The organism is Agromyces sp. Root81, assembly GCF_001429165.1.
Taxonomy (GTDB): Bacteria; Actinomycetota; Actinomycetes; order Actinomycetales; family Microbacteriaceae; genus Agromyces.
This window is the reverse complement of sequence record NZ_LMIR01000001.1, coordinates 168,191-281,164: the sequence shown is the minus strand read 5'-3', so window position 1 is coordinate 281,164 and position 112,974 is coordinate 168,191. Positions and strand designations below refer to the sequence as shown.

The following is a 112,974-nucleotide window of genomic DNA, read 5'->3' as shown; positions in this document are numbered from 1 at the left end:
CGCATGCGAAGTCGAGCGTGAGGAGCGCATACGGCACACCCTGCCGTTCGATCACATCGAGGGCGCCGACCCGCTCTGGTTCGCACACCCGTCCGTCAGCGCTCACGTCGAAACGGTCGCTGACGTACCCGACGATCGCGTCGGCATGGGCGTTGAGCGCGGAAGCCTCGTCGCCTGATCGAAAGGCCTCCATGCCGTCCTCGAAGAACTGAGGCGCGTCTTCGCTCTTCGCGACCGTCGCGACGAGCAGGTCGTACTCGAGGCCGATCTCGGTGCGGACGCCGTCGATGCCCGATGCGCTCGCGTCGACGTAGACGACGGTCGAGAAGCCGTGCGCCGCGCCCGAGGTCGCGGGTGCGACGACGGCGACGACCGTGAGCATGAGGGCGGCGACCGGAATGAGGGCACGTCGAATGCCGGCAAGCGTGGACATCAGGCTCCTTCGTAGGAGGCAGATGGTCCATCAGCAGCATGAACGGGACTTGGCCGGACGTGGAACGGAGGCCGAACTGCGTTCAGGTCAGCGGTGCTTCGTTCGCTGACGTCGCGACTCGCGTTCGGCGGCCTTCTGGGCGCGCGCAGCCGTTCGGATGTCCGCTTTCGTGAATCCGAGGCTGGTGTGGGAGCGCACCCAGGCGTAGGTCTGCGCTGCGGAGACGTGCTCGCCGAGGCGTGTGTAGCATTCGGCGAGTGAGAACGCCGAGAGTCGGGCGCGCTCGTTCAGATCCGGCGCGGGGTTGCCCGAGGCGATGTCGAGGACTTGGCGATGCGCAGAGGCTGCTTCCGCGATCCGGTTGAGGTCGTCGAGGAGTCGAGCCTGGTTCCTGAGCGCCTTGACGCGTCGGAGTCGGCGTGACGGTGAATCGCGGCTGATCGCGTGCACGGCGAGCACGTGGTCGTAGGCGTTGATCGCCGCCTCCGCGTCGCCGATGTCATCGATGAGTACGGCCCTGTTGTACACGGCCTGCTGCCTCGTCGTCATCACCTCGTCGTCCGTGACGGCGGCGACCAGCTGGTCGAGTGCTTCGTATGCGGCGAGAGCCGACTGCGGGTCGCCGACCTGCCCGTGCGCGATGCCGAAGCGGAGGTAGGCGCGAGCGCGCATCCGCTCTGCCCGGTAATCCAGCCGCTCGCGTGAGACCATCGCACGTCGCGCGACGTCGACGAGTTCCGACCACTGCTTCGTGTCGTTCAGGTACCCGCCCCACATGTCCAGCGCTGCAAGACCCAGGACGGCGAGGTTGTGATCATGCGTGCCGGACGTGGCATCGACGAGGGCTCGCCATTCCCGGGCGGCTTCCTCCGTCCGTCCGGATTCGTACAGATCGTCCGCCGCGTAGAGACGGTCGCGCAGGGCACGAGCGCGCGCGTCTGATTCGCTGGTCGAGGGCGACGTGCTCGCAGAGGACAAGGTGAGGACTGTCAGGTTCTCCCTCGCGAGTCGTACCGTGTCGACGATGTCGGCGTCGCTGTCGTCGGCGAAGTCGTCGATGAGGCCGCGGAGCGCCTGGACGGCCTGATCCGCTGCGCCTTTCCCGTGCGCACGCACCGCTCGGTTCAGGCGCCCTGACGCGTCGTGCCGGCGAATGCGGGGGTCCGCGTCGTTGCTGAAGATCTCGGCGAACCTGTCGAAGACGACGTCTGCGTCAGTGGGGTCGAGCGCAGGATCGCGCCAGGCGGAGAAGAGCGCGTTCGCCGCCCACACCCGAACATCCGGGTCGGGGTCGCCGGAGAACTCGGCGACCACGGCATCGACGGCGCTGCGGGCTACGGCGACGTTTCCGGCCTCCCTGTTGAGACGGCCCTCCCAGTACGCCGCTTGCGCGAAGATGTGCCGCACCTCGTCCGCGGGTGCGTCGGCGAACCTCGGGCGGACCTCGGAGAGTGTCGAGAGTGCTTCCTCGCGACGACCGAGATCTGAGAGGCGGAGGGCGCGATCGACGACCAGCCTCGCCATGGGAACGCTCAACTCCGGGTCGGTCTCCGCCCCGGGGAAGCGTCGTTCGAGGTCCTCGGAGAATCGGACCGCCGCGGTGAGAGATCGGCGCGGCGCCGTAGCGGACGCGGCTGTTCCAGCGTCGGGGTATCCGAGGACCTCGACGATGAGGGCTGCCACTCGGAACCGCGCTGCTGCAGTCTCGGGGTGCCCGTCGTGGAGCGCGGCGGCATCCGCGTACTGCAGGATCTGCAGGTCTGCCGCGGTGAGCGCTTCGACGTCGCCGCCACGGTACCGGACCTGTGCGAGCATCGTCGCGCGCACTCGTGGGTCGGTGTGGGTCGCGTAGCGGTCGATCAATCGGCTCCACTCCGCAACGGCCATCGGGCCGCGTTCCTGAAGGGGAACCCGGTCGAGGAGCCCTTCGAGGTGCCGGCAACGAAGCCACGCGCCGTCCGCATCGTCGACGAGGTCGCTGTGAAGCGCAGCGGTCGCGTCGATGAGGGCCTCCGCTGGGGCGACGTCGGCGGCGAGGGCCAGGTCCGCGAGCAGGAGTGTCGCCGAGTAGTACCGGTTGCGGGCCGGAGGGCATTCGGCGGCCTCCGAGATGACGGCACGGAGCAGATAGCCGGCGTCGTCGGCATCGATGTCCTGCGTGATGCGGAGCCGCGCCGCTGCGTGCAGCGCATCGATGCGAATGCAGCGCATTCGCATGTCGCTCTCGGGGGTCAGCCCCAGCGCCAGCGACTCCAGTGCCACGGCGATCGACGATGCATCCTGATTCAGCCATCCACGGATCATCTGCGCAGTGAAGGCCGCCTCGGCGGCCGCTCGCCGCACACGCTCGTACTCCGAACCCTGCTCTCGCTCGGCGAACTCGGACGCGGCACGGAGCACATCGACGAAGACGATCGGATCGACGCCGTCCTGCGAATGCACCCACTCGAACCGACACAGCTCAGCCTCGACACGTGCCACGACGACGTCGGCACCATCGAAGTCCTCGGTCAGCTGCCGCATCCGCTCGACATGGGCATCGAGCACCTCCCCCGGAAGCAGGCCCGCATCCAGACCGATGAGCAACCCGGTCGCCTCCGCAATCGCGATCGCCTCCACCTCGCTGCCGGCGGGAGGACACGCGAGCAGCGCCTGCGTCAGCAACGCCTGCGCATCACCCTGGTCGCCCTCATCGATCAGGGTGTCGGCTGCGTGCACTGCCTCGATGATGTTGCTCTCGAACATGTCACCTCTCAGTGGAGTCGCGAAGGCGAAAGCGCCTCACGGCGGGCGGTCAGGATGCGTGCGTGCAAGTGGGTGAATGTCTCCGGGACCGGGGAACCGGTGAGCGTTGTGCGCTGGTCGATCGCGACGTAGATGAACCCACCACGGCGATGGGCCCTCGTCCTGACCTCGATCCGAACCGTGTCCCGCGCTTTCCTCGGCGCGTGGTACGTGTAGCTCGTGATGGATGACAACGGGATGGGCCGTTGGCGGATGCCGATACGCAGCTCGTCGCCGGCATCGTAGACCAGTGCGACCATGCCCCGAGCCGTCAACCAGAAGAAGATGAAGACCGCGGATGCGGCGACCATGATCAGTGCGAGCAACTCGATCGTCTCCGGAAGCGGCTCGGCTCGGGTGAGCAGGTCGATGGCCGGCGTGAGCACGAGCAATGGCAGCGCGATCATGAGGATTCGCGAGAGCACGGGGCGTGTCGCCGACGAGATCCTGCGGCCGCGCTCATGCCCCGGAGAGCATCGTCGCGAAGGGCGACGGGTTGCAGACATTGCTCCTCCACGGTTTCGACGGTCGGCGTGTACCACGTTGGGTGGAAACCCATCCCGCGAAGTAGATCATCTTTGCCGAGCGCGCGTCAAAATCGTTACCACCGGCCCGCCGCGAGCACCCTGCTGGCACCTGAACGCCGTGACGCAACAGAAAAGCCCCGCATTCACATGGAATGCGGGGCTTGTCGCTCCCCCACTTGGACTCGAACCAAGAACCTACCGGTTAACAGCCGATTGCTCTGCCAATTGAGCTATGGAGGATCGCTTGTTCAGCGATGGATACTCTAGCAAAAGGTTCGCCCGACTCCCAATCCGAGGCCACCTCGACTTGGCCGGCAGGAGTGCACGCGGCTCAGTACCCCGCGACGGGATCGATCCGGCCCTCGAAGTCGCCGTCGTCGAGGAACGCGCGCACGTTCGCGGAGATGCGCTCGGCGAAGAGCGGCACCGTCATCTCCTCGGTGTCGGCGACGTGCGGCGTCACGATGCAGTTCGGCGTCTGCCAGAGCGGATGCCCCGCCGGCAGCGGTTCGGGATCGGTCACGTCGAGCCCGGCCCCGCCGAGGTGGCCCGATTCGAGCGCGGCGACGAGCGCGTCGGTGTCGACGAGGCCGCCGCGTGCGACGTTCACGAGCACGGCGCCGCGGGGCATCCGCTGCAGTTCCGCCTCGCCGATCAGTCCGCGGGAGTCGCCCGTGAGCGCCGCCGCGAGCAGGACCACGTCGGCGTCGGCGAGCACCTCGCCGAGCCGCGCCGTCTGCACGGTCCGTTCGGCGCCGGCGACCGGCTCGGCGCTGCGCCGTACGACGGTCACGTGGGCGCCGAACGGCTCGAGCAGACGCATGAGTTCGACGGCGATGCCGCCGGCACCGACGATCACGACGTCGGCGCCGTACAGCGTGCGGCCGAGTTCGTCGGCCTGCCACGCGCGCGCCTCGACGCGTCTCGGCAGCTCGCGGAGCACCGCGAGCACGAGCATGAGCGCGTGCTCGGCGACCGGCTGCGCATATGCGCCCTTCGCACTGGTCCAGACCCGGCCGTCGCCGGCGGCGTGCTCGATCAGCTCGGCGAATGCGTCGACGCCCGCCCACGGCAGCTGCAGCCAGCCGATCGAGGGGTGCTCGTCGATCACCCGGGTGAGTTCGTCGCTTCCGGATGCCGCGGTCCACACGAGCCCGCGCGTCGCCGCCGTCAGCTGGGCGACGGTTCCCCCGGCCCGCTCGACCGCGTCGACGAACGCCGGCTCGGCCGAAGGCAGGATCGCGATCGGCCCCGATTCGACCGGCGTGGGGCCGGCGCGATGCGCTCCCGATGCGCCGTGCACGACGCGATGTCGTGCGCGCGGCGCGGACGCCGCGGCATCCGTCATACCGAAGGGCCCAGGTCGAGGTCGTCGATCACCGCGTGACCGGCGTCGAGCGCACCGGCCAGGGCCATCACGTACGGATGCTTCGGGTCGTCGAGCACCTCGTCGATCGTGCCGATGGCCACGAGGCGGCCCCGATCGAGCACCGCGACGCGCTCCGCAGTGCTGCGCAGCACGGGCAGGTCGTGGCTGATGATGACCGCCGAGAAGGTGTGCTCATGGCGGAGCTCGCCGATCAGCTGCGCGACGACGTCGCGCACCGTGAGGTCGATGCCCGCCGTGGGTTCGTCGGCGATCAGCACCGACGGTCCGAGCACGAGCGCTCGCGCCAGCGCGACCCGCTGCCGCTGCCCGCCCGAGAGCTCGTACGGGTACTTGTCGAGCTTGCCGAGCGAGAGCCGCACACCGTCGAGCATCGTCGCGACCCGGGTCGCGAGCGCACGCGCGTTGTACCGGCGGTCGCGTTCGAGGATCGGCTCGCCGATGATCTCCGCGACCGTGCGGTCGGCGGGCAGGGTCGAGGCGGCGTCTTGGGGAAGGTAGCCGACGTGGAACCGGTACTCGGGGAGCTTGCGCTTCGGGATGCCCCGCAGCGATTGGCCGAGCACGGCGGCGTCGCCGCCCGTGATGACCGGACGTCCCTCGGCCGGGCGCATCTCGAACGCGATGCCCGAGAGCAGCTTCGCGAGGGTGCTCTTGCCGCTGCCCGCACTGCCGAGCAGGCCGAGCACCTCCCCGGGCGCGACCGTGAGGCTCAGGCCGTGCAGCGCGACGTGCGCCGGACTCGGGCCTCTCGCCGGATATTCGGCCGACAGGTCGTCGAGCACGATCGGGTAGCCGTGGGCTGCGCCACGCATCACACGGCCTCCCGGAGACGGCGGAGCTCTTCGCGCCGTTCGGCCTGGGCGACCGGGTCGGGAACGGGGAGCGATGCGAGCAGCCGCTGCGTGTACGGGTCGCTCGGCGCGCCGAGCACCTCTGCACCCGTGCCCTCCTCGACGAGGGCGCCGCGGTAGAGCACCGCGATGCGGTCGGCGAGGATGTCGACGACGGCCAGGTCGTGGCTGATGAAGAGCGAGGCGAAGCCGAACTCGCGCTGCAGCTCGGCGAAGAGCTCGAGCACGCGGGCCTGCACCGAGACGTCGAGCGCCGAGGTCGGCTCGTCGGCGATCAGCAGTTCGGGCTCGAGCGCGAGCGCCCGTGCGAGGCTCGCGCGCTGGCGCTGCCCGCCCGAGAGTTCGTGCGGGTACCGGTCGCCGTAGGCCTTCGGCAGTTGCACCGCCTCGAGCAGCTCGTCGACGCGCGCACGCGCCTTGGCGGGGTTCGAGGCCCTGCCGTGGATGACGAGCGGCTCGGCGACGCACTCGGCGATCGTCAGCAGCGGGTTGAAGCTCGACGCCGGGTCCTGGAAGACGAACCCGATTCGGCTGCGCAGCGGCCGGAATTCGCGCTCGCGCACGCCGTTCATCTCATGGCCGAGCACGCGGAGCGAACCGCCGGTGACCTTCGTCAGGCCGGCGATCGCACGACCGATGGTGGTCTTGCCCGACCCCGACTCCCCCACGAGCCCGAGCACTTCGCCTGGACGGATCACGAAGTCGACACCGCCGACGGCCTGGAAGCCCGGGCGCCCGAAGCGGCCGGGGTAGACGATCTCGAGCCCGGATGCCTCGACGACCGGTGCCTGCTCGACCCAGTCGGCCGGTCGCTGCGCCGCGCGCTCGATCGCACTGGCCGTGCCGGTGCCGACATAGGGAACCGCGGCGAGGAGCGCCTTCGTGTACTCCGCCTTCGGCGATGCGAAGAGCGTCTTCGCGTCGGCCTCCTCGACGACCTTGCCCTGGTACATCACGGCCACGCGGTCGGCGAGGTCGGCGACGACGCCCATGTTGTGGGTGATCAGCACGATGCCCATGCCGAACTCGTCACGGCATCGGCGCAGCAGGTCGAGGATCTCGGCCTGCACGGTCACGTCGAGCGCCGTGGTCGGCTCGTCGGCGACGATCAGGCCCGGGTCGAGCACGAGCGCCATCGCGATCACGATGCGCTGCTTCTGACCACCGGAGAACTGGTGCGGGTAGTGGTCGATGCGGTGCTCCGGGTCGGGGATGCCGACCCGGCCGAGGATCTCGATCGCCTTCGCCCGGGCGTCCTTCTGCGAGATCGACGTATGGGCGCGGAGGCCCTCGATGATCTGCCAGCCGACCGTGTACACGGGGTTCAGTGCCGTGGAGGGCTCCTGGAACACCATCGCGACGTCCGTGCCCCGGACCTCGCGGAGCTGCTTCTTCGAGAGGGCAACGACATCGCTCTCAGACGTGCCCGCCTTGTTCGAGAGGAGGACGGCACCGCTCGTGGTGGCCGTTTCGGGCAGCAGGCCGAGGATGGTCTTCGCCGTGACGGTCTTGCCGCTGCCCGACTCGCCGACGATCGCGAGCACCTCGCCGCGTTCGACCTTCAGCGAGACGCCGTCGACGGCCTTCACCGCGCCCGCGTCGGTCGCGAACGAGACGCCGAGCCCTTCGATGCTGACGACCGTGCTCATGACCGCACCCCGATTCCGTGTTCGTCGAATGATTCGCCGTCTTCGAGTCCCGCGAGGCCACCCGGGCCGGCGACGAGCGTGCCGCCGGGAACGACGGACGTCTCTGCGACCTCGCCCGAGGCCTGCGCGACGCGACGACGGCCGCGCAGTCGCGGGTCGGCCAGGTCGTTCAGGCTCTCGCCGACGAGTGTGATGCCGAGCACCACGAGCACGATCGCGAGGCCCGGGTAGAGCGCCGTCCACCAGATGCCGCTCGAGACGTCGGACAGTGCCTTGTTGAGGTCGTAGCCCCACTCCGCGGCCGCCGTCGGCTCGATGCCGAAGCCGAGGAAGCCGAGGCCCGCCAGCGTCAGGATCGCCTCGGACGAGTTCAGCGTGAAGATGAGCGGCAGCGTGCGCGTGGAGTTGCGAAGCACGTGCCGGAACATGACACGGCTGTTGGAGGCGCCGAGCACCTTGGCCGACTCGACATAGGCCTCGGCCTTGATGCGCACCGTCTCGGCGCGGATCACCCGGAAGTACTGCGGGATGAAGACGACCGTGATCGAGATCGCCGCGGCGAAGACACCGCCCCACAGGTTCGACTGCCCGCCCGAGATGACGATCGCCATGACGATCGCGAGCAGCAGCGACGGGAACGCGTAGATGGCGTCGCAGAGCACGACGAGCACGCGATCGAGCCAGCCGCCGAAGTACCCCGAGACGAGACCGAGCAGCACGCCGGCGAAGAGCGAGAGGGTGACCGCGATGATGATGACGAGAATGGCGGTCTGCGCCCCCCACAGCACCCGGGAGAGCACGTCGTAGCCGCCGACGGTCGTACCGAAGAGGTGTTCGGCCGAGGGCGGCTGCTGGCTGCCGAAGGGCCCCGCTGCGTCACGCAGCTGTGCGAAGCCGTACGGTGCGATGAGCGGAGCGAAGATCGCGACGAACACGAAGATGCCGGTGAGCACGAGGCCCGCGATGAGCATTCCGCGCTGGAGGCCCACGCTCTGGCGCAACTGGTGCACGACCGGAATGCGGTCGCGGAGGCGCCGCTTCGGCGCGCGGATGACGGTGTCGGTCGACATGTCAGTACCTCACCCTCGGGTCGATGAGCGCCGCGATGATGTCGACGATGAAGTTCGTGAGCGCGACGATCACGGCGAGCAGGGCGACGATGCCCTGCACCGCGACGAAGTCGCGGGCCTGGAGATACTCGGCGAGCATGAAGCCGAGGCCCTTCCACTCGAAGGTCGTCTCAGTGAGCACCGCGCCGCCGAGGAGGAGCGCGATCTGCAGGCCGATGACGGTGATGATCGGGATGAGCGCGGGACGGTAGGCGTGCTTGCGCACGAGTCGGTACTCGCTGACGCCGCGCGACCGGGCTGCATCGACGTAGTCGGTCGAGAGCGTGCCGATGACGTTCGTGCGCACGAGCCGGAGGAACACGCCGGCGGTGAGGAGGCCGAGTGCGATCGCCGGCAGCACGGCGTGGGCCAGCACGTCGCCGAGCACCGCCGGGTTGCCCGTCATGATGGCGTCGATCGTGTACAGGCCCGTCTTGTTGGGCAGGACCTCCATCTGGAGTTGTGCGCCGACGGATGCGCGTCCGGCGACCGGCAGCCAGCCGAGCCAGACCGAGAAGACGAGCTTCAGCAGCAGGCCGGCGAAGAAGACCGGGGTCGCGTAGCAGAGGATGGCGAACACGCGCAGCGAGGCATCCTGGCCCTTGTCGCGGAAGTACGCCGCGATGAGTCCGAACGGGATGCCGATGACGAAGGCGACGAGGAGCGAGTAGAACGCGAGCTCGAGGGTCGCGGCGCCGTACGTGAACAGGATCTCGGTGACCGGACGGTTGTCGGTCAGCGTGGTGCCGAAGTTGCCGGTCGCGATCTGGCCGAGGTACTCGAGGTACTGCACGATGATCGGGCGGTCGTAGCCGGCGGCGTGGATGCGCTCGGCGAGCTGGTCGGCCGGGAGCTGGCCGCCGAGCTTGGCGGTGATCGGGTCACCGGTCGAGCGCATGAGCACGAAGACCAGGGTGACGAGGATGAACACCGTCGGGATGATGAGGAGCGCCCGCACGATGATGTAGCGGCCGAGACCGCCACCTGAGGACTTCGGTGGTCGCCGTTTTTCGGGGGACGCGCTACTGGCGGGCGCCGTCGTCGTTGAGGTCAATGTTCGCCAATCGGGTGTGGGCTGGAAATGCGGGTGGCCCGCTCCGGAGAGCGGGCCACCCGTTCCTTGCGTAGAAGAGACTCTAGCCGTTCAGGCGACTCAGCCCTTCGACAGTGCCGCGTAGCGGAACTTGAACGACGCGTCGAGCGTCTGGTCGGTGCCCTCGACGTCGGTGCCGGTCACTGCGACCTGAGCGCCCTGCAGGTACGGGACGGTCGACAGGTCGGCCGCCACCTTCTGCTGGATCTCCTCGATGAGTGCGGTGCGGGCCGCCGGGTCGAGCGTCGACGCCTGCTCGATGATCAGGTCGTTGACTTCCTGGTTCACGTAGTGGTTCGCGAGGAAGTTCTCGATCAGGAAGAACGGCGTGACGTAGTTGTCGGCGTCCGAGTAGTCGGGGAACCAGCCCAGCTGGTAGGCCGGGTACACGTCGGACGTGCGGTCCTCGGAGTACTGCACCCACTCGGTGGTCTGCAGGTTGACCGTGAACAGGCCGGTCGACTCGAGCTGGTCCTTGATGAGTGCGTACTCATCGGCCGACGAGGGGCCGTAGTGGTCGTTCGAGTACTGCAGGTTCAGCTCGATCGGCGTGGTCACGCCGGCTGCCTCGAGACGCTCGGCCGCCTTGTCGGCGTCGGGCGCACCCGAACCGTCACCGTACATCTCGACCATCGGCTCGATCGCACCGGCGAGACCGGCCGGAACGTAGGAGTACAGCGGCGTGTAGGTGCCCTTGTAGACCTGGTCGGCGAGCTCATCGCGGTCGATGAGGTCGGCGACGGCCTGACGAACGGCGAGCGCCTTGGCCGGGTCGGCCTCGGGCGTCTTCGCACCGTACGGCTGCGTGTCGAAGTTGAAGACGATGTAGCGGATCTCGCCGCCGGGGCCCTCGACCACGTTGACCTTGTCGTTGCCCTTGAGGTCGTCGATGTCGGTCGCGGAGAGGCTGCGGTAGGCGACATCGATGCCGCCCTCCTGCACGTCGAGCTTCAGGTTCGACGACTCGGCGTAGTACTTCAGGTTGACCGTGTCGGTCTTCGCCTCGGCGAGAAGGCCCTTGTACTCGGGGTTCTTCTTGAACGAGATGAGCGTGTTGAAGTCGTAGCTCGTGATCATGTACGGCCCGGCGAAGGCGTTCGCCGCGACGATGTCGTCGTCGGACGTCAGCTCGTCTGCGGCGAAGACCTCGTCGTCGACGATCGCGCCCGGGAAGCTCGTGAGGATGAGCGGGAAGACCTGGTCGTTCTCGGCCTTGAGGTGGAAGACGACCGTGGTGTCGTCGACGACCTCAGTGCTGTCGAGGTTGTACAGCAGGCTCGAGGCGCCGTTGGGGTCGGCGATCGCGATCTGGCGGTCGAACGAGAACTTGACGTCGTCAGCGGTGAGATCGTTGCCGTTGGCCCACTTCAGGCCATCGGGAAGCGTGACGGTGTACTCGGTCGGCGAGGTGAACTCCGCCGACTCGGCGAGGTCGGGGACGACCTCGGTGCTCTGGTAGTCGGTGTTCAGCAGGTACGGGAAGACCTGCGTCTGCACGGCGAGCGAACCGTTGTCGTACGAGCCGGCCGGGTCGAGCGTGGTCACCTTGTCGGTGGTGCCGATGGTGATCGTGCCTCCGGAAGCCTCGCCGGCCCCGCCGCCGGCCGAGCAGCCGGCGAAAGCGAGGGCTGCGGCCGAAAGGCCAGCCACTGCGACGAGGCTGCGCCGCCCGTTCTTGGATGCGGATGTCATATCCGTCTACCTCTTCCTGTCAGGACTCAATCGCGCTGCGCTGCGCGCAGGCGCGTTTTCGTATCCCCAAGACCTAGCACACAGCCTCGGAATGGTGCTTGGAGGGGCGGCTCTACGGCGGAATGTTTACCGATCTGCAACCTTCGACGCAACCGATGCGCGTGAGCGGGCTCCGCCGAGCAGATGACCTCAGTCGGCTCGGAGCGCCCGTCGCTCGGTCTCGATCTCGACGAGGGCTCGTTGTAGCGCCGCGTAGGCGGCGACATCGGTGCGGTCGGTGCGCTGCAGCCGCCCGAGCAGCTCCGACTTCTGCCGCAGCAGTTCGCGGTCGATCAGTGCGCTCACCACGCCCTGCACGTAGACGGTGAGCTCGCCTTCGCTGCGGTGCGGCATCGGCGCGACGGCGAGCTGCTGAACGAGGCTCGCGAACGGCGCGGGCACTTCGGTGATGACGCGGTCGACGCGCACGACGGGGTCGGTGGAAGCCAGCACCGAGGCGATGCCGTCACGGATCACCGCGAGGGACGGGTTTCCGAACCGGCAGTCGACGGCGTGGCGGAGCAGATCGGCGCCGACGGCGTCGGGGTACTGCACCATCGCCTGCATGGCGTCGCGCTCGAGGCGGGTCGCGGGATCGCTCGGCAGCTGCGTGATCGAGAACGGGCGCTCGGGTGCATCCGCTGCGCCGTCGGCGCCGTTGGTGACGGATGCCGCGTGCTGGCTGCCGCCCGTCTCCCCCGACTTCGGCCGACTCGATGCCGAGCGCACCGCGCGCGTGACCTCGCCGAGCTCGACGCCGAGCATGCGGGCGAGCTCTCGCGTGTACCCGGGCCGCATGGCGGGGTCGCGGATCTCGGCGACGACGGGCGCAGCCGCCCGGAGCGCGGCGACCCGCCCCTCGACGGTCTCGAGGTCGTAACGGGCGAGCGTGTGCCGGATGACGAATTCGAACATCGGCGTGCGCGACTCGATGAGGGTGCGCACGGCGGCGTCGCCGCGCGCCAGCCGCAGGTCGCACGGGTCGAGCCCGTCGGGCGCCACCGCGACGAAGGTCTGGGCGGCGAACCGCTGCTCCTCGCCGAAGGCGCGCATCGCCGCCTGCTGGCCGGCCGCGTCGCCGTCGAACGTGAAGACGACCTCGCCGACCCCCGAGTCGTCGCCGAGCACGCGGCGCAGCACCTTGATGTGGTCGACGCCGAACGAGGTGCCGCACGTCGCGATCGCCGTCGTCACGCCGGCGAGGTGGCAGGCCATGACGTCGGTGTAGCCCTCGACGACGACGACGCGATGGGTCTTCGAGATGTCTCGCTTGGCGAGGTCGAGCCCGTAGAGCACTTGCGACTTGTGGTAGATCGCGGTCTCGGGGGTGTTCAGGTACTTCGGGCCCTTGTCGTCGTCGAGCAGGCGCCGCGCACCGAAGCCGACGGTCTGGCCGGTGACGTCGCGGATCGGCCAGACGAGCCGGCCGCGGAAACGGTCGTAGATGCCGCGGTCGCCCTGCGAGACGAGGCCGGATGCCGCGAGCTCGTCGGTCGTGAAGCCCCGGCCCTTGAGGTGATCGGTCAGGGCGTCCCAGCTCTTCGGCGCGAAGCCGACGCCGAACCGCCGTGCCGCCTCGGCGTCGAATCCGCGCTCGCCGAGGAAGCGGCGGCCGACCTCGGCGTCGGGGGCGCTGAGCCGATCGACGAAGAACTCGGAAGCCGCCTGGTTGGCGGCGAGGAGTCGGGCGCGGTTGCCGTGGTCGGAGGCCTGGCCGCCGTCTTCGTAGTGGAGCTCGAAGCCGATGCGTCCCGCGAGCCGCTCGACCGCCTCGGTGAACGAGACGTGGTCCATGCGCTGCAGGAAGGTGTAGACGTCGCCCGACTCCCCGCAGCCGAAGCAGTGGTAGTAGCCGAGGCCCGGTCGCACGTGGAAGCTCGGGCTGCGCTCGTCGTGGAAGGGGCAGAGGCCCTTCATCGAACCGACGCCGGCCGACTTCAGGCTGACGTGCTCGCCGACGATGTCGGCGATGTTCGTGCGGGCCTTCACCTCATCGACATCGCTCTGTCGAATTCGGCCCGCCATGGCTCTCATCCTAGTTCGCCGAACGCCGCCGAGGGCCGGAGACCGGCTCGGGTCGTCACTGCTGCACGAGTCGCTCGTACCAGGCGAGCGCCGACTGGTCGGTGAGGCTCGCGACCTGGTCGACGACGACCCGCTTTCGCGCCGGGTCATCGCCCGCCGCGCGCCAGTCCTCGGCGAAGCCGGCATCGAGATGCTGCTCGCCGCCCGCGAGGAGCACGTCCGCGAGCGACGTGAGCACCTCGCGCTGCTGGTGGTAGATCGGCTGGCGGGTGTTCTTCGACATCACGTACGCCGCGACGATGCCCTTCAGCACCGCGATCTCCGCCTGGATCTCGCGGGGCACGATGACGTCGGCGTCGAAGCGGATGAGGCTCGCCAGCGGGAACGCCGCACGGGTCGCGGAGGTCGCGGCATGCGCGAAGCGGCCGATGAGCTGGCTCGTGAGGTTCTTCAGCCGCCCCTGGTCGTGCCTGCTGCCGTTCCAGGTGTCGAGCCAGCCGTCGAGGGAGTCGAGGCGGTCGAACGCCGCGACGAGTTCGTCGTGGGTGATCGATCCGCCGACCCACTCGTACATCGAGCTGACGAGGCTCTCGTGGTCGACGCGCGCGCCGAGCGCGGCGACGTCGATGTAGCCGTTGACGATCGCGTCTTCGAAGTCGTGCACCGAATAGGCGATGTCGTCGGAGAGGTCCATGACCTGTGCCTCGATGCAGAGCCGGCGCTCGGGGGCGCCGGCGCGAAGCCAGCGGAACACCTCGGTGTCGCTCTGGTAGAAGCCGAACTTCGCCCGTCCCGAGGGGTCGGCGACGCTCGTGGCCTCGGGCCACGGGTACTTGCAGCTCGCGTCGAGGCTGGCACGGGTGAGGTTCAGCCCGTAGCTGCGGCCGTCGGGTCCGAAGACCTTCGGCTCGAGCCTGGTGAGCAGGCGCAGCGTCTGCGCATTCCCCTCGAAACCGCCGATGTCGGCGGCCCAGGTGTTGAGCGCCTTCTCGCCGTTGTGGCCGAACGGCGGGTGCCCGAGGTCGTGCGCGAGGCACGCCGTGTCGACGACGTCGGGGTCGAGACCGAGGCTCGCGGCCAGCTCGCGACCGACCTGCGCGACCTCGAGGGAGTGCGTGAGCCGGTTGCGGGCGAAGTCGAGGCCGGCGGTCGGGCTCAGCACCTGCGTCTTCGCCGCGAGGCGGCGCAGCGCGCTCGAGTGCAGCAGTCGGGCGCGATCGCGCGCGAAGTCGCTGCGCCGCGAGGAGTGCTCTTCGGGAAGCCAGCGTTCGGTGTCGGTGGCCTCGTAGCCGCCGAAGAGAGGTTCGCGCACGCTCAGCCGCCGCTCGTGTCGAGTTCGGCGTCGACGAGGGTGACGCGGTCGTGGCCGACGAGCTCCTGCGAATCGAGCCAGCCGTCGGGAAGCGCCGGCTTCTTCGGGGTGCCCGCGCGGCCGCGCGGCCCCTCTGCGCCCTCGCCGGGATACGGCATCGACCAGTCGAGCGTGCCGAGCAGATCGTCGAGCTGGGCGAGCGACTCGACGGTCGCGAGACGGGCACGCAGGTCGCCACCGACCGGGTAGCCCTTGAAGTACCAGGCGACGTGCTTGCGGATGTCGCGGCACCCTCGCTCTTCGCTGTCGAAGAAGTCGGTGAGGAGCTCGGCGTGACGACGGAAGGTCTGCGCGACCTGCCCGAGCGAGGGCCGGAAGCTCTGCGAATCGCCGCGGAACGCCGCTGCGAGGTCGCCGAAGAGCCACGGGCGTCCGAGGCATCCGCGCCCGACGACGACGCCGTCGCACCCGGTCTCCGCGACCATGCGCAGCGCGTCGTCGGCCGACCAGATGTCGCCGTTTCCGAGCACCGGCACCGTGGTGACCGTCTCTTTGAGCTTCGTGATGGCCGACCAGTCGGCCTGGCCCGAGTAGAACTCGGAGGCGGTGCGCGCGTGCAGCGCGACCGCCGCGACGCCGGCACCCTCGGCGATACGGCCCGCCTCGAGATAGGTGAGGTGGTCCGCGTCGATGCCCTTGCGCATCTTGATGGTGAGCGGAACGTCGCCGGCGGCCTGCACGGCGCCCTCGACGATGTCGCGGAACAGCCCGTTCTTCCACGGGAGTGCGGCTCCCCCGCCCTTGCGGGTGACCTTCGGCACGGGGCATCCGAAGTTCAGGTCGATGTGGTCGGCCCGGTCTTCGGCGACGAGCATGGTGACCGCCTCGGACACGGTCTTCGGGTCGACGCCGTACAGCTGGATCGAACGCGGCGTCTCGGACTCGTGGTGCGTGATGAGGCGCATCGACTCGAGCGTGCGCTCGACGAGGGCACGCGAGGTGATCATCTCGCTGACGTAGAGGCCGGCGCCGAACTCGCGGCAGAGGCGCCGGAAGGCCGTGTTCGTGATGCCGGCCATGGGGGCGAGTACGACGGGGACATCGAGGGCGAGCCCGCCGATCTCGAGCGGGCCCGCGGGAAGCGTGGTGGTGGAGGACATCACCGTCGATTCTCCCAGAATTCTGCGGCAACGAGGCCTCGGCCCCGTCGCGCGCCGGCGATCGGAGCAGACGCCGTCCTGTGGAGGAGGAGTCGGCGGAGCCCGCATCCGCCCGCCGAGGGTGCGCGGAGCCCGACGCGCGCGGACGTCAGCCCGGGTACGCGGCTGTGAACGCGGACTCCCACTGCTCGGCGTCGTCGGGGCAGAGGAACCCGGTACCGAAGACCATGACGCTCGCGACGTTGCGCTCGGCGGCCCTCCGCTCGTCTTCGGAGAGGTCGTCCGCGATGAGCTGGGCGAAGAGCGGCGACGAGGCCACGTGCGTCTCCAGCGTCGTGAGCTCCACCTCGTGCAGGTTCAGGATCGCCGTCTCGCAGGCATCGGCGGTCAGCGCCAGCGCAACGCTCTCGAGCTCCGGCGACCACGTGCCGCCCTGCTGCTCGATGTAGGCCCGTTGTTCGGCGATGAACTCCTTCTGGGCATCGGTCGTCGCGACCAGCAGCGAACCGTCCAGTGGCAACTGCTGCGCCGCGATGAACGCATCGCGCTCGGCGAACGCATCGGCGTACTCGTCGCCCTCGTCGGGCGTCGGCACCGCGGACTCCGTCGAGCGGGGCGACGGTGCGGCCGCTTCGCCGGATCCGATCGAGCACCCCGACATGACGAGTGCGCCGGCGATGACGATGAGCGCAAGACCGCGCGAAGCTTTCGAATCCAAGACTGCCCCCTGTTCGAGTGACGCTCAGTCTGACACACGCGGTGCGCGCCTAGGATTCGAGGAAACGGAATCGGGGAGGACGACATGTCGGAGCTCACGGGTGCGGATCGGGTGCGAGCGGATGCCGCGGCACGCGGCCTCGAGGTCGAGATCATCGAGCGCCCGGCAGCGCGCAGCCTCGAAGAGGCCGCGGAGCTGATGGGCATCACCCCCGCCGACATCGTGAAGTCGCTCGTGGTCAAGCGCAGCGACGACACCTACGTCTTCGCCCTCGTTCCCGGCGGTCGCAAGATCTCGTGGCCGAAGCTGCGCACGCTCCTCGGAGTGAACAAGCTCCAGCTTCCCGACGCCTCACTCGCGCTCGCAGCGACCGGATACGAGCGCGGCACCATCACCCCGCTCGGATCGACCACGTCGTGGCCCGTGGTCGCCGACGCCTCGATCGCCGGTCGCCGGGTGTCGATGGGCGCCGGCGAGCACGGTCGCAGCCTCTTCGTCGACGCGGATCGACTCATCGACGCGTTCGGTGCGACCGTGGCCGACATCTCCGACCCCGAGTAGCGCGTCCCTCGACACCGAGGAGCGCGCTCAGCGGCTCGAAGTCACTCCCCTGGTTCGGTGCCCGGGATGTAGCAGACGTCGCCCTCGCAGACCATGGCCGACGGGTCGCCCGTGATCATCGCGAACGGCGCGGGCGCCGCGGCATCCGTCGTCGACGCGGCGGCGACGTCGCTCACGCGGCGGCTCCGTCGCGCTCGCCGGCGATCTGCGCGATCGCCTGGGCGAAGACCTCGGCGGGCTGCGCGCCCGAGATGCCGTATTTGCCCTCGATCACGAAGAACGGCACACCGTTGATGCCGTAAGCCTGCGCCTGGGCGATGTCGGCCTGCACCGCGGCTGCGTACCGCCCCGAGTCGAGCGCCTCGCGTGCTGCGTCGGCGTCGAGGCCGATCTCGGCACCGAGTTCTACGAGCTCGTCGACGCGGCCGACGTGGCGACCCTCGGTGAAGTACGCGCGCAGCAGGCGCTCGGTGAGCTCGAGCTGCAGGCCCTGCTCCTTGGCGAAGTGCAGCAGCTCGTGCGCCTTCAGCGTCTTGGTGTGCTGCAACGCGTCGAAGTCGTAGTCGAGCCCTGCGGTCGCGGCGACGCCCGTGACCTGCTCCAGCATCTGCTGCACGCGCTCGACGGGCATGCCCTTGTGCTTGGCGAGGAAGTCGACCTCCGAGCCCTCGAAGTCGACCGGGGTGTCGGGTGCGAGTTCGAAGGAGTGGTACGTGATGTCGACCTCCGGCGCATCCTCACCCAGCGAGGCGATGCCGCTCTCGAGGTGGCGCTTGCCGATGTAGCACCAGGGGCAGGCGATGTCGGACCAGATGTCGATCTTGATGGGTTCACTCACGACGTATGCGAACGGATGGTTCGGCCTCCGTATTCCCCGAACGGGGAGATTCGCACGGTGCCGAGTCGCCGGCGCCATCGCATCGGTACGCTCGGATGATGCCCGCTCCCGCACCCCGCCGCATCCTCGTCGCCGGCGCGAGCGGTGCAGGCAAGTCGACCCTCGCGCGGCGGATCGCCGCGGCATCCGCTCTGCCGTATCGGGAGATCGACGCCCTGTTCCACGGGCCCGACTGGACGCCGCGCCCGAGTTTCGTCGCCGACGTCGACGCGTTCACCTCGCAGCCGGGCTGGGTGATCGAATGGCAGTACGATCCGGTGCGCGAGCTCCTCGCCGACCGGGCGCAGACGATGGTCTTCCTCGACTACTCGCGAGCTCGAGTGATGCAGCAGGTCGTCACGCGCACGGTGCGCCGCCGTGTGCGCCGCGAGGAGCTCTGGAACGGCAATCGGGAGGCGCCCCTGCGCACGATCTTCAGCGACCCCGAGCACATCATCCGCTGGGCGTGGAACACGCACGCCACCCGAGGCGATCTCGTCGCCGACGCCGCTCGAAGCCGCCCCGGTCTGGAGGTCGTGCGGCTGCGGCATCCGCGCGAGGCCGATGCGTGGCTGGCCGCGACGTACCCCTTCCATCCGTAGCGATAGCGATATATCGTTGAGTATCGTTCATTCGTCAACCCGGGAGGTCATCATGAACGGCCCACGTCCGACAGGCGGTTTCGGTGCGGCAGGTTTCGGAGGTGAGCGCGGCTTCGGGGCAGGCAACCCGGGCGCTGCGATCTGGGAGGCGATGGAGCAGCTGCGCTCCTCGTTCGACCCGCGACCGGGAGCGAAGCGGATGGCGCGCGGCGATGTGCGCGCGGCAGTGCTCGCCCTGCTCGCCGAGCAGCCGATGCACGGCTACCAGATCATCCAGGAGATCGAGGAGCGAAGCGGCGGCACGTGGAAGCCGAGCGCCGGATCGGTCTACCCGACGCTGCAGCTGCTGGCCGACGAGGAACTGATCGTCGCCGCGGAGCTCAACGGTCGCAAGACCTATTCGCTCACCGATCTCGGCCGCGCGGAAGCGGAGGCCGCCGCCGACCGTCCAGCCCCCTGGGAGTCGCCGTCGCCCAACGGCACCGAACACCACCGCGCGCTCTCGAAGGCGGCCGTCGAGCTCGCCGCCGCCACCGCGCAGCTCGGCCGCAGCGGAACGCCCGATCAGCTGAAGCAAGCCGTGAGCGTGCTCGACGATGCCCGTCGCGCGCTCTACTCGATCCTCGCCCAGAGCTGAAACGTGGCGCCCCTGCCTCATCATCGAGGAACCGGCGAACGGACGGCGCGATGAGCGACGGTGCACCCCGTGCGCGCTCCCGCCGCATCCTGACGTTCGCGGCCCGTCGGCTCCTCCAACTCTGGTGGTTCGAGCTCGCCCTGCCGAAACTCGGCCTCTCCAGCATCACCGCCCGCACCCGCGAGCGGCGGATCCGGAAGATCGCGGAAGAGTTCCGCACGCTCGCCGTCGAGCTCGGCGGACTCATGATCAAGGTCGGGCAGTTCCTGTCCTCCCGCCTCGATGTGCTGCCGCCGGAGATCACCTCGGAGCTCGAAGGCTTGCAGGACGAGGTGCCTCCGGTGCCGTTCCCCGCGATCCGCGACCTCGCGGAGGCCGAGCTCGGCGCACGCCTCGGGCAGGTCTTCGACCGGTTCGACGAAGTGCCCGTGGCAGCGGCGTCGCTCGGGCAGGTGCACCGTGCCCGGCTCTCCGAGCTCGATGCCGCGGACAACGGACTCGCCGACGTGGTCGTCAAGGTGCAGCGCCCGGGCATCGACCAGATCGTCGCCGTCGACCTCGCCGCGCTCCGCCGCGTCGCCGGGTGGCTGCGGCGGGTGCGCATCGTGTCCGACCGCGTGGATGCCCCCGCCCTCGTCGAGGAGTTCGCGCAGACCAGTCTCGAGGAGATCGACTACCTGCACGAGGCGGCGAGTGCCGAGAGGTTCGCGGAGTCGTTCGCCGACGACGACCGCGTGTACGCCCCGGCAGTGGTGTGGGAGCGGACGACCCGCCGGGTGCTGACCCTCGAGGACGTCACGGCGATCAAGATCAACGACACCGACGCATTGCGGGCGGCCGGCATCCCGCCCGCCGACGTGGCACGGGTCTTCGCCGAGATCATGTTCGACCAGGTCTTCACGCACGGCTTCGTGCACGCCGACCCGCACCCGGGCAACATCTTCGTCACGCCACTGCCCCGCACGACGGATCGGGACGACGGGCCGGGCGGATCGACCCCGCCCTGGCGGCTCACCTTCGTCGACTTCGGCATGATGGCCGAGGTGCCGACCGAGCTGCGGGCCGGACTTCGCGCGCTCGTCATCGCGGTGGCCGCCCGCGACGGTCGGGCCATGATCGAGGCGGCCGGCGAGATCGGGGTGCTCATGCCCTCGGCCGAGACCGGCGAGCTCGAGCGCGCCCTCTCCCAGCTCTTCGAGCGTTTCGGCGGCATGGGTTTCGCGCAATTGAAGCACGTCGACCCGCGGGAGTTCCGCGACTTCGGCGCGGAGTTCGGCGATGTCATGCGATCGCTCCCGTTCCAGCTGCCCGAGCGGCTGCTCCTGCTGATCCGTTCGATGGCGCTCACCTCGGGCATGTGCAGCGGCCTCGACCCCGAGTTCAACGTGTGGGATGCCGTCGAACCCTATGCCGCGCGACTGCTCGACGAGGAGCGGGGCGACATCGTGCAGGATCTCGCCGCGGAGGCGCTGAAGAGCGCAGGACTCCTCTGGCGGATGCCGCAACGCGTCGACGCACTCATCACGAAGGCCGATCAGGGTCGACTCGCGTTCGACACCTCACGCCTGGAACGGCGCCTCGACCGGCTCGAGGGCGTCGCTCGCCGCGTCGTGTCGGCCGTGCTGTTCGCCGCACTGCTCATCGGCGGCGCTGTACTCGTGGCACTGAACCCCGTCGTCGGAACGACGCTGATGGTCGCCTCGACTCTGCCGCTGCTGCACGCGTTGTTCGCCGGGGTGCTCGGCCGCCGCTGACCGTGCTCGGCGTGCGGTCGGGGCGCCCGGATCGATCGTGTGAAGCCCGTGGCGCGGACGGCTGGAGCGCACTCCTCCGCTAGCCTCGTCCGCATGGGTGTTCGCGGGTTCACGACGGCGTCATCGGTGACTCGGGATCGGCTCGCACTCGCGCTCGCCCCCGCCCTCACGCCCGACGGACCGGTCGCCAGTCCGAGCTTCTTCCACGGCTTCGCGACGGAGCCGCAGGTGGTGGCGCGCGGACTGTTGTCGCTCGCCGACATCACCGCCACGCGGTACTTCAAGTACACCCCCACCACCCAGCGCGACCCGGTGCTCACCGCCCACGGCGACCGGCTGCGCGCCGAAGTCTTCTCGGCCTGCAACAGCGTGTATGCGCGCCTCGACCTGCTCGACTCCGGGCTGGATGGCGGTGAGGTGGCGTATGGCACGACCAACGTCGACATCGGGATGGCCACGCGACGGGCACTCGCCTCCGTCGGCAGAGACGAGTTGTTCCATCTCGATGTCGGCCTGCACGGTCTGACGGTCGCCACGCCCTCAGCCGCGGCCGCTGAACGGCGGGTCGAGATGCCGGATCGTTGGGTCCCCGCGCTCGGCAACGTCGCGGAGATGCACCGTCGACTCGCACGCGTCTTCACCCTCGACCGGGCGGCGGCGCGCACGCTGCTCACCTCGATCCCTGCCGCGACCGCGGCACCGTCGGCCGGATGGCTCACGCCGACCGCTGCAGGATTCCGCATCGCGCCGCGTCGCACCGACCGCGCAGTGCACGTGAGCGGGCTCCACCGCCTGAGCGCCCTGAGGCGACTGCTCCCCCACGTGACCGGGCTCACCGTCTACGGCCCCGCCGACGGTGAGCCGGGCGCACCGGCATTCGAGGTCGAGCTCCCGCACGCCCGATTGCTGCTCGGCATCACCAAGGAAGCATGGCGCGGGTTCTCGGGAGAGGGCTCGTTGCTGAGCGCGCTCGCCGGTCCCGACGTCTCGGACCATGCGGCGCTCGTCTCCGCGCTGCTGGCGTTCGAGCCGGTGATCGATATCGAGCGGCTGCGTCGGGAGTCGGGGCTCACGACGGCAGAAGTGGAGTCCGGCCTCGCCGTGCTCGCCGCATCAGGACGTGTGGGCTGGGACGTGCACGAACACGCTCATTTCCATCGCGAGATGCCCGACGACCCCGAGCGTGCCGTGCGCGACAATCCGCGCGTGCGAGCCGCGCGACGGCTCGTGGCGCACCGCCTCGTGGAGCCGGGCACCGAGCCCGGCGAGTGGCTCGTCCACGCGGGCACCCGTTCCGAGCCCGCCACGTACAGCGTTCGCGCCGCCGATGGCGACTTCCGCTGCACCTGCACGTGGCAACTGACGGGCGGTGGAGATCGAGGTGCGTGCAAGCACGTGCTCGCCGTCCAGATCCTGATGGAGGAGATCCGATGACCGACGCCCTCGCCCGCTCGCTCGAGCTGTTCCGCGACCTCGGCTGGGCCGACGCGGCGCAGACCGACGCGCTCGAGCTCCCGGTCGGCACCGAGGCGCAACGGCGCGAAGCTCGCGCCGGCCTGCTGCGGGGTGACTGGGACATGTGGGTCTCGGAGGGGAACACGCTCTCCCGCGAGTCGATGGTGGGCGGGGCCGACCACGGGATGCTCGCACTGTTCGCCATCCGCGTGGGTGCGGACGCACGGCGTGCGGAAGCCGTGCTCGGCGGCCCCGGCTCCGTCCCCGATCAGCTCGCCGCCGAGGTGCTCGCGACCCGCGGGCCGGAGTTCGCCATCGCCTTCACCTCCCGGGCCTGCCGCTCGAACCGGCGCCCTTGGGAGCACGCGACGTCGGTGCACGCCGGCCGTGCGGTGCGGCTGGTGCACCACCACGAGCTGCCCGTGCCCGAGGGCGTGGAATATCTGAAGGACTGGGCCGTGTACGCGGCCGTCGCGCTCGGTCTGGAGGCGGAGCTGTACCCCGCCGGCCGCGGCGCGATCGACGCCGAGGTGATCCGCGCGCGATTCGTCGATCACCTGCGCACCGGTGTCGCGGTGGGAGCCCCGGCGACCGGCCCCTTCGGCAGGGTGATCGCCGCAGGGGCGGAACAGGGCTGGGTGGAGCGCGACGAAGCCGTGACCCTCGTGCTCGCCGCGCTCGATGCCGCCCAGCGCCCTGGCGATCGCAAGGCGTGGGCCGGAATCCTCGCCGACTCGCTCGCGCTCACCGACAGCGAGCTCGTCGCACATGCTGACGCGCTCCTCGGAGCTCTCAGCCATGCGGAGGCCCCGGTGGTGACGGCGCTCGCGCCCGCGATCATCGAGCACGGTGACGAGTACCAGGCGGCCGACGTGCTCTCGCTCGCGCTCGCGGCGAAGTCCAAGGCCGCACGAAGGATCGTGCTCGACGCGGCACTGCGCCGCTCCCGGCCGCTCACCGGCGAGGCAGCCGAGACCGCCGCGGACGCCCTGTCACCGATCGCAACAGGCCGAGACGGCTCGCTGGCCAAGGCGGCACAGGCACTCCAGGACCGATGGGGCATCGCCGCCGACCCCATCGCGGAGCCGGAGTCCGCAGCGACCGCGTGGCAGCCCGCTCCCGACGTCTGGTCCGTGCCGCGCTTCCAGCTGCCGGTCGCCTCACCTGCCGTGCTGGCCGCGGCCGCGGGCGTGCTGGCATCCCGCCCCGAGGGCGCCGACGACCTCGAGGTCGACCGCTTCCTGGAGCTCGCGAACGCCGTCGCACGGACCGATGCCGACGCGGCACACACCGCGCTGCGCGGGCTGCGGCCGAACTGGCGCACGGGGGTGAGCGCAGCTGCGGACCGGATCGCCGGCGATCGCATCCGCATGCTCGACCGGCTCGTGCTGACCGGCGACGACGAGTGGCGGCGCGATGTGGTGTTCGGTCCGGTCCCGGCGCGCGAAGCCTCGGTCGTCCAGCGGCTCGGCGAGGTTCCCACGCTGCTGTCCACGCCGTCGTGGGACGACCTCCGGATCGCGCCGGACGATCTCGTCGAACGCCTGCAGCGCTACCGCGATGCGGGCGCAACGGCGAGCGAAGCGGATCTACTCCTCGCACTGCTCCGCCTCGACCTGGCGCTCGTCGAGCAGCGGCACCTCGACGCGCTCGCCGTGTCGGACGTGCCCGTCGTGCTGCAGTCCGGCGAGCTGATGACGATCGCCGCCGGCCCGGCAGCGTGCGCGTACGCGCTCGATCCGCTGCTCGAGCCCTCGCTCGTACCGGACGAGGACGGCGACTGGCGCCGTGCGGCCACCACGCTTCCGGCGTCGCTCACTCCGTTCCCGCGCCGAATCGACACGACGGGTTTCGGCTGGGGCACGCCCATCGAGTTGCCGACGTGGGGCGACGGCGCGTACTCGGGCGATGGACTCGACGCCGGCAGCGGCTTCGCGTGGCGCCAGCTCGCACGCCGAAACGCACCGCTCACCCCGCGCCTCGCCGCACGGATGCTCTGCGGCCTTCGATCACCGCACCCGAATGCCGCCACCGACATGTTCGAGGGGGTGCTGGAGGCATGGGACCGAGGGCTGCTGCGTCCGGGGGTGGCGGATCTCGGCCTGCACGACCGTGGCGGTTCGAACGGTGCGCAGCTCGCTCGCGTCGCTCTGGAACTGAGCGAAGCCGGGCTCGGCTCGGTCGTCTGGCCGCTTCTCGACGGTTTCGTGGGCCACTCGCTGGGAGCGGTTCGGATGACGGCGGGTACCGCGGAGATCGTCGAGACGATCGGCACCCTGCTGCCCGGCGCCGAAGACGCCGTCGCAGCCGGCCTCGCGGATCCGTCCACGCTCGACCTCCCGCACACCCGCACCCTCGCTGCACGACCGGGCTCATCGCGCGCCGTCGCCGCCGCGAAGGCGATCACTGCGCGACTCCTCGAACCGAGTACGGCCTCCGGCTCCGACGTCGCTGCGCCGAAGCCCTCGGTCGATCTCGACGCGATCTGGCCCGCCGGAGACGGCGAGGGGGCCGCCATCGACGACGGCGTCCGCCTCGCCTCGTCATCGCACCTTCGCGGGTCGAAGCGCTTCGTGCCGCTCGAGTTCAGCCTGGCCGAGGCATCCGATGTGCGGTACCGGGCGCTCATGTCCTGGTCGTACGCCCTCGACCGCGAGGGCCAGCTCGACGCCGACACGGTCGTGGGCGACGAACGACGCTGGCTGCAGTGGGATGAAGCGTCGGGCAGGATCATCCCCTCGGAGTTCCGCGACCGCAGCAGCGGCAAGGACGGCCCGAGCAACGGCCCGGTGCCGCCGCTGACCGTGCTCATGGTCGCGGTCGTGCTGGCCTCCCTGTGCTCCGACGTCGAGTCGCGCTACAGCGTTGACGCGATGGTCGTGAACCGTCGTTTCAGTGCCGAGTCGGTGCGCCTGGCCGCGTCGCGCCTGCTGCCGCTGCCCGACATCTCGCCCGCGCGCATGATGGGCTCGCTCGAACGCGAGCTGCGCGCGCTGCCGGTGCTGTGGCCGCTGCTCACCGAATCCGTCCGATTCGCGGCCGCCCAGCCGAAGCCGCCGTCCTGGCTGAACCGCGTGCTCGACGTCGCACTGCTTCGAGCCCCGGTGCTGCGTGCCGCCGCCACGGCGGGCCGGATCCCGGCAGAGCACGCCGCGTGGCCCGGCCTGGCGGAGATCGCAGCACGGCCGGGCTCGAGCGCTGCGCTCACCAAGGCGCGGTCGCTCATGGTCGAGCTCGGCCTGGACTGACGCCGCCGACCCCCGAGGGCGTCAGCCTTCGGCGGTCGGTGCGTCGACCGCGCCGCCGAAACGGCGGTTGCGTCCGGCGTAGAGCTCGATGGCCTGCCACAGGTCGACCCGGGAGAAGTCGGGCCACAGCGTGTCGAGGAACACCATCTCGGCGTACGCCGACTGCCAGAGCATGAAGTTCGAGGTGCGCTGCTCACCCGAGCTGCGCACGAAGAGGTCGACGTCGGGCAGGTCGGGCACGTAGAGCCGCTTCGCGATGAGCTTCTCCGACACGGCCGACGGGCGGAGGCGACCGGATGCCACGTCGTCGGCGATGGATCGCACGGCGTCGGCGATCTCGGTGCGACCGCCGTAGTTGACGCACATCGTGAGGGTCAGCGTGTCGTTGCCGGCCGTCAGCTGCTCGGCGACCTGCAGCTCCTTGATGACAGAGGCCCAGAGGCGCGGGCGACGACCGGCCCACCGGATCCGGACCCCCCACTCGTTGAGCTGGTCGCGCCGGCGGTGGAGCACGTCGCGGTTGTAGCCCATGAGGAAGCGCACCTCTTCGGGCGAGCGCTTCCAGTTCTCCGTCGAGAACGCATAGACCGAGAGGTGCTTCACGCCGGCCTGGATCGCACCCGCGACGACGTCGAGCAGCGCGATCTCTCCGGCCTTGTGCCCCTCGATGCGGGTGAGTCCGCGGCGGTTGGCCCACCGCCCGTTGCCGTCCATGACGATCGCGACGTGCTCGGGCACGGCGCCCTTCGGCAGCGCGGGCGGGTAGAGGCCCGTCCAGTCGAGCGGCCGGTAGGGCACGGCGTCGCGATGTGTGTAGGGCTTCGGGCTCACTGGGCGGTCGTCTCTCTGGATACATGCGGCAACGAGCGGAGGCCCCGCTCGAGGTGCCACTGGGTGTACGCGGCGATGATGCCGCTGGCCTGGCCGCGATCGCGATCGCTCGACGCCTTCGCGAACGCCCAGTCGCCGGCGAGCAGTGCGCCGAGGAGCGCCACGGTGGAGCCGGCGATGCGCGGTGTGCCGGGCGGGGCGCACTCGTCGCACACGACGCCGCCGAGCTGCACGACCACGGCCGTGTGCTCGCCGACCTTGCCGCAGCGTGCGCAGTCCTGGAAGCTCGGCGCCCAGCCGGCGAGGGAGAGTGCTCGCAGCAGGTAGGAGTCGAGGGTGAGGCTCGCCCCGTGCTCGCCGCGCGAGAGCGAGCGCAGGGCACCGACGAGCAGCAGGTACTGCTGCAGCGAGCCCTCGGCCTCGGTGAGCTTGTCGGCGGCCTCGACCATGGCGTTGGCGGCGGTGTACGCCGAGTAGTCCTGGGTGATCAGTGCGCCGTAGGCGCCGAGCGACTCGGCCTGCGTGACGACGTCAAGGCTCCGGCCCTCGTAGAGCTGGAGGTCGGCGACCATGAACGGCTCGAGTCGCGACCCGAACTTCGAGCCGGTTCGCCGCACGCCCTTGGCGACGGCGCGGATCTTGCCGTGCTGCCGAGTCAGCAGGGTGACGATGCGGTCGGCCTCGCCCAGCTTGTGGGTGCGGAGCACGACGGCTTCATCTCGGTACACGGGCACCCTTCATTCTCCCACCCTGCGTGGGCGAACCGCCCGAAGCGGATGCCGCGGCGGCCCGATTCCGCATGCTTGACTGGGCTCGGCCGGACGCAGGACCGCCGAGCCGAGTCCGAATCCGAGTTCGAGAGGCAGCGCATGGGAGAAGTCCTGGTCACTGGAGCGACCGGAACGGTCGGAAACCGGCTCGTCGAGCTGCTCCGCGATCGCGGCGACACCGTGCGGGCACTGAGTCGCCGCAGCGGGCCGGGTCTCGTGACGGGCGACCTCACCACGGGCGAGGGTATCGAGGCGGCCGTCGACGGCGTCGACACGATCGTGCACCTCGCGACGACGAACCGCGACGACTCGGGGATCGCCCAGACGCTCGTCGACGCGATCGGCCCCGACCGGTCCCCGCACCTCGTACTGCTCTCGATCGTTGGCATCGACCGCAACCCGCTCCCGTACTATCGCGGCAAGCTCGCGACCGAATCGGTCGTGACCGCCTCGGGCGTGCCGCACACGATCCTCCGTGCCACGCAGTTCCACAGCTTCGTGGCCTCGCTCCTCGATGCGCAGCGGTACTCCCCCGTGCTCGTCGCGCCGTCGATCAGCCTGCAGCCCATCGACGTCGACGACCTCGTCGGCCGGCTCATCGAGCTCGTCGACTCCACCCCTGCCGGGCGTGTGCCGGATATCGGCGGCCCCGAGGTGCGCACGTTCCGCTCGCTCGCCGAGGCGTATCGCACCGCGCGGGGCTCGCATCGCCCGATCATGCCGTTGCGACTGCCGGGCGCGACCTTCCGCGCGTACCGCACGGGCGCCGCCCTCGTGCCGGGCGGGCCGACTGGCGAGCAAACCTTCGAGCAGTTCCTCGCGGCGCGTGATTCACTGGTGCCGTGAGCTCCGCACTCTTCGTCATCCCCCTCTGGCTCGACCTCACCGCAGTGGCGATCGGAGCCATCCAGGGCGCGATGTTCGCGGCCCGCCTCACCGAGCGCCGAATCGACCTGCTCGGCGTCGCACTGATCGGCGTGCTCGTCGGACTCGGCGGCGGTCTGCTGCGCGACGTGCTCCTGAACCAGCCGCCGGCGGCGATCTTCGACAACTGGTACATCCCCGTCGCGACCGCAGCGGCACTGCTCGGCATGCTGCTGCTCCGAGTGTTTACGAGGCTCAACGGGCTCATCATCGCCCTCGACGCGGTCACGATCGGCCTCTTCGGCGCGATCGGCACCACGAAGGCGCTCGCCTACGGAGCGCCCGTGGTGCCGGCCGTGTTCGTCGGCGTGCTCTCAGCAGTCGGCGGCTCGATCCTCCGCGATGTCGCGCTGAACCTGCCGATCGCGCTTATGCACGTCGGCTCGCTCTACGCGATCGCCGCGACCGTCGGCGCGGCGCTCCTCGTCGTGCTCGTCGCCCTCGGCGTCAACGTCGTCGTGGCGGGCAGCGCGTGCGTGGTCGTCACCACCCTGATCCGACTGGGCTCCGTGCGCTTCGGCTGGAGCCTTCCCGAGCAACGTGCCCTCGGTTCTTGGAAGGTCTGGCGGCGAGCCTGACCTCCGTGCAGCGAAACGAGCGGATGCCGCGTGCACACGTCGTGCACGCGGCATCCGATTCGTTCAGACCCCGACGACCTCGCGCTCGGCCTCGGCGGGAACCGCGCTGCGGAGCGCGCGGTTGACGGCCGAGACGACCGCCTTCAGCGATGCCGTGGAGATGTCGGCGTCGATGCCGACGCCCCAGAGCACGCGGCCCTCGACCTCGAGCTCGACGTAGGCGGCGGCCAGCGAGTTGCCGCTCGCGGCGAGCGTGTGCTCGACGTAGTCGCGCAGCTGCACCGACACGCCCTCGGCACCCATGACGGCGAGGAAGGCGGAGATCGGCCCGTTGCCGCTCGCGTCGGCCTCGACGCGCTCGTCGCCGTCGCGCAGGCCCACCCGCACGTTCACGACGCCGTCGAGGGCGCTCTCGGTGCGCAGCGACAGGAGCTCGAACCGGCCCCACTTCTCGTCGGGTCGCTCTTGCGGCGCGGGCAGGTACTCGTCGTTGAAGACGCGCCAGATCTCGTCGCTCGAGACCTCGCCGCCCTCGGCGTCGGTCTTGGCCTGCACGACGCCCGAGAACTCGATCTGCAGGCGGCGCGGCAGGTCGAGCGCGTGGTCGGTCTTCAGCAGGTAGGCGACGCCGCCCTTGCCCGACTGGGAGTTCACGCGGATGACGGCCTCGTAGCTGCGGCCGAGGTCGCGCGGGTCGACGGGCAGGTACGGCACCGCCCACTCGAGCTCGCCGAGGGTGACGCCGCGGCGCTCCGCCTCGGCGTCCATTGACTCGAAGCCCTTCTTGATCGCATCCTGGTGCGATCCCGAGAACGCCGTGTAGACGAGGTCGCCGGCCCATGGGTGGCGCTCGGGCACGGGCAGCTGGTTGCAGTACTCGACGGTGCGCTTGACGTCGTCGACGTCGGAGAAGTCGATCTGCGGGTCGATGCCCTGCGTGAACAGGTTGATGCCGAGGGCGACGAGGTCGACGTTGCCGGTGCGCTCGCCGTTGCCGAAGAGGCAGCCCTCGATGCGGTCGGCGCCGGCCAGGTAGCCGAGCTCGGCCGCGGCGACCGCGGTGCCCCGGTCATTGTGCGGGTGCAGCGAGAGGATCACGTTCTCGCGGTGCGCGAGATGCCGAGACATCCACTCGATCGAGTCGGCGTACACGTTGGGCGTGGCCATCTCGACGGTCGCGGGCAGGTTGATGATGACCTTGCGCTCGGGCGTCGGTTCGAAGATCTCGATCACCTGGTTGCACACGTCGACCGCGAACTCGAGCTCGGTGCCCGTGTAGCTCTCGGGCGAGTACTCGTAGTACACCGTCGTGCCCGGAATCGAGGCTTCCATCTCGCGGCACTTGCGCGCACCGTGCAGGGCGATGTCGATGATGCCCTGCTTGTCGGTGCGGAAGACGACCTCGCGCTGCAGGATGCTCGTCGAGTTGTAGAGGTGCACGATGGCCTGCTTCGCGCCGGCGATCGACTCGTAGGTGCGCTCGATCAGGTGGTCGCGGGCCTGCGTCAGCACCTGGATGGTGACGTCGTCGGGGATCGCGTCGCCTTCGATGAGGCTGCGCACGAAGTCGAAGTCGGTCTGGCTCGCCGAGGGGAAGCCGACCTCGATCTCCTTGTAGCCCATCTTCACCAGGAGGTCGAACATGATGCGCTTGCGCTCGGGGCTCATCGGGTCGATGAGGGCCTGGTTGCCGTCGCGCAGGTCGACGGCGCACCAGCGCGGTGCCTGCTCGATGCGCTTGCCCGGCCACGTGCGATCGGGCAGGTCGACGCGGATCTGCTCGTGGAACGGGCGATAGCGATGCACGGGCATCGACGACGGCTGCTGGGTGTTCTGCATTGGGTGCTCTTCTCGCTTACGGATGGGTTTCAGCCGACGACGAACTCCGCAGCGAGGGAGGCCTGAGACTAGGACTCGCTGCGGCAGCTAAGGAGAAGCAGGCCGTGAAGCACACGCCAAGGCTAACACCACCGGTGTTCCGACGCGCAACACATGACGGAACGAGCGGATGCCTCCCCCGACGCATCCGCTCGTTCCGTTCCCCTCGACACCTCGCGGTGCCGTTCCCTAGTCGACCGCGAGGGCGACCACCGGCGAGACGCGCATCGCGCGCCGTGCCGGGGCGATGGAGGCCACGAGCGTCAGGACGCCCGCCGCCACGAGCAGCCCGCCGAACAGCGCCCACGGAATGCCCGGCAGCACGAAGGTCGGCTCCGCCTGGGCGCCGCCGAGCAGCGCCTGCGCACCCGCCCAGCCGTACCCGAACCCGAGCACGATGCCCGCGAAGGTGGCCGCGAGGGTGAGCGCCGCGCTCTCGACGACGATCATGCGGCGCAGCTGCCGGCGGTCGAAGCCGAGCGCACGCAGCAGTCCGAGCTCGCGGGTGCGCTGCATGACGCTGAGCGAGAGGGTGTTGACCATTCCGATCGCGGCGATGAGCGCGCTGAAGCCGATGAGCACGGTGAAGATCGTGACGGTGACGTTGAGCATCTCGTCGATGCCCGCGTAGACCTCGGGATGCGCCTGCTGCGCGGCGAGCAGCATGGCCCGGTACGACTCCATCGTCACCGAGAACGTCGTCACGAGCGTGACGCCGATCACGAGGCCGATCGTCATGCGGGAGCTCCGCTCGGGGTGGCGCACCGCGTTCTCCGCGGCGAGGCGCGCAGCGGGCGAGGCACCGAAGAGACGACCGACGAGGCGCAGCACCGGCGGCATCACGACGTGGGCTCCGAGCACGATGCCCGTGAACGAGACGAGACCGCCGACCATGCCGATCAGCACGCCGTACGGCTCGGTGAGTCCCCAGATCACACCCGCGACCAGCAGGGCGATGCCGACGACGAACAGCACGAGCGCGGTGATGTTGCGGCCGCGACGCCGGCCGAGTTCCTCGCGGTCCTGCTCGTTGGCGTTGCCGATCGCCTGGATCGGCCGCACCCGCAGCACGCGGCGCGAGCCGACCCACGAGGCCAGCCAGGTGGTGACCACGACGGCGATCGCCGGCAGCACGACCATCACGTTCAGGTAGTCGTAGTCGGTGGCGGGCATGAGATCGTTCGCGACGGAGACCTGCTCGAGCCCGAAGGCGATCGCGGTGCCGGCGATGACGCCGATCGCGGCACCGACGACGCCGACGAGCAGGCCTTCCCGTGCGATCTGGGCACGCTGCGCGCGGGCGCTCGACCCGATGAGGCGCAGCAGGGCGATGAGTCGTGTGCGGCCCGCCACGACGGTCGAGACGGTGTTCGCCGTCACGATCGCGCTCACGTAGATCGCGATCACGACGAACACGACGGCGACGATGCCGAGCATCATCGCGACCGTGCCGCTCTCGCCGGTCACGTCGTCGGCGGCGATCGCGGCGGCGAGCAGCCCCGTGATGTGCAGCAGGGCGACGCCGAACGTGCCCGCCAGCACGGCGACGAGGAGCGTCGGCCACTGGTCCTTCAGCCGCGTGTGCATCAGGCCGCGACCTCCATCGAGAGCATGAACGACGAGATCTCCTCGGCGCTCGAGCGACCGGAGTCGCGCACGATGCGGCCGTCGGCGAGGTACAGGATGCGATCGGCGTGGCTCGCGGCGACCGGGTCGTGCGTGACCATCGCGATCGACTGGCCGTAGCGCGCGCTCGCCGCGGCGAGGAGTCCGAGCACCTCGCGCCCGGTGCGGGAGTCGAGGTTGCCCGTCGGCTCGTCGGCGAAGACGAGGTCGGGCCGGGTGGCAAGGGCGCGGGCGATCGCAACGCGCTGCTGCTGGCCGCCCGAGAGCTCGTGCGGACGGTGGCCGATGCGGGGCCGCAGGCCGAGCGTGTCGAAGAGCTCGTCGATCCAGGCCTGCTCGTCCCGCGTCGGGCGGCGTCCGTCGAGGTCGAACGGCAGCATCACGTTGCCGCGCACGTCGAGCGTCGGCACGAGGTTGAACGACTGGAAGATGAACCCGATGCGGCGGCGGCGGAGCACGGTCAATGCGGAGTCCGAGAGCTCGGTGATGTCGGTGTCGCCGAGCCACACCTGGCCGGCGCTCGGCGAGTCGAGGCCCGCCATGATGTGCATGAGCGTGGACTTGCCCGAACCCGATGGGCCCATGATGGCGGTGAACTCGCCGCGGCGGAGTCCGAGGGAGACGTCGTCGAGTGCGGTGACGGTGCTCGCACCGGTTCCGTAGCGCTTGCCGAGTTCGGCGACGCGGGCGATCAGGCCGAGGTCAGAGGGTTGGATCTGCATGTCTTCGACGCTACGGATGGCGCGTGCTCCGGGTCATCCGGCTCATGGATGGTTCGTCGTCATCCTGGAGGATGACCCGGCATCGGCCCGTCGGACCCCGGGTCGACTCAGGGTGCGCCTGGCAGCTCGTGCTCGTAGGCGAACACGACGAGCTGCACCCGGTCGCGCAGTCCGAGCTTGGCGAGGATGCGGCTCACGTGCGTCTTCACCGTCGCCTCCGAGAGGAACTCGGAGGCGGCGATCTCGCCGTTGCTGAGTCCGCGCGCGGCGAGTCCGAAGATCTCGCGCTCGCGCGGGGTGAGCTCCGACCAGGACGCGGGCGCCGGGCGCCTCCCGCTCCCCCGGCCGACGTGCGCGAAGAGCGCCCGGGTGGCGGCGGCCGCGATCACCTGGTTGCCCTGGTGCACCGTTCGCACGGCCGCGAGCAGGAACTCGGGGTCCGCGTCCTTCAGCACGAAGCCGCTCGCGCCCGCGCGGATCGCCCGCGCCGCGTTCTCGTCGAGGTCGAAGGTCGTCAGCACGAGGATGCGCGGGGGTGCCACCCCGTCGCGCTCGGCCGCAGCGAGGATCTGCTCGGTCGCGGCGATGCCGTCCTGCACCGGCATCCGCACGTCCATGAGGACGACATCGGGCCGCTCGCGGCGTGCGAGGTCGACGGCGGCGCCGCCGTCGCTCGCCTCGCCGACGACCTCGAGGTCGGGCTGGGACTCGATGAGCATGCGCACGCCGGCGCGGAACAGTGCCTGGTCGTCGACCAGTGCGACACGGATGCCGCTCATGCCGGCCTCCCCGACTGCGCCGGGATGCGCGCGGTCAGACGGAACATGCCGTCGTCGCCCGCCTCCACGAGGAGCGTGCCGCCCGCGAGCTGCGCGCGCTCGCGCATGCCGGGGATGCCGTGCCGGAATGCGTGCGACTCGGGCGGAGCGGCATCCGCTCGCCTGGCGTTCACGAGCGCGACCGTGACGCCGTCGGCGTCCCATGCCAGCTCGAGCTCCACGGGTGCGGTGATGTCGCCGTGGCGGAGTGCATTGGTGAGGCCTTCCTGTGCGATGCGGTAGACCGCGATCTGGTGGCCGGTGCCGAGCGGCAGGCGCTGGCCGGTCTCGGTGAACCGGAGGTCGAGTCCGGCCGCGCGCACCTGGGCGAGCAGTCCGTCGAGGTCGTCGAGCACCGGTTGCGGCGCGCCGGCCTCGTCGTGGCGGAGCTCGGCGAGGAGCAGCCGCACGTCACCCAGCGCCCCGCGGGCGACCCCCGCGATCGTGCCGAGCGCGTCGACGGCGGCCTCGGGGCGCGTGCGCGCGGCGAACCGGGCTCCATCGGCCTGTGCGATCACGACGGCGAGCGAGTGGGCGACGACGTCGTGCATGTCGCGGGCGATGCGATTGCGTTCCTGCTCGACGACGTAGCGGTACTCGACGAGCTCGCGCTCGCGGTTCGCGGCCTCCTCACGTCGACGCACCTCGCGGGTGTCGCGCACCGAGCGGACGAGCAGCCCGGCCGTCCACGACAGCACGAACACGGCGATCGACGCGACGAACAGCACGATCATCAGGACCACCGCCGCGACGGTGTCCTGCGGATCAGCGAAGCCGGCGTCGAAGAGCGGCTTGACCACGGCGAGATAGCCGGTCGCGAAGAGTGCGCCGACGCCGGCGGAGACGAGCCCCAGCCACTTCACGAGCCGGCCGCCGTACGCCGCCGTCGAGTAGAGCACGCCGAACACGGCGACGTCGTACAGCTGCAGGTCGCGCAGCATGATCATCTGCAGGAGCGCGCCGCCCCAGGCGAGGCCCAGCGACCAGCCCGGCGAGAACCGCCGGACCGCGAGCGCAGAGGCGAAGAGGATGAGGGCCACGATGTCGGCCCACTCGCCGAGCACGGCGAATGGCATGCACACGAATCCGAACACGACGGCGAGCACGATGTCGGTCGTGATTTTCGCGCGGCTGATCCTGATGGTCACCGATCCACCGTACGCGCTCGGGCGGGAGGGGGCCTCAGCCGACGCCCGGAATCATCCTCGAGTCGTACGGCGCGCTGGCGGCTCAGAACCCGAGGCGGCCGAGCTGCTTCGGGTCGCGCTGCCACTCCTTGGCGACCTTCACGTGCAGGGCGAGGTGCACCTTGCGGCCGAGCAGCCCCTCGATCTGGGCCCTGGCGGTCGTGCCCACCTCGCGCAGGCGCGATCCGCCCTTGCCGATGATGATGCCCTTCTGGCTGTCGCGCTCGACGTAGAGGTTCGCGTAGATCTCGAGCAGGTCCTTGTCCTCGCGCTCGACCATGTCGTCGACCGTGACCGCGATCGAGTGCGGCAGCTCGTCGGAGACGCCTTCGAGCGCGGCCTCGCGGATGAACTCGGCGATGCGCTCGCTCGTGTCCTCGTCGGTCAGGGTCTCGGCCGGGTACAGCGGCTGGTCGGACTCGGGCAGCAGCGCGAGCAGCTCGTCGACGAGCACGTCGAGCTGGTCGCCTTGCGGCGCAGAGACCGGGATGATCGCCGCCCACTCGCGGAGCTCCGAGACGGCGAGCAGGTGCTCGGCGATCTTGGCCTTCGACGCGGCATCCGTCTTCGTGACGATCGCGACCTTCTTGGCCCGCGGGTACTGCTCGAGCTGCTCGTTGATGTAGCGGTCGCCCGGCCCGATCGGCTCGTTCGCCGGCACGCAGAACGCGATGACGTCGACGTCGCCGAGGGTGGACTGCACGAGCGAGTTGAGACGCTCGCCGAGCAGTGTGCGCGGACGGTGCAGGCCTGGCGTGTCGACGAGGATGATCTGGCCGTGCTCACGGTGCACGATGCCGCGGATGGCGCGGCGCGTCGTCTGCGGCTTCGAGCTCGTGATCGCGACCTTCTCGCCGACGAGGGCGTTGGTGAGCGTCGACTTGCCGACGTTCGGCCGCCCAACGAACGAGACGAATCCGGCATGGTACTCAGCCACGGTTGTTCCTTCCATCGGTGTCGCTCGACTCGAACGCGCTCTGCACGTCGATGAGCGCCTGGTCGCGCTCGACGAGGATCGTCGAGATGCGCTTGCGTCGGCCTTCGGTGCGCTCGGCCTCGAGCACGAGCCCCGAGACCGTGACCCGCTCGCCGGGCTGGGCGAGACGGCCGAGTTCCTTGGCGAGCAGGCCGCCCGCCGAGTCGACGTCCTCGTCCTCGATATCGAGGCCGAAGAGTTCGCCGAGCTCGTCGATCGGCAGCCGCGCGTTCACCCGGAACCGGCCGCCTCCGAGGTCTTCGACCTGAGCGGCCTCGCGGTCGTATTCGTCGGCGATGTCGCCCACGAGCTCCTCGATGACGTCTTCGAGCGTGACGAGTCCGGCGATGCCGCCGTACTCGTCGACCACCATGGCGAGGTGGTTCGATTCGAGCTGCATCTGGCGCAGCAGCGCATCGGCCTTCATCGACTCGGGCACGAACAGCGCCGGGCGCACGAGTTCGCCGACCGTGAGCGCGTCGGCGTCGAGCGGACGTTCGAAGCCGAGCCGGGCGAGATCGCGCAGGTAGAGCACGCCGGTGACGTCGTCGGCGTCGCGTTCGATCACGGGGATGCGCGAGTAGCCGGCCTTCAGGAACAGCGCCATCGCGTGCGGCAGGTGCGCGGCCGCCTCGATCGTGACCATGTCGGTGCGCGGCACCATGACCTCGCGCACCACGGTGTCGTTGAACTCGAAGATCGAGTGGATGAGCTCGCGGTCGCCCTCTTCGAGCACGTCGAGCTCGGTGGCCTCGTCGACCATGCTGAGCAGCTGCTCTTCGCTCGAGACCCCGGCGAAGCGGATGCGACCGGGCGTCACGCGGTTGCCGAGCGAGACGAGCGCGCCGGCGAGCGGGCCGAGCAGCACGCGCAGGAAGTGCACGAGCGGCGCGGAGAGCCGCAGCACGATCTCGGCGTTGACCCTGCCGACGCTGCGGGGGCTGGCCCCGACGAGCACGAACGACACGGCGGTCATGATGAGGGCCGAGTACAGCAGCACGAGCCACACGTTGTCGAGGAACGACGCGAAGGCGAGGGTCACGAGCACCGCCGCGGTCGTCTCCGCGATGATGCGCATGAAGTTCACCGCATTGACGTGCGCCCCGGTGTCGTCGGCGATGGCGAGCAGCGAGCGCCGGGCGCGCGACTCGAGTGCGAGCTCTGTGACATCGGCGCGGGAACTCGATGCGATCGCCGAGTCGACGGCGGCCATGAGACCGCCGAACGCGACGAGCACGAACGCCGCGCCGAGGAAGAGCCAGGGCTGCATGGTCAGCGGCGCCGCTCCTGCATGGAGAATCCGACCAGGATGTCGCGCTGCACGCCGAACATCTCCTTCTCCTCCGCCGGCTCGGCGTGGTCGAAGCCCAGCAGGTGCAGGATGCCGTGCGTCGTCAGGAGCAGCAGTTCGTCGATGAGCGGATGCCCCGCGGTGCGCGCCTGCGCCTCGGCGACCTGGGGGCAGAGCACGATGTCGCCGAGCAGCCCGGGCGGGGTCGGCGCGTCGTCGGTGCCAGGACGCAGCTCGTCCATGGGGAAACTGAGCACGTCGGTCGGACCCGGCTCGTCCATCCATTGCACGTGCAGCTGCTCCATTGCACCCTCGTCGACGAGCACGATGGCGATCTCGGCGTCGGGGTGCACGTGCATCGCGTCGAGCGCGTAGACGGCCAGTCGCTGGATGGCGGTCTCGTCGACCTCGATGGCCGACTCGTTGTTGATCTCGATGCTCATGCCTTGCCCTTCCTCGGCAGGTGGTCGCGTGGGCCGGCGCCGCGCCGTTCGGCGCGGTTGGCGAACTCGCGCGCCTGGTCGCGCTCGAATCGCTGCGCCTGCTGGCGCTGGTCGAATTCGGTGTAGGCGTCGACGATGCGGCCGACGAGGGTGTGACGCACGACGTCGTCGCTCGTGAGGCGCACGAACTCGATGTCCTCGACATGGTCGAGGATTCGGGTGACGAGCCGCAGGCCGCTGGCGCCGCCGGGCAGGTCGATCTGGGTGATGTCACCGGTGACGACCATGCGCGACCCGAACCCGAGGCGGGTGAGGAACATCTTCATCTGCTCGGGCGTCGTGTTCTGCGCCTCGTCGAGCACGACGAAGGAGTCATTCAGCGTGCGGCCGCGCATGTAGGCGAGCGGCGCGACCTCGACGGTGCCCGAGGCGAGCAGCTTCGGCACGAGCTCGGGGTCCATCATCTCGTTGAGCGCGTCGTAGAGCGGGCGCAGGTAGGGGTCGATCTTGTCGGTGAGCGTGCCGGGCAGGAAGCCGAGGCGCTCCCCCGCCTCGACGGCCGGGCGCGTCAGGATGATGCGGCTGACCTCTTTGCGCTGCAGCGCCTGCACGGCCTTGGCCATCGCGAGGTAGGTCTTGCCGGTGCCCGCCGGGCCGATGCCGAACACGATCGTGTGCTCGTCGATGGCGTCGACGTAGCGCCGCTGGCCCTCGGTCTTCGGCCGGATGGTCTTGCCGCGGCTCGAGACGATGACCTGCCCGAGCAGCTCGGACGGCTTGGCATTGGGATCGGCTTCGAGCATGCGGGCCGAGCTCCTCACTTCGGTCGGGGTGGGGTCCTGCCCGCTGCGCACGAGCTCGAGCAGTTCCTCGATGAGTCGGCGCACGTGCATGCGCCCTTCCTGGTCGCCGCGGATCGCGATCTCGTTGCCGCGCACGTGCACCTGCACGCCGGGATACTCGCGCTGCACCTGGGTGAGCAGTCGGTCCTGCGGGCCGAGGAGTCGCACCATGGCGATGCCGTCGATGCTGAGCCGCTCCTCGTCTGAGTCGACGCCGAGCCGCTCCTCATCTGAGTCGACGCCGAGCCGCTCCTCATCTGAGTCGACGCCGAGCCGCTCCTCATCTGGCGTGGGGGCCGCTGCTTCGGCGAAGTCGCCGATCGGGTCACTCTCCGGCAAGCGTGGCCTCCTCGAGGCCGCCGGCCGGGCTGCCGTCGGCGAGCACGTGCGCGTGCACGTGGAAGATGGTCTGGCCCGCGGCGGCACCGGTGTTGAAGACGAGGCGGAACTGGCCACCGGCGAGCTCGACGGCGACGCCGTTGGCGACCTCGACGAGTTCGGCGAGCAGACCCGGGTCGCCCGCGGCGAGCTCGACGACGTCGCGGTACTCCGCTGATTTCGGGGTCACGACGACGTGCACGGGCGCCTTCGGCGCGATGTCGTGGAACGCGATGACGCGGTCGGTCTCTGCGACCAGACGCGCGGGGATCTCACGGGCGGCGATGCGCTCGAAGAGGGTCGGTTCTACGCGGGACTCGGTCATTACTCCATCGTAGCGACGGATGCCTCACCACCGCCCGAGCGCGACGCCCAGCACCGCGATCGCGGCCGGGCCGGCCGTCGAGGTGCGCAGCACGGATGCCCCGAGCCGCACCGGTTCGGCGCCGGCGGCGACGAGTCGTTCGATCTCGGCCGGCGAGATGCCGCCCTCGGGTCCGACGACGAGTGCCAGGTCGCGGCCGTCGGGTCGGATGTCGGTGAGCGTCGCCGTCGCGGTCGGCTCGAGCAGCAGCATCCGCTGCCCGTCGAGACGCTCGGCGAGCTGGCCGGTCGTCGTCACCGGCGCCACAGGCGGCAGCCAGGCTCGGATCGACTGCTTGACCGCCTCGCGCACGATGGTCGCCCAGCGCTGGCGGCCCTTCTCGGCCTTCGGGCCCTCCCACCGCGAGACGGAGCGACTCGCCGCCCATGGCACGATCGCGTCGACGCCGAGCTCGGTCGCGGCCTGCACCGCGAGCTCGTCGCGGTCGCCCTTCGCGAGCGCCTGCACGAGGGTGATGCGCGGCGCGGCAGGCTCCTCGACGATCACCTCGTCGACCGTGAGTTCGAGCTCTCGGGCGCCGGTCGACGCGACGACGCCGTGCACGAGCGTGCCGCGCCCGTCGCCGATCGCGATGCGCTCACCCGGCCGCACGCGTGAGACGGTGACCGCGTGGCGTGCCTCATCGCCCGAGAGCGCGACGCTGCCGCCGGGCGCGACGGCGGCGAGATCGAGTGACTCGTCGAGGTAGAGGTGGCTCACCGCAGCATCCGCCTAACCGATGAACCGGTCGCGCAGGCGGGCGAAGATGCCCTGCTGGAAGTGGCTGAGCTCGGGTGCGGCCGCCTTCTTCGACGCGGCGAACTGCTGCATGAGGTCGCGCTCCTTCGACGAGAGCTTGGTCGGCGTGACCACCTGGATGCCGACCTTCAGGTCGCCCCGGCCCGAACCGCGCAGGCGCGAGACGCCCCGGTCCTTCACCGTGAGGATCTCGCCGCTTTGCAGGCCGGACTTGAGCTCGAGCGAGACGTCGCCGTCGAGTGCGGGGATCGTCGCGTGCGTGCCGAGGATCGCGTCGGTCATCGAGACCTCGAGGGTGCACAGCAGGTCGTCGCCGTTGCGGCTGAAGACGTCGTGGTTCTTGACCTTGATCTCGAGGTAGAGGTCGCCGTTCGGGCCGCCGGCGGGGCCGGCCTCGCCCGAGCCGGGCATCTGCAGTCGCACGCCGGTGTCGACGCCCGCGGGGATGTCGACCGGGACGGTGCGGCGGGCGCGAACCCGTCCCTGGCCCTGGCAGGTCACGCAGGGCGTCGCGATGACCGTGCCGTAGCCGCGGCAGGTGCCGCAGGGGCTCGACGTCATCACGTTGCCGAGGAGCGAGCGCACCGAGCGCTGGAGCGACCCCGTGCCGTGGCAGATGTCGCACGTGACGGGCGAGGTGCCCGGCTGGCAGCACGAGCCGTGGCATGTCTCGCAGGTCACCGCGGTGTCGACCTCGATGTCGCGATGCGTGCCGAAGATCACCTCGTCGAGGCCGACCTCGACCCGCAGCAGCGCGTCCTGACCGCGTTCGCGACGCGAGCGAGGCCCGCGGCTCTGCTGGCCCGCACCGAAGAAGGTCTCGAAGATGTCGCCGAAGCCGCCGAAGTTCTGGCCGCCGCCGAAGCCGCCCTGGTCGCCGAGGTCGTACTGCTGGCGCTGCTTGGGGTCGGAGAGCACGTCGTAGGCGTGCGTGACCGACTTGAAGCGCTCGGATGCCTCGGCGCCCGGGTTGACGTCGGGGTGGAGTTCGCGCGCGAGGCGACGGTACGCCTTCTTGATCTCGTCGGGGGTGGCGTCGTGAGAGACGCCGAGGACCTCGTAGTGGTCGGCCACGGAGGGCATGTCCTTTCGCTTGCCGGATGCCGGTCGGTTGCGACGGGCGGCGGGTTCAGTTCTCGCCGAGCGTACGGGAGAGGTATCGGGCGACGGCGCGAACGGCCGCCATGCTGTGGGAGTAGTCCATGCGGGTGGGGCCGACGATGCCGAGGCGCGAGATGTCGCGGCCGGGGATCGCGAAGGCGCTCGAGACGACCGAGGTCTCGCCGAGACCGAACGAGGCGTTCTCGCGGCCGATGCGCACGGTGACGGCGTGCTCGTCGGTCGCCATCTCGCCGAAGAGCCTCAGCAGCACGACCTGCTCCTCGATCGCCTCGATCACGCCGAGGATCGAGCCGGCGAAGTCCTGCTCGGTGCGAACGAGGTTCGCCGCGCCGGCGACGACGAGGCGGTCCTGCCGCTGTGCGCGCGCCTGCTCGGCGAGCGTGACGGCGAGGGTGTGCAGCACCGCGGCGTGATGCGGGTCGACGTTGTCGATCTCGCCCGACAGGGCGTCGGCGGCATCCGCCATCGCGCGACCGCCCGCGATCTCGTTCAGCCGCACCCGGAGCGAGTCGAGCGTCGCTTCATCGACCGGCTGCTCCAGCTCGGCGAGTCGCTGCTCGACCTGGCCGGAGTCGGTGATCAGGATGCAGAGCACGCGTTCGGGGGCGAGCGAGATGAGCTCGACGTGACGCACACGCGCGCTGCCGAAGCTCGGGTACTGCACGACCGCGAGCTGATTGGTGAGCTGGGCGATGAGCCGCACCGTGCGTGCGAGCAGTTCGTCGAGATCGCTGGACTCGCCGAGGAACGTCTCGATGGCCTGCCGCTGAGCCGAGCTCAACGGACGCACCTCGGTCAGCTGGTCGACGAAGACCCGGTAGCCCTTGTCGGTCGGGATGCGGCCCGACGAGGTGTGCGGAGCCGCGATCAGCTCCTCCTCTTCGAGGAGGGCCATGTCGTTGCGGATAGTCGCCGCGGACACGCCGAAGGCGTGGCGCTCGACGATCGACTTCGAGCCCACGGGTTCGCGCGACGCGACGTAGTCCTGCACGATCGCGCGCAGTACTGCGAGGCTGCGTTCGGAGACCATGTCCCTCGCTTCCCTCGACTGCTTAGCACTCGTTCTGAGTGAGTGCCAATCATATCGCGACATCCCGTGTCGGGGCCGTTGCCAGCACCGGGACGGCGGCGATACCGTATGCGTATCCCGCGAGTCATCCCCCTGGCTGCGATATCTCCGTCGCGCAAGACGCGGTTCAGCGAGCACCCCCGAAAGGCACGCAACATGACCGATCCCAACGACTCGGCACCCGACCCCGACCAGCCGACGCCTCCCCTGCAGCCCCCCACCGCACCGAAAGGCGCCCCTCAGCCTGCCGCAGCAGCACCGCTCTCGCAGGAGCAGGACGTGCAGTGGGGCTCGTTCGCCCACCTCGGCGGCGTGCTCGGGTTCCTGTCGGCCCTCATCATCTGGCTCGTCTTCAAGGACCGCGGCTCCTTCACGAACACCGAGGCGAAGGAGGCGCTGAACTTCCAGATCACGATTCTCTTCGCGTATGTCATCGGCTGGGTCCTCTCGATCATCTTCATCGGCATCCTCATCGTGTGGGCCGCCTGGATCGTGAGCGTCGTGTTCTCGATCATCGCCTTCATGAAGGCGAAGGACGGCCAGCACTACCGCTACCCGTTCGCCGTCCGCCTCATCAAATAGGCCCCCGGCACGGAGCGCGCCGAGAAATTTCCTCACCCGTCGCGCTCCGCTGTGCCAGCATGGAGTGTTTCGAACCTCGCCCGTCGGGCGACGAGACCGAATCTCGCCCTCGGGCGAGCCGAACAAGGAGACATCATGTCCGACGCCACCCCGCCTCCCCCGCCGCCCTCGAACCCCTACGAGCAGCCGAGCCAGCAGCTCAGCCCCGCCGATGAGAAGCTCTGGGCGACGCTCGTGCACATCGGCGGCATCTTCTTCAGCTTCGTGCCCGCCCTCATCGGGTACCTGATCCTGAAGGACAAGGGACCGTTCGTGCGCGCCCACACCGCGACCGCGCTGAACTTCCAGATCACGATGGCGATCGCCCTGATCGTCGGCTCCGTGCTGACGCTGGTGATCATCGGCATCTTCATCATCATCGCCGTGTACATCGTCATCATCGTCTTCAGCATCATCGCCGCGGTGAAGGCCAACCAGGGCCAGCCCTACACCTACCCGATGTCGATCAAGTTCGTGAGCTGAACTCCGACGAATCGTCGAGCAGGCGCCGCACCACGGCGTCAGCGAGCAGCCGCCCTCTCCTGGTGAGTGTCACCACTCCGGAGAGGGCGGCTTTCGCGTCCACGAGCCCATCGGCGATGAGCCCGGCGACCGCGTGACGACCACCGGTGTGCAGTGAGGCGACGGCGATGCCCTCGCGGATGCGGGTGAGCAGCAGCACGCGCTCGACCTCGCGCGTCGGCGCGTCGAGCGTCTCGCGACCGACCGCCGGTGAGACGCCCGCGGTGACCCGGTCGGCATACGCCGAGGGGTGCTTCGCGTTCCACCAGCGCACCCCGCCGACATGGCTGTGGGCACCGGGGCCGACGCCCCACCAGTCGTCACCGCGCCAGTAGCCGAGGTTGTGGCGTGACCGGTGCGAAGCATCCGTCGCCCAGTTGCTGACCTCGTACCACCCGTAGCCGGCTGCAGCGAGCAGGTCGTCGGCGAGCTCGTACATGTCGGCCTCGAGGTCATCGTCGGGCTGTGCGAGCTCGCCGCGTCGGATCTGCCTCGCGAGCTTGGTGCCGTCTTCCACGATGAGCGCGTAGGCGCTCACGTGGTCGGGCCGCTCTGCGACGACCGCCTCGACGCTGCGGCGCCAATCGTCGATCGACTCCCCCGGCGTGCCGTAGATCAGGTCGAGGCTCACGTCGAGGCCCGCGTCGCGCGCCCAGCCCACGACGAGCGGCACCCGCGCAGGGTCGTGCGTGCGGTCGAGCGCGGCGAGCACGTGCGGCACAGCCGACTGCATGCCGAACGAGACGCGGGTGAAGCCGCCCTCGGCGAGACGCACGAGATCTTCGGGGCCGACCGAATCGGGGTTCGCCTCGGTCGTGACCTCGGCGCCGGGTTCGAAGCCGAACTCGTCTCGCGCGGCGGCGAGCATGCGAACCAGGTCGGCGGCAGGCAGCAGGGTCGGCGTGCCACCGCCGAAGAAGACCGTCGACGCCGGCCGCAGCGGCACAGCGGATGCCTCGAGCATCTGCCGCGACATCCGGATCTCGGCGATCGCGTGGTCGGCGTAGTCCATCTGCCGCGCACCGCGCAGCTCGTCCGACGTGTACGTGTTGAAGTCGCAGTAGCCGCAACGCACCCGGCAGAACGGCACGTGGATGTACACGCCGAATGCGCGGTCCTCGGCGCCGACGGCGGCCGATGCGGGCAGGAGCCCGTCGGCGGGCGCCGGATCGCCGAGCGGCAGGGCGGATGCCACGATCAGACGCCGCCTGCGGGATGGAGCGCCCGCAGCTCGAGCTTCGTGAGCTCACGTCGGCGCTTGCGCTGCATCGGCGCTCCGACGGCGCTCGACGTCGCGAGCAGTGAACGGATCGTCAGCCACACGGTGTCGCCGTCACGACGTTCCAGGATGAACGACTCCTCGCCGCTCTCGGGGCCGTCGGCGGTCGTGCCGTAGGCGAAGCCGATGCGGTCGGGCTCGTCGATCACGTAGACGACGAGCACCGGCGTCGTCTCGACGCCGAAGCGGCGCTTGCGCTCGAGCGTGGCCGTCATGCCCGCGGCGATGTACGGCGTGCCGTCGGCACCGAACCGCTCCTCGATGCGCGGGGCGGGCTGCTCGGTGAGCGGCGCCCCTTCGGCGTCGTAGACGATGCCCGGGTACTGGGCGCCGGTGCCGGTGGAGATGTCGGAGACCTCGAAGCCCGAACCGCGCTGGATGCCCCACGTCATGAGCGCCTCGGCGGCGCGTTCGAACCGCTCGATGCCCGAACCGAGGCGCACGGAATCCTCGGCGGGTCGATACCCGGCCGGCGGGTAGCGCAGCAGATCGGGCGCGAGCGTCGCGCCGATGGCGCCGTAGGTGACCGACTGGTCGGTGAACGTGCTTCGGCGGGTCATGCGTTGGCCTCTCCTGTGGTGCGGTGCCGGTCGAGCGCGCGATGCAGTCGCGACGCGCACCCGGCAGGCATCCGTCGATTCTACGGAGATCGCCTGTGACGGTTCTGGTGGTGACGTCGACGTGCCGTGCATCGAGCGCGTTCAGCGCCCGCTCACGGCGGATTCGAGCAGCGCCAGCGAACCGGCATCCGCGTCGAGCTCGGCTCGGACGCCGAGCGGCAGCGGGATGTTCGGCGGCGCATGGCCGATCTCGAGGTTCGCGAGCACTGGGATGTCGCGACCGCCCAGCACATCGAGCACGACCTCGCGCAGCCCGGGGCCGCCCTCGGTGACCTCGATGTCGGCGACGGGGCCGACCAGCATGCCCGAGACGCGGTCGAGGATGCCCGCGCTGCGGAGCACGTGGAGGTCGTTCCAGATGGCCGACGTCGAGGTGTTGACGTCCTCCCAGAAGAGGATCGCGCCGTCGAAGCGTTCGAGCGGCAGCGCGAACGGCGTCGCCTGCAGGCGCACGAGCCGGTTCAGGAGGCCCCCGATCAGTGGGCCTTCGACACGCCCGCCCCGCCAGCACTCCCACTCGCCGTCCGAAGGCAGCAGGCCGACCGGCAAGCTGCTCGTGAGCATGCGGGTCGAGAGGTCGGCGAGCTCCTGCCGCCGGTCGGCGCCCGCCTGGTGCCATTCGCCGTACCCGAAGGTCACGAGGTCGCCGTGCACGCCGACGAGGCCGGTGCGGGCGTGCAGCGCGAGCAGCACGACGTCGATGTCGCTGAACCCGATGACGGGCTTGGGGTCGGCCTCGACGGCCGCGAAGTCGATCAGGTCGAGATAGCCGAGCGTCATACGGCCGCCCGTGAGGGCGAAGATCGCGCGCACCTCGGGGTCGCGGAGCAACCGGTTGAACTCCCCCGCGAGATCGGCCGGGGTCGCTGCTCCCCACCACCAGTGGCGCCCCGGTTCGACGAGCGGCGAGATCTGCACGGCGAAGCCGAGCCCCTCGAGCTCGGCGACGCCGCGGGCGAACAACGCCTCCTCCTCGGCATCGAGTCCTCCCGAGAGCGCCGCCACGGCGACGGTGTCACCCGGCCGCAGCGCTCGCGGACGCAGCATCCGGACCATGCTCAGCCCCACTTCCGGGGTGGAGGCGACCGCCCGGTGCGGCCCGTACCTTCCACCCGCCGACGGCGACCACGTTAGCGCGTGCCGCGCCGGCGGTCGATGGCGCGAGCCGGATCCTCCGAGAATGGAAGGATGACAGACGCGAACGGCCGCATCGCCAGCTCGGGGCTCAGCCACGTGACCTTCATCGTCACCGACCTCGACCGCATGGAGTCGATCCTCACGAGCGTGCTCGGCGCGGTTCGCGTGTACGACAGCGGCGCGGAGACGTTCTCGCTCTCGGAGGAGCGCTTCTTCCTCATCGGCGATGAGCCGTCGGCGACGTGGGTGGCGATCATGCAGGGCGATGGCGAGCTGCCGCGCTCCTACAACCACGTCGCGTTCCAGGTCGACGCGAGTGCACTCGACGGGCTGCGTCTTGCGATCGACGACCTCGGCCTCGAACAGCGTCCGCCCCGCTCACGGGTTCAGGGCGAGGGCGAGTCCATCTACTTCTACGATGACGACGAGCATCTCTTCGAGTTGCACACCGGTTCGCTCCGCGAGCGCCTCGCGGCGTACGCGCCGGCCGCACCTCGGGCGTAGGGGCCGAAGTCTACTTCTTGTCCTTCTTCTCGACGTCGCCCGAGAGCGCGGCGATGAACGCCTCTTGAGGGACCTCGACGCGGCCGACCATCTTCATGCGCTTCTTGCCCTCCTTCTGCTTCTCGAGGAGCTTGCGCTTGCGGCTGATGTCACCGCCGTAGCACTTGGCCAGCACGTCCTTGCGCATCGCGCGGATCGACTCGCGCGCGATGATGCGGGCGCCGATCGCAGCCTGGATCGGCACCTCGAACTGCTGACGCGGGATGAGTTCGCGCAGGCGCCCGGTCATGAGCACGCCGTAGGCGTAGGCCTTGTCACGGTGCACGATCGCGCTGAACGCGTCGACCTGTTCGCCCTGCAGCAGGATGTCGACCTTCACGAGGTCGGCGGCCTGGTCGCCCGTGGGCTCGTAGTCGAGGGAGGCGTAGCCCGCGGTCTTCGACTTCAACTGGTCGAAGAAGTCGAAGACGATCTCGCCGAGCGGCATGTTGTAGCGGATCTCGACCCGGTCTTCACCGAGGTACTCCATGCCGATGAGCGCACCGCGGCGCGACTGGCAGAGCTCCATGATCGTGCCGACGTAGTCCTTCGGCGCGAGGATCGCGGCGCGCACCATGGGCTCGCGCACCTCGACGATCTTCGCCCCGGTCGGGAACTCGCTCGGGTTCGTGACGGTGACCGTCTTCTTGTCCTCGGTCGTGACCTCGTAGATCACCGACGGCGCGGTGGCGATGAGGTCGAGGCCGAACTCGCGCTCGAGGCGCTCAGTGACGATTTCGAGGTGCAAGAGGCCGAGGAAGCCGCAGCGGAACCCGAAGCCGAGCGCGACCGAGGTCTCGGGTTCGTAGACGAGCGCGGCATCCGACAGCTTCAGCTTGTCGAGCGCCTCACGCAGTTCGGGGTAGTCGCTGCCGTCGATCGGGTAGAGACCCGAGAAGACCATGGGAAGCGGCTCGGTGTAGCCGGGCAGCGCCTCTGTCGCCGGCTTCGCGGCGGTCGTGACGGTGTCGCCGACCTTCGACTGGCGTACGTCTTTCACGCCGGTGATCAGGTAGCCGACCTCACCGATGCCGAGCCCCTTCGACGGGGTCGGCTCGGGCGAGCTGACGCCGATCTCGAGGATCTCGTGCGTGGCCTTCGTCGACATCATCTGGATGCGTTCGCGCGGCTTCAGGTGCCCGTCGATCATGCGCACGTAGGTCACGACGCCGCGGTAGCTGTCGTAGACGGAGTCGAAGATCATCGCGCGCGCCGGGGCATCCGCGTTGCCGACCGGGGCCGGGATGCGCTCGACGACGCGGTCGAGCAGCTCCTCCACGCCGACGCCGGTCTTGCCCGAGACCTTCAGCACGTCGTCGGGCGAACCGCCGATGAGGTCGGCGAGCTCCTTCGCGTACTTCTCGGGCTCGGCGGCCGGCAGGTCGATCTTGTTCAGCACCGGGATGATCTCGAGGTCGTTCTCGAGTGCCAGGTACAGGTTCGCGAGTGTCTGGGCCTCGATGCCCTGCGCCGCGTCAACGAGGAGGATCGCGCCCTCGCAGGCCGCGAGCGAGCGGGAGACCTCGTAGCTGAAGTCGACGTGACCCGGCGTATCGATCATGTTGAGCGCGTACGACGTACCCTCGACCTGCCAGGGCATGCGCACGGCCTGGCTCTTGATCGTGATGCCGCGCTCACGCTCGATGTCCATGCGATCGAGGTACTGCGCGCGCATGTCTCGATCGCTCACGACGCCGGTGATACCGAGCATGCGGTCGGCGAGCGTCGACTTGCCGTGGTCGATGTGCGCGATGATGCAGAAGTTGCGGATCAGCGCGGGGTCGGTGGCAGCAGGCACCGGCGGGTTCGTGGCTCTCGGGGACATCCTGACGATTCTCCCATGACTTCGCTTCAGACTTTCGACGGATGCCCCGTGGCGCGCCCCGGGGCTACGCTCGGAGCATCATGGCGGTGATCCAACTTCCCGGCGAACGAGTCGCCCCATCGGCCCTGCGGCCGGTCTTCACGGCGCTCCGACTCGGCCTGCACGTGCTCGTCGTGGGGCTCACGCTCTTCGTGGTCGTTCGTGCGCTCCTCGCTGACGCGCCCGACGAGATCGGGGTCACGGTGCTGGCCGTGGCGTTCCTCGCCTGCTACGGCGCCGGTGTCGCGGCCGCGCATCGGAACCTCCCCACTTGGGCACGGGTGATCTGGCTGGTGAGCCTCCTCGTGCTGTGGGTCGGGATGTCGGCCATGACCCCCGATGCCGCGTTCCTCGCGTTCCCCCTCTTCTTCCTCGAACTGCACGTGCTCGCCGCGCCGATCGCCGTGCCGCTGGTGGTCCTGACATTCGGCCTCTCGGTCTGGGGCACTGCCACTCACCTCGGGTTCGAGGTCGGTTCGATCCTCGGCCCGCTGATCAGCGCGGGCGTCGCGATCGTCATCGGCCTCGGCTATCGCGCGATGGCGCAGGAGACGCAGGAGCGTCAGGCGCTGATCCTCGACCTCATGGCGACCCGCGAGGAGCTCGCTGCCGCGAGTCGCGAGGCCGGCACGCTCGCCGAGCGCGAGCGCCTCGCGAAGGAGATCCACGACACGGTGGCACAGGGCCTCTCGAGCATCCAGATGCTGCTGCACGCCGCCGAGCGCGATGTCGCCGACGAGCCGACGCAGGAGAAGTTGCGCCTCGCCCGGGAGACGGCCGCCCAGAACCTCGGCGAGACGCGCCGATTCATCCGCGAACTCGCGCCGCCGTCGCTCGACGCGCAGACCCTGCCGTCGGCACTCCGTCGCCTCACCGAGTCGACGACCGAGCAGTCGACGCAGTCCGGCACACCGCTCAGGGTCGAGTTCGCGACGAGCGGCGAGCCGGTGATGCTGTCGATGGCGGCCGACGCGGCGCTCCTCCGCATCGCCCAGGGCTCGCTCGCGAACGTGCTCCAGCACGCGGATGCCGCGCACGCCTCGGTGACCCTCAGCTACCTCGGCGACGAGATCGCCCTCGACGTGGTCGACGACGGGGTCGGGTTCCGCACCTCGGCGGCCCTCGGCACCGACGGCGAGCAGCCGGGCGACGCGGGCTCCGGTGGCTTCGGCCTCCGCGCCATCCGGCAGCGCGCCGCGGCCCTCGGCGGCAGCGTCGACATCGAGTCGGCGCCCGGCGACGGCACTGCGGTCTCGGTACGCATCCCGGTGGTGAAGCCATGATCCGCATCCTCCTCAGCGACGACCACCCCGTCGTGCGCGCCGGCATTCGCGCGATGCTCGAGAGCGAGCCCGACCTCGAGGTCGTGGGAGAGGCGACGACGGCCGAAGACGCGGTGCGGCTGGCCGCGGCATCCGACGTCGATCTCGTGCTCATGGACCTGCAGTACCCGGGCGCGATGCAGGGCGCGGAGGCGACCCGGCGCATCCGCTCGCAGCCGGGGTCGCCGCGCGTGCTCGTGCTGACCAACTACGACACCGACGCCGACATCCTCGGCGCGATCGAGGCCGGGGCCAGCGGCTACCTGCTGAAGGATGCCCCACCGGCCGAACTCATCGCCGCGGTGCACGCCGCGGCGATCGGCGATGCCGCGCTCGCACCCGGCGTCTCGTCGCGACTGGACGCCTCGCTCGCGAGCGGCGAGCGGCTGACCGTTCGCGAGGCCGAGGTGCTCTCGCTCGTCGCCGAAGGCCGCACGAATCGCGAGATCGGGCGCGCCCTCTTCCTCAGCGAGGCGACCGTCAAGTCGCATCTCGTGCACATCTTCACGAAGCTCGGGGTCGGTTCGCGCACCGCCGCGGTCGCCAGGGCGCGCGAACTGGGCGCGATCAGGGCGGGCTGACGGATGCCTCGCGCCCGCGTCGTGCTCGTGCACGGACTCCGCACCTCGTCGTCGATGTGGCGCAGGCAGCTCGAGCTCCTCGGCGGATACGACGTCGTCGTCGTCGCCATCGACCTGCCCGGGCACGGCAGCCGGATCGGCGAGCCGTTCTCGATCGACGCGGCGCTGCAGGAGATCGATGCGGCACTGAACCCCTCCGGTTCGGGCGATGCCGACCCTGCCCTCCCCCGTCTCCTCGTCGGGCTCAGTCTCGGCGGCTACCTCTCGATCGAATTCGCGGCGCGGCACCCCGATCGCCTCGACGGCCTCGTGGCGGCGTCGTGCAGCACGCGCCCGCGCGGGGCACCGCTCGGCGGGTACCGACGACTCGCCGCCGCCATCGGCCGCATGCCGGACCGCGGGCGCGGCCTCAACGACGCGATGGCGCGGCTGTTCCTCTCCCCCGAGGCCGCCGACGACGTGCTCGCGGGCGGCGTCGCTCTCGACGTCATGGCCCCGGTGCTCGAGGCGGTCGGCGATCTCGACCCCGTCCGGGCGCTCTCGGCGATCGACGTGCCCGTCTGGCTCGTGAACGGCCGCTTCGACCACTTCCGGCTCGAGGAGCGGCGGATGCTGCAGGCCACCCGCAACGGACGACTCGTGATCGTGCCCCGCGCGACCCATCTCGTGAGCCTCATCCGACCCGACGACTTCGCGGCGATCGTGCTCGGGGCCGTCGCAGAGCTTGATCGCCGCGCAGCGTCCGAACGTCGGCTTCGCAACACGCCCGAGGGGCCGCCGAACGGGCCGCCGGATTTCCCCGGGCAACTCGCAGGCGCGAACGTTGGTGACCCACCCGCATAGCTGGTATCGTTGCCTGTTGGCTTGCGTGTGGGTCCCACCCCGCACGATTCGCCGGTGAGGCCCCTCTACCTTTCCCGGCACATCCGGTACCCGCACAAGAACGAAAGACGAACTCCACGTGGCAAACATCAAGTCGCAGATCAAGCGCAACCGCACGAACCTCAAGGCGCAGGAGCGCAACAAGGCCGTCAAGAGCGAGCTGAAGACCGTCATCCGCACTGCGAAGGACGCGATCTCCACGGGCGACAAGGACAAGGCGACGACCGCCCTCCGTGCCGCGACCCGCAAGCTCGACAAGGCTTCGAGCAAGGGCGTCATCCACAAGAACCAGGCCGCGAACCGCAAGTCGGCTCTCGCGAAGCAGGTCGCCGCGCTCTGACGCGAACACGCACTCGATGAAGGCCCCGGCACGGATGTGTCGGGGCCTTCGTCATGGGCGGGGGCGGTGTCTCGGCGCCTCGCAGGTTCGACGCAGGGCGCTCACGGACCGGCCGACGGCTCGATCGCTCGGTTGCTCGCCCTGTGGCCCGCTGCTCGCTGGCCGGCCGCTCGCTGGCCGGCCGCTCGTGCGAGAGGCTAGAGGCGTCCGCGTGACGCGATGACGCCGACGAGGCGTTCGAGGGCGAACACCGGATCGCGTTCGGCGCCCTTGACCGCGGCATCGGTGGCCGCGAGTGCCTCGATCGCTCGGCCGAGCCCTTCGTCGGTCCACCCGGCGAGGTCGCGTCGGGCACGGTCGACCTGCCACGGGGCGAGACCGAGCGAGCCTGCGAGCTGCGCACCGCCGCCGCGGGTGCCCGACACCTTGGCCATCGTGCGCACCTTCATGGCGAACGCTGCGACCATCGGCACCGGGTCGGCACCGCTGTCGAGCGCGTGCCGGAGCGCGATGAGCGCCTCGCCGTGCCTGCCGGCGATCGCGGCGTCGGCCACGGCGAAGGCGTTGGTCTCGACGCGACCGCCGTAGTAGCGTGCGACGACGGCTTCGGTGATGTCGGATGGCGCGTCGGCGAGCAGCTGACGGCAGGCCGCGGAGAGTTCGCGCAGATCATCGCTGAACGCGCCGACGAGAGCCCGCAGCGCACCGGGACTGATCTTGCGGCCCGCCGCACGGAACTCGGCCGCCGCGAAGTCCTGCTTCTCGGCGTCCTTCTTGAGTTCGGCGCAGACGATCTCGATGCCGCCACCGCCGCCGGCGCGGATCGCGTCGAGCAGTTTCTTGCCGCGCACGCCGTTGCGGTGCCGGAGCACGAGAGTCGTGGACTCGGCCGTCTGCGAGAGGTAGTCGAGCGCGTCGAGCAGGAAGTCGTCGCTCGCACGCTCGACGCCGCTGACCCGGATGAGGCGCGGCTCACCGAACAGCGAGGGGCTCGCGAGCGTCATGAGCTCGCCGCGCCGGTAGCCGTCGGCTTCGAGATCGCTCACCTCGAGGGCGGGATCCTCGGCGCGCAGGAAGTCGCGAAGCATCGTGATCGATCGCTCGGCGAGCACGTCTTCCGCACCCGTCACGAGCACCACCGGTGCCGGCCGTATCGCATGCCAGGCGAGTTGCGGGATCGCCACCTTCGTCTTGGGCGATGCCCCTGAGCGCGATGCGCCTGTGCGCGATGCCACCGCACCTCCCGTTCGTCACATCGAGTCTACGGGCCGCCGGCGACACCGATGATGTCGCACCCTCCCCTCACCCGCTCCCCGGAGAACGGCCATCGCTGCGTGCGCTTCGCACGTGATGCGCCAGAGGTCGTATCGATCCCTGACCTGCACTCGCGTACCGTCCGGAAGAGTGCCACGCGCTGAGTGCCTGTGGTCGATTCGGTCGCCGCGTGGGAAGGAGGATGATGCCGATCGCTCACGGGTTCGCCGCAGCACCGAGACGTGCTCTCGGGACCATCCGTTGGGGCGCGATCGCCGCTGCGGGGGTCTCCGTGAGCGCGTTGCTCGTGTTGGAAGGGCTCCAGCGACCCGGATTCGACATCGTCCTGTTCTCGGCGGATACCTCCCAGTGGCAACTCCTCCTGCACGTCCTGTTCCTGACATCGGTGTGTGCGGTGGCAGGGACGATCGTGCATCAGCTGACCAGGGCGCCCCGAAAGCTCGAGCGTGCGATCGGCTGGATCATCGGCCCGATGATCACCCTGTGTGGAATCGCGATCGGCATCGTCTCCCTGCTCGTCCTCGCGCTCGCCACGGTGACGCAGTACGTCACGATCACGGCAGACGACGGCACGCAGTTCCTGGTCCGCGCCCACACTTGGGAAGAGACCCGATACACCGTCTTGCAGCCTGCCGACGGACGGGGCCTGTGGTACTCGGACGGCGCGTCGATCCTCACCGAGGATACGAGTAGCGCACTCGCTGCTGGCGAGTACGTCCTGGAACGAACGCCGAACGGCTACCGCCTGAGTTTCGGTTCGGCGCCCGACGACGGCCGCCCGTACGAACTCGAGTGGTGACCTGCTTCCATGCTCCGGACATGCGGTTCGGGCAGGTGTGATGTCGCGAAGGTCGTATCGACGCGCTGACGGCCCCACCGTACGTTACCCGGAGACATCCCGCCACCGATCCGAGATGAGCCGACGTGAAACCGTACGACGCCCGAGTGCCCGACCACGACGTGCCGCCCGTCGATCCGACCGCGGTCAGCATGCCGCCGCATTCCTCGATCGATATCACCGCCTCTCTCCCCGCGGCGGACAGCGAACCGACCCCATGAAGCACGTGAACGGACGTGCGCCGTGGGCGATCACGCTGACCGTGGTCGCGCTCGCCGTGACTGCCTGCACGTCGAACCCCGCAGCGAGCGCACCGACGGGCGATTCGACACCTGAGCCGACGCAGCCCGCCGCCGAGCTGATGCCACCTGACGCCGATGCGCGCCACCTGTGCGGTCAGGTGAGCGCGCTCGAGGGCATCCGGTTTCGCTCTGACTGGGAGCACGGCCAGGGGCTGATCGACGATGTCGAGTACGCGTCGCGGGTCGCGGCCGTCGAAGACGCCTGGACGTACATGGTCCAGGGGCAAACCGATGTGTCAGCGGCCATCAACGACGCGCAGCGAGCGCTCTCCGACGGCGGTATCGGGTACGAGAACACGGCGTTCCAACGCGCCGTGGGCGACGTTGCGGGCGCGTGCGACGAGGCAGGCTCGCTCGTGTCGGTCAGCGCCTTGCCCGGGCAGGGCGGCTGAGCGGATGCCGCTCGAACCGACACATGCGAGCTCAGCGACCGTCACCTGGGCGGACGTGCTCACCGCGAGGATCGATACGGAATGAGATCGGCTGCGGCGGTTAGATGAGGCGCCAGACGGTGGTCGTGCGCTTGCCCGCGTCCCAGAGCACCGCAACGAACGCATCCGCGCCGAACGGCGCGACGGTCTCGACGAAACCGTCGCCGACGTAGTCCTCGAGGTCGACCATCTCGATGAGGCCTGGGTTCGTGAGGTCTCGATCCGCGAGGACAGGTCCCTGTTCCGTGGCGAGCAGCAGGATGCGATCGTCGGAGAGATGACCTCCCGAGACATCGAAGCCCATTTCGAGGTCGATGGCAGCAGCGTCCAAGGATGCATCGATCGCAAGGCCGGGCCAGGTCGCCACGACAGCGCGCTCGGGATCGGACGGGTACGGGCTGAACAGGACCCGGTCTCCGAGCGGGCTGAACGACAGGGTGACGTAGTCCTCTGCGCGAAAGATCTCTTCGACTTCGAGACGGCCGTCGACGTCGCGAACGACGGTCAGCACGTTGCCGTCCTGCCCCATCAAGAAGTCGCACACGACGGCCGCGTCCACGGGGTGGCGAAGGAGATACGGCGCTGCATCATCTGCTTCGACGACGGCTTCGTCGATCACAGCACCAGTCGGCTCGAGGAGCAGCACTCGGTGCGACTCGGAGAACGACTTCCCTTCGCGCTGGGCGCTCGGCGCGGTCACGATCAGCCGGCCGGAGGGGAGGAAGACGGCGCCGTCCACGGGGATCGCGATTCGCACGGCCGGCGCGGTGACATCGCCGGAGACGATCCAGAGCTCCTCGTCGAAGCTCGCCGCGAGCGAAGTGAGGTCGGGCGTTGCAGCGAGCAGCTCGGCCGACGACGGAAGGGACGTCGTCACGGTGCGCTCGATCCCTGCTGCGCCATTCCACACGAGGAGATCCCCATCGTCCAACGAGGCCAGCCGCCCTGCGAGGCCGGGCACGTGCGGCAGCCGCCCGCGGAGTTCATTCACGATCCCGACCAGCTCCGCGCGATACGACATCTGGCGAGTCTATTCACCGACGCGCCGACTTCGGCCGCCCGATCCCCGATCGGGTGAACACCGCCTAGAGTGCAGCTGTGAACCTGGCAGAGATGAGAACAGCCGTTGATGATGCCTTCGACATGGCGCTTCTTCATCACGGCTATACGGACTACATCCGTGACTACGAGCTGATCATTCAGTTCACGGCCGACCCGAGCACAGGCATCGAGACGAGCACCAAACGCTACCTCTTCACGCACTGCGTGTCGGCGAACGCGAGAACCTCCGTTCCGCCGAGTACCTGGGCATACTCTCTCGATGAACGGCTGATCGAGGAGCAACTCGCCGACGATGTCGACGGATACGTGTGGGGCGTGCGCTGGCAGGTGCTCTACCCCGGCATCGAGATCATCGCGGGTTCTGAATCGGCACACGCCTGGGAGGCGAGTGTGGGCGTCCCGTTCTTCGAAGCGGTCATCGAGTCGAACGGCCACACCCTGAACCTCATCTTCTCTGATCTTCGCGTTGAAGAGGTCTGCCCCGGATATGCACCATTCGTACTCGGCGAACCGTTCCGAGACGGGAAGATTCCGCTTTAGGCCACGGTCGATGTGAGGAGTCCGCGCAGCTCGAACCGCGTGAGGCTCGTCGTCCGCTCAGACGCCTCCGTCAAGTGTCCAGGAGCGGCCGCCTGCAGCCGCATGAACACTGCCGGCAAAGTGATACAACACTTCCGCGTCATAATCCCGCGGTTCGGCCGTCTCTCGGGTGGTGCAACTTGCATCTGTGCGCGCCTGCAGCCTTTCGGGTGAGACCGCAGGCGTTTTACCCAAACGAAGGACGCCCAATGGAACGAATTCTTCAGCAGACCCAAGGGACCAGGGGCGGCCCGCGCGCCCTCTCCGTGCTGACAACCCTCGGCCTGGCGGCCGGCGCTGTGCTCACGGCGGTGCTGCCGGCCACTGCCGCCGAGGCCGCGCCTCTCGATTGCCTGACGCCGACGATCTACGTCGCCCAGAGCGAGAATCCGGACGGGTCCGGATCGACGCAGCTCTACTCGGAGACGTACGAGCTGGGCAAAGCGGTGTTCACGGAGATCGGCGAGCCGTGGGCGGGGCGGACCGGCAACGGTGGCCGCTACAACGCGATCGGCTTCAACGCCGACGACCGGCAGCTCTACGGCATCTCCGGCGGTTACGACCTGGACGGAGTGAGTACGTACGACCTGCTGCAGATCGACGAGGACGGCTCGGTGAACAACCTCGGGCCCCTGACCGGGATGCCGACGAACGGTGCGTTCATCAACTCCGGTGCGTTCATCGGCGATGACTACTACGTCGGCTCGTTCTTCTCGACCGAGCTCTACCGAGTCGACCTCGCGAATCGGACCGCACAGGCCGTGCCGCTCCAGGCAGAGTTCACCGTCGCCGACTTCACCCCCGTCGGCGGCTACCTCTGGGGCACCGGCCAGAGCGGCAACATCGAGCGACTCGACCCGGCCACCGGCGAGGTCAGCTCCTTCTCGCTCAACAACGTCATCTCCGGCGAAGATGCCAACGCCGGCGCTGCGTTCACCTTCGGCAACGGCAACTTCGGCATCAGCAGCAGCTCGACCGGCGTCGTGACGCAGCTCGAGATCGCCGACCCCGGCTCTGCGGCACCGACGTTCACCGTCGTCAACCAGGCATCCGGACCGAAGTCCCAGCGCAACGACGGCACCTCGTGCATGCCCGCGGTGCCGAACACGGACCTCTCGATCGAGAAGACCGCCGACCAGATCGTCGCGCCGAGCGGCACGCTCACCTGGAAGCTCCGGGTCACGAACAACGGCCCCGCCATCAGCTCCGGCTACACGGTGCAGGATCTCGTGCCTGCGAACGTCACGAACGTCGCGAGCTCGACTGAAGGCTGCTCGGTCGCCGGCGGGTCGCTCACGTGTGTCGGCTCGACCCTACGGGTCGGCGAGAGCGCCGACATCGTGCTCACCGGCACCGCGCCGTCGACCGACAGCACGCGCCTCGTCAACACGGCATCCGTGCTCGCGAACGAGCCGGACGATGTGCAGTCCAACAACACGGCGTCCGCGGAGACCCTCGTCCAGGCAGGAGCCGCCGCGGACTTCACGTTCGAGAAGACCGCCACGCTCGTCGACGAGAACGACAACGAGCTCGCCGATGCCGGCGAAAGGATCGCCTACACGTTCGAAGTGACGAACACCGGCAATGTCGAGCTGACCGACCTCGCGATCGCGGATCCGCTGGGTGGATCCGTGACCTGCGAAGCGACCGTGCTCGCGCCGGCCGCGTCGACGAGCTGCGCCACGAACGACGACTACGTCGTCACGGCGGAAGACGTCAAGGCCGGGTCCGTGGTGAACGTCGCGACTGCGACGGCGACTCCGCCGACCGGTGTGGCCGACCCCGGTCCCCGTGAGGACACGACCACCACGCTCACCGGCGAGGTCCCCGTCGTCGTCACGCCTCCGACATCGGAGCCGGGCACGCCCGCGGCTGGCGGAGCGTCGCTCGCGAGCACCGGAACCGAGCACGTGGGTACCATGCTCGGCCTGGCCGCTGCAGTTCTCGGCGCCGGAGCGCTCCTGGCGATCAGCCGGTACCGCCGTCGACGCGCTGAGTAGCTAGCGCAATGCCCGCCGGGAAGAACACTCCGAAGGAGTCTCTCCCGGCGGGCATTCTCGCGCCCGGAAGTCGGCCTATGGAGTGAGCTTCGACGCCCTCGACACCAGCAACGGGATCAGCCGCTCTCGCCACACGATCCCGAGCCCTAGGCTGGTTGGAATGATCTCCGGTCGATCCCTCAACGTCATCACACGCGATGGTCGAACCCTGTCGGGACTGGGCTTCGGCCCTCCCAGCGGAAACCCGGCACTCTTCATCGCGGGCGCAGCGACCGGCAAGAGCATGAGCTTCGGCGGCGCGCTCCTCGATCAGATGAACGTCCGCCTGCTCACGATGGATCGCCCGGGAATGGGCGCCTCGACCGCGGACGGCGGCCGGACCCTCGCATCGACGGTGGACGACTATCGATCATTCGTTGCAGGTGTTCTCGAAACCTCGGACATCTCGATCCCGGTCGTGGCCAATTCGCAGGGAAGCGTCTTCGGACTCGGTATCGCCGCCGCAGGGTGGGCCTCCCGGCTCACCCTCGTCTCGCCGGCCGACGAACTCGCACATCCCGAGATCCACGCGATGCTGCCGGCCGAGGCGACGCGGCTCTCCGACCTCGCGCGAGCGAAGTCGGAGGAAGCCGAAGCGATCCTGGGCTCGTTCACTGCTGAGGCAATGGAGGCGATGGTGCTCGCGGGCTCCGATGCAGGCGACCGTGCCTTCTACACTTCACCCGGCTTTCTCCCGACCTACCGCAGATCGCTCGCCGAGGGATTCGCAAGCGCCGGGGCCGGATATGTACTCGACACGCTCATCGCGATGCGCGCCTGGGATCTGCAGCTCGATGACATCGAATGCCCCGTCAGCATCCTGTTCGGCGCCCACGACCTCGGACATTCGCCCGACCACGCCGCAACCCTGGCTCGCCGGATCCCGGGCGCTCGTCGCGAAGTCCTCGGCGACGCGGGTGGCGCGCTGCTGTGGACGCACTCGCGCGAAGTGCTCACGACGCTCCTCGACGGCTGAGCCGTCGAGCCCAGCCAGAACGCAACGAGTGCTGCACCACCAAGAATGCAGACGCCGATCCATGTCCAGACAAAGGCGCGGTGTCGGATCGTCGTGAGGGTGTCCCGGCCGAGGTGGTTCATGGACCGCGGGCGGAGCGCTGTGTGGCTCACTCCCATGCGACGTAGTGGACGACCGCGGGTGCTTCGATGTCGGTGCGATCGGTGCCGATGTAGACCCGCTCGTACGAGAGCACGCCCATCTCGGGCGAGACCACGAGCATGTCGCGGTAATCACCGCTGATGTCGCGCGTGTGCGTCGAGAACGAGACGCCAGGGCGACCCAGGCGGTCGTTCACCGTGCCGTCGACCGTGAGGTCTGGAAGCCCCGCCAGGAACTCGAGCAGCGCTGCGCGCTGGGCGGGGTTCATGTTCCACTCGTTCAGCAGCTGGGCGGTCCATCTGAAGTAGTCGCCTGTCGTCGGCGCCTCGGAGTCTGGATCAGAGCTGACCGGATTGTGCTCCCGGAAGTACTGTGCGTACGCTGCAGCGTCCACCGGCGGCGCGTCCGGGTACATGAACAGGTATTCGTCCGGCGGCACCTCTTCGCGCCAGACGAGCTCGCCTGGCTGGACCTGGAGGAAGGAGACGATCTCCTTGCCCTCGGCGTCGTACGGGACGCCGGCGTGCACCTCCGTCAACACCGACCCATCGGCCCGGCGCGTGAACTCGCGATCCTCGGGAACGATCGAGACCGGGAGTTCCTCGCTGTCTGGTGCGAGCGCCAGCGCCCAGGACTGGAAGCGCACTGTGCGCCCCCCCTGCGCTTCAGGCAGAGCGCTCAGGCGGACGGCTTCGCTCATCTCCATGAGCAGCTCCTTCGAAGTTCCGGTAATGGGCTGTGGTGCAAGCTGCGACGGCGTCGCCGCCCACGAGACGCTCGCGCCGCCGCGGGGCACCGCGACCATGGCGATCGCCGCGACGAGAAGCACGAGGACGCCGGCTGCGACGCTGAGGTAGACGGGCCTCAGCTTGCGAGATACACCTCTCGCGCTTGTGATCGGGGTGACGGGCGCGAGATCTGGCGCATCCTCGCTGGCTGGAGCCGCGTCCTCGCGCATGATCGCGAGGAGGGTCGCTTCCGCGCGCTCGTCGAGGGCGTCGTCACGCCCTTGATATCCGGGCAGCACCGGGCGTGCCGCGCGCAGTCGGTTCGTGATCTCTTCGTCGTTCATGGCTTCTGCCTCGGTCCCGGATCAACGTTCTGTGCGTCGAGTGCGGTCTTCAATCGATGTCGCGCACGGAGGAGTCGCACGCGAACCGCTGCCTGCGAGCAGCCAAGGATCTCCGCCATCTCGCTGCGGGCCAGGTCCTCCCAGTAGGCCATCCAGATCAACTCGCGGTCAGCCGGATGAAGCGATGCGACCACCCGGCGGAGATCCCGCGCATCATCGGCTGCGTCTGGGGCAAGGACATCGTCGCTGGGGCGCTCATCCTGGTCGTCGCGGAGACCTGCGCGTCCGCGGCGCCGGTACTCGACGCCGACGACGTTGCGCAGCACACCGTAGAGCCAGGGCAGCGTGTAGATCGCCGGCGCGTTGGCGCGGTTCCGCCATGCCACGCTGAACACCTCGGCCGCGGCGTCCTCGGCGTCGCGCACGTTGTTCAGCCGGTGGTACGCGGCCTGGAGGATCGTCCGATGGTGCGCGCGGAACAGCTCATCGAAGGCGCGCTCGTGCGTGAGGACCACCTTGGGGTCGTCTGTTCCTGTTTCCACGTGCTGCTCTGCTTCGCTCTCTCCGGTGCGTCCGATGACCCTACTTGCGGCCGTGCACGTCAAGCAGAGCCGGCGACCACCGGCTGCTCGGCGGCAGGGGTGCTCTGCGCGGGAGCGCTGACCTGCCTGCGCTGACGCATCGGCCGCATGTACGGGTCCCGGTGGTGCACCGGCACGTAGAGCCGGCCATTCTGGACAGCGCGGCTCGGTCGCACCACGAGTCCGATGCAGACGATGGCGACGCCGGCGATCGAGAGCGCTGCGCCGCCTGTGGCGACCATGAGCGCGATGCTGCTCTGCGATTCAGCGCCGAACGCCGATGAGAACGCGAGCATCGCTGCCCCCGTCACCATGCCGACCATGCCGACCCCCGTCGCTGCCCCGCCCGCCTGCATGAGCTTCTTGCCAGCCGACAACACGCCACCCCATTCCTGTCTCTACTCGGGTAGTTGTCGAAGGAGGGGCTTTCGTTACACGTCGGGCGAGATTCTCTCGGCGAGCCGGGGCAGCCGCCGTCTCGCCGGAGTCAGGTCGTGAGTTCTGCAGCTCTCGACACCAGCAGCGGGATGAGCCGCTCGCGCCACCCTTCGACATGGACCTGGCCGCTCGACATGCCTCCGTGCGCGAACTCCTCGCGGTAGACGCTGGTGTCGCCGTGCTGGTCCCGCACGTCGACCCCGACGACGTCGTTGAAGGTGTCGATGAGCAGCACTTCGGCGAGCAGGGCGTCCGCCGGGCTGGGCGTCGCGCCGAGACGCTCCTTCATGGCCAGCCACACGTGGGGGTCGCCGCGCAGCCCCCACTGGAACGGCGCGGGGCTGAAGAGCTCCTGCATCGTGCGATAGGGCTGGTCCGGGAGCTGGTCGGCGTCGGCGGTCATGCGCTGAGTCTGTCAGCCTCAGCCCGGGATCACCTGCTGCTCGCCGGTGACGGCTGCGCTCAGTCGCCTGGCCGGACGCGTGTACGTCTCCCGGTGCACGGCCGGCACGTAGCGGCTGGCTCGTCGTGCTGATCGCCGCGAAGTCCCTCGCTTCGGCCGCAAGACCAGCCCCATGCAGACGAGACTCACACCGGCGATCGCGGCCGCGGCACCGATGGCTGCGACCAGCAGCGCGCCGCTGCCCTGGTGATCAGAACCGAGCGCTGACGAGTACGCGAGCATCGCCGCCCCGATCACCAGGCCGACCAGGCCGACCATCGTCACCGCGCCGCCGGCGCGCATGAGCTTCTTGGCAGTCGCCATGTTCGTCACACTCCCCCAGTTCAACGTTCCGTTAACGAGTAATGTCCGCTCGAGCCGGATTTGTTTCAAATTGACCCGCAGCAGTGTTCCCCGAGCCAACGGCACCTCGAGTACAACACGAGGCATGCCCGCCGAACGAACCCGAACGCGACGATGCGCCTTTGGTCGTACTTCCCCCGCTGACCCGGTCTTTCGAGGGTCTGTCCCCGATCGCCCGCATTACGCTGGGCGACCATGAGACGGCTGAGCGCACGAACGGGAGCAGTCGCCGTGGTGCTCGGACTCCTCGGCACCCTCGGCGGATGCAGCGTGTTCGGCCTGGCTCCGGAGAGTCTGAGCGAGGGCGACGTCGGGGGCGACCGGTTCCCGCGCGACACTGGCGTCGAAGAGATGCAGACGGCGGTCGACGATGCAGCCGAGGGGATCCGGATCATCAAGGGTGTCGTGTCGGTGTCGTCGAGGCTCGTCCAGGGTGAACGGCCCGACGGCCTGTCGCCGCTTCCCGGCCAGGCGCCGCGCGGAGTCACCTCCTGGCACGCGACCATCTCCGTCGACCTGAAGCCGAACGTGTCCGACCTGGGCCGGCTGGCGACCGAGGTCGAAGAAGTGCTCTCGGACGCCAGCGAGACCGTGTCGACCGGCGGCACGCTGCACGTGCCTGCTGACGATCGCGGCCCGCGAGCCACCCTCTCGTTCATCCGCACCGACCGCTCGAACGAGATCATGCCGCCGGGTGAACTGGCGTCGTCGCTGCAACTTCTCCGAGACATCGACGGAGCGATGTCGGCGTTCGCGTCGCAGGGTGACCCGGTCGCAGCCGTCGGTGTCGATGACCCCTCGCTCTGGCCCGATGTCGCGGCTCAGCTGCGCGAGCTATCGGACCTCGGATTCGGTGCGCTCACGGCGGTGTCGATCGATGCGAGCACTGCCAACACAGTGTCGATGGGCACAGGCACCGCCACGGGACAGCTCAACCAGCTGAGGATCGATGCGACCTCACCGAACGCGGCGTTCATTCCCATCCTCGCCGAGCTGGCGCGCGACGACGACGTCGTGAGGCTCTCCTACACGGGCGCGGCACCTGTATCGCCGGCGAGCACCGAGTCCTCGCTCAGCCCGACACCACTCCATCGACCTTCGCTCTTCGTCGAGGTGGAAGGAGAGGTCGCGCTCGAGCGCGTCACGGATGTGCTGACTGGCGTCGACGACGCTGTGACTGCGGTTCCGGGCGTCGGCCGCGCTTCGTTCGATGTGTTCTCCGACATCGCGGGGCTCGCCGGCGAACGCGCAGGATTCGTCGGGCTGCCGCTCGGATCCTCTGCGCCTGCTGACCAGCCTGCCTCGACCACTGGGGCAGGGCCGCTGGTGCTCGACTCGGTCGATGTAGACGGCCGGGTGTATGCCGACCGCGAGCTCGTCACGAACCTCCTCGATGCAGCCGGCGACGCAGCCGGCATCCGCGGCACGCCCGATGTCGGCTTCGCGGAGTGCGCACAGGGGCTCGGCGAGCACGCCGAGGGCGAGGTGATCATCCCGATCTTCGAGGTCGCAGATGGTTCTGACAGCACACGCAGCGCCGATGCCGCCTATGCGGTGATCACGGCAGCCTGGGTCGCGAGCGGCTACATCCCCGTGAGCTCGCCGAAGCCTGGGTTGGAGCAGTACTCACCCGCCGATCCGCTGTCGCCAGGAGCGGCGACGATCGCCATCCGGGCATCCGCGGACGGCATCAGGGTCTACGCCTCATCGGTCTGCGTGGTCACCGCGTACTGAGCTCGTGACCGTGGCTGAGATCTTGCCCCGAACGTCCATCGGGGTATCGCGGTAGGCCGCCCATGCACGCATCAGTTGCTCGCGTGACCCTCCCGGGTTCTGTTCGTGCCAGTGCCTGGTGAACCTGTTGAGTTCGAACTGCCCGCCGATCTCGTCGGGCCCCCGGTCGCGGGTCTCGTGCCAAACGCGTTCGGCGTCGCCCAGAGTGGTGGTGCCATCCGCGGCAGCGAAGAAGTCTCGCATCGGCCCGTCGAACCGAAACTGGTCACCGAGCCGAGCGCTGAACCACGCCCGTAACACCTGACTGCACCGCTGTCCCGTCGGAACGACGGTCGACTCCGACAACGGCCCGCTCAGCTGCGGACTCGACGAACGACGAGTCGAAACCTCACGCGGCGCCGGCTTCCCGTCCAACGCGGCCGAGATCCTGGCTGCGATCGCTTCCTTCGACCCAGTCGCGCGAATCCCGAGCGAGCACGCGAACGGCCCGAGTTCCTCCTTCAGCCAGTACCATCGCGCGAACTCACGCGAGGACATTGATGCCTCAAGCTGCGGACGGTTCACGGGGGTCTCGATCACAACGCAATCCTCTCAAGCGAGCCCCTGAAGCTCGGCGATGTCGTCTCGCTCCCCGACGTGGGCGAGATGCGGATCGACTCCATCCTCGAGCCTCGCCCGGGCCGGTTCGTCGTGAGGCTCGACAAGAAGTTCGAGCCGAGTGCGACGATCGACATCCTCGCGAAGCCGTGTTGACCGGTCGCTGCGGGTGGCCTAGTTTGAAGCGATGCCCGCCATGGAACGTGAGATTCGCACTCGAGACGCGATCGCCGCTGCGACGGTCTGCATCCCATTCCTCGTGTTCATCGCGACCTGGATCGCCTGGGCTGACAGGCTTCCTCCCGCTGTTTCGTTGCGCAACGACATCAGCGACAGCTCGCCGATGTTCCCGACCTGGGTGGTCATCGTCGGGGTTGCCATCGTCCTCGCGGGGGCGGGAATCGGAGCGATCTTCGCCGCAGCTGGAGGTGTGGGCGACACGCAGAGTCCTCGGGTGCCGCTCTTCTGGGCCGGCGCCGTCGCTGGATTCGTCTGCGCGATCTGGATCTTCCAGATCTTGTTCGCGATCAATCCTCCGATGAACCCGGGCAGCGCGAGCGCGGTTGCCGGTTTCACGACGATCGGAGCGGCAGCCTACGGACTCATCCCGTTCCTCATCGCCAGCAAGCCGAAGCTGCGACACGCCTGGGCGGCGTAGCTGCGCGCGAAACAGCGGGAGTCTGATCGATGACGACGCGAACCTCGGCAGGCTGGATCTCCATGATCAGCGCGGTGTGCGTGCTGGTCGCGATCATCGTCCTTGAGATGCTCGGGTCCACTTGGTACGAACGCGGCCTCTACGTGGATGCCGCAGGCACCTCGGGTTACACGACCCCGGTTGAAAAGGCCCTCTTCATCGGCGCGGTCATCGCGATTCCGACGCTCGGTGTCGTCAGCGTCGTGAGTTTCGGGTCGTGGGTCGCTCGTCGTCGGAAGGTCGAATCGCCATCAGGAGCCTGACCGCTTCCTGAAAAACAGGTAGACCGAGAGGTCGCTCGCGACTGCCTCACCGCGCAAGACCCCGAAGCGCACCTTGCGCTTCGGGGTCTTGCTTTTTCGGCAGCGTCGACGTGTGCGCCGGCGTAGACGCCGTCAGGCCGTGCGCTGTCTGATCGCGATGACAACCAGCGCCACGGCGCCGCCCGCAACGCAGACGACCCCGGCTACGAGCGACCACCAAACCTGCCGCGTCATCATCGAGGCTGTGATGAACACGAGGCCAAGGACCAGTGCACCGAGGTAGATCCAGCCTGACCAGCGCTGGGTGATCGGGGCACGGAGCCCGGTTCCCTTCGCCTTGATGCCGTGCGGCACGGTCGCAACCAGGGCGACCAGCACGAGTGTCGCCGCGGTGCCCCCGGCAAACCAGGGGTACGCCGTCTGCGCCGCAGTCACGATCAGCGCCAGCGCGATGATCTCGAGCCACGCGATCAGGCCAGCCTTGGACGTTGGGAAGTAGGTCGAGGAGTCGGCCTCCATGCTGGGGTATTCGTCCTAGACCAGCTCGGGGCGCGGGGCGACCCAAGTGCCGTCGAGCACAGAGGGCCGCGGACGGTAGAGCCGGAGCGTGTAGTTCCAGCCCGGCATGATGGGCAGTGCGTTCGGGGCATCGAGCGGGTGCTCGCCGAAACTCACAGTGACGCCGCCGTCCGCGTCGGGGACCGCAGTGAGGCTGTTGATGCTGTTCACGCCGAGCTCGTTCGGTTCGAAGTAGCCGGCGGCGTTGTACAGCGACACCGACCAGAACGCGTCGACCGGGATGTCCTGCAGCCGCAGCCGGTAGTCGGCGACGGGCAGACCCTCGTCGAAGCTGACGTACGTGGCTTCGTGCTCAGGCAAGCCGCCCCACCCGCCTGCGGCACCGAGCAGGTGCATGACGGGATCGACTTCCGCCGAGGTGCCGAACGCATGATCGTAGGTCGAGATGCCGCGGCCGAGCGTGAGGAGGGCTTCGCGCGTCTCAGCCTGCGAGGGCTCGTCGTATGTCGGCAGCGGGAAGTCCCCCATGCCGCCGCCGTCGATGAGGAGGCCGTCTTGGAGACGGTTCACCTCTGCGATGTCGCTGGCATCGTTCGGGTCGACGAGGATGCGGATCAGGACCACGGCGTAGTCGGTGCCGACCAGGTCGCGGGTGATCACATGCTCGCCGGGCTCGCCCAGCAGGAGCTGTCCGTAGTGATCCTGGTTCACGATGAAGGCGGAGATGTAGCGCTCTCCGGTGTCCGGCAGCGTGAGGGTGATGTCCTTGCGCACGTCGATGATGGCGCTGCTGTAGAGGGTGTCGCGGTTCTGGCGGACGATGGGCTGATCGTCGAGAGGCTTGAGCCCGCGGGTGTGATTCCACCCGCCGAGGCCGACCCCGGCGGCCAGCCGCGAGAACATGAGGTCGGATTCTGCGCGAGCGAAGTTGCGGACATTCACTTTCGTGGCGGACATGGACTTCCCTACTCTTCACCTTCAGACATTCGAGCTTGCAAGTCTGGTCGGTCGTCGTCGTCCTGGGAGCGCGTCTCATCCTCTTCGGCTGAGAGAGGGGTAGTCCCCATCCGCGCGTCGATATCGTGGATGGATGATCGAAGCCGTCCGCGAGGAACTCGCCTCCAGTGATCCGGGGCAGGCACGCACCGTCCTGCGCCGGAGCTGGCTTCGTCTCATCCTGGAGTCCCACACCAGCGAGCTCGAGCAGCTCTGCCTCGACTACGGCATCGACCAGCGCGACCCGCACCTCCTGCTCGTCCGGGCCTGCTGTCGTGATCTGCTTGGCGATTCCCACGGCGCGGCATTCCTCCGCGGTCAGGGGCTGCAGGGCATCCCGGTCGACGATTTCGTCGTGTGCTTCACCGAGCTGCTGCTCGCCGCCGACGCATCCACGAAAGCCGCGGCCGCCGACCGCGCGCGCGAGGCGCTGACCCGCTGCGGGCCAGACGACGACTACCCCGCCGCGCTCTTCCTGCTCGGCTGGACCGAGGTCCGGCTCCGCCGCGACTTCGCCAACGCGATCGGTCTCCTCCGATCCGCCGCGGACGAGGCGCGCCTGCACGGACGCACGGACGTGTTCCGGCTCGCGCAGTCGAACCTGGCGTTCGCGTTGATGCACGCCGGTCGTTTCACGGAGGCCGAACAGATCCTCGACGCGCTCCCTGTTTCCACGTCTCGCTCCGACTGGGATGTCTTCGAAGGAGGGCTCCCCGAAGCGAATCGAGCATGCATCGCCTACTGGCGAGGGGACTTCGACGAAGCAATCACCCAGCTTGACCTGATCGTCATGGACGAGGGCCTCGCGAACAATTTCGAAGCCCTCGCGCGACTGTACCGAGTGATGAGCCTCATCTCCCTGAAACGAGAAGACCAGTACTTCGCGGCGGCCGGGCTGCTCCATGGCGTGAGCAAGACGGACAAGCACGGCATTCCGTGGGACACGCTTCGCCGTGTGGCATCAGCCTGGCTCGCCCATGCCGAGGGGCATGACGAGAGAGCGCTGCATGTCGCGGCGCCCGCGCTGACCCGCACCGGTGCCGCCGTCGCGCACGCGCTGCTCGCCGAGCTCTACCGGGACCTCGGCGACACCGCTCTCTCGGCTCAGGCGCTCCAGCTCGCGGCGGCATCGACGTTGCCTCGCTACGCGCGGGTGAGCACGCTCGTCACCTCCGCCGCTCTGCGTTCCGACGCCGGATACGGAGCCGACGCGCATGAGCTGCTCGAGCGGGCGCTCGAGGCTGCTACCCCTGAGCGGATCCTCGCGCCCTTCCTCTCGGACGACCCGCTCATCGGTGACCTCCTCAGCGCTCATTCCCATCGAGGTTCGCGACACGATGCGTTCCTCCACGTCATCCTCGAACGACGCGGGCAGCTCGCCCGTCGCCTGGCAGGAGTGCTCACCCGACGCGAGAGCGAAGTCCTCGCCTCGTTGCGCACGACGATGACCGCCGAGGAGATCTCCGCTCATCTGGGCATCGCCTACCCAACGGTGAAGACTCACATCCGATCCATCTATCGGAAGCTCCACGTCACGTCACGACGAGCCGCCGTCCATGCCGCCGACGCGAGATGAGCTGACGGGTCGCACCGCGCGGCTCGCAGGACCGAGCGACTGGCCTTGGGTCATGGATCGCTGACTACGAGCCGTCACGGAGGTCTGCGGGAGCCGCGTCAGCGAATCGAATGCGGTCGAAACGGGCGTCGCACGCTGTTCCCATGGGCGCTTGCGCCATGAAGCCGACGGTTGGGGCGATGTCCGAGTGAAGACGGAAGAGGCGGACGAAGTCCCAATGATCGCCGTCCGTCGAAGCGTGGAATGCGTAGGCCGACCCGAGGCGCGCCACCCTGAGGTGTACGAACGGTTCCTCGACGATGGTCGAGTTGCAGTCATCCGAGAATCCGTTGGTGACCACGCTGACCACCATTGCCTGACCGCCCGGCGAGTACTCGAAACAGAGCTTCGCCCAGTGGTTCTCGTCGCACCACAACCCGAGTACCGCAGCGTCGAACGTGGAACGGTCTCCGACGACTCGAACGCGCGCGTCAAGCGCGAAGTCACCCACGGGCGGGAACCCGAGCATGCTCGCGCGATGCTGTCCGGGGCCGCCGAGGGAGTCGTTGCTCCAGTCAACGCCGGCCGCCGCCCGCAAGGAGAGCTCGCTCGCATCGTCGTCGAAAGCTGCGCCCGAGGCGCCGTTCGTCCACTCCAGGACCGGCAGACCGGCTACTCGCACGATTGACCCTCCTCATCGTTGACGAGAACACTCGCGCTGGTCGAGACCCCGCGACCGGCGTGAACGAGACCCGCCGAGCTGATCGGGACCACGAGTTCGCACCGGCGCATCGCGAGAAGGCGCGGCACGTATCGCTCGTAGATCGGCCGGGCGTGGTCGATGCTCTGACCCGACTCCGTGAGAGCAGGGAGGGCGCAGCTCCACGCGTGCTGGAGCCCTTCGGATGTGTGCGCGACTTCGATCACGGCGCAGTCGCCGCCGGGCAAGCTCCCTTCACGCAGTCCGGATCCTGAGAGCACGACGTCCGCCGACACCACGACGCCGGCGTCGTATCGGCACTGCGATGGCGGCGTGGTCGTCGGGTCATCGTGAGCGACACCGAACAGGATCGCGTCCTCGGTGAGGAGCCCTGCCTGTTCGGCCCACCGCTTGACCTCCGCGATCTGCGCGGCATTGTCCGGCCCGTATGCACCTTGGCGTCTGAGATATGCGGTCCGGTACGACGGTGCGACTTCGAAACTGGGCATTGTTGCTGTCCTCCTGCTTGGCCTGACTCGAAGATAGCATGAACTAAAATCGCTATTGATCAGGATTTTTTAGTCCGAATCAGCAAGCAGTCGCTCGCGCACGCCTGTGTCCATTGGCGCCTGCGACCCGAGTGCGCGTCGCCGAGTTGCGAAGATCACCTATCACGATTATCGTTACGGGCATGCATAACGATATTCGTGATGATGAATCGGTTTCCCCTCGCATTCGACGGTCCGCAGGCGCGATCACCGTCGGCATCGTGGCTCTCCTGGTCGCCGTGGTCGGGCTCCTGGCCGCCGTTGCCGACCTGATCCCGCGGCTCAGCGACCTGGCGAAGGGAGTGGCGTGGGCCTCCGTCCCGCTGAACCCTGATTCCGTCGCCGAGGCGACCTCGTCGTGGAGCGACAGCCTTGAAGCCATCCCCAGCGGCACGAGCTATGCGGACGTGATGCTCCGCGGTCTCTCCGACGCGACGATCAGCCAGTTCCAAGCTGTCGCATGGCTCGACTTCGTGGTCGCGATCGTCGCGTCCATCCTCGTTGCCGGGGCAGCCATCACACTGCTGATCGGCCGGCTGCGATGGTCGATGCTCGGCTGGGTGAGCATGGCACTCGGCGCGCTCATCGTCATCGGCGCGCTCGTCGGACAGCCGATGGCACAGAATGCGAACCAGAGCGCGAGCCTGGAAGCCTACGCGGACGCGGAGTACTGGGCGGAACCCGGCTTCCTCTCCGGAATCGACTTCGTGCCGCTGGTGACGGGCCTGCTCATCGTGGCCCTCGCGCTCGGGATCCTGAAGATCAGTCGCTTCGCCACCGCCGCGGACGGCGTGGTCTGATGCCCGCCCACAACATCGACATCCGGCTCGCGTCGGTACTCGAGCGGCGCGGCATGACCCTCGCCGAGCTGTCCCGGCGCACGGGGATCGCCGTCGTCAACCTCTCCCAGCTCAAGAACAACCATGCGAAGGCGGTTCGCTTCACCACGCTCAGCGCCATCTGCGCGGCCCTCGAATGCGAACCCGGGGAACTGCTGGGCCTCCAAGCCGGCTCCGCGCCGACCGGAGCGCCATCCGCGACGTCCTGACCCACGAACGGAGCAGAGCCGACCATGGATCTCAAACCACTCGATCCTGCTGCAATTGAACTCCCGCCCACCGTGCAGATCGACATCACCGCCGCGCTCGAGCAAGCGATTCGCCAGGCACCTCCGGTGGCACCCCGCGCGGGGAGTATCCAGCCACGCTGAGCGACCCAAAGACCGGCAGGCCCGTCGACCCTCCCTCCGACGGCGGGCCTGCCTTCCCCGCGCGCCGCAAGTCAACCCCTGGCCACGGCGGCGCATTTGCAACCCCCGGGGCGATGCCAGACATCTCTCCTGCGAGCCGCCATGTCCGCGGCCAAGCCCTGACACATCCTTACCGACTCGAACGTGAGATGGGGCACCATGGACACGCCATTCCGCACCGGGCCCACAGACCCGAAACACCCCAGTGGATGCGCCGCAGCCTGAGGGGTGCGAGACCGTGACCAACCCGGAAACGCCGGCCTTCGCCCCTCGGCTCGTTCATTTCGGTCCCGACGAGTACACCGGGCTCGACTGCGGCGACTTCATCATCGCAACACAGAGCGGCGGCACCCACGCCTGGCCCGATGGCCGCTAGACGAGGCGCCGGACTCAATACCGTTATCAGACTCGGCTCGTCACCAGCGAGATTGAGCCTCGGGGCATGATGGTATCCGGAGTGTTTACGTTGCCTGAACGCTCGATGTTTACGTTGACATCCTGAGGATCTCTCCCATAATCTGACCAAGTCAGGAGCCGGACCGGCGGCCGCGGAACGCGGCAGGGGCGCTGCGATCGGCAGAACAGAGAGGTTCGCAGAATGCATCGTCGTACCCTACGGGTCGCGGTCGGACTCACGGCAGCAGCCCTCGCGATATCGGTCGCGAGTCCCGTGTACGCAGCAACACCANGTTCGCAGAATGCATCGTCGTACCCTACGGGTCGCGGTCGGACTCACGGCAGCAGCCCTCGCGATATCGGTCGCGAGTCCCGTGTACGCAGCAACACCAGAAGAGGATCCGATCCCCGTACTCACGGGCCCGGAACTCGCGGCATCATGGACGGGGCCGCTCAGCACCGTCGACCGCTACATCGTCGACGCCGACGGCGACCGGTTCAAGCTCCAGTCGGCGAACTGGGACGGCGCGCAGGGCCACTGGAGCGGCAGCGGCGACAAGAACGACTCCGCCAACCACAACAGCGGCAACAGCTACGACATCCCGATGGGGCTCGACCGGGTGCCGATGGCGACCCTGATGAGCGACTTCCACGGGGTCGGCATCAACAGCATCCGCCTGTCGTACTCGAACGAGATGCTCGGCATGACGGCTCCGGTGCCGGATGTCGCGGTGGCGGCGAACCCCGAGCTGAAGGGCAAGACGCCCCTGCAGGTCTTCGACGCGGTCGTCGAAGCGCTCACCGCCGACGGCTTCGCGGTGATCCTGAACAACCACACGACGACCTCGCATTGGTGCTGCGGCGTCGACGACGGCAACGAGCGGTGGAACAGCAGCCAGACCACCGAGAAGTGGATCAGCGACTGGGTCATGCTCACGACGCGCTACAAGGACAACGCGCGCGTGGTCGGCATGGACCTGCGCAACGAGGTGCGGCGCGACATCTGGAACAACCCCAACTGGGGTTGGGGCAACGACCACGACCTGTACCAGGCGTACCAGCGGGCCGGGGTCGCCATCCAGCAGGCGAACCCCGAGGTGCTCGTCATCATGGAGGGCATCAATTGGGTGGGCATCCCGACGGACCTGACCTTCCATGAGCGGCCGCATTTGAAGCCGGTCGCGAACCTCTCCAACGCGCTGCCGTATCCGGACAAGCTCGTCTACGCCGCGCACATCTACGGCTTCACCGGCCCGAACCACACCGGCGCGACCGGATGGGGCGAGACCACGGACCCGCGCTACCGGGACATGACCGCGGCAGAGCTGAAGGCCTCGGTGACCGAAGGGGCGCTCTTCGTCAACACGGCGAACCAGCACTACACCGCACCGGTGTGGTTCAGCGAGTTCGGCACCACGGGCGCCGGCCAGACGAACGACAAGGAGAAGGCGTGGTGGGTGAACTTCACCGACATCCTGATCGAGAACGACAGCGACTTCGCGGCCTGGCCGCTCGTCGCCCACGCGAGGGATGACGGCTCCTTCGTCGACACGTTCTCGCTCCTGGCGTACAAGGCGGACGGCACGAAGCTGAGCATCGCCGACGACTGGCGCTACCCGCAGTGGACGAAGCTCATCAACTCGACGGGCAAGACCGGCCCCGTGGCATCCGTGCCGCGCTGGAACATGCTTGGCAGCGGCAGCTTCGTCGACAGCCAGTCGTCGCTGCGCATGCTGCAGGCGGGCGACTGGTCGCCGGGCCAGTGGAAGGGCACCTGCCCCGACAGCCAGCGCCTTCAGGGCATCGCGCGGAGCACCAACCGGGCGCTCTGCACCGACGTCGGCGGCATCACCACCTCGAACCCGCGCGTGCAGAGCGGNCGACAGCCAGCGCCTTCAGGGCATCGCGCGGAGCACCAACCGGGCGCTCTGCACCGACGTCGGCGGCATCACCACCTCGAACCCGCGCGTGCAGAGCGGCGAGGGCAACATCACGAACGACTGGGCCTCGGGCTACAGCAAGCTGCAGTGCAACGCCGGCGAGGTCGCGGTCGGCTACAGCCTCGGCACCGGAGTCGGCACGAAGGCCGCGATGTGGAACCTCGTCTGCGCGACGAGCACCACGGCGCTGCCGGCGAGCCAGGGCCGGCTGATCTGGTTCGACCAGGGTGACAACCGCCCGGCCGGTGGCGGCTCGACCGCGAGCGACTGGGCGCCCGGCAACTACAAGGGTCAGTGCGCCGACGGCGAGTACATCGCCGGCGTCGCGTACACCTACCGCTGGAACCACGGCGGCGTGCCCGACGCGCTGCTCTGCAAGCCGCTCAGCTGATCGGCGGGCGTCGCGTACACCTACCGCTGGAACCACGGCGGCGTGCCCGACGCGCTGCTCTGCAAGCCGCTCAGCTGATCGGCGGATGACGAAGGGGCCGGGTCGCAGCTGCGACCCGGCCTCTCGTGCAGCACTGCGCCGCCGAGGTCGAGCATCGTGAGCCGCCGGCGGAATGTCGAAGCAAGCCGCGGTGCTTGGTTGCAACGATCACTCATTCTGAATATCGTTACCGACTCCGTCGTATGACCGAGGAAAGAAGAGGCAATGCCCGTTCCGCAGAGCAAGCAGGACCTTCTCGACGCGATCAGCACGAGCTATGACAGGCTCTCCACGGACCTCGCCCGGGTACCACCTGCGCGCGCACGTGAAACGTCGATGCCTGGTCACACGGCAGGAACCATGATGAGTCCTGCTGACCTCGTGGCCTACCTCATCGGCTGGAACAGACTCGTGCTCTCCTGGCATGAATCGCGTTCGCGCGGCGCTGAGCCCGACCTTCCAGCCACAGGGTTCGGCTGGAACCAGCTCGGCGCGCTTGCCCAGCAGTTCTATCTCGACCAGGCCGCCGCGTCATGGGCCGCCCTGCTGCAGCACCTCTCCCGAGCGAAGACAGACGTCGTCGAACTCGTCGAATCGATGAGCGAGCAGGACCTCTACGGCGACCCCTGGTACGGCAAGTACACGGCCGGCCGGATGATCCAGCTCAACACCTCGTCGCCGTACACCAACGCCCGCGCACGGATCCGAGCCTGGCTTCGCGAACAGACCCCGGCGAATCGATGACGCATGTGCTCGCAGTCAGGGATCTCGTGTGCCGCCGGTGATTGCTCGGAGGGCGCGAACATGAGCCGCGAGAGCGCGACGGCCCCGAACCGTGGAGGCGACCCAGGTGCGGGGCCTGTTGCTGACCGTCCCCTTCGCGACGTGAACGTAGCCGACCCGCTCGAGGTAGCTGATGGCCTTGCTCAGTACCGAATCATCGACTTCGAGCAGGCTCCGCAGGGTCGCGAAGTCGAGCTCGGCGTCTCCGGTGAGCGCGGCCATCAGGGACAGTCTGACCGGGGTGAGGAGTGCCTCGTCAAGGTCATGGCGGGGATGCGACATCACCGCCTCCGAGGGATGAACGCCGCGACGGCGATGATGCCGGCGACCACGACGCCGCACACGACCGAGGCGACCACCGGGACAGTTCCGACCAGCGCGAGCACGACCGCGAGAACGTACATGACCGCGACGGCGGCGCCGTAGGCGCACCACTGGGTCCGGCCCCATTCATACCCCGCCCGACCGACACCCCACCGCGCACCGGGAGCAGCAGACGCAACCACGAGCACCACAAAACCCGGCATCGAGACGAACGTGAGGGCAAGCGGAACCGATGCCAGAGCGGTCGAGAGCCCCAGGAACAGACCAACCGCCACCGTGACGATCCGTGCCGACCGGCTCAGTGGCTCCGCTCGCCACGGATCGGCAGCCGATTGGACTCCGTGAGTGCGGAGCAGGAGGAGTGCCGGGCGCGTTCCCAGCATCAGGAGCGCGGCGCCCGCCACGACGATCGCCACCCACCACGGGTAACCAGGCCCGAAGATCGCCACGCCCACCAGCACCACACTCCCCGCGAGCAGGAGCGCGACCGCTGCTCCGAACGTGCCGCGAAAGCGCAGCCGCGCGCTGAAGCGCTCACGCGTCCCTGCGACGAGAAGGGAGTAGATCAAGGCGGTGGGAAGCAGGAGCCCAATCGTGATCGTGCCCGTTCCCGCGGATACCCCACTGGACAGGAAGAACACACAGACCCCGACGTAGGCGCTCATCATGACCGCACCCCAGAGCAAGAGCCACGCGAAAGGGCGCGGCAGGCCGTCAGCCCTCGCCTGCACCCGCTCGACCGTTTCGAGCGCGGCATCTCGACCGAGTGATTCACTTTCCATCTGGAAAGTATATGCGCGCCCACGAGCGGCGGGATGCTGAGTCTCGACCGCGAGGCGGAGCCCGACGAACGCATCGTCTGTCGCGACGGAAACGGTCGATGGTCGTTGAATCCGAGCGAGCTGTGAGGGCGCGGCATCGGTCTGGCGAACAATGGCCGGATGCGTAGCTCCGTCCAGGAACGTCTCAACGGGCAGCTTGACGATGGCGACAATCCCAACCAAGGTGCCGGTCGAGGCAACCCAGATGATGCCGAGCGTGATCCCTGCTGCCGCTATGGTCGACTGCATGGCCGCGTCTTCTCCTGGTGTGAGCGAGCCGAGGATTCTTGACGCGTCCGCGTCCGGGCCGTACCGTCCAGTCCCGATTCGTTGGTACCGACCAGTCGAGAGTGAAGTGACGGGGCCTGCCCCGACGATGGTCTGGGCCCATGGCGGAGGGTTCTTCGCCGGCGGCCTCGACCAGCCTGAAGCTCATGACGTCGCCCGGGCGCTCGCACGACGGGGGCTCACCGTTGTGACGGTGGACTATCGACTCGCACCGCTTCCTGGTCTGAGCTGGGCAAACGGCACGAGCGGGCAGTCCAGGGCCCGGTTCCCCATTCCGGTGGACGACGTACTCACAGCGTTTCGAAGCGTGAGCAGTCAGTGCCCGGGTGACGTGATCCTCGGTGGAGCGAGCGCAGGAGCGTGCCTCGCCTCCGCAGCGGCACTCCGAGCCGTCGACGCGGGTCACGACCCGAGGGGTGTGGTTCTCGCGTACGGGTTCTTCCACTCTTCGCACCCCCGGTCACGGGAGATCCAGCGGCGGGTGCGCGGCCACCGCAGGCTCACGCATTCCCGGTGGCCGCTCGACCTCATGAACCGCAACTACGCGGGCTCGCAGCTCGCACTGACTGACCGGATCGCCTTCCCCGGGGGTCACGACCTCGACGGGTTCCCGCCGACGCTCATGATCAACGCAGACCGTGACGCCATGCGCGCGTCCGGCGACCAGTTCGCGACGGAGCTCATCGCCGCGGGAGTCGATGTCGAGCATCACGTCCTCCCAGAAACCCGTCACGCATTCCTGAACCGTCCGCGCCTCGATGCCTTCACGACCGCCATCGATCTCATCGCCTCATGGTCATGGCGCCGTGTAGCACGGTAACCACTGCGACTGTCCGGCCCCACTGACGAAATCACGGTGACGCTGACTCGGACGATGGCGGCGACGACAAACTTCCAGCCCTCGCGATCACAGCACGGCCAGGCTCGGTCGCCCGCCCCGGTCAGTAGCCGAAGAGCTGCGTCCACCACGGTCCGCCCGGCCCGTCGTGAACCCCTGTGCCGAGCTTGGTGAACTCGCAGTTCACGATGTTCGCCCGGTGACCGGGGCTGTTCATCCACGCGTCCATGGCCGCAGCGGCATCCGCCTGTCCGAGCGCGATGTTCTCGCCGCCCGCGTAGGAGATCCCCGCTGCGCCGGCGCGGTCCCACGGGCTCTGCCCGTCCGGGTTGGTGTGATCGAAGAAGTCGCGAGCGGCCATGTCAGCGGAGTGGGCGCTGGCGACGCCGGCAAGTCCCGGATCGGCCGCGACCGCCGCGCACCCCGCCGAGGCGCGCTGTTCGTTGACGATTGCGAGCACGGCGTCCGCGGCGCCGACATCCCCCGAGACCGGCGCGGGAGCGACCTCCGCCGGCGGAACGGGTGCAGGTACGGGTGTGGCCGCATCCGTCGGACTCGGAGCGGACAACAGGCTGGGATCCGAGTTCGTCCCGGGCCGAGGACGCGCCGTGCCATCACCCACGGAACCGGCTTGCGCGCCGGACACGGCAGAGTCGGCCGTCGATGCGCCCCCGCCGAAACCGCTGCCGAGCACTCCTGCAGAGATCGACACCGCGCCGAGAAGGAGCACGGCTCCCCCAGCGACGAGTGCGACTCGCCTCCGCGTCCAGCCTGTGGTCAGCGAGCGTCGCCCCATCCGTGCTCCTGACTTCGATCTCTCGTTACTTCACTCGAATACGGACAACGTGATGATAGCGGCGCAGCTCCCCGACCGACGATACATCCTCGCCGAGCGTGGCCCATGCAGCGTTCTAAGCGGGACTTCTCGAAGGGCACCCGCCCCGCCCGCGTTCGCGGGCGACGTCGAGGTTGGTCCCGAACCGAGATGCTGAGTTTGCATGTCCGGAGGGGTTCACCGCGCGACGCCCAGAGAACGGAGGAGGTCGCCGCCGAACAGGGTGGCCACGATCACGCCGCATGAGAGCAGCACCATGCTCGCCGTGACGGCCACTGCGAGCAGGGAGAGACCCCGGCCCGCGAGCCGCTGACCGCGGAGGCCAACGCTCACGCCGGACTTCGCAGCCAACGCGCCGGCCGCGTCGTCGCGATATCGGTGAGTACGGCGAGCGAACCTGCGATGGAACTCCTCGGCGACCACGAGCGCCGCAGACATCGTCTGCGGTCGGTCGAACCGGGTGCCATACGGCAGATAGATGTAGAGCTGCCGACCCACGAGCTCGATCTCCGTCCCCGAACCGAGGTCGACGACCCGAGCCATCAGGTCCGGCGTGAAGATGTAGAGCGCATCACGCTCGTATCCCTCTGGAACGATCAGCGTGAAGGTGCGGGCGAAGTCGCCCTCGAGTGCGAGGCGCGCCGCACCCCGCCCGAGGCCGAGCGTGGGAACGATGCTGCGCCGACGATTCTTCAGCACGATATGCGGCACCGAGGCGGGGAGCGGCAACTCCATGAAAGCGAACGGTCGTTGGATCGTCGCCGCCTCCCGTCCACTGGCGATCGAGAAGTGACGTCCCAGCTCGAACGGCATCCTCGGATCGTCGCATGCCACGACTCCACGTTCTCGGCTGCGAACCGCACGCGTGAAGGCCGAACCGGTTCGCCGCGCGCCATCGAGGGTATCGGCGAACGTCCACCTGTTTCCCCATGCGAACGCTGCGAGCTTCGCCCGGCGCGAAAGATCGACCGCGAACCAGACGAACGACACCGCAGCCAAGACGGCGTAGACAACCGCGAAGATTCCGACCACCGGGGCGGCGGAGAGGATGCCGATGGCGTTCAGCCACCACGTCACGGCCCCCATCGCCGCGGCGAAGGCGACGACCAGTAGAAGCACGACGAGGAACCTCCGGTAGACCGGTATCCGGCATGTTCGCTCGTACCGCAGGATGTCGCGGATCCCCGCCCCGCCATGGAGCGCACTCAGATCGACGGTTACAGGGTCCAAGGCAGCGATGCCCACGGCCCAAGGCGCTTCTCCGAGCAGGCCGCGGCGATCTCGGAGGCGGGGTCGCCGAGCCTGGAGAAGGTCTTGTCGTCGATGTTGCCGTCCGACCAGTGCATCACGCGCCCCACGACGTAGCTGAGCCCGAACTCGGGCCACGACGAGAAGGCGGGGCGGGCCACGGCGTTCACCTCGTGGATGATCGCTCGCCCCTCGGCCTCGGTCGCATGACCGAGGGCGACGCCCCAAGTCGCGAGCGCCACGGCTTGCCCGAACGCGTAGCCATCGAAGGTCGTCACGACCGTGGCGGGCGTGACGACGCCTTTGCCCGCCGCCTTGCGGGTCTCCTGCTCGAGTTGCTCGACAGCGTTCACGAAGGCCTTCGCGCTGCGCTTGTCGGTGCCCCCGGCTTCGGTGATGGCCGAGAGCCACTCCTTGGTCTTCGGCGCACGCCCGAGCTGCTCGATGAGATCAGCGCGGACGGCGAGGTACAGCGTCCAGACCTCGCGACGCCGCCGTTCCTTCATCAGACGATCGATAGTTTCGAGCCAGCTCTCTCGATCGTCGACGCCCCACTGATCCACGAGACGCGCCGTCCACTTCTCGGTGAGATGCGATGCGGTCGGGTCGTTCCAGTGCCCCACCGGGTCCGAGCGGATCTGCAGAAAACCGAGCGCCAGCTCGTCGGCCTCGGTGCCCGTCGTGGGATACCCGTCGAGCGCTCGAACCTTCGCATCGGGCAGGAGCCAGCCCAGCAGGACGAGCAACACGATCACGCCGATGATGAGGTAGACCCACCACTGCCCGAGGAGCCATCCGATGATGTCGCCGAAATTGTTGAGGTCGACACGTGCGGCAGGGCGCATGGGTGCTCCTAGACTTGATGGGAAACGATGTTTCGAGTGGGCAGCGTTGACTGAATACACGTTCAGTCAACAAATATAGGGGTGCAGCGACCGTTCCTGGAACCGTCCGGGCGCCGCGACTTGCGAGAAGGGTGAGATAGCGCATGTCTCGTTCGGCAGATCGCGACCGGGAATCACGAGAACGCTCGCGTGAGGCGATCATCACGGCCGCGTTCGAGCTCTTCGGCACCCGCGGCTACCACGAGTCGACCATCGCGCAGATCACCAGCCGAGCTGGCGTCTCGCAGGGACTCGCCAACTACCACTTCGGGGGAAAGGAACAGCTCGTCGCAGCGGTGCTCGACCGCTGGTTCGCCGAATTCCTCGCGATCGCGCAGATGCCCGGGACGGCGGACGAGCGCCTGGCGGGAGTCATCGATTCGGTGCTCATCGCTGTGGTCACCGCGCTCCCGCAACAGCGCATCATCCTGTCGCTGTCGATCCAACCGTCGACGCACCGCATCTTCGCAGAAGCGGAACGCCGCAACCTCGATCCGATTCGAGCCTTCGAGGAGGCCGTGCGCGCCATCTTCCGCGACCGCGGCGCCGACGATCCCGCGGTCGAAGAGGTGATGCTCCGCAGCGTGCTCGAGGGGGTGATCGTCAAGTACGCCATCTACGGAGACACCTATCCGATTCAGGCCGCCCGTCGCTGGCTCTACCGAACATACGAGCTGCCGAATCCTCGAGACCTCTCGGCCGCCCGGAACGACGCCGATGAGCCAAGACTGCGCTCCAGCGCCGGCGATGACGAGCCGGCGAGCGATTAGACCGCCGTCGGTACCTCCGCGAAGGCGCGCACCGAGAAGGGTGTCGAACCCGGCGCCGCGACGGCACACCCTGAAACGTGCGCCGTGCACGGTGCACGGTGCACCGGCAGCATATCGAGCGTGGTGAGATGGTCCACCACGTGCATGCCCGCGGCGAGCATCCTTGAGTGCGCCGGCCGGTCCCGCCGCCCGACTCGGTATCGCCGATGTTCAGCGCGATATGCTCAGCAACGAGGCCCGCACGCTCGTCGGGCGCGTGCGCGCTACCACACGTGTAGATGACCTGCGATCTCGGCCGTCCCTGGCGAAACACGTGGGAGCTGGGCCCAGTGAACCCCGTCGAAAGTTGGGAAAGCGTCACGCCACCGTTGACCCCGCAATGACCGGGTTGGGAGCGAGCTGGGCGCCGCGCCCAACCTGGCGCGATCGAAAGGAGACTCCATGGCCGGAGCTGAGCGCGGAGATGGCCTGGCGGGACTGAACGGCGGGGTGCGTGGGCGATGAGTGTAAGTGAATTGCAGCGGCTCCACGAGCCTCGAGGCATCCGCGATGCGCTTGTGAACGCCATGTTCGTCGTCGCGGGCGTGGTTTGGGTGATCGTCGTCGCGCTGGACGCGTCCGAGCTCGGCGAACCATTGCCCGCACTCGAGTTGCTGACGGGTCTTTTCGTCAGTGCTCTGCTCGTCTTGCGGCGGCGAGCTCCTGTGAGCGTTGCTGTGGCAGCAATTCTCGGCTCGGCGTTCGCCCCGACCGCGGGCGGCGCCGCATTCCTGGCGGTGTTCTCGCTCGCGGTGCACCGTTCGCCGCGCTGGACACTTCCGTTCGGCGTCGCTTTCGTCCTGGCGTCCGTCGTGAGCAGCATTCCTCGCGCTGGATGGAGCGCAGACAGCGCGGGCCAGATCATCTTCTCTGTCGTGCTCAGCGCGTTGGCGATTGTCGGGGGCTCGATGGTTCGCCATCGACGTCGCCTCATCCTCTCGCTCTTCGAGCTGGCCAGAAGCGCTGAGGCCGTCGAGCGGGCGCGTACCGATCAGGTGCGGGCAACGGAGCGCGCTCTGCTTGCCGGCGAGATGCACGATGTCCTCGCCCATCGCATGAGTCTTGTTGCGATCCATGCCGGTGCCCTCGAATACGCCGTCGATCTCCCTCCCGACGATGTATGCCGTGCTGCCGGGGTCATCCGCGCCGGCGTCCATCAGACGCTCGTCGATCTCCGTGACATCATCGGCGTGCTTCGCGACGACTCCACGGACCTCGATACCCTGGGCCCGCCACCGACATTGGCTGAAGTGCATGTCCTCTTCGAGGAGAGCGAGAGCGCTGGGACCCCGGTTGACGCACTCATCCACATCGACGAGGTGCGCGACGCAGTTCCTCGTCAAGTCGACAGGACTGCATACCGCGTGGTCCAGGAGGGCCTGACCAATGCGCGGAAGCATGCCGGTACTGCGCCGGTATCCGTCGTGATCCGAGGTTCGGTGCGCGAGGGCTTGGCCGTACAGATCAGCCAGCCCTTGATTCCGGGGGAATCGGCTCTTCCCGGCTCGGAGAGCGGCCTCCTCGGGCTGAGCGAGCGTGCAGTTCTCGTCGGCGGATCGATCGAGTACGGCCGCCGCGGCGACGACTTCGTACTGTCGGCCCACTTCCCTCTGGAGATAGGTGCGCCGCATGGACCATGACATCCGGTTGCTACTCGTCGATGACGAGTGGCTCGTTCGTGCAGGTCTGCGAACAATGCTCGGCGGTCAACCGGGGATCACGATCGTGGGTGAAGCCGGCGATGGAACCGGTGTCGCCGAGCTCGCTCAGGCGAGCGGAGCCAACCTCGTGCTGATGGATATCCGCATGCCGAGAATGAACGGCGTGGAGGCGACCAAGGAGATCAGGGCGCTCGCCGACCCGCCGCACGTCGTCATACTGACGACCTTCGACCACGACAGTCTGGTCCTCCGCGCACTCCGAGCTGGCGCGAGCGGCTTCCTCCTGAAAGACATGCCGCCGCCTGAGCTGGTCGCAGCGATCCGAAGGATCACGGCCGGCGATCAGGTCCTTTCGCCGGCTGTGCTGCGAAAGCTGATCCTCCGATTCACTGAGCCCGGCCCGGCACCCGCCCGCGACAAGCACCTCGCCCTCCTGACGCCTGCGGAGCAGCGTATCGCCCTCGCGGTAACGCGCGGGCGATCAAACGCAGAGATCGCAGCGGAGCTTTCTGTTTCAGTGACCACGGTCAAGACACACGTCTCGAGCATCCTCGGCAAGCTTGGCGTCAGCAATCGAGTGCAGATCGCGCTGATGCTGAACGAGCATGCGCCCGCCGAGAGCCGAAGGTGACTCGCATCGACAGGCCTGGTCCGGAACACTCCGACGTCATCCCGAAGGATGAGGCCGCTCGGATGATCTTTGCCAACCCTCCCCCGCTCGATCGTTGAATTCACGCGACGCGTGGGTGAGCCACTGAGCGCACGCATGAGGCTCAGCGAGAGCATCGGAGGCGGACCTGCTCAACTGTGAGGACGCCGCTGCGAACTGCAGCTCACGGAAAGGCTCCTCGCAATGACCCACCAGAAGACGCTCCGACGCGTCGTCATGTCCGCAGCTCTTGCCGCTCTCCTGGCATCGAGCGTCGTCGCATGTGCCGGCAACAGTGGTGCGGGCGGAAGCCCTGCTCCGAGTCCGACCACGACGACATCGAACGGACCGATGGACGCAGCCACCACAGCCAAGCTCGATGCCATCATCGACAATGCGCTCACCACAACCGGCATCCCGGGGGCGATCGTCGGCATTTGGAGCCCCTCCGGCGATTACACGAGCGCAGCGGGAGTGGCCGATACGACGACCGGAGCGCCGATGACCACGGAGCTCGCCACCCGCATCGGCAGCGCGACGAAACCATTCACTGTGACCGTCGTGCTGCAGCTCGTCGATGAGGGCAAGGTCGAGCTCGACGACCCGATCTCCAAGTACGTCGAAGGCGTCACCGATGGGGACGAGATCACGGTGCGCCAGCTCGCCGGGATGCGCAGCGGGCTCCCTGAGTACAGCGCCACAGAGGCATTCGTTGCGGACTACCTGGCGGATACGGGGACCAGCTTCACCCCGCAACGCCTGCTCGGTTATGTGGCGGACCAGCCAGTCGGGTTCGCTCCAGGAACACAGTTCGAGTACTCCAACACCAACACGATTCTGCTCGGACTGCTGGTGGAGCGCGTCACCGGAGGGTCGCTGGCTGAGGCAATCACCGATCGAATTCTCAAGCCGCTCAAGCTCGAGCACACGCTCTTCCCGATCGGTAGCGAGATGCCTGATCCTCACGCGCGTGGCTACACGAACCAGACCGCCGACGGCTCGGTGGCGGATGCCACGGATTACAACCCGTCATGGGGCTGGGCAGCGGGCGCGATGAGCTCCAACCTCCAAGACCTCGGTCGGTGGGTTCCAGCTCTCGTGAACGGCGATCTCCTCTCCGCGGAGACCCAACGCGAGAGGCTGCGGACCGAGCCGATCGAAGAAGGAGACGACAGCGTCGGATACGGCCTCGGACTGTTCAACATCAACGGCTGGATCGGCCACAACGGGAGCCTTCCCGGATACAAGACCGTGACGGTCTATCTGCCGGAGCAGGAGACAACTCTCGTCGTGCTCATCAACACGGACATCGACGGCGAAACCGATCTCGTCGACGCGCTGATGGCCCCGATCACGGAACTCATCAGCCCCGCGCATATCTACGGCAACTGAGCCGGGTACCTCCCGCAAACACACGGCGACAGTTCTGCCCTTCCTCCGGTCGCATGCATTGACGCGGATCACTCACGTGAGACGAGAACGTCGGGATTCCAATGAGTTCGACTGGCGCGCCCGACTCGTTCGCCGTTCGCAGAAGTGCGTCCATCAACGTGAAGACCGGCAACACCGAGGGTCCGGTGATCGATCGATGGTCGAAGCTACGCATTTGCAACACCCGGGGCGATGCCGGACATCTCTCCTGTGAGCCGCCATGTCCGCGGCCGATTCCTGAAGGCGACCGCAGCCGACACGCTGCGGTCGTAGGAGACAGGGCTGGCACCGGGACTCTCTCACCCCGTGCCAGCCCTGACACATCCTTTACCGACTCGAACGTGAGAAGGGCACCATGGACACGCCATTCCGCACCGGCCCCACAGACCCGGCCCCGTGGATGAGCCGGCTGCAGTCCGCGATCGTCTGGCTGGTCCTCGTGGCCGGCACGGTCGGCGGACTCCTGTTCGCAGCGAATGCGGCGTTCTCATCACAGCCGGAAGTCGACCGATCCACCTACGTGAACCGGGTGTCCGAGCTGGATCCCGATGCTCAGGACCTCCCGATCGTGAAGCTCATTCCGGAGACGGCTCGCGACGTCAGGATCATCTGGCAGCCGGAGACCGGCGCCGCTGCCGCGGCGTGGAACACCCCAGCTGATGCGCCGCAGCCCGAGGGGTGCGAGACCGTGACCAACCCGGAAACACCGGCCTTCGCCCCTCGACTCGTCCATCTCGGTCCCGAGGAGTACACCGGGCTCGATTGCGGCGACTTCATCATCGCAACCCAGAGCGGCGGCACCTACGCCTGGACCGATGGCCGCTAGACGAGGCGCCAGATCATGGTTGTGCGCTGGCCCGCGTCACGAGCACCACCGCAAACGTATCCGCGCGAGCGGTGTCCGAAACGGGGTTCGAGAGCGAGTCTCGCGGCGCCGTGGGCAACGGAGTGCTCGCCGAAAACCGATACTGCTTGCGAAAGCCCGCCGCCCAAAACGACCAGTTGGGGATCGACGGCATGGGATAGCGCCGACGCTCCAAGTGCGAGCGCCCGAGCCACCTTGTGAACGACAGCGCGGGCGCGTGCGTCATGCTCTGCCGCGGCGAACAACTCAGGAGCGCCGTCGGAACGAACACCCGTCTTGTACTCGGCGGGCGGCGGCCAGATCCGACATGGCGTCCGGCCATTCCAACATCCGCATCATGCCGATCTCGCCGGCGATACCGTGCCTGCCCCGCAGCACCTGGCCGCCGACCATCACGCTGGATCCGAGACGCTTTCCCTACACGTCAGCCGGCTGAGCCGAATCTGGCTGTCGTCCCTCGCTCCTAGTCGGTGTCAATCGACACCACGTTGCCCGCGAGGTCAGCACGCACCGACCCGGTCTCGCCGAACTCGGTTTCGACGTGAACGGAGACCTCGGGCACGTCGGCGACAACAGAGTCGGGGCCGTACGCGAGCCTGATCATGATCGCGCTGACCGCACCGTCGGCCAGGCCGACCATCTCCGGCGCGTCGGGGAGCAGCGCCATCGTCTGCACTGCATCGAATTCGCGGAGGTCGATCAGCCCCGTGGACTCCTCGGCAGACCTCGTGCCCTTGCGGGACTCGGTGAAGCCGCCGTCGTACTTGTAGGTGATGGTGCGTGAGGCATCGCCATCGACCGGCACCTCGACGGTCGCGTAGCTCTCGGAGAGATACGCCTCGACGACCTCGGTGGTGCCGAACTCCTCATCGACATCGTCGACGAATGCTTCGAGCCCCTCGGCCGTCCACATCTTCGGCTGCCCGAGAGTGAACACGTTCGTTCCCGACATGACGAGCCAGCCCGCTATGCCGATGGCGGCAACCACGCTGACCGCTGCCAGCGCGACCACCTTCGGCCGGGACGTGCGCTGCTGCTCTGGCTCTGCTTCACGAACACTCATGTCGGAAGCGTGCCACATGCATTGCTCACGGTGAAGAAGGTTTCACCTCGAGCCGCGGACACGAGCTCGTGACACGAGGGCGGCCCGGCCGGTCGTCCGCCCATACGACAGCCTGGAAGACGCGCTCCGCGCGATCCACGAGGCGGTCGCGGTCGAGCGAAACGGCGCGCGAGACCTTTGCGTCCTTGCGCACTCCCGCACTCCCGCAGCCACGCGCGCTACGCCTCAACTGTGATATCGATGATCCGATGGTCGGCGCCGAGGCGCACGGCGGGCCAGTAGCCACCGAGGAAGTGCTCGCCGCAGGTGTCGGTGAAGTGGAGCACTACTCCGTCTGCGGTCGCCTCGATGGTCTCCAGCTTCAGGTCAGCCGCGGCATCCTCGAGTTCGTCGGCGCTCGGCTCGCCGTCGCCGAGTCGCTCCACAACGGCGTCGGTCGCCGTGCGGCCGAGTTCCGGGAACGCCGCGACCGTGACCTTCAATCGGCTGAGCAGTTGGCGGACTTCCTCGGGTTCAGTGGCGCGGACCATGCACTCGACCTCGGAACCGACCACGTCCGCGCTGCCGACGTACCAGTCGAACACGAGCGGCGGGCCCGCCTCCAGATGAGTGATCGCACGAGTGAAGGCGCCGAGCTCGGGATCGACGATATCTGGGATCTGCGGCAGCGCCGGGCTGTCGGAAGGACCAGTCATCGGCATATTCAACCACGGTCGATCAGCAGTCCTCGATTGCTCTGCCTCGCGACAAGAGCTACCGGTCGGTGACCAGCAGGATGTTGCAGTCGAGGTTGCGCACAGTGAAGATCAGGCGGACCGCGGAGCTCTGTTTGCGGTCGCCGCCTCGATGGGCTCCAGCATCGGCAGTGGCTCGTGAGCGGCAAATCGCGCCGCCTCATAGGCGGGTCTAGGAAACCGGCCGTCCGGGTGCCCGTGAGTCGCCTGTCAGCGAGCGCTACGAGTGTGACCGACCTGCAATCGTCCGCCCGCGCGAGCCAGCACACGGTCGGCGAGTTGCACCAGCGTTCCTCGGGTGCGGTGCGGATCCCGGGCCCATTCGACTAGCGCATACGCGTGCACATCGTCGAATTGCTGCAGCCGCCGTATCAGCCACTTTCCGAAACCCACCCACTGACCGTTCGTCATCAACAGAAGGCAGGCGGTGTTCTCGAAGACGCGCGATGCAATCGCGAACTCCTCGGCGGCATCGCTCCCAGCCGTCAGGTCGTCAACAGCCGCGGTCAGCTGGTATCGCCGCTCGGCAGACTCGGCGGTGCTCAGCGGTTCGGGGCCCGCGTCGAGTCGCGCACGGGCACGCTGTTGAAGCCCGGTCACAGTATCGGATCCCACGATCGGAATGCCACGGGCCCACATGTCGATAGCCACCGGCCTACGCTGCACGGTTTCACGATCAAACCAATCGGTCAGCGACGTCGGATCGTAGAGGAACGTTTCGATCAACCATCCTTCGCGCTCAAGCGTGATCGCAGAGTTGGCGGTCCGATCCGAGTAGTAGATTGCGATGTCGAGATCGGATGTCGATGTCGCAGTGCCGGCCGCAACGCTTCCCGCGAGGACTGCGGCTGACGCGGTGGGATGCTCCGCAGAGAGGAAACGCCGCGCAACCTCCAATGCATCAGCTCGCGTTGGATTCGCGGGAGCACGATCATGTTGCCCCTCAATGTTCATGCGGACCAACATACGCCGCCGCATGTAGGCGCCAATGGTTCGGGTGTCGCATCAAACGTGGCCTGCCAGGCGTCCCGAACGCGAGGCCTTCGAACTCGCGCTCCCGTCGCGATCTCGACACGTCCGAACCCCGCCGCGGAAGCCAGGAGTCGGAAGTCGAAGCTCGACGAGCCTGCATTCGTCGAGTTGACCGTGACCGTGTACCGGTTGCCTCGCAGTTCACCACGAAGGCGTGGGTGACCGCGGCTCCTGGATTGATCATGGTCGCTCTCGACGCTCATGCACGCAGTGAGCGCAGCGACGGTCAGAAGGGCGCACCCGTAGCTGCACGTGTGGTCGCGGGTTTGTATGGTCTCCTCGCTCCTTGTCCATCCCGGGCAGCAGAACCAGCACGAGGCATGAGGCGAACGGGCCCCCCAGCAGGCACAGCCGGCGGCGTCGCCATTGCCCACGCGGAGAGATCGACATAGCCTGCCAGCGTGGGGCTGGACAGAGACACCTGGTTCGCGATCGCACTCGCGGGGATCTTCGTCGCGCCGCTTTCCATCTGGTTCCTCTCGCTCCCGTGGATCGTGCAGGCCGAGAAGCGTCGTCAAGCACGAAGCGTCCAATCCGGAGTGATCGGCACGTTCGATGAGATCTTCCACCCCGAGGCTCACGCGGCCAACGTGATCTGGGAGGCGCAGAAGGAGCTTCCCGCACCATTGCCCCTGCCTGGCGACAAGGCGCTCAACAGCGGCCGCATCCGCATCGAGCTCCCGCCCGAGCTGCTGCGCTGAGAGCGAGGCTCTGCAGAGTGCTCGTCGCGCGCCGGCGGAGCGGTGTCGAAGAGGTGGTTCGCGGGCAACGGGGACTGCAGTCACCCTGCCGTGGCTGAGGCTTTCACCTCAATGTGACCTTGGTCGGATACCAATCGCCGGCGTGCGCGGTGAGGCTGGAACCCTCGATCGAAAGGAACTCGATGGTGGACGCCTGGGCGGACATGCTCTCCGGGAAACGCGTGAACGAATGAGCATCACCTCTGCCGAGTGGATCATCTTCTGGTTCCTCGTGGTGGCCGGTGTTCCGGCTCTTCTCGCAGTCATCTGGAGGTCGCTGAAGCAGCGGAGACGCTTCCGGGCCGCACGCTCCATGTGTCGCTGGGTGAGCACGTTGTGGGTGGTCGCGACCATCGTGGCGTTGATCGTGGTCGGGGCGGTGGCAGGGCACGGGAGCTGGTCGGCGTTGGCCGTGTGGATGGCGATCATCATCATCGGAGTCGCCGTGCTTCCGACGCTCATCATGACGCTCATCCTCAGCACGAACGAGTTCTATCCGGAGCTCAGGGAGCACTGATGGCGCGGACAGCCCTCGGATCGACAGGGAGCTGACGTGATCGCGTACATTCTCATCTTCCCCGTGCTGCTGCCAGTCGCGCTCGTTCTCGTTTGGCTTTGCATCAGGTCTGGGATGAGCGACAGGTACGTGGCTCATGGCTTCCTCTGCGTCGCTGCGGCAGTGAGCGCGCTGTGCCTTGTTGCGGGCATCGGACTCCCCCTCGGACAGCCGGACGGGCAAGCCGGTCCTGAAGGCAGCATTGGTGCCGGGCTGATTGGCGTCGTGCTCGTTTCCAACGGAGTCCTCGGCCTGTTTGCGACACTCGTGCTGGCCGCCATGCCATGGGCCGGACCTCGAGACATTGGTCCTGACCGACATCGATCCTGAGGACCCACCGCTCGGGGCACCCGACGTCAGAAGCAACCAACAGACGGATGACTCGGGAATCGCCATTCTCGCGATCAGGCATCCCGCGGGTTGTGATCGATTGCGCGGAGCTCCTCAGCCGCTCACGTTCGTGGGGCGAAGCGCCTCGAGTTCGCGGATCTGCTCACGAACTGACTGGATGATCTCCTGTTCGTCATCCCAGAGCTCCAAGAAGTCCTCGCCTTCCTCATCACGATCGATCAGGTTGTTGAGGAGCTCGATGCCTTCCGTGACGTGACCATCGAGTGCGGTGAGGTCGCCGGGCCAAATCATGGGGTGCCCCAACTTCTGCAGAATCCAGCAGGCCGCCCGGATCGCGTCGTAATTGTCGGCGTACTCGAACGCAGCTGTGATCTTCGCGTCCGCGTCGACCCCCTCGAAGAACCCCGTGAACCAGTCAGCGGCTCCGTCCGAGGTCGATGGATCCGTCCCCCATGCGCCCATGCGCCCATGCCTTCGATGACCATCACTCAATGGGCACCACGGTAACAGGCTCACGTTTCGCAACACGGCCTGGGGAGCGTCGCCCGAGTTTGCGCAGAGCTGGAGCGCAGACGACGGGGCGCTCGTCCAGCGCTCCAGCCCGGGCTCAGGCCTGCGCGCCGGCGGTCGAGCGCGCTCGATCCCGAAGAACCGAGGTCGCGCTCGCTCCAGAGGCGGAAGCCATCGTCGTCGGCCGTCAGCAGCGCGGTGCCCGACATGTCGGTGCGCACGACCGCGGTGCCGTCGGCACGCAGCAGGTCGAGGAGTCGCGATGTCGGGTGGCCGTAGCCGTTGTCGGCTCCGACGCCGATCACCCCGACCGTCGCGCCGAGCTCCTCGTAGAGGCGCTCGCTCTGGTCGGCCGAGCCGTGGTGGGCGACTTTCACGAGGTCGACCGGGCCGAGGGCGGTGGCGCGAAGCATCCGTGACTGGGCCTCCTCGCCGAGATCGCCGAGGAAGAGGCCGCGATACCCGGGAGCCGAGACGTCGAGCACGACACTGGCGTCATTGCCCGGCTGTGCGTTCGGCTTCGGCCAGACCACACGCCAGCGGGCGTCTCCGAGGGTACCGCCGAACCCGGCGACCACCTCGACCGGCTCCGCGTCCGCCGCCACGAGTGGATCGAGCGCTCGAGTCGAGCGCTCTCCGTCGAGCGGGCCGTGCAGCACGGTGTCGACGAGGCCGGCGACCGCCGACACTCCCCCGGCGTGGTCGGCGTCCCAGTGCGTCAGCACGAGCAGGTCGATGCGGGTGATCCCGAGTAGGGCAAGACAGCGCGAGAGCGCTGCAGGATCGGGCCCGGTGTCGATGAGCGCCGTCGCGTCGCCCGACCGCAGGAGGACGGCATCGCCCTGCCCGACGTCGCACGCGGCGACGTCCCAGTCGGACGGCCGGGTCGCGGCGCCGACGAGCGGTCGTCCAGCGAAGAGCCCGACCGGCACGGCGACCGCGACGAGCAGTACCACGACGGCGATGCGGCGGAGTCTCGTTCGCCGCCGCGACCCGAGCGCGAGCCAGAGCGCGATCGCCGTGCACGCGGCGAGGAGCAGGGCGCCCGGAGCATCCGGCAGCCATTCGAGCCGGGCGGCCGGGAGTGCAGACGAGGCACGTGCGAGGAGCGCGATCCAGGATGCCGGCAGCCACGCGAACTGCAGGCAGGCGAACCCGACCGACGGCAGCAGGGGCAGGATCAGGCACCCGATGAGGCCGATCACCGTGCCGATTGGCGCGGCAGGTGCCGCGAGCAGGTTCGCCGGCACGCCGTAGAGCGCGAGTGCCGGGTCGAGCAGCACGAGCACCGGCTGACAAGCCAACTGGGCAGCGAGCGGCACGCCGATCACGGCCGCGATCGGGACCGGCATCCAGCGCGCGAGCGCGGAGGTCAGCGGCCGGGCGAGCAGCAAGAGCCCGGCCGTTGCGAAGACCGACAGCGCGAAGCCGTAGTCGCGGGCGTACCACGGGTCGATCGCCAGCAGCACGACCACGGCGAACGAGAGTGCGGCGATCCCGCCGCCCGGGCGACCGGCCGCGACGGCCGCGAGCACCACCACGGCCATCGTCGCCGCGCGAACGACGCTCGCCTCGGGTGTCACGAGCACGACGAACCCCGCGAGGGCTGCGAGGGCGACGACGACGCGCAGCAGGCGGGGCAGGCCGAGCAGCGCGGCGAGAGCGAATGCCGCGGCCGTGACGATCGCGCAGTTCGCGCCCGAGACCGCCGTCAGGTGGCTGAGCGACGAGGCCTTCATCGCCTGATCGAGGCTCTCGTCGACGGCGCTCGTGTCGCCGATCGCGAGCCCGGGCACGAGCGCCCCTCCGTCGCCGCTGAGCGCGCCTGCCGCCTCGGCGAAGCCGGTGCGCAGGCCGACGGTCCAGCCGAGCCAGGGCGGCGGCGGAGCGACCGAGCGGATGTCTCCCGCCGGCGCCAATCGGAACGCCGCCCGCTCCCCGGCCGGCATCGCCGTCACCCGAGCCGAGAAGGTGACGCGAGCGCCGAGTTGCAACTCCCCGGCCGGCATCGACAGCGCCGTCGTCACCGGCACCGCACGCGCCACGGCACCGTCGATTGCGACGGCCCGACCGTCGACCCGGAGCGGCGGAGCCTCGCCCTCGGCGAACCAGCTCGAGCGCATCGCTCGCGGAGCGGCCGTCAGTTCGACCACGACCTCGACCGAGCGGTGCTCTGCGGCAGCGACCGCGAGCGGCGACGTCTCTCGCGCCCCCAGCCCGAGCGCTGCGGCGCTCGCCACCAGCGCCCCGGCTGAGAGCACCACGAGCACCGTCGCCGCTGCGCGCACGAGCGGGGCAGCCTGACCAGCCCTGGCCCGGGCACCCTCTCGACGGCTCTGCGTGGCGCCGAGGACGGCGAAGGCCGCCGCGCCGCTCGCCGTCCCCCACAGCCCCCACGCCGCGAGCACGGCCGTGGCGTCTCCGCCGGGCAGCCCGATCGCACACCAACCGACCACCCAGGCGCTCGCCGCGGGGAGGAGCATCCGGAGGTCGCGCACCTCAGAGCGCCACGAGCTGTTCGAGGCCCGCGAAGACCGTGTCGCCGATGCCGGCCACGTCGAGCAGCTGGTCGACCGAGGTGAACGGCCCGTTGACGTCGCGCCAGTCGATGATGCGCTGCGCGAGCGCAGGGCCGATGCGCGGAAGGGTGTCGAGCTCGGCGATGCCTGCGCTGTTCAGGTGCACGAGGCCGTCGGCGGCGCCCGGAGCCGGTGCCCCGCCACCGGTCGCCGCGGGTGGCGGCACCTGGCCGACCACCGGCACGGCGAGCTGCTCGCCGTCGACGAGCAACCGCGCGAGGTTCACACCGGCCGGATCCGCGTCGGCCGCGAACCCTCCCGCCGCGGCCACGGCATCGACGACCCGCGAACCCGCCGCGAGCTCGACGAGCCCAGGGCTGACGACCGCGCCGAGCACGTGCACGAGCACGGACGGCGCGCCCACCGTCGAGGAAGGCTCGGCCGAGGCATCCGCTCGCAGTTCGCCGGATGCCTCGATGCGCTCCTGTTCGCCGCCGCCACCTGCCCCGAACGACATGAGCGCTGAGAGGGCCACGGCGAGCACGAACAGCACGACCGCCGCCCCGACGGCCACCCGCACGCGCGGGCCGGCTCGTCGCGCCGACGGATCGAGCACGGCGAGCGGGTCGTCGGCATCGCGTGCGGGCATGCTGGCACGCTAGATCGACCGCCGCCGGTCGAACCGGCGCTGAGGACCGCTCAGTGCACCCGACGCGACATCCGCACCCTGTCGAGGAGGAGTCGCGCCGAGAGACCAGCCCTCCGCCGCGATGAGGTTTCGCGCGGCGCGCCGTGTTCGTCGCACCGAAGGTTCCCACTGCACGACGGCACCGGAGCTGCACAGCTGGAAGGCAGCGCCGCCTCCGGTACGCAGAACGAGCGCCGACTACTTCCGGTTCAGCACCGGCCGGTGCTCGGCGAGCAGCCTGTCCTCGAGCTCCTCGGCGTCGATGGCCGAGTCGCAGACGGTCCACGCGATCGTGCACTCGCCCAGCCAGGCACGGACGGACGCAGCCTGCTCCGGCGTCACCTTCTCGCGGTTCCTCCCGCCCGTGACGGTCGTCGGGATCTCGAAGAGCAGCTCGCAGACGTTCCGCCGCAGCGAGGAGCCGCCCAGGCTGACTCCGCCACCGAGGTGCTTGCCCCAGACCCGCTTCCGAAGTGACGACGCCGTGCCGACGTACGTCACCTCGCCGTCGCGTCGCCAGAGGTAGACACCGGGCTCGACCGGCACCTCATCCCTGACGAGCGCTGCGACATCGACAGCGGGCGCAGCGAGCAGCGCCTGCCAGTCGGCCGAGAGCGGAGCCTTCGTCGCGTACTGCGTCATGAAGTCGGTCCAGACTGTTCGCCCGGTTTCACGACGATGCGATTGCCGTGGATGTCGCCCTGACCCGTGTCCTCGATGATCCACGTCGTGGAATCCTCGTCGACCGGCCACTCGGCGCGGTGAGGCCGACGGCCGAGGTAGTTCTGCTCGTACGCCTCGAGCGCGCCGCGGCCGGGCTCCTGCGCCGGCGGTCCGGCTCGCTTCGTGAAGATCCTGATCACCATGCCGACGCCGATCGTGCCCCAGAGCGCCGCTGCGATCCATGGTCCGGCCGATTCAGGGAACAGCACGAGGAGGACCGCAACCCCCGCAAGACTCGCGATCGCGACGCCGACACGACGCCCGAACCGCCGGTCAGCATCGGCCGACTCTGGCTCGACGGCAAGGCCACCAGGCCTTGGTGACCCGCGCCCGCACCTACGCCCCGCGCTCAAGCCGGCCACCACGGCGAGCCGATTCACGCCCGCTTCAGAGAGGGCCGCTATGACTTCCCCAACTCGGACCGTCGCTCAGACAGCTTCAAGTCTATGCCCTCAACTCGGATTCTCCTCGCCGCCGGTGTCGCGATTGCGCCCATCTTCCTCGCCATAGCTCTGGCGCAGATGGCGCTACGTCCAGGCTTCGACATCACCCGACATGCAGTGAGCTCGCTCACCAACGGCGATCTCGGCTGGGTACAGACGTTGAACTTCGTTGTTACCGGCGCCTTGGCGATCTTGTTCGCAGTCGGTGTGGTGCCTTCATCGCCCTCATCGCCGCACGCTTCGTGTTCGCCCGCCGCTTCTTCGGAAACGCGCGGGCATGGGCCGAGTACACCATGGTCACGGGACTGTTGGCAACCGTACTAATCATCGCGGGCACGGCCGTCTTCGTAGCAGCGACAGGGATCTTCTATCGTGCGGTGGGGGTTGTGACGTTCACATGGCTGTCAGCGGTGGCCGTCCGACTTTTCCGACGATCCAACTCGCATGGGGAGAGACTCATCTCTGACGGCGGCCGGAGATGAAGGGGCATCCATACACTGACGATAGGTGCTCCTCCGTAGCATTCGTCGTATGCGAGTGTTGATCGTGGAGGACGACCCCCGGATGGCCGAGGCTCTCCGAGCCGGCCTGCGCTCAGAAGCGATGGCCGCGGACATCGCCGGTGACGGTGACACCGCATTGGAACTGCTGAGCCTCAACACGTACGACATCGCCGTGCTCGACCGGGACATCCCCGGGCCATCGGGTGACGAAGTCGCCGAGCATATCGTGGCGTCCGGGAGCGGCACACCGATCCTGATGTTGACCGCGGCGGATCGGATCGACGACAAGGCGTCCGGGTTTCAGCTCGGTGCCGACGACTACTTGACCAAACCGTTCGACCTGCAGGAACTGGTGCTCCGGATCCGCGCCCTCGATCGTCGTCGCGCCTTCATCCGGCCGCCGGTGCGGGAGGTCGCAGGGCTGCGGCTGGACGCGTTCCGTCGCGAGGTGTACCGGGACGGACGCTACGTCCGGTTGACGCGAAAGCAGTTCGCGGTGCTCGAAGTGCTGGTCGCGGCCGACGGCGGTGTGATCAGCGCCGAGGAACTGTTGGCGCAGGCATGGGACGAGAATGCCGACCCCTTCACCAACGCGGCGCGGTTCACCGTCTCGACACTGCGCAAGCGACTCGGCGAACCTTGGGTCATCGTTACCGTTCCTGGGGTCGGATACCGCATCGACACCGCCACTGACGTCGATGCCAGAGGTGTAACAGGAAGCGGTGACCGTGAGTAGGCGGCGCGGGTTGAGCGTCCGAGCCAAGTTCACTCTCAGTTACGCCGGCTTCCTCCTTGTCGCCGGCATCCTGATCATCAGTGTGGTCTGGCTTTTTCTCCTCCGTGAACGGTCGAGCCTCTACCTCCCGCCGCTCGAAGACTTCTTGCTCATCTTGAGCCCACGCAACTTCGGGCCACGGGTCTTCAGCCCCGCGGCGATCGCGTTGCTGCTGCTGTTGCTGGTGATTGGTCTGGTCGGGGGTTGGATTCTGGCGGGGCGAATGCTTGCACCGTTGACGCGGATCACGACTGCGGCGCGGAGGGCTTCCCGCGGGTCTCTCGCACACCGAGTCGAGATGGAGGGGCATCAGGATGAGTTCCGCGAGCTCGCCGACACGTTCGACACCATGCTCGCGCAACTCGAATCCCAAGTCGCCGAGCAGCAACGCTTCGCCGCAAACGCCTCCCACGAATTGCGCACGCCTCTCGCTGTCATGCAGACCATGCTCGACGTCGCCCTACAAGACCCGAGCTCAGACGGACGAGAAGAACGCCTGCGTGCGGTGAACGCCCGGGCGATCGCCCTCACTGAAGCGCTGCTGCTTCTCAGTCGCGCCGACCAGCGATCTTTCACGCCCGAAGAGGTCGACCTGTCCTTTGCCGCCGAGGAGGCCGCGGAGATCCTGCTTCCGCTGGCAGAGAAGCTGCACGTTTCCCTCGAGCTTGCGGGCGGCCCGGCCGTCACCCGTGGATCACGGACCTTGCTGCCGCAGATGGTCACGAACCTCGTGCAGAACGCCATCGTGCACAACCTTGCGGAGAATGGCACGGTGCAGATCATGACCACCGCAGGAACCGAGGCTGTCGTGTTGTCCATCGAGAACACGGGCGAACTGCTCAGTGCCGAAGGGGTTTCGACACTCACCGAACCCTTCCAGCGCGGTACTGAACGCATCCACAGCGACCAGGCAGGTCTGGGGCTCGGCCTCGCGATCGTGCAGCGCATTGTCCGAGCTCATGACGGCACGCTCAATCTAAGTGCGCGTGATGCCGGGGGGCTGCGCGTCACGGTTAAGCTGCCGGCACCGTAACTGCCGACATGACCTGAGATCGGACGGCTCATGCGGCCAGGCGGTCGGCGGCCATCGTGATCGGGAAGTCGAAGTAGGTATCGGGGTGCGGCTCGTCCACCAGTGTGTAGTGCCACCATTCCGAGTCGTAGCGCGCGAAGCCGCTGTGCTCCATGACCTCGCAGAGACGGCGACGATTCACCGCCTCCGGGGAGGAGATCCCGATCGCGCCATGATGCGAGATCGGATCCATGAGGTCATGGTCGCCACCCATGCTCGCCAGCTCACCAGTATCCAATCGGAACAAGGTCAAATCCACCGTGCTGCCCCGGCTGTGGCCTGAGCGCTCCGCAACGTAGCCCTGCTCGAACATTTCTGATCGGCTGATGTTCGGGTAATAACGCGGCTTCTTCCTGCCATCCTCGGGTTCCCGTGACCAACGGATGAAGCGGTCCACTGCGTGCTGTGGGCGATAGCCGTCCCAGAGCAGCACGCCGAAGCCGAGCGCGACCGCCTGTTCCTGTGCCCGAGCGAGCGCCGCGCACAGCGCGCGGGTGCCGACGATCCGATTCACGAGGTAGCCGTCGACTGGCCTACCTGTGAAGTTATCCCAGGTAGCGTACTTGGCGTCCCACCGGATGCCGGGCACGAGCTCGTCCACGAACACGAAGTCGCCGCCATTCATCGGTCGCCCCGCTCCATCGCGTCCGACACGAGCCGATCGATCACTTCGGACAACGACAGCCCGGCGGCAGCCATCATCCGTGGGTACCGGCTGTAGGAAGTCAGGCCGGGCAAAGTATTGACTTCGTTGAGGAGCAGCCGCCCGTCGTCAGCGAGGAACAGATCGACCCTGGCGAGCCCACGACAGCCCAGAGCGCGATAGACCGCCTTCGCGGTCTCAACTACTCTCAACCGCTCGTCCTCGGAGATATCCGCGGGGACGATGAACGCCGAGTTCTCCGAACCGGACTCTGGCGACTCCTCCTGGTGGATCCGGAAGAAGCCGTGCGACAGCGCCACCCGATCGACCTCGCCAATGAGGAGATCAGATCCGTCACCCAAGATTGCGCAACCCACTTCCCGACCGACGACAGCTTGCTCGATCAGGATCCTGGTGTCGTATTTCCGAGCGGCCTTGAGCGCAGCCGCCAGATCTTCGGCCCCGGTCACCTTCGTGACGCCGAACGAGGATCCAGAGCGGGCCGGCTTCACAAAGACCGGATAGTGGAACTGGCTCGGGTCCACCTGCTCGTGGGCCTCGACGTTCCGGAACTCTGGCGTCGGGATTCTCGCGCCGCGCACGACAGCGTAGGTGAGCGCCTTGTCCATGCAGAGTGCGGAACTCGACACGTCGCAGCCGACATATGGGATGCCGGAGAGCTCGAGCAGGCCTTGGATCGCACCATCCTCACCGAACTTCCCGTGCAGTACAGGAAACACAACGTCGAGGCGGATCCGCTCGTGCCGGTCGCCGACGAGCACGAGCAGTCCAAGGACACTCCGATCCGGGGACAGCGTGGCGCTTCGGAACTCCCCTTCGCTCAGATCCGGGCCGTCGCAGAGACGCCACTCGCCTTCGGTCGTGATGCCGATCCAGTACGGTTCATACCTGTTGGGATCGAGGCTCTGGGCGACCTCTCGCGCGGACTTGATAGATACGGGGTGCTCCTCGGATGCGCCACCGAAGAGGATCCCGATCTTCGTCTTCTTCATGATGTTCTCGCTTTCTCGTAGTTCACGCAGTTGCGAAGCGTGTTCTCAATCACGTCGCGCAGAGCGTGATCGGTGTGGAACGCCGTGTGCGGGGTGATCAGCACATTCGGCATGCCCTGCAGCTTCTCGAGCGAGCGGTGCTCGACCCGCTGGCCGCGACGATCGGTGTAGAAGACCCCTTCCTCGCCTTCGAGGACATCCAGCGCCGCGCCCCCGAGATGCCCCCACTCCAGAGCCCGGATGAGCGCGTCCGTATCGAGCAACGCACCGCGCGCGGTGTTGACCACGATCGCGCCATGCTTCATCCGAGCGATGCGATGTCGGTTGAGCAGATGATGGGTCTCCGGGGTCAGCGGAGTGTGCAGCGTGACGATGTCGCTGCTACCGAGCAGTGCGTCCAGGGCGACATGATCGACGGATGCGGTGGCGCTCACATCGTGTGTGAGGATTCGGCAGCCGAAACCCGAGAGACGATCGATGACCGCGGTTCCGATGCGTCCAGTCCCGATCACCCCGACGGTCAGATCGCGGAGCTCTCTGCCCCGAGTCTCACTCAATCGGTAGTCGTGGGCATCCACACGTCGCACGCCGGCTGCCGCCCGGCGCAGCACCATCAGCATCAGCATCAGGGTGTAGTCGGCCACGCTGTCGGGTGAGTAGGCGACAGTGCCGACGGTGATGCCGACGCTCGCCGCATAGTCCACGTCGAGGTGATTGCTCCCGATGCTTCTCGTGGAGATGTACTCGACACCCACGTTGCGGAGCGCGGAGAGTGTGGTGTTCGAGACGTGTGTCTTGTGGTCGATGCTCACGTGCCGATTGCCCGCGGCGAGGTGTGTCGTGGCTTCCGACACGGCCTCGTGAGTGACCACCGCCAAGATCCCGTGACGGGGTGCTAGATCGCGGAGCAACGCGGTCTCGTCGGAGCTGCACCCGTAGGCGGTCACCCCCACCGGGACCTCGGACGGGGCCCTCGCCAATTCGCGCACTGGGTGTCCAGATGCGCCCACATTTGATTCTTTGCGTGCGTTCATACGTTCAACTGAACGCCCGACCAAGTTGTCAGCCCGTATCCGAATTCCATTACGCGGGCGCCACAATGGAGACGCGCACACCGTGAGGCCTCGAGTCGAGCCCCGTCACAACGCGTGGCCGTCACGTCTATCGACTTCGACCAGGCCGAGCTGAATCAGGCCACGCAGGACACCGATAAGCCGAAGGTCTTACTGCTGCATCCGCGCCTGTCAGCACCGGCTGTCTGCTCGGGACGCCGCAAGCACTTCAGCAGAGTCGGCGCTGCTGCACTACCTTGCCCAACCTGGCTGCTGATCCCCCAGAGCTCAGTCTTCCGCGGCGAGGCGCTCGATTACATAGTCGGGAACATTGACGCCGACCGAGAGGCTGGGACTCCAGTCGATGCCGAGCTGCTCGGCAGCGTCCTGAGCTTCGAGCACGGCGAGCGGGTCGACGGCGTCGCGTGCGGGCATGCTGGCACGCTAGGCCGAGCGCCGTCGGTCCAACCGCCCCAGAGCACCGTTCAGTGCACCCGTCGCGACATCCTCACACTGTCGAGGAGGAGTCGCGTCGAGGAATCAGCCCTTCGTCGCGATGTTCACGAGGCGCGGCGCGCGGACGATCACGTTGACGATCTCACGCTCGCCGATGGAGCGGGCGACCGCCGCCGACGCACGCGCCATCGCCTCGAGCTCGTCGCCCGAGATCTTCGGCGACACCTCGAGTCGGTCGCGCACCTTGCCGTCGACCTGCACGATGGCCGTGACCGACTCCTCGACGAGGAGCGCCGGGTCGGCCTTGCGCCACGGCACGAGCGCGACGGTCGGCTCGTAGCCGAGGCGCTGCCACATGTCTTCTGCGGTGAACGGGGCGAAGAGGTCGAGGATCATCGCCGTGACCTCCGCCGCCTCGCGGACCGCCGCGTCACCCGCGCCGGCGCCGGAGTCGATCGCCTTGCGTGTGGCGTTCACGAGCTCCATGAGCCGTGCCACGACGACGTTGAACTTGAACGCCTCGACGAGGCCAGGAGCGTCGGCGAGCAGACGGTGGGTGACCCGGCGGAGCGCCGGATCGCCCGTCTTCCACTCGATGTCGGGGCTCGAGGTGACCTCGCCCGAGATGCGCCAGGCGCGGGCCAGGAACTTCGAGGCGCCGACCGGTGAGACGTCGGCCCAGTCGATGTCGTCTTCGGGCGGACCCGCGAACGCGAGCGTGACGCGCAGGGCGTCGGCGCCGTGCGCCTGCAGCTCGCTCGCGAACTCCACCAGGTTGCCCTTGGACTTCGACATCTTGGTGCCGTCCATGATGACCATGCCCTGGTTGAGCAGCGACGTGAACGGCTCGGTGAAGCTCAGGTAGCCGAGGTCGAAGAGCACCTTCGTGATGAAGCGCGAGTACAGCAGGTGCAGGATGGCGTGCTCGACACCGCCGACGTACTGGTCGACGGGCGCCCACTTCTCGGCCTCGGCCGGGTCGAAGGCGCGCTCGTCGCTGTTGGGGTCGAGGTAGCGCAGGTAGTACCACGACGAGTCGACGAAAGTGTCCATGGTGTCGGAGTCGCGGCGAGCCGCTCCCCCGCAGTTCGGGCACGCGACGTTGACCCAGTCCTCCGCGGCGCCGAGCGGGCTCGCGCCCTTCGGCTTCAGATCGAGGCCCGCGGCATCCGGCAGTCGAACCGGCAGGTCGGCCTCGGGGACCGGCACCTCGCCGCACGACGGGCAGTGGATGATCGGGATCGGCGTGCCCCAGTAGCGCTGGCGCGAGATCAGCCAGTCGCGCAGGCGGTAGTTCTTCGACGAGCGGCCGAGGCCGCGCTCGGCGAGGATCTCGATCACGCGGCGGATCGCGTTGGACTTCGAGAGACCGTCGAGCGGACCGGAGTTGATGAGGCGGCCCTCGCCCGCGAGCGCGACGCCGGTCGACGCCGGGTCCTCGAGCTGGAGGTCGTCGGGCAGGTACGGGTCGCCGTTCTCGTCGAGCGGGATCACCGGGATCACGCCCGTGACAGGGGCGTTCGTGTCGACGACGACGCGCACGGGAAGCTCGAAGGCGCGTGCGAAGTCGAGGTCGCGCTGGTCGTGCGCGGGCACCGCCATGATCGCGCCGTGGCCGTAGTCGGCGAGCACGTAGTCGGCGGCCCAGATCGGCAGGCGCTCGCCGTTGACCGGGTTGATCGCGTAGCGCTCGAGGAAGACACCCGTCTTCGGCCGGTCGGTCGCGAGTCGATCGATGTCGCTCTCGGCGCGAACCGAGTCGACGTAGTCCTGGAAGCGCATGCGCACCTCGGCGGAGGCGCCGCGCGCGAGCTCGGCCGCGAGGTCGGAGTCGGGCGCGACGACCATGAAGGTGGCGCCGTAGAGGGTGTCGGGGCGCGTCGTGAACACCGGGATGCGCTCTTCGCGACCTTCGATCTCGAACTCGACGTCGGCGCCCGAGGAGCGGCCGATCCAGTTGCGCTGCATCGAGAGCACCTTCGACGGCCACGCGCCCTCGAGCTGGTTCAGGTCGTCGAGCAGGCGGTCGGCGTAGTCGGTGACGCGGAAGTACCACTGCGTGAGGGCCTTCTTCGTGACGACCGCGCCGCAGCGCTCGCAGTGCCCGTCGATGACCTGCTCGTTGGCGAGCACCGTCTGGTCGTTGGGGCACCAGTTGACCTGGCCCGCCTTGCGATAGGCGATGCCCTGCTCGTAGAGCTTCAGGAACAGCCACTGGTTCCACTTGTAGTACTCGGGGTCGCTCGTGTGCAGCTCACGCGACCAGTCGAACGACGGCGCGTACTGGCGGAACGAGCGCTTCTGCTGCTCGATGTTCGCGTAGGTCCAGCCGCTCGGGTCGATGCCCCGCTTGATGGCGGCGTTCTCGGCGGGCAGGCCGAAGGAGTCCCAGCCGACCGGGTGCAGCACGTCGAAGCCCTGGTGGCGCCAGTAGCGGGCCACAGTGTCGCCGTAGCCGAACGCTTCGGCGTGACCCATGTGCAGGTCGCCGGAGGGGTACGGGAACATGTCGAGGATGTACTTGCGCGGCCTCGTGTCGCCGGGGAGTCCGGCGCGGAACGGCTCGGACTCGTCCCACACGGGAAGCCACTTCGCCTGGATGGCGGCGAAGTCGTACGCGCCGGCTTCGGCGTGCGCTGGGTCCTGGTCGTGTGCCACGTGACTCTCAATCGTGTATCGCTCGGGGAGGGCTTCCGGGCGCGCCGGATCACGGCGCACTCGGACATCCAGCCTACTCACTCCGAGGCGGGCATCTCCGCGCCGAGCACCGCGAGCAGCGCGCGCGCCTTGATGCGCGTCTCCTCGACCTCTTCGGCTGCGACCGAGAGCGCGGTGATTCCGCCGCCGGTGCCGATGGATGCACCCGACGGCGTGAGCACGATCGAGCGGATCACCATCGCGAGGTCGGCGCTGCCGTCGACGCCGAGGTAGCCGAATGCACCCGAGTAGACGCCCCTCGGCCCCTGCTCGAGCTCGTGCAGGATCGACATGGCGCTGCGTTTCGGCGCCCCGGTCATGGAGCCGGCGGGGAACGCCGACTGCACGACGTCGAGCGCGGTGAGCGGATGCCGCAGCCGCGCGGTCACCGTCGAGACCAACTGGTGCACGTGCGCGTACTCCTCGACGTCGAGGAGGCTCGGCACCTCGACGCTGCCGAGCTCGGCGATGCGGCCGAGGTCGTTGCGCATGAGGTCGACGATCATGAGGTTCTCGGCGCGCTCCTTCTCGCTCTCGACGAGCTCACGGCGAAGCGCCGCGTCGGCGACGGGATCCGCGCTCCGCGGCCGGGTGCCCTTCATCGGCTTCGTCGAGACGAGCCCGCCGGGCTCGACGAGGAGGAACTGCTCGGGCGAGGCGCTCAGCAGCGCGGTGTCGCCGAATCGCAGGTAGCCGCCGTGGTGGCTCGGGCTCGAAGCGCGAAGCGCCAGGTAGGCGGCGGCCGGGTCGGGATGCACGTCGACCTCCACCCGGTTCGTGAGGCAGAGCTGGTACGCGTCGCCGCGGACGATCGCGGCCTGGCACTCGGCGATGAGCCGCGTGTAGTGCTGGGCGTCGTGCCGCCAACGCACAGCAGGTTCGGGTGCGGGTGACGTCACCGCAGCGGCATCCGCTGGGACCCGGTCGTCGTCGAGTGCACCGACGGCGGCTTCGACCGCATCGGCCCACGCCTCCCCCACAGCCGTCGACACGGAATCGAGCCAGACGAGGCGCACGGCTCCGGCACCGTGGTCGAAGACGATCGCCCGGTCGACGAAGAGGAATGCCGCATCCGGTGTCTCGGCCGGCTCCGCCGACACCTCGTTCAGGAGGGCGCCGAGTTCGTACCCGAACCATCCGATCCACCCCAGCACGCCAGGGGCCGCCACGCCGACGCGCTCGACCGCCGCGTCCCGGAACCCGTCGGCCAACACCTCGAAGACGGATGCCTCGCGCGTCGCCTCGCCCGGATCCGCACTGGCGGGCCTGCTCCGCGTGACGGTGCCGCGCATTGCATCGGCGGTCACGAACTCGCTCGCGGCGTGGGCGACGGCGAGCACGCTGATGCCCGACACTGCCTCCGCTCCGCCGTCGAGCCACACCGCGTACTCGGAATCGGCGATCAGGTCCCGGAAGACGAGTTCGGGGTCGCGCCACGCGGTGAGCAAGCGGGATCGGATGCGACGCGACACCCTCCCAGCCTAGGACGCCGACGACGGCCGACAGGGCGACGCGATCGCTCGCGCCGCCCCGTCGGTGCCGATGGTCAGCGGAGAGCGCGGTTGCCCTTGAACTCCCAGTCGACCTGGCCGACCGCCTTGCCCTTGCCCGTGCCGTTGACCGCGGAGGTCGTCTCGGCGAAGGTGAGCGTCGAGTGGGCGATCGCATCCGCCATCAGGCCGAGCGTGTCCTCGTCGATGTTCGCGATGTCATCGCACGCGGCGTGGTAGCAGGGGTCGTACGGCTCGCCGGCGGTACCGCCGAAGTGCGCCGCCTCCTCAGCGGACTTGATCCCCTCGGCGCCGGTGAACAGGCCGTCCGCCGGGATGCCCGCCTCGATGAAGCCGAAGTAGTCGCTGCGACCGTCGAAGTCGGTCGGCGCGGACGGCTCGCCCTGACTGCCGAAGAAATCGGTGAAGACGTCTTCGATCTCTGCGGACCCGTTCGGCCCCGCAGTGCCGAGGGCGTCGCCGTCACCGTCGTAGACGAAGTTCACCGAGTTCGGCGAACCCACCATGTCGAAGTTGAGGTTCAGCGCGGTGTCCTTGATCTCACGCGGCGTGAGCTGCGACACGTAGTAGCTGCTACCTCATGATGTCGTCGAGGGATAGGGGTGTTCCTCGCCGACGCGGCCGTCTACGATCGTCACCACGCGATCGACGAGCGCGGGATCGACCGGGGCGTGCGAGATGAGCACGACGCTGCTGCCCGAACGGCTTGCGGCGTCGGTCAGGTCACGCAGCAGCGCGTCGGCGCGCGCGGGGTCGACGCTCGCCGTCGGCTCGTCGAGCACGAGCACCGGGAACCGAGCGAGCATCGCGCGGGCCAGCGAAAGACGTTGCGCCTGCCCGCCCGAGACGAGTGCGCCGCGCTCGCCGACCTTGGCGCCAAGCCCGCCGCGCTCCTCGACCCAGTCCCGCAGGCCCACTCGGTCAAGCACCTCGAGCAGTTCGTCGTCGCTCGCCGTGTCACGGGCGAAGATGAGGTTCTGTCGCACGTCCTCGTCGAAGAGCCACGGTCGCTGCTCGACGAGGCCGACGATGCCGCGCACGTCGGCGGGGTCGAGGGTCGAAGCCTCGATGCCGTCGAGACGATACGAGCCCGCGTAGTCGAGGAAGCGCACGAGCACGTGGGCGAGGGTGGTCTTGCCTGCGCCCGATCCACCGCGCACAAGGAGCCGCTCGCCGGGTGCGATCGCGAGATCCACGCGGGTGAGCGCCGCTCCCCTGCCGTCGTCGGCACCCGCGGTCGGCGCTGCTCCGGACTCGTCGACGGCGGCGGTCGCGACGACCGGCCAGCTCGCCCGCACGCCGCGCAGCTCGATCATCGGCGGCGCATCGCCCCTCGGCGGGGTCGCCGGGGAAGTCGGCATGACGGGGATGCCGTCCGGCACGGTGTCGGGCACCGCCCCGGCGACCCGCGCGGCGCTCGCGCGGGCGAGTCGGAGCGCCGATGCCGCGAGTGGCACGGCCGTCGCGACCTCGGCGATCGCGAGCGGCACGAGGCAGAGCACGGCGAAGGTCGGGCCGTCGATGCGGCCGCCCTGCAGGAGCGGTGCGGCCGCGGCGAGGCTCGCGGCCACAGCGAACCCGCCGATGGCGCTCATGGCCGCCGCGGCGACGCCCGTCGCCGCAGCCCGCGCCCGTGTCGCGCGGGCGTACCTGGTCCCGACTTCGTCGATGCGGCGACGCCCGGTGCCCGAGGCGTCGAACGCGACGAGCACGTCGAGCGCCTGCACGTGCTCGACGATCGCAGCCTGCAACTCGCCGCGGAGCGGTGCCGTCGTGCGCTCCGCCCGTGCGACAGCGCGCTGCTGCACGAGAAGCGCCGCGCCGATGCCGACGACGAGGCAGACGAGCACGGCGACGGCCGACTGCGGTGCGATGAGCCAGATGCCGACGACGGCGGCCACGAGCACGATCACGGCGCTCACGAGCGGTTGAACCGCCCGCAGCGGGACGTTCTGCAGCTCGTCGACATCGCTCACGAACCGATCGAGCAACTCGCCGCGGCGGGTCGCGGCGATGCCGTCGGGCGCGATCGGGAGCATGCGCTCGTACACGTTCGCACGAATCGTCGCGAGCTGCCGGAATGAGGCGTCGTGCCCCGTCAGCCGCTCGAGGTACCGGAACACCGAGCGACCGAGCGCGAACGCCCGCACTCCGACGATCGCAACCGAGAGGTAGAGCACGGGCGGCTGTTCGGCTGCACGGGCGATCAGCCAGGCCGAGCACGCGAGCAGCACGATGGTCGATCCGGCTGAACCGATGCCGAACAGCACGGCGGGGGCGAGTCGGCGCGGGCTCGGGATGGAGCGGCGCAGCATGGCGCGCGCGGGATCAGACATGCGCGGGGTCCAGTTCGATGATGCGGTCGGCACGGGTGGCGAGCGCGGCACGGTGGGTCGAGACGATGACGATGCGGCCCTCTGAGGCGAGCTCCACGAGCGCATCGCCGAGTGCCGACTCGCGCGCGGCGTCCTGTGCCGAGGTCGGTTCGTCGAGGAGCAGCAGCCGAGCGTCGCGCGCGAGGAGACGATGCATCGCCCGAGCCGTCGCCACTCGCTGGGCCTGGCCGCCCGAGAGGCCGGAGCCGCCCGGCCCGAGCCGAAGCCCGACGTCGAGCTCGACGCCGGCGAGCCGGCACGCACGGGTGCAGAGCGCGGGATCGGCGTCTTCATCGCCGAGCCGCACGTTCGAGGCGATCGTGCCGGCGAGGAGCGTCGGCGCCTGACCAGACCATGCCATCTTCGACCTGGTGCCGACGTCGGCGCCGGCACCCAGCACCGAGCCGTCGAGCCGCGCATCGCCCTCGATCGACGTGAAGCCGAGCAGCGCGGCGAACAGGCTCGACTTGCCGGAGCCGCTCTCCCCCGTCACCGCGACGAGATCGCCTCGCTCGGCTTCGAGGTCGAAGCCGTCGAGCACGACCCGGTCGCCGCGGAGGACCCGGATGCCGCGGAGGTGCAGCCCCGCACCGGCATCCGCAGCTGCGCCGGCGTGAGCGCCCGCACGCACCGACGCCCTGTTCGCGTCCTCGGCCGCGTCGAGCAGGTCGAAGGCGTCCACCGACGCGGCGACCCCCTCGGTCGACGCGTGGAAGGCGGCGCCGACGTTCCGGAGCGGCAGGAAGACCTCGGGCGCGACCACCAGCACGAAGAGTCCGGCGATGAGCGTCATGTCGCCCGCGACGAGCCGCAGTCCGATCGAGACGGCGACGAGCGCCACCGAGAGGCTCGCGGCGAACTCGAGGGTGAAACCCGAGAGGAAGGTGATCCGCAGCACCTTCATGGTGTGCGAGCGGTAGTCGTCGGTGACCGCCCTGATGCGGGCGGTCTGCCGGTCCGCACGGCGGAAGAGGAGCAGCGTCGACAGGCCGCCGACCACCTCGAGGAACCCGCGCGAGAGCGTTGCGAGGCTCTCCCACTGGCGCCGCTGCACGACCTGGGTGGCCATGCCGATGAGCGCCATGAAGACGGGGATGAGCGGCAGCACGATCACGAGCACGAGCCCCGACAGCGGGTCGGCGATCCACGCCATCGCGATGAGGATCGGCGTGACGACGATCGTCGACACGAGCTGCGGCAGGTACTGCCCGAAGTACGCGTCGAGGGCGTCGAGCCCCGGGCCGAGCAGCGTCGCGATGCGCGCCGTCGGGAAGTCGGGAAGCCCCTCGGGCTGGGCCTCGAGCGCTGCGAGCAGCTCGCTGCGGAGCTCGGCCTTCACCCGGGTGGCGCCGGCGGAGCCCACCACGTCCCAGAGCCAGGCGGCAACGGCGCGAACGGATGCCGCGGCGACGAGCAGCACGAGGAACGGCATGCCGTCGGCCATCTGCATGCCGTCGATGAACCCCGTCACGAGCGAGGCGAGCGCCCACGCGAACGCCACGATGGCGGCGCTCTGCACGAGGGCGAGGGCGCCGCCCGCGGCGAGGAAGCCGCGGGCGGCACGCGAGCGGCGGAGGAGCCGCGGATCGAGCGGTTTCACCTAGTGCGCTGCCGCCTCGATCGACGCGCGGGAGACGCGCTTGCGGAACACCCAGTACGTCCACCCCTGGTACAGCAGCACGAGCGGGAGGAAGACCACGGCCACCCAGCTCATGACGGTGAGCGTGTAGGTCGTGCTCGAGGCGTTGACGATCGTGAGGCTGTTCGCCGGATCGTTCGACGCCGGCATGACGTCGGGGAACAACGCGGCGAACAGCGCGAGCACCGCCGCGGCGACCGTGATGGCGAGCAGGGTGAAGGCGACGCCCTCCGCTCCACGCAGGTTCGCGAGCCATCCGCCGATCAGGGCGACCGCCGCCAGGCCGGCGAGGATCCAGAACCAGAGGGTGCCGAACGCGAGTCCGGTCCAGAGGAGGAATGAGGCGGCGACGACGATCGTGATGATGCCCGACTTCGTCGCGAGTCGTCGGGCCCGCTCGCGCAGCTCGCCCTCGGTCTTCAGCGACGCGAAGACCACGCCGTGGGTGAAGAAGAGGAGGAGCGTCGTGAGGCCGCCGAGCAGCGCGTACGGGTTCAGCAGGTCGAAGAGCGTGCCCGTGTAGTTGTGGTCGGCATCGAGCGGCACGCCCTGCACGATGTTGGCGAACGCGACGCCCCAGAGCAGTGCCGGCACCGCCGAGCCGACGACGATCATGCCGTCGAACCATTTCTTCCACCGCGATTCGGGGCGCTGGTGGCGGTACTCGAATGAGACGCCGCGAGCGATGAGCGCGAGGAGGATGAGGAGCAACGCGAGGTAGAACCCCGAGAAGAGCGTGGCGTACCACTCGGGGAACGCCGCGAAGAGGGAGGCTCCTGCGACGATCACCCACGTCTCGTTCAGGTCCCAGACGGGGCCGATCGTGTTGATGAGCACGCGGCGGTCGGTGTCGTCCTTCCCGAGGAACGGGAGGGACATGCCGATGCCGAAGTCGAAGCCGTCGAGCACGAAGTAGCCGACGAACAGGAAGGCGACGATCCAGAACCAGAGCACTGTGAGATCCATGGTGTGTCCTCCTTAGTAGACCGTCGAGGCGGGTTCGACGCGACCGGTTTCGGGATCGGGTTCGCCGAGCTCCGGTGGGCCCTTCTTGATGGCCCGGATGATGAGGCGCACCTCGACGACGGCGAGGATGCCGTAGATGAGGGTGAACGCCACGAGTGAGATCAGCACGTCGAGTCCGCTCACGTTCGGCGAGACCGCCGACTCGGTGGGCAGGAGGCTGAACACGATCCAGGGCTGCCGGCCCATCTCGGTGAAGATCCAGCCGACGATCATCGCTGAGAGCGAGAGCGGGAAGCTCCAGATCGCGACCTTCCAGATCCATGCCTGCTTCGGCATGCGGCCCTTGCGGGTGAGCCAGAGGCCGACCACGGCGACGAGCACGTGAGCGAGGCCGAGACCGATCATCCAGCGGAACGACCAGTAGGTCACCCAGATGATGGGCGTGTAGTCACCGGGTCCGTAGAGCTCCTGGTACTGCGCCTGCAGGTCGTTGATGCCTTCCACGCAGCCGTCGAAGGTGTGCGTCGACAGGAAGGACAGCAGGTACGGCACGCGGATGGAGAAGAGCTCGCTCGATCCGTCGGGCGTGCCGAGGGTGAAGAGCGAGAACGAGGCATCCGCCCCGCATGCGGTGTCGTACATCGCCTCGGCTGCGGCCATCTTCATCGGTTGGGTCGCCACCATGGCGAGGCTGAGCTGGTCGCCGAAGAGGGTCGTGAGGATGCCGGAACCGACCATGACCCAGAGGCCGAACTTCAGGGCGGGGCGCATCGAGTCGAGGTGCTGGTTGCGGGCGAGGTGCCAGGCCGCTGCGCTGATGATGAGGCCGGACGCCACCATGAAGCTCGCCGCGATCGTATGCGGGAAGGCCGCGAGCGCCACGGGGTTCGCCAGCAGCGCGCCGATGTCGACCAGTTCGGCGCGCCCTCGTTCGACGTTCATCTCGTAGCCGACCGGATTCTGCATGAACGCGTTCGCTGCGATGATGAAGTAGGCCGACACGATGGAACCGATGGCGGTGCACCAGATCGTCGCGAGGTGGATACCGCGGGGCAGTTTGTCCCAGCCGAAGATCCAGAGGCCGATGAAGGTCGCTTCGAAGAAGAAGGCGAGCAGGCCCTCGAGCGCGAGCGGGGCGCCGAAGACGTCGCCGACGAAGCGCGAGTACTCAGACCAGTTCATGCCGAACTGGAACTCCTGCACGATGCCGGTGACGACGCCCATCGCGAAGTTGATGAGGAAGATCGTGCCGAAGAACTTCGTGATCTTCAGGTACTCGAGCTTGCCGGTGCGGTACCACGCGGTCTGGAACACGGCCGTGGACGTCGCCAGTCCGATGGTGATCGGGACGAACAGGAAGTGGTAGACGGTGGTGAGCCCGAATTGCCATCGGGCGAGCAGCAGTGGATCCAGCAGCTCGTTCACGGATGCCCCTTTCACACGCGAAAGCGTCGTGATGTTCAATCGTTCTACACGCGGTAGAACCTTCTTCTACGAAGCGTAGAACATTCAGCCCTCCAACGGTAGTCTGGAGGCATGGCGAGTCTCGGCGAACTGGAGCGCTCCGTGATGGAGGTGCTGTGGTCGCGCGACGCCGCGCTCACGGCGAACGAATTGCGAGACGCACTCGCCCTGAACGAAGCCGAGCCCGGCCGCGCCGTCGCGACGACGACGGTGCTCACCGTGCTGTCGCGACTCGAGCGCAAGGGCTTCGTGACGCGTGCGCGCGACACCCGGCCGCACCGCTATCGCGCCCTCCTGACTCGTGAGGAGCACACCGCCGAGCTCATGCACGAGGTGCTCGACCGCGCGAGCGACCGCGACGCCGCGCTCGCCCGCTTCGTCGGCACGGTCAGCGCCGGCGAAGCCGCGACGCTGCGGCGACTCCTCGACGACCTCTCACGATCCTGACGATGCTCGCCGTCGCCGCCCTCCTCGGCGGGTTCGCGCTCCTGCTCGCCTGGCCGATCCCCGTCGTGCTCTCGCGCGCGACCTGGCCGACCCGGTCCCCCGCGATCGCCCTCGCACTCTGGCAGGCGATCGCCCTCGGCGGCGGCCTGTCGATGATCGGCTGCCTGCTCGTCTTCGGCGCCTCCCCCGCCGGGTCGTTGATCGGCGCCGCCCGAGAGTTGCTCCCCCGACTCTTCACCGGCCCGATCCCGCCCGAGTTCGGGGTCGTGCACCTCGTCGCCCTCACCCTCGCAGCCGGACTCGCGCTCCACCTGGCACTGAACCTCGCACTGACCGCGGTGCGCGCGGAACGCGAACGCCGCCGCCAGCACCAGCTCATCGACCTGCTCAGCGATCCGATGCCCGGCCAGCCGAGAACCCGCGTGCTCGCCCACCCGGTTCCCCTCGCCTACTGCGTGCCGGGCATCCGCACCGCCACCGTGCTCACCGACGGCCTCATCGACGCCCTCGACGACGCCGAACTGCGTGCCGTCATCGCGCACGAGCGCGCGCACCTCGACCAGTTGCACCATCTCGTGCTCCTCGCGTTCCGCGCGTGGCACAGCGCGCTGCCCTGGTTCCCGATCGCCAATCGCGCGGAGCGCTCGGTCGCCCTCCTCGCCGAGATGCTCGCCGACGACCACGCCCGGCGCGAGGGTGATGACGACGCGCTCCGCCGTGCGATGCTGCAGGTCGGCAGCAGCGGCGAGCCCGGAGCGTACGCCGATTCCGGCGGCGTCGTTCCCGACGCTTCGATGCTCGAGGCTCGGCTCGCCCGCCTCGACGCTCCGCGACAGCTCACCGTGCCGATGACCGGCTCGGCCGTGGTGTGGGGCGCTGCGATCATCGTCGCGGTGCCGATCGTCTCGCTGCTCGCCACGCTCGACGTGGTGGCCTGACCCGACCACGGTACGAGTGACCCGGGCGGCGAATCAGCCCGTGGGCTGATGCCGCCGTTCAGAGCTCGTCGCTACGCTCGAACGATGAACGAGATCATCGATTGGCTCCTCGACACCGTCCAGGCCGTCGACCCGATCGCCCGCACCCTGCTCGCGGGGCTCGGAATGCTGCTCGAGACCTCAGTGCTCATCGGCCTCGTCGTGCCCGGCGACACGATCGTGATCGTCGCCTCGACGGCCGTCGACGGTATCGGCGAGTA

114 protein-coding genes, 1 tRNA gene and 2 pseudogenes (2 of these 117 only partly in view) are annotated in these 112,974 nt (G+C 68.6%); 45 read left to right on the top strand and 72 right to left on the bottom strand.

Annotated elements, in window-relative coordinates; translation table 11 throughout:
• The 14 genes from ASE14_RS01375 to ASE14_RS01310 form a co-directional block, all read right to left on the bottom strand.
• Positions 1–433: the beginning of a HupE/UreJ family protein gene (locus tag ASE14_RS01375; RefSeq protein WP_056649701.1), read on the bottom strand. 773 nt of this gene lie to the left of the window's left edge; 433 of the gene's 1,206 nt are visible here — the first part of the coding sequence; its start codon is at positions 431–433; its stop codon lies beyond the left edge, outside the window.
• 87 nt (positions 434–520) lie between these two features.
• The gene (locus ASE14_RS01370; RefSeq protein ID WP_056649698.1) at positions 521–3,178 is read right to left on the bottom strand and encodes a hypothetical protein; all 2,658 of its coding nucleotides are present in this window, start codon (positions 3,176–3,178) and stop codon (positions 521–523) included.
• 8 nt (positions 3,179–3,186) lie between these two features.
• Positions 3,187–3,642 carry a hypothetical protein gene (locus ASE14_RS01365; protein WP_056649695.1) on the bottom strand — a complete coding sequence of 152 codons (456 nt, stop codon included), beginning with the start codon at positions 3,640–3,642 and terminating at the stop codon, positions 3,187–3,189.
• 269 nt (positions 3,643–3,911) lie between these two features.
• Positions 3,912–3,984, bottom strand: a tRNA-Asn gene (locus ASE14_RS01360).
• Positions 3,985–4,075: 91 nt separating this feature from the next.
• Complete coding sequence (locus tag ASE14_RS01355) at positions 4,076–5,092, bottom strand: D-isomer specific 2-hydroxyacid dehydrogenase family protein (RefSeq protein WP_082599901.1); 1,017 nt, start codon at positions 5,090–5,092, stop codon at positions 4,076–4,078.
• Positions 5,089–5,946, bottom strand: a complete 858-nt coding sequence (locus ASE14_RS01350) for an ATP-binding cassette domain-containing protein (RefSeq protein ID WP_056649693.1) — start codon at positions 5,944–5,946, stop codon at positions 5,089–5,091. The genes ASE14_RS01355 and ASE14_RS01350 overlap by 4 nt, the downstream gene beginning before the upstream one ends.
• A complete protein-coding gene (locus tag ASE14_RS01345) occupies positions 5,946–7,634 on the bottom strand; it encodes an ABC transporter ATP-binding protein (RefSeq protein ID WP_056649690.1) in 1,689 nt (562 codons plus the stop codon). Before ASE14_RS01345 ends, ASE14_RS01350 begins: the two co-directional genes overlap by 1 nt.
• Entirely contained in the window at positions 7,631–8,704 is a 1,074-nt protein-coding gene (locus ASE14_RS01340) for an ABC transporter permease (protein WP_056649687.1), read from the bottom strand. Before ASE14_RS01340 ends, ASE14_RS01345 begins: the two co-directional genes overlap by 4 nt.
• Before the next feature lies 1 nt (position 8,705).
• Entirely contained in the window at positions 8,706–9,797 is a 1,092-nt protein-coding gene (locus ASE14_RS01335) for an ABC transporter permease (protein WP_056649685.1), read from the bottom strand.
• Between the two features lie 99 nt (positions 9,798–9,896).
• Positions 9,897–11,528 carry an ABC transporter substrate-binding protein gene (locus tag ASE14_RS01330; protein WP_056649682.1) on the bottom strand — a complete coding sequence of 544 codons (1,632 nt, stop codon included), beginning with the start codon at positions 11,526–11,528 and terminating at the stop codon, positions 9,897–9,899.
• Positions 11,529–11,717: 189 nt separating this feature from the next.
• Entirely contained in the window at positions 11,718–13,592 is a 1,875-nt protein-coding gene (dnaG, locus tag ASE14_RS01325; RefSeq protein WP_056649679.1) for a DNA primase, read from the bottom strand.
• A 55-nt stretch (positions 13,593–13,647) separates the two neighbouring features.
• Positions 13,648–14,904 carry a deoxyguanosinetriphosphate triphosphohydrolase gene (locus ASE14_RS01320; protein ID WP_056649676.1) on the bottom strand — a complete coding sequence of 419 codons (1,257 nt, stop codon included), beginning with the start codon at positions 14,902–14,904 and terminating at the stop codon, positions 13,648–13,650.
• Positions 14,905–14,906: 2 nt separating this feature from the next.
• Complete coding sequence (gene dusB / locus ASE14_RS01315) at positions 14,907–16,064, bottom strand: tRNA dihydrouridine synthase DusB (RefSeq protein ID WP_056649675.1); 1,158 nt, start codon at positions 16,062–16,064, stop codon at positions 14,907–14,909.
• A gap of 148 nt (positions 16,065–16,212) precedes the next feature.
• The gene (locus ASE14_RS01310) at positions 16,213–16,782 is read right to left on the bottom strand and encodes a hypothetical protein (RefSeq protein WP_056649673.1); all 570 of its coding nucleotides are present in this window, start codon (positions 16,780–16,782) and stop codon (positions 16,213–16,215) included.
• Positions 16,783–16,866: 84 nt separating this feature from the next.
• Between ASE14_RS01310 and ASE14_RS01305 the strand changes: the two genes are divergently transcribed.
• Positions 16,867–17,343: an aminoacyl-tRNA deacylase gene (locus ASE14_RS01305; RefSeq protein WP_056649670.1), complete on the top strand. Its 477-nt coding sequence runs from the start codon at positions 16,867–16,869 to the stop codon at positions 17,341–17,343.
• Between the two features lie 41 nt (positions 17,344–17,384).
• On the opposite strand, the gene ASE14_RS21325 is transcribed toward ASE14_RS01305, so the two are convergent.
• Both ASE14_RS21325 and ASE14_RS01300 read right to left on the bottom strand, forming a co-directional pair.
• Positions 17,385–17,519 (bottom strand): hypothetical protein, encoded by a 135-nt coding sequence (locus ASE14_RS21325; RefSeq protein WP_255356058.1) that lies wholly within the window; start codon positions 17,517–17,519, stop codon positions 17,385–17,387.
• Positions 17,516–18,181 (bottom strand): DsbA family protein, encoded by a 666-nt coding sequence (locus tag ASE14_RS01300; RefSeq protein WP_056649667.1) that lies wholly within the window; start codon positions 18,179–18,181, stop codon positions 17,516–17,518. Before ASE14_RS01300 ends, ASE14_RS21325 begins: the two co-directional genes overlap by 4 nt.
• 98 nt (positions 18,182–18,279) lie before the next feature.
• Here ASE14_RS01300 and ASE14_RS01295 point away from each other — a divergent pair, with 98 nt between their 5' ends.
• The 5 genes from ASE14_RS01295 to ASE14_RS01275 all read left to right on the top strand — a co-directional run bounded on the left by ASE14_RS01295 (position 18,280) and on the right by ASE14_RS01275 (position 25,916).
• Entirely contained in the window at positions 18,280–18,822 is a 543-nt protein-coding gene (locus tag ASE14_RS01295) for an AAA family ATPase (RefSeq protein WP_235511042.1), read from the top strand.
• Between the two features lie 52 nt (positions 18,823–18,874).
• On the top strand, positions 18,875–19,459 hold the full coding sequence (locus tag ASE14_RS01290; protein ID WP_056649662.1) for a PadR family transcriptional regulator: 585 nt from the start codon (positions 18,875–18,877) through the stop codon (positions 19,457–19,459).
• Positions 19,460–19,509: 50 nt separating this feature from the next.
• Entirely contained in the window at positions 19,510–21,213 is a 1,704-nt protein-coding gene (locus ASE14_RS01285) for an AarF/ABC1/UbiB kinase family protein (protein WP_056649660.1), read from the top strand.
• A gap of 93 nt (positions 21,214–21,306) precedes the next feature.
• Positions 21,307–22,647, top strand: a complete 1,341-nt coding sequence (locus ASE14_RS01280; protein WP_056649657.1) for a hypothetical protein — start codon at positions 21,307–21,309, stop codon at positions 22,645–22,647.
• The gene (locus tag ASE14_RS01275) at positions 22,644–25,916 is read left to right on the top strand and encodes a DUF6493 family protein (protein ID WP_056649654.1); all 3,273 of its coding nucleotides are present in this window, start codon (positions 22,644–22,646) and stop codon (positions 25,914–25,916) included. Before ASE14_RS01280 ends, ASE14_RS01275 begins: the two co-directional genes overlap by 4 nt.
• 21 nt (positions 25,917–25,937) lie before the next feature.
• Here ASE14_RS01275 and ASE14_RS01270 read toward each other — a convergent pair whose 3' ends face one another.
• Both ASE14_RS01270 and recO read right to left on the bottom strand, forming a co-directional pair.
• Complete coding sequence (locus ASE14_RS01270; protein ID WP_056649651.1) at positions 25,938–26,747, bottom strand: isoprenyl transferase; 810 nt, start codon at positions 26,745–26,747, stop codon at positions 25,938–25,940.
• Positions 26,744–27,481 carry a DNA repair protein RecO gene (gene recO, locus ASE14_RS01265; RefSeq protein ID WP_056649647.1) on the bottom strand — a complete coding sequence of 246 codons (738 nt, stop codon included), beginning with the start codon at positions 27,479–27,481 and terminating at the stop codon, positions 26,744–26,746. Before recO ends, ASE14_RS01270 begins: the two co-directional genes overlap by 4 nt.
• Before the next feature lie 135 nt (positions 27,482–27,616).
• On the opposite strand from recO, the gene ASE14_RS01260 reads away from it, so the two are divergent.
• Complete coding sequence (locus ASE14_RS01260; protein ID WP_056651608.1) at positions 27,617–28,363, top strand: SDR family oxidoreductase; 747 nt, start codon at positions 27,617–27,619, stop codon at positions 28,361–28,363.
• The gene (locus tag ASE14_RS01255; RefSeq protein WP_056649644.1) at positions 28,360–29,019 is read left to right on the top strand and encodes a trimeric intracellular cation channel family protein; all 660 of its coding nucleotides are present in this window, start codon (positions 28,360–28,362) and stop codon (positions 29,017–29,019) included. The genes ASE14_RS01260 and ASE14_RS01255 overlap by 4 nt, the downstream gene beginning before the upstream one ends.
• 63 nt (positions 29,020–29,082) lie before the next feature.
• On the opposite strand, the gene leuA is transcribed toward ASE14_RS01255, so the two are convergent.
• The 13 genes from leuA to hrcA all read right to left on the bottom strand — a co-directional run bounded on the left by leuA (position 29,083) and on the right by hrcA (position 42,455).
• On the bottom strand, positions 29,083–30,858 hold the full coding sequence (leuA, locus tag ASE14_RS01250) for a 2-isopropylmalate synthase (RefSeq protein WP_056649642.1): 1,776 nt from the start codon (positions 30,856–30,858) through the stop codon (positions 29,083–29,085).
• Between the two features lie 228 nt (positions 30,859–31,086).
• A complete protein-coding gene (locus tag ASE14_RS01245) occupies positions 31,087–32,484 on the bottom strand; it encodes an FtsX-like permease family protein (RefSeq protein ID WP_056649639.1) in 1,398 nt (465 codons plus the stop codon).
• Positions 32,484–33,245: an ABC transporter ATP-binding protein gene (locus tag ASE14_RS01240; RefSeq protein WP_056649635.1), complete on the bottom strand. Its 762-nt coding sequence runs from the start codon at positions 33,243–33,245 to the stop codon at positions 32,484–32,486. The genes ASE14_RS01245 and ASE14_RS01240 overlap by 1 nt, the downstream gene beginning before the upstream one ends.
• 107 nt (positions 33,246–33,352) lie before the next feature.
• Complete coding sequence (locus tag ASE14_RS01235; RefSeq protein ID WP_056649632.1) at positions 33,353–34,024, bottom strand: response regulator transcription factor; 672 nt, start codon at positions 34,022–34,024, stop codon at positions 33,353–33,355.
• The gene (locus tag ASE14_RS01230) at positions 34,021–35,211 is read right to left on the bottom strand and encodes a sensor histidine kinase (RefSeq protein ID WP_056649630.1); all 1,191 of its coding nucleotides are present in this window, start codon (positions 35,209–35,211) and stop codon (positions 34,021–34,023) included. Before ASE14_RS01230 ends, ASE14_RS01235 begins: the two co-directional genes overlap by 4 nt.
• 82 nt (positions 35,212–35,293) lie before the next feature.
• A complete protein-coding gene (gene era, locus ASE14_RS01225; protein ID WP_056649627.1) occupies positions 35,294–36,202 on the bottom strand; it encodes a GTPase Era in 909 nt (302 codons plus the stop codon).
• Positions 36,180–37,496, bottom strand: coding sequence for a hemolysin family protein (locus tag ASE14_RS01220; RefSeq protein ID WP_056649625.1), 1,317 nt, complete (start codon positions 37,494–37,496; stop codon positions 36,180–36,182). Before ASE14_RS01220 ends, era begins: the two co-directional genes overlap by 23 nt.
• 2 nt (positions 37,497–37,498) lie before the next feature.
• Positions 37,499–37,960 carry an rRNA maturation RNase YbeY gene (gene ybeY, locus ASE14_RS01215; RefSeq protein WP_056649622.1) on the bottom strand — a complete coding sequence of 154 codons (462 nt, stop codon included), beginning with the start codon at positions 37,958–37,960 and terminating at the stop codon, positions 37,499–37,501.
• Positions 37,957–38,973, bottom strand: a complete 1,017-nt coding sequence (locus tag ASE14_RS01210) for a PhoH family protein (protein WP_056651606.1) — start codon at positions 38,971–38,973, stop codon at positions 37,957–37,959. The genes ybeY and ASE14_RS01210 overlap by 4 nt, the downstream gene beginning before the upstream one ends.
• Positions 38,974–39,127: 154 nt before the next feature.
• A complete protein-coding gene (locus ASE14_RS01205; RefSeq protein WP_056649619.1) occupies positions 39,128–39,505 on the bottom strand; it encodes an HIT domain-containing protein in 378 nt (125 codons plus the stop codon).
• A gap of 24 nt (positions 39,506–39,529) precedes the next feature.
• Positions 39,530–40,264 carry a 16S rRNA (uracil(1498)-N(3))-methyltransferase gene (locus tag ASE14_RS01200; protein WP_056649615.1) on the bottom strand — a complete coding sequence of 245 codons (735 nt, stop codon included), beginning with the start codon at positions 40,262–40,264 and terminating at the stop codon, positions 39,530–39,532.
• 12 nt (positions 40,265–40,276) lie between these two features.
• Positions 40,277–41,377: a molecular chaperone DnaJ gene (gene dnaJ / locus ASE14_RS01195; protein WP_056651603.1), complete on the bottom strand. Its 1,101-nt coding sequence runs from the start codon at positions 41,375–41,377 to the stop codon at positions 40,277–40,279.
• A gap of 55 nt (positions 41,378–41,432) precedes the next feature.
• Positions 41,433–42,455 (bottom strand): heat-inducible transcriptional repressor HrcA, encoded by a 1,023-nt coding sequence (hrcA, locus tag ASE14_RS01190; protein WP_056649612.1) that lies wholly within the window; start codon positions 42,453–42,455, stop codon positions 41,433–41,435.
• 195 nt (positions 42,456–42,650) lie between these two features.
• On the opposite strand from hrcA, the gene ASE14_RS01185 reads away from it, so the two are divergent.
• Positions 42,651–43,076: a DUF4870 domain-containing protein gene (locus ASE14_RS01185; RefSeq protein ID WP_082599897.1), complete on the top strand. Its 426-nt coding sequence runs from the start codon at positions 42,651–42,653 to the stop codon at positions 43,074–43,076.
• Between the two features lie 135 nt (positions 43,077–43,211).
• Positions 43,212–43,598 carry a DUF4870 domain-containing protein gene (locus ASE14_RS01180; protein ID WP_056649610.1) on the top strand — a complete coding sequence of 129 codons (387 nt, stop codon included), beginning with the start codon at positions 43,212–43,214 and terminating at the stop codon, positions 43,596–43,598.
• Here the strand turns inward: ASE14_RS01180 and hemW are convergent.
• The 3 genes from hemW to ASE14_RS01165 all read right to left on the bottom strand — a co-directional run bounded on the left by hemW (position 43,582) and on the right by ASE14_RS01165 (position 46,583).
• Positions 43,582–44,832, bottom strand: coding sequence for a radical SAM family heme chaperone HemW (hemW, locus tag ASE14_RS01175; protein ID WP_056649606.1), 1,251 nt, complete (start codon positions 44,830–44,832; stop codon positions 43,582–43,584). The two genes, ASE14_RS01180 and hemW, sit on opposite strands and share 17 nt — an antisense overlap.
• Positions 44,833–44,834: 2 nt before the next feature.
• Positions 44,835–45,476: a DUF1990 family protein gene (locus ASE14_RS01170; RefSeq protein WP_056649603.1), complete on the bottom strand. Its 642-nt coding sequence runs from the start codon at positions 45,474–45,476 to the stop codon at positions 44,835–44,837.
• A 141-nt stretch (positions 45,477–45,617) separates the two neighbouring features.
• Positions 45,618–46,583 carry an LD-carboxypeptidase gene (locus tag ASE14_RS01165; RefSeq protein WP_200953242.1) on the bottom strand — a complete coding sequence of 322 codons (966 nt, stop codon included), beginning with the start codon at positions 46,581–46,583 and terminating at the stop codon, positions 45,618–45,620.
• A gap of 141 nt (positions 46,584–46,724) precedes the next feature.
• On the opposite strand from ASE14_RS01165, the gene fosX reads away from it, so the two are divergent.
• Positions 46,725–47,177 (top strand): FosX/FosE/FosI family fosfomycin resistance hydrolase, encoded by a 453-nt coding sequence (gene fosX / locus ASE14_RS01160; protein ID WP_056649597.1) that lies wholly within the window; start codon positions 46,725–46,727, stop codon positions 47,175–47,177.
• Between the two features lie 10 nt (positions 47,178–47,187).
• Here the strand turns inward: fosX and lepA are convergent, their stop codons facing one another.
• Entirely contained in the window at positions 47,188–49,041 is a 1,854-nt protein-coding gene (gene lepA, locus ASE14_RS01155) for a translation elongation factor 4 (protein ID WP_056649593.1), read from the bottom strand.
• An 80-nt stretch (positions 49,042–49,121) separates the two neighbouring features.
• On the opposite strand from lepA, the gene ASE14_RS01150 reads away from it, so the two are divergent.
• The 4 genes from ASE14_RS01150 (at position 49,122) to rpsT (ending at position 52,205) form a co-directional block, all read left to right on the top strand.
• Positions 49,122–50,363, top strand: a complete 1,242-nt coding sequence (locus ASE14_RS01150; protein WP_056651598.1) for a sensor histidine kinase — start codon at positions 49,122–49,124, stop codon at positions 50,361–50,363.
• The gene (locus ASE14_RS01145) at positions 50,360–50,983 is read left to right on the top strand and encodes a response regulator transcription factor (protein WP_056649589.1); all 624 of its coding nucleotides are present in this window, start codon (positions 50,360–50,362) and stop codon (positions 50,981–50,983) included. Before ASE14_RS01150 ends, ASE14_RS01145 begins: the two co-directional genes overlap by 4 nt.
• Positions 50,984–50,986: 3 nt before the next feature.
• The gene (locus ASE14_RS01140) at positions 50,987–51,826 is read left to right on the top strand and encodes an alpha/beta fold hydrolase (protein ID WP_082599894.1); all 840 of its coding nucleotides are present in this window, start codon (positions 50,987–50,989) and stop codon (positions 51,824–51,826) included.
• 118 nt (positions 51,827–51,944) lie between these two features.
• Positions 51,945–52,205, top strand: a complete 261-nt coding sequence (rpsT, locus tag ASE14_RS01135) for a 30S ribosomal protein S20 (protein ID WP_056649584.1) — start codon at positions 51,945–51,947, stop codon at positions 52,203–52,205.
• A gap of 197 nt (positions 52,206–52,402) precedes the next feature.
• Here the strand turns inward: rpsT and holA are convergent, their stop codons facing one another.
• Entirely contained in the window at positions 52,403–53,440 is a 1,038-nt protein-coding gene (gene holA, locus ASE14_RS01130) for a DNA polymerase III subunit delta (protein ID WP_056649583.1), read from the bottom strand.
• A 224-nt stretch (positions 53,441–53,664) separates the two neighbouring features.
• Here holA and ASE14_RS01125 point away from each other — a divergent pair, with 224 nt between their 5' ends.
• Together ASE14_RS01125 and ASE14_RS01120 are read left to right on the top strand one after the other, a co-directional pair.
• Positions 53,665–54,279, top strand: coding sequence for a hypothetical protein (locus tag ASE14_RS01125; protein ID WP_157372709.1), 615 nt, complete (start codon positions 53,665–53,667; stop codon positions 54,277–54,279).
• A gap of 301 nt (positions 54,280–54,580) precedes the next feature.
• A complete protein-coding gene (locus ASE14_RS01120) occupies positions 54,581–55,012 on the top strand; it encodes a hypothetical protein (protein WP_157372708.1) in 432 nt (143 codons plus the stop codon).
• Between the two features lie 100 nt (positions 55,013–55,112).
• On the opposite strand, the gene ASE14_RS01115 is transcribed toward ASE14_RS01120, so the two are convergent.
• Positions 55,113–56,072, bottom strand: coding sequence for a hypothetical protein (locus ASE14_RS01115; RefSeq protein WP_056649575.1), 960 nt, complete (start codon positions 56,070–56,072; stop codon positions 55,113–55,115).
• Between the two features lie 77 nt (positions 56,073–56,149).
• Between ASE14_RS01115 and ASE14_RS01110 the strand changes: the two genes are divergently transcribed.
• From ASE14_RS01110 to ASE14_RS01100, 3 genes are all read left to right on the top strand, one after another.
• A complete protein-coding gene (locus tag ASE14_RS01110) occupies positions 56,150–56,653 on the top strand; it encodes a hypothetical protein (RefSeq protein WP_056649572.1) in 504 nt (167 codons plus the stop codon).
• 248 nt (positions 56,654–56,901) lie between these two features.
• On the top strand, positions 56,902–58,692 hold the full coding sequence (locus ASE14_RS01105; protein WP_082599891.1) for a DUF11 domain-containing protein: 1,791 nt from the start codon (positions 56,902–56,904) through the stop codon (positions 58,690–58,692).
• A 160-nt stretch (positions 58,693–58,852) separates the two neighbouring features.
• On the top strand, positions 58,853–59,707 hold the full coding sequence (locus tag ASE14_RS01100; protein WP_056649569.1) for an alpha/beta fold hydrolase: 855 nt from the start codon (positions 58,853–58,855) through the stop codon (positions 59,705–59,707).
• Positions 59,708–59,855: 148 nt separating this feature from the next.
• Here ASE14_RS01100 and ASE14_RS01095 read toward each other — a convergent pair whose 3' ends face one another.
• The 5 genes from ASE14_RS01095 to ASE14_RS01075 all read right to left on the bottom strand — a co-directional run bounded on the left by ASE14_RS01095 (position 59,856) and on the right by ASE14_RS01075 (position 62,705).
• Positions 59,856–60,920 (bottom strand): hypothetical protein, encoded by a 1,065-nt coding sequence (locus tag ASE14_RS01095; RefSeq protein ID WP_056649566.1) that lies wholly within the window; start codon positions 60,918–60,920, stop codon positions 59,856–59,858.
• The gene (locus tag ASE14_RS20750) at positions 60,917–61,435 is read right to left on the bottom strand and encodes an RNA polymerase sigma factor (RefSeq protein ID WP_056649562.1); all 519 of its coding nucleotides are present in this window, start codon (positions 61,433–61,435) and stop codon (positions 60,917–60,919) included. The genes ASE14_RS01095 and ASE14_RS20750 overlap by 4 nt, the downstream gene beginning before the upstream one ends.
• Positions 61,436–61,521: 86 nt before the next feature.
• Entirely contained in the window at positions 61,522–61,881 is a 360-nt protein-coding gene (locus ASE14_RS20745) for a hypothetical protein (RefSeq protein ID WP_056649559.1), read from the bottom strand.
• Between the two features lie 107 nt (positions 61,882–61,988).
• Complete coding sequence (locus tag ASE14_RS01080; RefSeq protein WP_056649556.1) at positions 61,989–62,342, bottom strand: hypothetical protein; 354 nt, start codon at positions 62,340–62,342, stop codon at positions 61,989–61,991.
• Positions 62,343–62,360: 18 nt separating this feature from the next.
• On the bottom strand, positions 62,361–62,705 hold the full coding sequence (locus tag ASE14_RS01075) for a hypothetical protein (protein WP_157372707.1): 345 nt from the start codon (positions 62,703–62,705) through the stop codon (positions 62,361–62,363).
• 234 nt (positions 62,706–62,939) lie between these two features.
• Between ASE14_RS01075 and ASE14_RS01070 the strand changes: the two genes are divergently transcribed.
• Positions 62,940–64,478 (top strand): hypothetical protein, encoded by a 1,539-nt coding sequence (locus ASE14_RS01070; RefSeq protein WP_157372706.1) that lies wholly within the window; start codon positions 62,940–62,942, stop codon positions 64,476–64,478.
• Here ASE14_RS01070 and ASE14_RS01065 read toward each other — a convergent pair.
• On the bottom strand, positions 64,449–65,057 hold the full coding sequence (locus ASE14_RS01065) for an SAP domain-containing protein (RefSeq protein WP_200953241.1): 609 nt from the start codon (positions 65,055–65,057) through the stop codon (positions 64,449–64,451). The genes ASE14_RS01070 and ASE14_RS01065 overlap by 30 nt on opposite strands.
• 214 nt (positions 65,058–65,271) lie before the next feature.
• Between ASE14_RS01065 and ASE14_RS01060 the strand changes: the two genes are divergently transcribed.
• On the top strand, positions 65,272–65,733 hold the full coding sequence (locus ASE14_RS01060) for a hypothetical protein (protein WP_056649546.1): 462 nt from the start codon (positions 65,272–65,274) through the stop codon (positions 65,731–65,733).
• 29 nt (positions 65,734–65,762) lie between these two features.
• Positions 65,763–66,035: a hypothetical protein gene (locus ASE14_RS01055; RefSeq protein WP_157372705.1), complete on the top strand. Its 273-nt coding sequence runs from the start codon at positions 65,763–65,765 to the stop codon at positions 66,033–66,035.
• Positions 66,036–66,167: 132 nt separating this feature from the next.
• On the opposite strand, the gene ASE14_RS01050 is transcribed toward ASE14_RS01055, so the two are convergent.
• On the bottom strand, positions 66,168–66,554 hold the full coding sequence (locus ASE14_RS01050; RefSeq protein ID WP_056649543.1) for a hypothetical protein: 387 nt from the start codon (positions 66,552–66,554) through the stop codon (positions 66,168–66,170).
• Positions 66,555–66,569: 15 nt separating this feature from the next.
• Entirely contained in the window at positions 66,570–67,511 is a 942-nt protein-coding gene (locus tag ASE14_RS01045; RefSeq protein WP_056649539.1) for a DUF1214 domain-containing protein, read from the bottom strand.
• Positions 67,512–67,644: 133 nt separating this feature from the next.
• Here ASE14_RS01045 and ASE14_RS01040 point away from each other — a divergent pair, with 133 nt between their 5' ends.
• The gene (locus ASE14_RS01040; protein WP_056649535.1) at positions 67,645–69,126 is read left to right on the top strand and encodes a LuxR family transcriptional regulator; all 1,482 of its coding nucleotides are present in this window, start codon (positions 67,645–67,647) and stop codon (positions 69,124–69,126) included.
• A 64-nt stretch (positions 69,127–69,190) separates the two neighbouring features.
• Here ASE14_RS01040 and ASE14_RS01035 read toward each other — a convergent pair whose 3' ends face one another.
• The gene (locus tag ASE14_RS01035) at positions 69,191–69,787 is read right to left on the bottom strand and encodes a DUF1349 domain-containing protein (RefSeq protein WP_235511038.1); all 597 of its coding nucleotides are present in this window, start codon (positions 69,785–69,787) and stop codon (positions 69,191–69,193) included.
• Positions 69,778–70,314 (bottom strand): GyrI-like domain-containing protein, encoded by a 537-nt coding sequence (locus ASE14_RS21390; protein ID WP_056649529.1) that lies wholly within the window; start codon positions 70,312–70,314, stop codon positions 69,778–69,780. The genes ASE14_RS01035 and ASE14_RS21390 overlap by 10 nt, the downstream gene beginning before the upstream one ends.
• A gap of 131 nt (positions 70,315–70,445) precedes the next feature.
• Between ASE14_RS21390 and ASE14_RS01025 the strand changes: the two genes are divergently transcribed.
• The 6 genes and pseudogenes from ASE14_RS01025 to ASE14_RS01005 all read left to right on the top strand — a co-directional run bounded on the left by ASE14_RS01025 (position 70,446) and on the right by ASE14_RS01005 (position 75,112).
• Entirely contained in the window at positions 70,446–71,153 is a 708-nt protein-coding gene (locus tag ASE14_RS01025) for a hypothetical protein (RefSeq protein WP_157372704.1), read from the top strand.
• On the top strand, positions 71,153–71,401 hold the full coding sequence (locus ASE14_RS01020) for a helix-turn-helix transcriptional regulator (protein ID WP_056649524.1): 249 nt from the start codon (positions 71,153–71,155) through the stop codon (positions 71,399–71,401). The genes ASE14_RS01025 and ASE14_RS01020 overlap by 1 nt, the downstream gene beginning before the upstream one ends.
• A 24-nt stretch (positions 71,402–71,425) precedes the next feature.
• Complete coding sequence (locus tag ASE14_RS20885; protein WP_200953240.1) at positions 71,426–71,563, top strand: hypothetical protein; 138 nt, start codon at positions 71,426–71,428, stop codon at positions 71,561–71,563.
• Positions 71,564–71,840: 277 nt separating this feature from the next.
• Entirely contained in the window at positions 71,841–71,978 is a 138-nt protein-coding gene (locus ASE14_RS20265) for a hypothetical protein (RefSeq protein WP_157372703.1), read from the top strand.
• A gap of 322 nt (positions 71,979–72,300) precedes the next feature.
• Positions 72,301–73,877 (top strand): annotated as a pseudogene (locus tag ASE14_RS21385) (glycoside hydrolase family 5 protein); the annotation flags it as partial.
• A gap of 716 nt (positions 73,878–74,593) precedes the next feature.
• A complete protein-coding gene (locus tag ASE14_RS01005) occupies positions 74,594–75,112 on the top strand; it encodes a ClbS/DfsB family four-helix bundle protein (RefSeq protein ID WP_056649516.1) in 519 nt (172 codons plus the stop codon).
• Between the two features lie 15 nt (positions 75,113–75,127).
• Here the strand turns inward: ASE14_RS01005 and ASE14_RS01000 are convergent, their stop codons facing one another.
• Both ASE14_RS01000 and ASE14_RS00995 read right to left on the bottom strand, forming a co-directional pair.
• Complete coding sequence (locus ASE14_RS01000; protein ID WP_056649512.1) at positions 75,128–75,433, bottom strand: transcriptional regulator; 306 nt, start codon at positions 75,431–75,433, stop codon at positions 75,128–75,130.
• Positions 75,433–76,545, bottom strand: a complete 1,113-nt coding sequence (locus tag ASE14_RS00995) for a hypothetical protein (RefSeq protein ID WP_157372702.1) — start codon at positions 76,543–76,545, stop codon at positions 75,433–75,435. Before ASE14_RS00995 ends, ASE14_RS01000 begins: the two co-directional genes overlap by 1 nt.
• On the opposite strand from ASE14_RS00995, the gene ASE14_RS00990 reads away from it, so the two are divergent.
• A complete protein-coding gene (locus ASE14_RS00990; RefSeq protein ID WP_369816450.1) occupies positions 76,460–77,404 on the top strand; it encodes an alpha/beta hydrolase in 945 nt (314 codons plus the stop codon). The genes ASE14_RS00995 and ASE14_RS00990 overlap by 86 nt on opposite strands.
• A 121-nt stretch (positions 77,405–77,525) precedes the next feature.
• Here ASE14_RS00990 and ASE14_RS00985 read toward each other — a convergent pair whose 3' ends face one another.
• The 3 genes from ASE14_RS00985 to ASE14_RS00975 form a co-directional block, all read right to left on the bottom strand.
• A complete protein-coding gene (locus ASE14_RS00985; RefSeq protein WP_200953237.1) occupies positions 77,526–77,990 on the bottom strand; it encodes a CAP domain-containing protein in 465 nt (154 codons plus the stop codon).
• Positions 77,991–78,434: 444 nt separating this feature from the next.
• A complete protein-coding gene (locus ASE14_RS00980) occupies positions 78,435–79,376 on the bottom strand; it encodes a hypothetical protein (protein ID WP_056649503.1) in 942 nt (313 codons plus the stop codon).
• Between the two features lie 98 nt (positions 79,377–79,474).
• Positions 79,475–80,350 (bottom strand): DUF1266 domain-containing protein, encoded by an 876-nt coding sequence (locus tag ASE14_RS00975; protein WP_056649500.1) that lies wholly within the window; start codon positions 80,348–80,350, stop codon positions 79,475–79,477.
• 143 nt (positions 80,351–80,493) lie between these two features.
• On the opposite strand from ASE14_RS00975, the gene ASE14_RS00970 reads away from it, so the two are divergent.
• The 5 genes from ASE14_RS00970 (at position 80,494) to ASE14_RS00950 (ending at position 85,765) form a co-directional block, all read left to right on the top strand.
• Entirely contained in the window at positions 80,494–81,159 is a 666-nt protein-coding gene (locus ASE14_RS00970; RefSeq protein WP_082599885.1) for a TetR/AcrR family transcriptional regulator, read from the top strand.
• A gap of 500 nt (positions 81,160–81,659) precedes the next feature.
• Positions 81,660–82,838: a sensor histidine kinase gene (locus ASE14_RS00965; protein WP_082599883.1), complete on the top strand. Its 1,179-nt coding sequence runs from the start codon at positions 81,660–81,662 to the stop codon at positions 82,836–82,838.
• Positions 82,828–83,490, top strand: a complete 663-nt coding sequence (locus tag ASE14_RS00960; protein ID WP_056651592.1) for a response regulator transcription factor — start codon at positions 82,828–82,830, stop codon at positions 83,488–83,490. Before ASE14_RS00965 ends, ASE14_RS00960 begins: the two co-directional genes overlap by 11 nt.
• Positions 83,491–83,712: 222 nt before the next feature.
• Positions 83,713–84,900, top strand: a complete 1,188-nt coding sequence (locus ASE14_RS00955) for a serine hydrolase (RefSeq protein ID WP_056649494.1) — start codon at positions 83,713–83,715, stop codon at positions 84,898–84,900.
• A 394-nt stretch (positions 84,901–85,294) separates the two neighbouring features.
• On the top strand, positions 85,295–85,765 hold the full coding sequence (locus ASE14_RS00950) for a hypothetical protein (protein ID WP_056649492.1): 471 nt from the start codon (positions 85,295–85,297) through the stop codon (positions 85,763–85,765).
• Here the strand turns inward: ASE14_RS00950 and ASE14_RS21380 are convergent.
• The 4 genes from ASE14_RS21380 to ASE14_RS00935 all read right to left on the bottom strand — a co-directional run bounded on the left by ASE14_RS21380 (position 85,762) and on the right by ASE14_RS00935 (position 88,555).
• Positions 85,762–86,049: an ROK family protein gene (locus tag ASE14_RS21380; protein WP_162257683.1), complete on the bottom strand. Its 288-nt coding sequence runs from the start codon at positions 86,047–86,049 to the stop codon at positions 85,762–85,764. The two genes, ASE14_RS00950 and ASE14_RS21380, sit on opposite strands and share 4 nt — an antisense overlap.
• A gap of 218 nt (positions 86,050–86,267) precedes the next feature.
• On the bottom strand, positions 86,268–86,867 hold the full coding sequence (locus ASE14_RS00945; RefSeq protein ID WP_157372701.1) for a hypothetical protein: 600 nt from the start codon (positions 86,865–86,867) through the stop codon (positions 86,268–86,270).
• Between the two features lie 218 nt (positions 86,868–87,085).
• The gene (locus ASE14_RS00940) at positions 87,086–87,562 is read right to left on the bottom strand and encodes a hypothetical protein (RefSeq protein WP_056651587.1); all 477 of its coding nucleotides are present in this window, start codon (positions 87,560–87,562) and stop codon (positions 87,086–87,088) included.
• A gap of 249 nt (positions 87,563–87,811) precedes the next feature.
• The gene (locus ASE14_RS00935) at positions 87,812–88,555 is read right to left on the bottom strand and encodes a nucleotidyltransferase domain-containing protein (RefSeq protein ID WP_162257682.1); all 744 of its coding nucleotides are present in this window, start codon (positions 88,553–88,555) and stop codon (positions 87,812–87,814) included.
• Between the two features lie 479 nt (positions 88,556–89,034).
• On the opposite strand from ASE14_RS00935, the gene ASE14_RS00930 reads away from it, so the two are divergent.
• The 3 genes from ASE14_RS00930 to ASE14_RS20255 all read left to right on the top strand — a co-directional run bounded on the left by ASE14_RS00930 (position 89,035) and on the right by ASE14_RS20255 (position 90,259).
• Positions 89,035–89,334 (top strand): hypothetical protein, encoded by a 300-nt coding sequence (locus ASE14_RS00930; RefSeq protein WP_056649483.1) that lies wholly within the window; start codon positions 89,035–89,037, stop codon positions 89,332–89,334.
• Between the two features lie 229 nt (positions 89,335–89,563).
• Positions 89,564–89,890, top strand: a complete 327-nt coding sequence (locus ASE14_RS00925; RefSeq protein ID WP_056649479.1) for a hypothetical protein — start codon at positions 89,564–89,566, stop codon at positions 89,888–89,890.
• A gap of 36 nt (positions 89,891–89,926) precedes the next feature.
• Positions 89,927–90,259, top strand: coding sequence for a hypothetical protein (locus ASE14_RS20255; RefSeq protein ID WP_157372700.1), 333 nt, complete (start codon positions 89,927–89,929; stop codon positions 90,257–90,259).
• A gap of 114 nt (positions 90,260–90,373) precedes the next feature.
• On the opposite strand, the gene ASE14_RS00920 is transcribed toward ASE14_RS20255, so the two are convergent.
• The 5 genes from ASE14_RS00920 to ASE14_RS00900 form a co-directional block, all read right to left on the bottom strand.
• Entirely contained in the window at positions 90,374–90,742 is a 369-nt protein-coding gene (locus ASE14_RS00920) for a hypothetical protein (protein ID WP_056649476.1), read from the bottom strand.
• A gap of 50 nt (positions 90,743–90,792) precedes the next feature.
• Positions 90,793–93,288, bottom strand: a complete 2,496-nt coding sequence (locus tag ASE14_RS00915) for a ComEC/Rec2 family competence protein (RefSeq protein ID WP_056649473.1) — start codon at positions 93,286–93,288, stop codon at positions 90,793–90,795.
• A 1-nt stretch (position 93,289) separates the two neighbouring features.
• Complete coding sequence (locus ASE14_RS00910) at positions 93,290–93,958, bottom strand: ComEA family DNA-binding protein (RefSeq protein ID WP_056649470.1); 669 nt, start codon at positions 93,956–93,958, stop codon at positions 93,290–93,292.
• A gap of 237 nt (positions 93,959–94,195) precedes the next feature.
• Positions 94,196–94,639, bottom strand: coding sequence for a GIY-YIG nuclease family protein (locus ASE14_RS00905; RefSeq protein ID WP_056649467.1), 444 nt, complete (start codon positions 94,637–94,639; stop codon positions 94,196–94,198).
• Complete coding sequence (locus tag ASE14_RS00900) at positions 94,636–94,929, bottom strand: hypothetical protein (RefSeq protein WP_056649463.1); 294 nt, start codon at positions 94,927–94,929, stop codon at positions 94,636–94,638. Before ASE14_RS00900 ends, ASE14_RS00905 begins: the two co-directional genes overlap by 4 nt.
• 237 nt (positions 94,930–95,166) lie before the next feature.
• Between ASE14_RS00900 and ASE14_RS21375 the strand changes: the two genes are divergently transcribed.
• The 3 genes from ASE14_RS21375 to ASE14_RS00890 all read left to right on the top strand — a co-directional run bounded on the left by ASE14_RS21375 (position 95,167) and on the right by ASE14_RS00890 (position 97,474).
• Complete coding sequence (locus tag ASE14_RS21375; protein WP_082599878.1) at positions 95,167–95,487, top strand: DUF998 domain-containing protein; 321 nt, start codon at positions 95,167–95,169, stop codon at positions 95,485–95,487.
• Between the two features lie 207 nt (positions 95,488–95,694).
• Entirely contained in the window at positions 95,695–96,402 is a 708-nt protein-coding gene (locus ASE14_RS00895) for a response regulator transcription factor (RefSeq protein ID WP_056649460.1), read from the top strand.
• A gap of 10 nt (positions 96,403–96,412) precedes the next feature.
• Positions 96,413–97,474, top strand: a complete 1,062-nt coding sequence (locus ASE14_RS00890) for a HAMP domain-containing sensor histidine kinase (RefSeq protein WP_304439288.1) — start codon at positions 96,413–96,415, stop codon at positions 97,472–97,474.
• Between the two features lie 28 nt (positions 97,475–97,502).
• Here ASE14_RS00890 and vanX read toward each other — a convergent pair whose 3' ends face one another.
• The 11 genes and pseudogenes from vanX to ASE14_RS00840 all read right to left on the bottom strand — a co-directional run bounded on the left by vanX (position 97,503) and on the right by ASE14_RS00840 (position 111,290).
• Positions 97,503–98,138, bottom strand: a complete 636-nt coding sequence (vanX, locus tag ASE14_RS00885) for a D-Ala-D-Ala dipeptidase VanX (RefSeq protein ID WP_056649457.1) — start codon at positions 98,136–98,138, stop codon at positions 97,503–97,505.
• The gene (gene vanA / locus ASE14_RS00880) at positions 98,135–99,169 is read right to left on the bottom strand and encodes a D-alanine--(R)-lactate ligase (protein ID WP_056649454.1); all 1,035 of its coding nucleotides are present in this window, start codon (positions 99,167–99,169) and stop codon (positions 98,135–98,137) included. Before vanA ends, vanX begins: the two co-directional genes overlap by 4 nt.
• Positions 99,166–100,203 (bottom strand): NAD(P)-dependent oxidoreductase, encoded by a 1,038-nt coding sequence (locus tag ASE14_RS00875; protein ID WP_082599875.1) that lies wholly within the window; start codon positions 100,201–100,203, stop codon positions 99,166–99,168. Before ASE14_RS00875 ends, vanA begins: the two co-directional genes overlap by 4 nt.
• Positions 100,204–100,509: 306 nt before the next feature.
• On the bottom strand, positions 100,510–100,656 hold the full coding sequence (locus ASE14_RS20250) for a hypothetical protein (RefSeq protein WP_157372699.1): 147 nt from the start codon (positions 100,654–100,656) through the stop codon (positions 100,510–100,512).
• Between the two features lie 105 nt (positions 100,657–100,761).
• Entirely contained in the window at positions 100,762–103,335 is a 2,574-nt protein-coding gene (gene leuS, locus ASE14_RS00870; RefSeq protein WP_056649452.1) for a leucine--tRNA ligase, read from the bottom strand.
• Between the two features lie 77 nt (positions 103,336–103,412).
• On the bottom strand, positions 103,413–104,846 hold the full coding sequence (gene pabB / locus ASE14_RS00865; RefSeq protein ID WP_056649448.1) for an aminodeoxychorismate synthase component I: 1,434 nt from the start codon (positions 104,844–104,846) through the stop codon (positions 103,413–103,415).
• 74 nt (positions 104,847–104,920) lie between these two features.
• Positions 104,921–105,451, bottom strand: a pseudogene (locus ASE14_RS00860) (M28 family peptidase); the annotation flags it as partial.
• Positions 105,452–105,463: 12 nt separating this feature from the next.
• Positions 105,464–107,221 carry a thiol reductant ABC exporter subunit CydC gene (gene cydC, locus ASE14_RS00855; protein WP_056649442.1) on the bottom strand — a complete coding sequence of 586 codons (1,758 nt, stop codon included), beginning with the start codon at positions 107,219–107,221 and terminating at the stop codon, positions 105,464–105,466.
• Positions 107,214–108,860, bottom strand: coding sequence for a thiol reductant ABC exporter subunit CydD (cydD, locus tag ASE14_RS00850; RefSeq protein WP_056649439.1), 1,647 nt, complete (start codon positions 108,858–108,860; stop codon positions 107,214–107,216). Before cydD ends, cydC begins: the two co-directional genes overlap by 8 nt.
• Positions 108,861–109,865, bottom strand: a complete 1,005-nt coding sequence (gene cydB / locus ASE14_RS00845) for a cytochrome d ubiquinol oxidase subunit II (protein WP_056649436.1) — start codon at positions 109,863–109,865, stop codon at positions 108,861–108,863.
• A 12-nt stretch (positions 109,866–109,877) separates the two neighbouring features.
• Entirely contained in the window at positions 109,878–111,290 is a 1,413-nt protein-coding gene (locus tag ASE14_RS00840; RefSeq protein ID WP_056649433.1) for a cytochrome ubiquinol oxidase subunit I, read from the bottom strand.
• Between the two features lie 111 nt (positions 111,291–111,401).
• Here ASE14_RS00840 and ASE14_RS00835 point away from each other — a divergent pair, with 111 nt between their 5' ends.
• The 3 genes from ASE14_RS00835 to ASE14_RS00825 all read left to right on the top strand — a co-directional run.
• Complete coding sequence (locus tag ASE14_RS00835) at positions 111,402–111,776, top strand: BlaI/MecI/CopY family transcriptional regulator (protein WP_056649430.1); 375 nt, start codon at positions 111,402–111,404, stop codon at positions 111,774–111,776.
• A 2-nt stretch (positions 111,777–111,778) separates the two neighbouring features.
• Positions 111,779–112,714 carry a M56 family metallopeptidase gene (locus tag ASE14_RS00830; RefSeq protein ID WP_056649427.1) on the top strand — a complete coding sequence of 312 codons (936 nt, stop codon included), beginning with the start codon at positions 111,779–111,781 and terminating at the stop codon, positions 112,712–112,714.
• 84 nt (positions 112,715–112,798) lie between these two features.
• A protein-coding gene (locus tag ASE14_RS00825; protein ID WP_056649422.1) for a DedA family protein crosses the window boundary here: on the top strand, positions 112,799–112,974 show its 5' portion. The gene runs 568 nt beyond the window's last position; only the first 176 of its 744 coding nucleotides appear in the window; the start codon lies at positions 112,799–112,801; the stop codon falls past the right edge of the window.

Bases quoted from the DNA above. Each gene is read 5' to 3' on its own strand.
- ASE14_RS21390 (WP_056649529.1), bottom strand. From the start codon at position 70,314: ATGCCCAGTTTCGAAGTCGCACCGTCGTACCGGACCGCATATCTCAGA.
- ASE14_RS00925 (WP_056649479.1), top strand. From the start codon at position 89,564: ATGAGCATCACCTCTGCCGAGTGGATCATCTTCTGGTTCCTCGTGGTG.
- ASE14_RS01235 (WP_056649632.1), bottom strand. From the start codon at position 34,024: ATGAGCGGCATCCGTGTCGCACTGGTCGACGACCAGGCACTGTTCCGC.
- ASE14_RS01055 (WP_157372705.1), top strand. From the start codon at position 65,763: ATGACGACGCGAACCTCGGCAGGCTGGATCTCCATGATCAGCGCGGTG.
- ASE14_RS00905 (WP_056649467.1), bottom strand. From the start codon at position 94,639: ATGACGCAGTACGCGACGAAGGCTCCGCTCTCGGCCGACTGGCAGGCG.
- ASE14_RS01080 (WP_056649556.1), bottom strand. From the start codon at position 62,342: ATGACCGCCGACGCCGACCAGCTCCCGGACCAGCCCTATCGCACGATG.
- leuA (WP_056649642.1), bottom strand. From the start codon at position 30,858: ATGCAGAACACCCAGCAGCCGTCGTCGATGCCCGTGCATCGCTATCGC.
- ASE14_RS00990 (WP_369816450.1), top strand. From the start codon at position 76,460: ATGGCGACAATCCCAACCAAGGTGCCGGTCGAGGCAACCCAGATGATG.
- ASE14_RS00965 (WP_082599883.1), top strand. From the start codon at position 81,660: ATGAGTGTAAGTGAATTGCAGCGGCTCCACGAGCCTCGAGGCATCCGC.
- ASE14_RS00995 (WP_157372702.1), bottom strand. From the start codon at position 76,545: ATGCAGTCGACCATAGCGGCAGCAGGGATCACGCTCGGCATCATCTGG.
- dusB (WP_056649675.1), bottom strand. From the start codon at position 16,064: ATGTCCTCCACCACCACGCTTCCCGCGGGCCCGCTCGAGATCGGCGGG.
- ASE14_RS20250 (WP_157372699.1), bottom strand. From the start codon at position 100,656: ATGCCCGCACGCGACGCCGTCGACCCGCTCGCCGTGCTCGAAGCTCAG.
- dnaG (WP_056649679.1), bottom strand. From the start codon at position 13,592: ATGGCGGGCCGAATTCGACAGAGCGATGTCGATGAGGTGAAGGCCCGC.
- ASE14_RS01070 (WP_157372706.1), top strand. From the start codon at position 62,940: ATGAGACGGCTGAGCGCACGAACGGGAGCAGTCGCCGTGGTGCTCGGA.
- ASE14_RS01290 (WP_056649662.1), top strand. From the start codon at position 18,875: ATGAACGGCCCACGTCCGACAGGCGGTTTCGGTGCGGCAGGTTTCGGA.
- ASE14_RS01095 (WP_056649566.1), bottom strand. From the start codon at position 60,920: ATGAACGACGAAGAGATCACGAACCGACTGCGCGCGGCACGCCCGGTG.
- ASE14_RS00875 (WP_082599875.1), bottom strand. From the start codon at position 100,203: ATGAACGCACGCAAAGAATCAAATGTGGGCGCATCTGGACACCCAGTG.
- fosX (WP_056649597.1), top strand. From the start codon at position 46,725: ATGACAGACGCGAACGGCCGCATCGCCAGCTCGGGGCTCAGCCACGTG.
- ASE14_RS01145 (WP_056649589.1), top strand. From the start codon at position 50,360: ATGATCCGCATCCTCCTCAGCGACGACCACCCCGTCGTGCGCGCCGGC.
- ASE14_RS01060 (WP_056649546.1), top strand. From the start codon at position 65,272: ATGGAACGTGAGATTCGCACTCGAGACGCGATCGCCGCTGCGACGGTC.
- ASE14_RS00945 (WP_157372701.1), bottom strand. From the start codon at position 86,867: ATGAGTGTTCGTGAAGCAGAGCCAGAGCAGCAGCGCACGTCCCGGCCG.
- ASE14_RS00835 (WP_056649430.1), top strand. From the start codon at position 111,402: ATGGCGAGTCTCGGCGAACTGGAGCGCTCCGTGATGGAGGTGCTGTGG.
- era (WP_056649627.1), bottom strand. From the start codon at position 36,202: ATGGAAGGAACAACCGTGGCTGAGTACCATGCCGGATTCGTCTCGTTC.
- ASE14_RS01105 (WP_082599891.1), top strand. From the start codon at position 56,902: ATGGAACGAATTCTTCAGCAGACCCAAGGGACCAGGGGCGGCCCGCGC.
- ASE14_RS00955 (WP_056649494.1), top strand. From the start codon at position 83,713: ATGACCCACCAGAAGACGCTCCGACGCGTCGTCATGTCCGCAGCTCTT.
- ASE14_RS01075 (WP_157372707.1), bottom strand. From the start codon at position 62,705: ATGGCGACTGCCAAGAAGCTCATGCGCGCCGGCGGCGCGGTGACGATG.
- ASE14_RS01040 (WP_056649535.1), top strand. From the start codon at position 67,645: ATGATCGAAGCCGTCCGCGAGGAACTCGCCTCCAGTGATCCGGGGCAG.
- ASE14_RS01340 (WP_056649687.1), bottom strand. From the start codon at position 8,704: ATGTCGACCGACACCGTCATCCGCGCGCCGAAGCGGCGCCTCCGCGAC.
- ASE14_RS01125 (WP_157372709.1), top strand. From the start codon at position 53,665: ATGCCGATCGCTCACGGGTTCGCCGCAGCACCGAGACGTGCTCTCGGG.
- ASE14_RS01115 (WP_056649575.1), bottom strand. From the start codon at position 56,072: ATGTCGTATCGCGCGGAGCTGGTCGGGATCGTGAATGAACTCCGCGGG.
- ASE14_RS01050 (WP_056649543.1), bottom strand. From the start codon at position 66,554: ATGGAGGCCGACTCCTCGACCTACTTCCCAACGTCCAAGGCTGGCCTG.
- ASE14_RS01280 (WP_056649657.1), top strand. From the start codon at position 21,307: ATGGGTGTTCGCGGGTTCACGACGGCGTCATCGGTGACTCGGGATCGG.
- ASE14_RS01150 (WP_056651598.1), top strand. From the start codon at position 49,122: ATGGCGGTGATCCAACTTCCCGGCGAACGAGTCGCCCCATCGGCCCTG.
- ASE14_RS01020 (WP_056649524.1), top strand. From the start codon at position 71,153: ATGCCCGCCCACAACATCGACATCCGGCTCGCGTCGGTACTCGAGCGG.
- ybeY (WP_056649622.1), bottom strand. From the start codon at position 37,960: ATGAGCATCGAGATCAACAACGAGTCGGCCATCGAGGTCGACGAGACC.
- ASE14_RS21375 (WP_082599878.1), top strand. From the start codon at position 95,167: ATGCCCTCAACTCGGATTCTCCTCGCCGCCGGTGTCGCGATTGCGCCC.
- ASE14_RS01180 (WP_056649610.1), top strand. From the start codon at position 43,212: ATGTCCGACGCCACCCCGCCTCCCCCGCCGCCCTCGAACCCCTACGAG.
- ASE14_RS01285 (WP_056649660.1), top strand. From the start codon at position 19,510: ATGAGCGACGGTGCACCCCGTGCGCGCTCCCGCCGCATCCTGACGTTC.
- ASE14_RS01220 (WP_056649625.1), bottom strand. From the start codon at position 37,496: ATGCAGCCCTGGCTCTTCCTCGGCGCGGCGTTCGTGCTCGTCGCGTTC.
- ASE14_RS00935 (WP_162257682.1), bottom strand. From the start codon at position 88,555: ATGAACATTGAGGGGCAACATGATCGTGCTCCCGCGAATCCAACGCGA.
- ASE14_RS00895 (WP_056649460.1), top strand. From the start codon at position 95,695: ATGCGAGTGTTGATCGTGGAGGACGACCCCCGGATGGCCGAGGCTCTC.
- ASE14_RS01295 (WP_235511042.1), top strand. From the start codon at position 18,280: ATGCCCGCTCCCGCACCCCGCCGCATCCTCGTCGCCGGCGCGAGCGGT.
- ASE14_RS00970 (WP_082599885.1), top strand. From the start codon at position 80,494: ATGTCTCGTTCGGCAGATCGCGACCGGGAATCACGAGAACGCTCGCGT.
- ASE14_RS00910 (WP_056649470.1), bottom strand. From the start codon at position 93,958: ATGCCCGCACGCGATGCCGACGACCCGCTCGCCGTGCTCGATCCGTCG.
- ASE14_RS01260 (WP_056651608.1), top strand. From the start codon at position 27,617: ATGGGAGAAGTCCTGGTCACTGGAGCGACCGGAACGGTCGGAAACCGG.
- ASE14_RS01140 (WP_082599894.1), top strand. From the start codon at position 50,987: ATGCCTCGCGCCCGCGTCGTGCTCGTGCACGGACTCCGCACCTCGTCG.
- ASE14_RS00830 (WP_056649427.1), top strand. From the start codon at position 111,779: ATGCTCGCCGTCGCCGCCCTCCTCGGCGGGTTCGCGCTCCTGCTCGCC.
- ASE14_RS01355 (WP_082599901.1), bottom strand. From the start codon at position 5,092: ATGACGGATGCCGCGGCGTCCGCGCCGCGCGCACGACATCGCGTCGTG.
- ASE14_RS01170 (WP_056649603.1), bottom strand. From the start codon at position 45,476: ATGACCCGCCGAAGCACGTTCACCGACCAGTCGGTCACCTACGGCGCC.
- ASE14_RS01330 (WP_056649682.1), bottom strand. From the start codon at position 11,528: ATGACATCCGCATCCAAGAACGGGCGGCGCAGCCTCGTCGCAGTGGCT.
- ASE14_RS01370 (WP_056649698.1), bottom strand. From the start codon at position 3,178: ATGTTCGAGAGCAACATCATCGAGGCAGTGCACGCAGCCGACACCCTG.
- ASE14_RS01245 (WP_056649639.1), bottom strand. From the start codon at position 32,484: ATGCACACGCGGCTGAAGGACCAGTGGCCGACGCTCCTCGTCGCCGTG.
- cydB (WP_056649436.1), bottom strand. From the start codon at position 109,865: ATGGATCTCACAGTGCTCTGGTTCTGGATCGTCGCCTTCCTGTTCGTC.
- ASE14_RS20885 (WP_200953240.1), top strand. From the start codon at position 71,426: ATGGATCTCAAACCACTCGATCCTGCTGCAATTGAACTCCCGCCCACC.
- ASE14_RS00960 (WP_056651592.1), top strand. From the start codon at position 82,828: ATGGACCATGACATCCGGTTGCTACTCGTCGATGACGAGTGGCTCGTT.
- hrcA (WP_056649612.1), bottom strand. From the start codon at position 42,455: ATGGTCTCCGAACGCAGCCTCGCAGTACTGCGCGCGATCGTGCAGGAC.
- ASE14_RS01275 (WP_056649654.1), top strand. From the start codon at position 22,644: ATGACCGACGCCCTCGCCCGCTCGCTCGAGCTGTTCCGCGACCTCGGC.
- ASE14_RS01165 (WP_200953242.1), bottom strand. From the start codon at position 46,583: ATGCTGCGTCCGCGAGCGCTGCGGCCGGGTGACACCGTCGCCGTGGCG.
- ASE14_RS01185 (WP_082599897.1), top strand. From the start codon at position 42,651: ATGACCGATCCCAACGACTCGGCACCCGACCCCGACCAGCCGACGCCT.
- ASE14_RS01305 (WP_056649670.1), top strand. From the start codon at position 16,867: ATGTCGGAGCTCACGGGTGCGGATCGGGTGCGAGCGGATGCCGCGGCA.
- cydC (WP_056649442.1), bottom strand. From the start codon at position 107,221: ATGTCTGATCCCGCGCGCGCCATGCTGCGCCGCTCCATCCCGAGCCCG.
- ASE14_RS01210 (WP_056651606.1), bottom strand. From the start codon at position 38,973: ATGGTGCGACTCCTCGGCCCGCAGGACCGACTGCTCACCCAGGTGCAG.
- ASE14_RS01045 (WP_056649539.1), bottom strand. From the start codon at position 67,511: ATGTCCGCCACGAAAGTGAATGTCCGCAACTTCGCTCGCGCAGAATCC.
- ASE14_RS01240 (WP_056649635.1), bottom strand. From the start codon at position 33,245: ATGCAGATCCAACCCTCTGACCTCGGCCTGATCGCCCGCGTCGCCGAA.
- ASE14_RS01000 (WP_056649512.1), bottom strand. From the start codon at position 75,433: ATGTCGCATCCCCGCCATGACCTTGACGAGGCACTCCTCACCCCGGTC.
- ASE14_RS01350 (WP_056649693.1), bottom strand. From the start codon at position 5,946: ATGCGTGGCGCAGCCCACGGCTACCCGATCGTGCTCGACGACCTGTCG.
- ASE14_RS01205 (WP_056649619.1), bottom strand. From the start codon at position 39,505: ATGACCGAGTCCCGCGTAGAACCGACCCTCTTCGAGCGCATCGCCGCC.
- ASE14_RS01345 (WP_056649690.1), bottom strand. From the start codon at position 7,634: ATGAGCACGGTCGTCAGCATCGAAGGGCTCGGCGTCTCGTTCGCGACC.
- ASE14_RS00950 (WP_056649492.1), top strand. From the start codon at position 85,295: ATGGACACGCCATTCCGCACCGGCCCCACAGACCCGGCCCCGTGGATG.
- ASE14_RS00940 (WP_056651587.1), bottom strand. From the start codon at position 87,562: ATGACTGGTCCTTCCGACAGCCCGGCGCTGCCGCAGATCCCAGATATC.
- vanA (WP_056649454.1), bottom strand. From the start codon at position 99,169: ATGAAGAAGACGAAGATCGGGATCCTCTTCGGTGGCGCATCCGAGGAG.
- ASE14_RS00975 (WP_056649500.1), bottom strand. From the start codon at position 80,350: ATGCGCCCTGCCGCACGTGTCGACCTCAACAATTTCGGCGACATCATC.
- ASE14_RS01100 (WP_056649569.1), top strand. From the start codon at position 58,853: ATGATCTCCGGTCGATCCCTCAACGTCATCACACGCGATGGTCGAACC.
- ASE14_RS01005 (WP_056649516.1), top strand. From the start codon at position 74,594: ATGCCCGTTCCGCAGAGCAAGCAGGACCTTCTCGACGCGATCAGCACG.
- lepA (WP_056649593.1), bottom strand. From the start codon at position 49,041: ATGTCCCCGAGAGCCACGAACCCGCCGGTGCCTGCTGCCACCGACCCC.
- vanX (WP_056649457.1), bottom strand. From the start codon at position 98,138: ATGAATGGCGGCGACTTCGTGTTCGTGGACGAGCTCGTGCCCGGCATC.
- ASE14_RS00920 (WP_056649476.1), bottom strand. From the start codon at position 90,742: ATGGGCGCATGGGGGACGGATCCATCGACCTCGGACGGAGCCGCTGAC.